Annotated in this window: 75 protein-coding genes, 4 tRNA genes and 1 pseudogene; 36 read left to right on the top strand and 44 right to left on the bottom strand. The window is 62.9% G+C overall.

Translation table 11 applies throughout. From position 1 onward, the window contains the following. From GTP44_RS16595 to GTP44_RS16585, 3 genes are all read right to left on the bottom strand, one after another. A partial coding sequence (locus tag GTP44_RS16595) for an REP-associated tyrosine transposase (protein ID WP_161020317.1) occupies positions 1 to 983 on the bottom strand: 983 nt, incomplete at its 3' end. Positions 984 to 1,102: 119 nt separating this feature from the next. Then, the gene (locus tag GTP44_RS16590; protein WP_161020316.1) at positions 1,103 to 3,184 is read right to left on the bottom strand and encodes a 3-hydroxyacyl-CoA dehydrogenase NAD-binding domain-containing protein; all 2,082 of its coding nucleotides are present in this window, start codon (positions 3,182 to 3,184) and stop codon (positions 1,103 to 1,105) included. Next, complete coding sequence (locus GTP44_RS16585) at positions 3,174 to 3,338, bottom strand: hypothetical protein (protein WP_161020315.1); 165 nt, start codon at positions 3,336 to 3,338, stop codon at positions 3,174 to 3,176. The genes GTP44_RS16590 and GTP44_RS16585 overlap by 11 nt, the downstream gene beginning before the upstream one ends. Positions 3,339 to 3,519: 181 nt before the next feature. On the opposite strand from GTP44_RS16585, the gene GTP44_RS16580 reads away from it, so the two are divergent. The 5 genes from GTP44_RS16580 to GTP44_RS16560 are packed head-to-tail and all read left to right on the top strand — an operon-like array spanning position 3,520 to position 8,841. Then, complete coding sequence (locus GTP44_RS16580) at positions 3,520 to 5,217, top strand: methyl-accepting chemotaxis protein (protein WP_161020314.1); 1,698 nt, start codon at positions 3,520 to 3,522, stop codon at positions 5,215 to 5,217. A 2-nt stretch (positions 5,218 to 5,219) separates the two neighbouring features. Then, positions 5,220 to 6,035, top strand: coding sequence for a CheR family methyltransferase (locus tag GTP44_RS16575; RefSeq protein WP_161020313.1), 816 nt, complete (start codon positions 5,220 to 5,222; stop codon positions 6,033 to 6,035). Between the two features lie 9 nt (positions 6,036 to 6,044). Continuing rightward, positions 6,045 to 6,599, top strand: a complete 555-nt coding sequence (locus tag GTP44_RS16570; RefSeq protein ID WP_161020312.1) for a chemotaxis protein CheD — start codon at positions 6,045 to 6,047, stop codon at positions 6,597 to 6,599. Further along, the gene (locus tag GTP44_RS16565) at positions 6,592 to 8,100 is read left to right on the top strand and encodes a chemotaxis protein CheW (protein WP_161020311.1); all 1,509 of its coding nucleotides are present in this window, start codon (positions 6,592 to 6,594) and stop codon (positions 8,098 to 8,100) included. Before GTP44_RS16570 ends, GTP44_RS16565 begins: the two co-directional genes overlap by 8 nt. Before the next feature lie 48 nt (positions 8,101 to 8,148). Next, entirely contained in the window at positions 8,149 to 8,841 is a 693-nt protein-coding gene (locus GTP44_RS16560) for a DUF4197 domain-containing protein (protein ID WP_161020310.1), read from the top strand. Positions 8,842 to 8,851: 10 nt separating this feature from the next. On the opposite strand, the gene GTP44_RS16555 is transcribed toward GTP44_RS16560, so the two are convergent. Further along, positions 8,852 to 10,477, bottom strand: a complete 1,626-nt coding sequence (locus GTP44_RS16555; RefSeq protein WP_202424116.1) for a 3-(methylthio)propionyl-CoA ligase — start codon at positions 10,475 to 10,477, stop codon at positions 8,852 to 8,854. Positions 10,478 to 10,585: 108 nt separating this feature from the next. Here GTP44_RS16555 and GTP44_RS16550 point away from each other — a divergent pair, with 108 nt between their 5' ends. The 7 genes from GTP44_RS16550 (at position 10,586) to GTP44_RS16520 (ending at position 15,922) form a co-directional block, all read left to right on the top strand. Continuing rightward, entirely contained in the window at positions 10,586 to 12,076 is a 1,491-nt protein-coding gene (locus tag GTP44_RS16550; protein ID WP_443093271.1) for a protein adenylyltransferase SelO, read from the top strand. 14 nt (positions 12,077 to 12,090) lie between these two features. After that, entirely contained in the window at positions 12,091 to 12,489 is a 399-nt protein-coding gene (gene msrB / locus GTP44_RS16545; protein ID WP_161020308.1) for a peptide-methionine (R)-S-oxide reductase MsrB, read from the top strand. 23 nt (positions 12,490 to 12,512) lie between these two features. Further along, positions 12,513 to 13,142 (top strand): septation protein A, encoded by a 630-nt coding sequence (locus GTP44_RS16540; protein WP_161020307.1) that lies wholly within the window; start codon positions 12,513 to 12,515, stop codon positions 13,140 to 13,142. After that, complete coding sequence (locus GTP44_RS16535) at positions 13,139 to 13,420, top strand: BolA family protein (protein ID WP_160990512.1); 282 nt, start codon at positions 13,139 to 13,141, stop codon at positions 13,418 to 13,420. The genes GTP44_RS16540 and GTP44_RS16535 overlap by 4 nt, the downstream gene beginning before the upstream one ends. A gap of 96 nt (positions 13,421 to 13,516) precedes the next feature. Continuing rightward, entirely contained in the window at positions 13,517 to 14,293 is a 777-nt protein-coding gene (locus tag GTP44_RS16530) for a peptidylprolyl isomerase (RefSeq protein ID WP_160990513.1), read from the top strand. 92 nt (positions 14,294 to 14,385) lie between these two features. Continuing rightward, positions 14,386 to 15,162: a peptidylprolyl isomerase gene (locus GTP44_RS16525; protein ID WP_161020306.1), complete on the top strand. Its 777-nt coding sequence runs from the start codon at positions 14,386 to 14,388 to the stop codon at positions 15,160 to 15,162. Between the two features lie 28 nt (positions 15,163 to 15,190). Continuing rightward, positions 15,191 to 15,922 carry a DNA alkylation repair protein gene (locus tag GTP44_RS16520; protein WP_229256950.1) on the top strand — a complete coding sequence of 244 codons (732 nt, stop codon included), beginning with the start codon at positions 15,191 to 15,193 and terminating at the stop codon, positions 15,920 to 15,922. Between the two features lie 8 nt (positions 15,923 to 15,930). Here the strand turns inward: GTP44_RS16520 and purL are convergent, their stop codons facing one another. Then, entirely contained in the window at positions 15,931 to 19,998 is a 4,068-nt protein-coding gene (gene purL / locus GTP44_RS16515) for a phosphoribosylformylglycinamidine synthase (RefSeq protein WP_161020305.1), read from the bottom strand. 226 nt (positions 19,999 to 20,224) lie between these two features. Here purL and GTP44_RS16510 point away from each other — a divergent pair, with 226 nt between their 5' ends. Then, on the top strand, positions 20,225 to 21,865 hold the full coding sequence (locus tag GTP44_RS16510; protein ID WP_161020304.1) for a response regulator: 1,641 nt from the start codon (positions 20,225 to 20,227) through the stop codon (positions 21,863 to 21,865). Here the strand turns inward: GTP44_RS16510 and GTP44_RS16505 are convergent. The 3 genes from GTP44_RS16505 to GTP44_RS16500 form a co-directional block, all read right to left on the bottom strand. Next, complete coding sequence (locus GTP44_RS16505; protein ID WP_161020303.1) at positions 21,862 to 22,851, bottom strand: TraB/GumN family protein; 990 nt, start codon at positions 22,849 to 22,851, stop codon at positions 21,862 to 21,864. The genes GTP44_RS16510 and GTP44_RS16505 overlap by 4 nt on opposite strands. 13 nt (positions 22,852 to 22,864) lie before the next feature. Beyond that, a complete protein-coding gene (locus tag GTP44_RS27225; RefSeq protein ID WP_202424113.1) occupies positions 22,865 to 23,005 on the bottom strand; it encodes a hypothetical protein in 141 nt (46 codons plus the stop codon). Between the two features lie 128 nt (positions 23,006 to 23,133). Then, positions 23,134 to 26,730 carry a hydantoinase B/oxoprolinase family protein gene (locus GTP44_RS16500; protein WP_161020302.1) on the bottom strand — a complete coding sequence of 1,199 codons (3,597 nt, stop codon included), beginning with the start codon at positions 26,728 to 26,730 and terminating at the stop codon, positions 23,134 to 23,136. Between the two features lie 96 nt (positions 26,731 to 26,826). Here GTP44_RS16500 and GTP44_RS16495 point away from each other — a divergent pair, with 96 nt between their 5' ends. Further along, the gene (locus GTP44_RS16495) at positions 26,827 to 28,338 is read left to right on the top strand and encodes an NAD(P)H-hydrate dehydratase (protein ID WP_161020301.1); all 1,512 of its coding nucleotides are present in this window, start codon (positions 26,827 to 26,829) and stop codon (positions 28,336 to 28,338) included. Between the two features lie 29 nt (positions 28,339 to 28,367). Here GTP44_RS16495 and GTP44_RS16490 read toward each other — a convergent pair whose 3' ends face one another. Next, on the bottom strand, positions 28,368 to 29,081 hold the full coding sequence (locus tag GTP44_RS16490) for an ABC transporter ATP-binding protein (RefSeq protein WP_160990520.1): 714 nt from the start codon (positions 29,079 to 29,081) through the stop codon (positions 28,368 to 28,370). A gap of 31 nt (positions 29,082 to 29,112) precedes the next feature. Here GTP44_RS16490 and GTP44_RS16485 point away from each other — a divergent pair, with 31 nt between their 5' ends. Beyond that, positions 29,113 to 29,760 carry an arylesterase gene (locus GTP44_RS16485; RefSeq protein WP_161020300.1) on the top strand — a complete coding sequence of 216 codons (648 nt, stop codon included), beginning with the start codon at positions 29,113 to 29,115 and terminating at the stop codon, positions 29,758 to 29,760. Beyond that, complete coding sequence (gene mnmH / locus GTP44_RS16480) at positions 29,757 to 30,806, top strand: tRNA 2-selenouridine(34) synthase MnmH (RefSeq protein ID WP_160990522.1); 1,050 nt, start codon at positions 29,757 to 29,759, stop codon at positions 30,804 to 30,806. The genes GTP44_RS16485 and mnmH overlap by 4 nt, the downstream gene beginning before the upstream one ends. Positions 30,807 to 30,844: 38 nt before the next feature. On the opposite strand, the gene GTP44_RS16475 is transcribed toward mnmH, so the two are convergent. The 12 genes from GTP44_RS16475 to GTP44_RS16420 all read right to left on the bottom strand — a co-directional run bounded on the left by GTP44_RS16475 (position 30,845) and on the right by GTP44_RS16420 (position 44,409). Further along, positions 30,845 to 32,758: a SurA N-terminal domain-containing protein gene (locus GTP44_RS16475; protein ID WP_161020299.1), complete on the bottom strand. Its 1,914-nt coding sequence runs from the start codon at positions 32,756 to 32,758 to the stop codon at positions 30,845 to 30,847. Positions 32,759 to 32,929: 171 nt separating this feature from the next. Then, positions 32,930 to 33,006, bottom strand: a tRNA-Asp gene (locus tag GTP44_RS16470). A 28-nt stretch (positions 33,007 to 33,034) separates the two neighbouring features. Further along, positions 33,035 to 33,111 (bottom strand) — tRNA-Asp (locus GTP44_RS16465). Between the two features lie 59 nt (positions 33,112 to 33,170). After that, a tRNA-Val gene (locus GTP44_RS16460) sits at positions 33,171 to 33,246 on the bottom strand. A gap of 49 nt (positions 33,247 to 33,295) precedes the next feature. Continuing rightward, on the bottom strand, positions 33,296 to 33,568 hold the full coding sequence (hbs, locus tag GTP44_RS16455) for a non-specific DNA-binding protein Hbs (protein WP_070266615.1): 273 nt from the start codon (positions 33,566 to 33,568) through the stop codon (positions 33,296 to 33,298). A gap of 177 nt (positions 33,569 to 33,745) precedes the next feature. Further along, positions 33,746 to 36,157 (bottom strand): endopeptidase La, encoded by a 2,412-nt coding sequence (gene lon / locus GTP44_RS16450; RefSeq protein WP_161020298.1) that lies wholly within the window; start codon positions 36,155 to 36,157, stop codon positions 33,746 to 33,748. A 265-nt stretch (positions 36,158 to 36,422) separates the two neighbouring features. Further along, complete coding sequence (gene clpX, locus GTP44_RS16445) at positions 36,423 to 37,691, bottom strand: ATP-dependent Clp protease ATP-binding subunit ClpX (RefSeq protein ID WP_160990525.1); 1,269 nt, start codon at positions 37,689 to 37,691, stop codon at positions 36,423 to 36,425. 169 nt (positions 37,692 to 37,860) lie between these two features. Then, the gene (gene clpP, locus GTP44_RS16440; RefSeq protein ID WP_371867239.1) at positions 37,861 to 38,478 is read right to left on the bottom strand and encodes an ATP-dependent Clp endopeptidase proteolytic subunit ClpP; all 618 of its coding nucleotides are present in this window, start codon (positions 38,476 to 38,478) and stop codon (positions 37,861 to 37,863) included. A gap of 115 nt (positions 38,479 to 38,593) precedes the next feature. Further along, positions 38,594 to 39,934 (bottom strand): trigger factor, encoded by a 1,341-nt coding sequence (tig, locus tag GTP44_RS16435; RefSeq protein ID WP_160990527.1) that lies wholly within the window; start codon positions 39,932 to 39,934, stop codon positions 38,594 to 38,596. 34 nt (positions 39,935 to 39,968) lie between these two features. Beyond that, positions 39,969 to 40,055, bottom strand: a tRNA-Leu gene (locus GTP44_RS16430). Between the two features lie 161 nt (positions 40,056 to 40,216). Beyond that, positions 40,217 to 43,315, bottom strand: a complete 3,099-nt coding sequence (locus tag GTP44_RS16425) for an efflux RND transporter permease subunit (protein WP_161020297.1) — start codon at positions 43,313 to 43,315, stop codon at positions 40,217 to 40,219. Then, positions 43,312 to 44,409 (bottom strand): efflux RND transporter periplasmic adaptor subunit, encoded by a 1,098-nt coding sequence (locus GTP44_RS16420; protein ID WP_371867235.1) that lies wholly within the window; start codon positions 44,407 to 44,409, stop codon positions 43,312 to 43,314. Before GTP44_RS16420 ends, GTP44_RS16425 begins: the two co-directional genes overlap by 4 nt. Before the next feature lie 168 nt (positions 44,410 to 44,577). Here GTP44_RS16420 and hpnC point away from each other — a divergent pair, with 168 nt between their 5' ends. Together hpnC and GTP44_RS16410 are read left to right on the top strand one after the other, a co-directional pair. Further along, positions 44,578 to 45,420: a squalene synthase HpnC gene (gene hpnC, locus GTP44_RS16415; RefSeq protein WP_161020296.1), complete on the top strand. Its 843-nt coding sequence runs from the start codon at positions 44,578 to 44,580 to the stop codon at positions 45,418 to 45,420. 63 nt (positions 45,421 to 45,483) lie between these two features. Further along, the gene (locus tag GTP44_RS16410) at positions 45,484 to 45,777 is read left to right on the top strand and encodes a hypothetical protein (protein WP_161020295.1); all 294 of its coding nucleotides are present in this window, start codon (positions 45,484 to 45,486) and stop codon (positions 45,775 to 45,777) included. Here the strand turns inward: GTP44_RS16410 and GTP44_RS16405 are convergent. Continuing rightward, positions 45,746 to 46,075, bottom strand: a complete 330-nt coding sequence (locus GTP44_RS16405) for a hypothetical protein (protein WP_161020294.1) — start codon at positions 46,073 to 46,075, stop codon at positions 45,746 to 45,748. The genes GTP44_RS16410 and GTP44_RS16405 overlap by 32 nt on opposite strands. Before the next feature lie 202 nt (positions 46,076 to 46,277). Between GTP44_RS16405 and hpnD the strand changes: the two genes are divergently transcribed. The 4 genes from hpnD to GTP44_RS16385 all read left to right on the top strand — a co-directional run bounded on the left by hpnD (position 46,278) and on the right by GTP44_RS16385 (position 50,274). Beyond that, on the top strand, positions 46,278 to 47,111 hold the full coding sequence (gene hpnD, locus GTP44_RS16400; RefSeq protein ID WP_161020293.1) for a presqualene diphosphate synthase HpnD: 834 nt from the start codon (positions 46,278 to 46,280) through the stop codon (positions 47,109 to 47,111). A 7-nt stretch (positions 47,112 to 47,118) separates the two neighbouring features. Continuing rightward, positions 47,119 to 48,540, top strand: a complete 1,422-nt coding sequence (hpnE, locus tag GTP44_RS16395; protein WP_371867237.1) for a hydroxysqualene dehydroxylase HpnE — start codon at positions 47,119 to 47,121, stop codon at positions 48,538 to 48,540. Positions 48,541 to 48,662: 122 nt separating this feature from the next. Next, entirely contained in the window at positions 48,663 to 49,457 is a 795-nt protein-coding gene (locus tag GTP44_RS16390) for a DUF1700 domain-containing protein (protein WP_161020292.1), read from the top strand. 10 nt (positions 49,458 to 49,467) lie between these two features. After that, positions 49,468 to 50,274 (top strand): head GIN domain-containing protein, encoded by an 807-nt coding sequence (locus tag GTP44_RS16385; protein WP_160990534.1) that lies wholly within the window; start codon positions 49,468 to 49,470, stop codon positions 50,272 to 50,274. Here GTP44_RS16385 and GTP44_RS16380 read toward each other — a convergent pair. Beyond that, positions 50,261 to 51,529: a TIGR03862 family flavoprotein gene (locus GTP44_RS16380; RefSeq protein ID WP_161020291.1), complete on the bottom strand. Its 1,269-nt coding sequence runs from the start codon at positions 51,527 to 51,529 to the stop codon at positions 50,261 to 50,263. The two genes, GTP44_RS16385 and GTP44_RS16380, sit on opposite strands and share 14 nt — an antisense overlap. A gap of 38 nt (positions 51,530 to 51,567) precedes the next feature. Here GTP44_RS16380 and GTP44_RS16375 point away from each other — a divergent pair, with 38 nt between their 5' ends. Next, positions 51,568 to 51,813: a hypothetical protein gene (locus GTP44_RS16375; protein ID WP_161020290.1), complete on the top strand. Its 246-nt coding sequence runs from the start codon at positions 51,568 to 51,570 to the stop codon at positions 51,811 to 51,813. A 1-nt stretch (position 51,814) separates the two neighbouring features. On the opposite strand, the gene moaD is transcribed toward GTP44_RS16375, so the two are convergent. From moaD to thrC, 3 genes are read right to left on the bottom strand one after another with little or no spacing between them, the layout of a single operon-like run. Continuing rightward, on the bottom strand, positions 51,815 to 52,069 hold the full coding sequence (gene moaD / locus GTP44_RS16370; RefSeq protein ID WP_160990537.1) for a molybdopterin converting factor subunit 1: 255 nt from the start codon (positions 52,067 to 52,069) through the stop codon (positions 51,815 to 51,817). After that, on the bottom strand, positions 52,069 to 53,286 hold the full coding sequence (locus GTP44_RS16365) for a molybdopterin molybdotransferase MoeA (RefSeq protein WP_161020289.1): 1,218 nt from the start codon (positions 53,284 to 53,286) through the stop codon (positions 52,069 to 52,071). The genes moaD and GTP44_RS16365 overlap by 1 nt, the downstream gene beginning before the upstream one ends. After that, complete coding sequence (thrC, locus tag GTP44_RS16360) at positions 53,286 to 54,764, bottom strand: threonine synthase (RefSeq protein ID WP_160990539.1); 1,479 nt, start codon at positions 54,762 to 54,764, stop codon at positions 53,286 to 53,288. The genes GTP44_RS16365 and thrC overlap by 1 nt, the downstream gene beginning before the upstream one ends. 243 nt (positions 54,765 to 55,007) lie before the next feature. Here thrC and GTP44_RS16355 point away from each other — a divergent pair, with 243 nt between their 5' ends. Continuing rightward, positions 55,008 to 57,653: a putative bifunctional diguanylate cyclase/phosphodiesterase gene (locus GTP44_RS16355; RefSeq protein ID WP_229256949.1), complete on the top strand. Its 2,646-nt coding sequence runs from the start codon at positions 55,008 to 55,010 to the stop codon at positions 57,651 to 57,653. Positions 57,654 to 57,668: 15 nt separating this feature from the next. On the opposite strand, the gene GTP44_RS16350 is transcribed toward GTP44_RS16355, so the two are convergent. From GTP44_RS16350 to kbl, 3 genes are read right to left on the bottom strand one after another with little or no spacing between them, the layout of a single operon-like run. Next, positions 57,669 to 59,045 carry an L-serine ammonia-lyase gene (locus tag GTP44_RS16350; RefSeq protein WP_161020287.1) on the bottom strand — a complete coding sequence of 459 codons (1,377 nt, stop codon included), beginning with the start codon at positions 59,043 to 59,045 and terminating at the stop codon, positions 57,669 to 57,671. Then, on the bottom strand, positions 59,045 to 60,013 hold the full coding sequence (locus GTP44_RS16345) for an NAD-dependent epimerase/dehydratase family protein (RefSeq protein ID WP_160990542.1): 969 nt from the start codon (positions 60,011 to 60,013) through the stop codon (positions 59,045 to 59,047). Before GTP44_RS16345 ends, GTP44_RS16350 begins: the two co-directional genes overlap by 1 nt. Positions 60,014 to 60,034: 21 nt before the next feature. After that, positions 60,035 to 61,240 (bottom strand): glycine C-acetyltransferase, encoded by a 1,206-nt coding sequence (gene kbl / locus GTP44_RS16340; RefSeq protein WP_160990543.1) that lies wholly within the window; start codon positions 61,238 to 61,240, stop codon positions 60,035 to 60,037. A 115-nt stretch (positions 61,241 to 61,355) separates the two neighbouring features. Here kbl and GTP44_RS16335 point away from each other — a divergent pair, with 115 nt between their 5' ends. Beyond that, a complete protein-coding gene (locus tag GTP44_RS16335) occupies positions 61,356 to 61,931 on the top strand; it encodes a helix-turn-helix domain-containing protein (protein WP_161020286.1) in 576 nt (191 codons plus the stop codon). A 3-nt stretch (positions 61,932 to 61,934) separates the two neighbouring features. Here the strand turns inward: GTP44_RS16335 and GTP44_RS16330 are convergent, their stop codons facing one another. From GTP44_RS16330 to GTP44_RS16305, 6 genes are all read right to left on the bottom strand, one after another. Beyond that, entirely contained in the window at positions 61,935 to 63,137 is a 1,203-nt protein-coding gene (locus GTP44_RS16330) for an ammonium transporter (RefSeq protein ID WP_161020285.1), read from the bottom strand. A 177-nt stretch (positions 63,138 to 63,314) separates the two neighbouring features. Further along, complete coding sequence (locus tag GTP44_RS16325; RefSeq protein WP_161020284.1) at positions 63,315 to 65,804, bottom strand: zinc-dependent metalloprotease; 2,490 nt, start codon at positions 65,802 to 65,804, stop codon at positions 63,315 to 63,317. Further along, positions 65,804 to 68,002, bottom strand: coding sequence for a prolyl oligopeptidase family serine peptidase (locus tag GTP44_RS16320; RefSeq protein WP_202424112.1), 2,199 nt, complete (start codon positions 68,000 to 68,002; stop codon positions 65,804 to 65,806). Before GTP44_RS16320 ends, GTP44_RS16325 begins: the two co-directional genes overlap by 1 nt. Positions 68,003 to 68,091: 89 nt before the next feature. Beyond that, positions 68,092 to 69,171 (bottom strand): DUF5694 domain-containing protein, encoded by a 1,080-nt coding sequence (locus GTP44_RS16315; RefSeq protein WP_161020283.1) that lies wholly within the window; start codon positions 69,169 to 69,171, stop codon positions 68,092 to 68,094. Positions 69,172 to 69,274: 103 nt separating this feature from the next. Next, positions 69,275 to 71,704 (bottom strand): putative bifunctional diguanylate cyclase/phosphodiesterase, encoded by a 2,430-nt coding sequence (locus GTP44_RS16310; protein WP_161020282.1) that lies wholly within the window; start codon positions 71,702 to 71,704, stop codon positions 69,275 to 69,277. Continuing rightward, positions 71,701 to 72,327 carry a methylamine utilization protein gene (locus tag GTP44_RS16305; RefSeq protein WP_161020281.1) on the bottom strand — a complete coding sequence of 209 codons (627 nt, stop codon included), beginning with the start codon at positions 72,325 to 72,327 and terminating at the stop codon, positions 71,701 to 71,703. The genes GTP44_RS16310 and GTP44_RS16305 overlap by 4 nt, the downstream gene beginning before the upstream one ends. 144 nt (positions 72,328 to 72,471) lie before the next feature. Between GTP44_RS16305 and GTP44_RS16300 the strand changes: the two genes are divergently transcribed. Continuing rightward, positions 72,472 to 74,232, top strand: a complete 1,761-nt coding sequence (locus tag GTP44_RS16300) for a GGDEF domain-containing protein (RefSeq protein WP_161020280.1) — start codon at positions 72,472 to 72,474, stop codon at positions 74,230 to 74,232. A gap of 28 nt (positions 74,233 to 74,260) precedes the next feature. Here GTP44_RS16300 and GTP44_RS16295 read toward each other — a convergent pair whose 3' ends face one another. Together GTP44_RS16295 and GTP44_RS16290 are read right to left on the bottom strand one after the other, a co-directional pair. Next, positions 74,261 to 74,656 (bottom strand): hypothetical protein, encoded by a 396-nt coding sequence (locus GTP44_RS16295; RefSeq protein WP_161020279.1) that lies wholly within the window; start codon positions 74,654 to 74,656, stop codon positions 74,261 to 74,263. A 26-nt stretch (positions 74,657 to 74,682) separates the two neighbouring features. Further along, positions 74,683 to 75,555, bottom strand: a complete 873-nt coding sequence (locus GTP44_RS16290; protein WP_161020278.1) for an SDR family oxidoreductase — start codon at positions 75,553 to 75,555, stop codon at positions 74,683 to 74,685. 102 nt (positions 75,556 to 75,657) lie between these two features. Between GTP44_RS16290 and GTP44_RS16285 the strand changes: the two genes are divergently transcribed. After that, the gene (locus GTP44_RS16285) at positions 75,658 to 76,557 is read left to right on the top strand and encodes a LysR family transcriptional regulator (RefSeq protein ID WP_161020277.1); all 900 of its coding nucleotides are present in this window, start codon (positions 75,658 to 75,660) and stop codon (positions 76,555 to 76,557) included. On the opposite strand, the gene GTP44_RS16280 is transcribed toward GTP44_RS16285, so the two are convergent. From GTP44_RS16280 to GTP44_RS16260, 5 genes are all read right to left on the bottom strand, one after another. After that, positions 76,552 to 77,052: a GNAT family N-acetyltransferase gene (locus GTP44_RS16280; RefSeq protein WP_229256948.1), complete on the bottom strand. Its 501-nt coding sequence runs from the start codon at positions 77,050 to 77,052 to the stop codon at positions 76,552 to 76,554. The genes GTP44_RS16285 and GTP44_RS16280 overlap by 6 nt on opposite strands. An 18-nt stretch (positions 77,053 to 77,070) precedes the next feature. Beyond that, positions 77,071 to 77,514: a hypothetical protein gene (locus GTP44_RS16275; RefSeq protein WP_161020276.1), complete on the bottom strand. Its 444-nt coding sequence runs from the start codon at positions 77,512 to 77,514 to the stop codon at positions 77,071 to 77,073. Positions 77,515 to 77,598: 84 nt separating this feature from the next. Further along, a complete protein-coding gene (locus GTP44_RS16270) occupies positions 77,599 to 78,987 on the bottom strand; it encodes a tetratricopeptide repeat protein (RefSeq protein ID WP_161020275.1) in 1,389 nt (462 codons plus the stop codon). Positions 78,988 to 79,062: 75 nt separating this feature from the next. Beyond that, positions 79,063 to 79,686 (bottom strand): 3'-5' exonuclease, encoded by a 624-nt coding sequence (locus GTP44_RS16265; RefSeq protein WP_161020274.1) that lies wholly within the window; start codon positions 79,684 to 79,686, stop codon positions 79,063 to 79,065. Between the two features lie 6 nt (positions 79,687 to 79,692). Further along, entirely contained in the window at positions 79,693 to 80,943 is a 1,251-nt protein-coding gene (locus tag GTP44_RS16260) for an Hsp70 family protein (RefSeq protein ID WP_160990556.1), read from the bottom strand. A 187-nt stretch (positions 80,944 to 81,130) separates the two neighbouring features. Between GTP44_RS16260 and GTP44_RS16255 the strand changes: the two genes are divergently transcribed. The 8 genes and pseudogenes from GTP44_RS16255 (at position 81,131) to GTP44_RS16220 (ending at position 91,545) form a co-directional block, all read left to right on the top strand. Further along, the gene (locus GTP44_RS16255) at positions 81,131 to 82,258 is read left to right on the top strand and encodes a LacI family DNA-binding transcriptional regulator (RefSeq protein WP_160990557.1); all 1,128 of its coding nucleotides are present in this window, start codon (positions 81,131 to 81,133) and stop codon (positions 82,256 to 82,258) included. Between the two features lie 3 nt (positions 82,259 to 82,261). Next, positions 82,262 to 84,436, top strand: coding sequence for a 3'-5' exonuclease (locus GTP44_RS16250; protein WP_161020273.1), 2,175 nt, complete (start codon positions 82,262 to 82,264; stop codon positions 84,434 to 84,436). Positions 84,437 to 84,550: 114 nt separating this feature from the next. Next, a complete protein-coding gene (locus GTP44_RS16245) occupies positions 84,551 to 85,075 on the top strand; it encodes an OmpA family protein (protein WP_160990559.1) in 525 nt (174 codons plus the stop codon). Positions 85,076 to 85,152: 77 nt separating this feature from the next. Then, the gene (locus tag GTP44_RS16240) at positions 85,153 to 86,502 is read left to right on the top strand and encodes a chloride channel protein (RefSeq protein ID WP_161020272.1); all 1,350 of its coding nucleotides are present in this window, start codon (positions 85,153 to 85,155) and stop codon (positions 86,500 to 86,502) included. 49 nt (positions 86,503 to 86,551) lie between these two features. Beyond that, the gene (locus GTP44_RS16235; protein ID WP_161020271.1) at positions 86,552 to 87,991 is read left to right on the top strand and encodes a catalase; all 1,440 of its coding nucleotides are present in this window, start codon (positions 86,552 to 86,554) and stop codon (positions 87,989 to 87,991) included. 39 nt (positions 87,992 to 88,030) lie between these two features. Continuing rightward, positions 88,031 to 88,747: a hypothetical protein gene (locus GTP44_RS16230; RefSeq protein WP_161020270.1), complete on the top strand. Its 717-nt coding sequence runs from the start codon at positions 88,031 to 88,033 to the stop codon at positions 88,745 to 88,747. Beyond that, positions 88,744 to 91,035 (top strand): hypothetical protein, encoded by a 2,292-nt coding sequence (locus GTP44_RS16225; RefSeq protein ID WP_161020269.1) that lies wholly within the window; start codon positions 88,744 to 88,746, stop codon positions 91,033 to 91,035. Before GTP44_RS16230 ends, GTP44_RS16225 begins: the two co-directional genes overlap by 4 nt. A 57-nt stretch (positions 91,036 to 91,092) precedes the next feature. After that, a pseudogene (locus tag GTP44_RS16220) lies at positions 91,093 to 91,545 on the top strand (DUF29 domain-containing protein). On the opposite strand, the gene GTP44_RS16210 reads toward GTP44_RS16220, so the two are convergent. Then, positions 91,535 to 92,971, bottom strand: coding sequence for a SulP family inorganic anion transporter (locus GTP44_RS16210; RefSeq protein WP_161020266.1), 1,437 nt, complete (start codon positions 92,969 to 92,971; stop codon positions 91,535 to 91,537). The pseudogene GTP44_RS16220 and the gene GTP44_RS16210 sit on opposite strands and share 11 nt — an antisense overlap. Positions 92,972 to 93,136: 165 nt before the next feature. On the opposite strand from GTP44_RS16210, the gene GTP44_RS16205 reads away from it, so the two are divergent. Then, entirely contained in the window at positions 93,137 to 93,364 is a 228-nt protein-coding gene (locus GTP44_RS16205) for a hypothetical protein (RefSeq protein WP_161020265.1), read from the top strand. Positions 93,365 to 93,368: 4 nt separating this feature from the next. On the opposite strand, the gene GTP44_RS16200 is transcribed toward GTP44_RS16205, so the two are convergent. Next, on the bottom strand, positions 93,369 to 94,121 hold the full coding sequence (locus tag GTP44_RS16200) for a Crp/Fnr family transcriptional regulator (protein WP_161020264.1): 753 nt from the start codon (positions 94,119 to 94,121) through the stop codon (positions 93,369 to 93,371). Between the last annotated feature and the right edge of the window lie 258 nt (positions 94,122 to 94,379).

Raw genomic sequence — 94,379 nt, 5'->3', positions numbered from 1 at the left:
ACAAGGGCGCCTATCTGACACACGGGTTCAACTACCCAAAGTCTGGTCGGCGTCACCCTGCCTGACCGTTGCCACCTCCACATTATCCGGCGATGGCGCGGTAGATTCAATATACGAGGTCTGACAATCGCACACGAACCCGACTGTTGGGGCGCCATCCGCTGGACGATCCGGCTGACGGTGCGATAATGCACCTGGAAATGCTGTGCGATCGCCGCCATGGTGTAGGCGGTTGAGAAATAGGCGGCGGCGATTGCCTGGTCGCGATCGGCGAATTTTGCCTGGTATTCGGCGAGCGACAGCGCCATTGAGCGGCGCTGTTCGCGTTTCACTTCGCCGGGAAGCGCTGAAGGCAAGGCGGTGCGATGGCGCGCGACAAAGTCGTCGTCCCCCAGCAATAACTGATGCCGCACGCTTTCGATCGGACTGGCCAGTCCACGACCCGCAGCGACGAATTGCAGGTAGGCGGCAATGGCATTGGCGCGATTGGTGCCGAACTGGCCCAGTATCCAGTCGATCCGCAGCCAGGATGGCGGCGCAACAGGCTGTATCATCAAAGCATAGCTGCTCCATGGCCAGGCCTCCAGCCTGCTCACCATGTTGGCGCGTAGCGGATTCAGCACGACATAGCGCGCCAGCTCGCGCAGATGACTTTCCTTCTGCACCAGAATGGCGACATAGCGTCCCTGGAAGACGTGGCCCGCACGCTGGTGACGCCGGTTGAAATAGCGCGAATATTGACCATTCAACTGCCGCATCCCGGTCGCCAAATTCGCATCGCCGGTTTCGATCAGCAAGTGATAGTGATTGCCCATCAGGCAAAAACTGTGCACCGTGAAATTAAAGCGAGCGCACACCTGGGCGAGCATATCCAGCCACGCATAACGGTCTTTGTCATCGTGGAAAATGAGCTGTTGCCGGTCGCCGCGCGAGGTCACGTGATACACGGCGCCGGCGAACTGAAGTCGTAGAGGTCGATTCATAACAACCGACCCTACGCCAACGACGGGCACCGGTGTTGATCGACATCAGCACAATCAACGACTTACTGAAGAGGCCGTGTGCGAATGTCAGACCTGACACCGGGGTTTTAACACCGGTTTCAGCCGTTGAAGGTGCGGCCTTCGGCGGCCAGTTTTTGCAGCAGCGGCGCGGCTTTCCATGCTTCGCCCTGGTGGCCCTGGGCGTAGCGGTGGATCGCGGCCAGCACGTTCGGCAGACCGACCGTGTCGGCGTAGAACATCGGGCCGCCTCGGTACGGCGGGAAGCCGTAGCCGGTCAGGTAGACCATGTCGATGTCCGAGGCGCGCGTCGCGATGCCTTCTTCCACAATCAGCGCGCCTTCGTTGACCAGCGCGTACACCAGCCGTTCGACGATTTCCGTGTCGCTGATCCGGCGGCGGGCGATGCCGAAATCCGCCGAGTGCTGGACGATCATGGCGTTGACCGCGTCGTTCGGATAAGCCTTGCGGTCGCCGGCCTTGTAGTCGTACCAGCCAGCGCCGGTTTTCTGGCCGTAGCGCCCCATTTCACACAGCAGGTCGGCGGTTTTGGAGTAGCTGATCTCCGGCTTTTCCACGTAGCGGCGCTTGCGGATGGCCCAGCCGATGTCGTTGCCGGCCAGGTCGCCCATGCGGAACGGCCCCATCGCGAAACCGAATTTTTCGGCGGCCTGGTCGACCTGCTCCGGCAACGCGCCCTCTTCCAGCAGGAAGCCGGCCTGGCGACTGTACTGCTCGATCATGCGGTTGCCGATGAAGCCGTCGCACACACCCGACACCACGCCGGTTTTCTTCAGCTTCTTGGACAGCGCCAGCGCTGTGGCCAGCACGTCCTTGGCGGTTTCTTTGCCTCGCACGATTTCCAGCAGCTTCATGACGTTGGCCGGCGAAAAGAAGTGCGTGCCGATCACGTCCCGCGGACGCGCGGTGAAGGTGGCGATCTTGTCGACATCCAGCGTCGAGGTGTTGGTGGCCAGAATGGCGCCCGGCTTCATCACAGCGTCCAGTTGGCGGAACACGGCTTCCTTGACGCCCAGCTCTTCAAAAACGGCCTCGACCACGATGTCGGCCTGGCCGATGTCATCGTAGGACAGCGTGCTGGTCAGCAGGCGCATGCGCTGATCCAGTTTCTCCTGCGTCAGCTTGCCTTTCTTGAGCGAGCTTTCGTAGTGCTTGCGGATGGTGGCGATGCCTTTGTCCAGCGCTTCCTGTCGCTGCTCCAGCAGCTTGACAGGAATGCCGGCGTTGAGGAAGTTCATGGCGATGCCGCCGCCCATGGTGCCGGCGCCGATGATGGCGGCCGATTTGATCGGACGCACCGGCGTGCCCGCTGGCACGTCCGGCACCTTGCTGGCCAGGCGCTCGGCGAAGAAGGCGTGCCGCAGCGCTTTCGATTCGGTGGTCTGAATCAGGTGCAGGAAGCGTTCGCGCTCGAATTGCATGCCGTCGTCGAATTTCATCGTCACCGAGGCGGCGACCGTTTCCACGCACTCCAGCGGCGCCGGGAACGGGCCGGCCATGGCCTTGACGGTGTTGCGCGAGAATTGCAGGAAGGCTTCGTGGTTCGGGTAGTTCACCTGGCGGTCGCGCACTTTCGGCAGCGGCCGCACGTCGGCGATTTTTGCGGCAAAGGCGATGGCCGATGGCAGCAGCTCGGCGTCGGCGGCGAAGATTTCGTCAAACAGCGCCGGCAGCTTTGCCGACGACACCGGGTTGCCGGAGACGATCATGTTCAGCGCCGGCTCCAGGCCCAGCACACGCGGCAGACGCTGCGTGCCACCCGCGCCCGGCAGCAGGCCAAGTTTTACTTCAGGCAAGGCGATCTGTGCGCCCGGCAGCGCCACCCGGTAGTGACAGCCCAGTGACAGTTCCAGGCCGCCGCCCATGCACACCGTGTGGATCGCGGCCACCACCGGCTTGCTCGATCCTTCCGCCGTGGCGATGAAGGTGTGCAGGCTCGGCTCGGCCAGCGCTTGCGGGGTGTTGAATTCCTTGATGTCGGCGCCGCCGGAAAAGGCCTTGCCGGCGCCGGTGATGACGATGGCCTTGACCGCGTCGTCAGCGGCGGCGCGTTGCAGACCTTGCACCGCGGCGGTGCGGGTCGCCAGTCCCATGCCGTTCACCGGCGGATTGTTCAGCGTGATGACGGCTACCGCGCCGTGCACTTGGTATTCAGCGGTCATGTCTCTTCCTTATCATTTTTTGGTTGGTGGCCAGCGCTTTACTATACCGCACAAAAGAACGACCGTCTTTTTTTATTTGATTGTCCAGGACGATAGCGCGGCTTTTGCTGGCGGCGGTGGCGCTTTGTAATGCCGAGAATACGTCGAAATGCATGTTGTTTCAAACGTACAATCGGCCAAAGCATACGAAGCGCAGCTTGCTTCGAAATTAAATAGCAGAAATAATTAAATAAAGCAGCGCCTATATTCCCCGCCCCCGAATATCCCTTAATTCTCACTAAATATCACACCTGATATTTAGCCATTACTTAATTAATGTTTTGACAGGGACTTCCATGAACGCACCGAGCCAGGTTATCCAGACTCAAGATTTCGAATTGCAAGCCATCAATGCGGCGCTGAACCGTGTTCAGGCTGTCATCGAATTTGACCTGGACGGCAAGATTTTGCACGCTAACGAAAATTTCCTGCGCGCGGTCGGCTACACGCTGGCGGAAGTCCAGGGCCAGCATCACGCCATGTTCTGCGAACCCGAATTCAGCGCCTCTCCCGCCTACCGGCATTTTTGGGCGCGACTGGCCGCCGGCGAATATGACCAGGGTGAATACAAGCGTCTGGCCAAGGGGGGCCGCGAAATCTGGATTAATGCCTCCTACAATCCGATCATGGACGCCACCGGCAAGCCGTACAAGGTGATCAAGTTCGCCACCGACATCACCGCCAACCGCATGCGCAATGCCGAGTACGAAGGCAAGGTCAGCGCCATTGGCAAGGCGCAGGCGGTGATCGAGTTCGACATGCAAGGCCATGTGCTGGATGCTAATGAGAATTTCCTTGAAGTCATGGGTTATTATCTTGATGATATCAAGGGGGAACATCATCGCATGTTCTGCGAGCCGGATTACGCGTCCAGCGCGGACTATAAACGCTTCTGGCAAAAATTGAATCGCGGCGAATTTGACGGTGGCCGTTATAAGCGAGTTGGCAATAATAAAAAAACGGTATGGATTCAGGCCACTTATAATCCGATTCTGGATTTAAATGGCAATCCGTATAAGATAGTAAAATACGCAAGCGACATTACCGCACAGGTGCAGTTGGAGGAATCGGTGGCCGCCAAGGCCCAGGCCGACGGTGAAAAAATCGCCCGCCTGCTGGATTCGGTCGAGCACGCCGCCAATGGCGATCTGACCAGCAAGGTCATCGTCGACGGCGACGAGCCGCTGGACAAGCTGGCCGATGGCATCCGCAAGATGATCGCCGACCTGCGCAAGGTGATCAGCGATGTGGTGATGTCCGCCAGCGGCCTGGCCGACGCCTCCACCACCATCGCCGAACGGAGCAACGGCGTGGCGGTCGGCACACAGGCGCTGGGCGCCACCGTGGAGCAGATGAACGCTTCGATCGACGGCCTGACCAGCTCGATCAACACCATCGCCGGCAACACCTCGGACGCCGACGCCATGGCCAAGTCGGCCCAGCACGAGGCCGAAGTGGGCGCCAAGGCGGTGGCCAAGTCGATCGAGGCGATGGACCTGATCAACCGCTCGTCGGAGGACATCGGCGAAATCGTCAAGGTCATCAGCGATATCGCCAACCAGACCAATATGCTGGCGTTCAATGCCGCCATCGAGGCGGCCCGTGCCGGCGAGCACGGTCTGGGCTTCTCGGTCGTCGCCGACGAGGTGCGCAAGCTGGCCGAACGCTCGTCGCAGGCCACCAAGGAGATTTCCAAGCTGATTAACGAATCGGTCAAGCGGGTGTCCGCCGGCAGTGAGATTTCCCGCCAGGCCAGCGATGCGTTCGACAAGATCCTGGCCGGCGTGGTCCGCACCACCGAGGCCATTTCGGATATTTCCAAGGCCACCAACGAGCAACTGCTGACCGCGCGCGAAGTCAGTACCGCCGTGCAGTATATCGCCGAGGAGGCCGAGAAATCGGCCGCCGCCTGCGACAGTATCGCCCGCTCGACGGAAGGCTTGAACCAGCGTGCGGGCGACTTGAACAAAACGGTCTCCGGCTTCACGGTCTGACCATGGAAACCGGCGGTTTTACTCCCGCGACGTTATCGGCCCTGATCGCGCTGGTGCGCAAGCACACCGGCATCGCCATGACCGAACGCAAGAGTGTGCTGCTGGAGCGGCGCCTGCGCCCGCGCGTGCAGGCGCTCAACCTGAGCGGCTACCAGGCCTACCTCGACAAGGTGGAACAGGACCGCGCGGAAATTCCGCACTTTATCGATCTGGTCACCACCAACGACACGCTGTTTTTCCGCACGCCGCAGGTATGGGACTACGTGGAACAGGAATTCCTGCCGCAATGGTGGCAGGCGCATCCGGGCCAGCGCCTGAAGGTCTGGTCAGCGGCGGCCTCCAGCGGCGAGGAACTGTATTCGATGGCGGTGCTGTGCGAGGAATTTGCGGCGGCCCATCCCGGCTTCAGCTACCAGATCCACGCGACCGATATTTCCCGGCAGATTCTGGCGCTGGCGCGCGACGGCCAGTACACCGGCCGTTCGGTTGAACGCATCCAGAGCAGCCATCCTGACTGGGTGAAAAAGTATTTCCGCGCCAGCGGCAACGGCCTGCGGGTCGTCGATGCATTGAAGAAAAACGTGGAGTTGGCCCAACATAACCTGCTGACTCCGTTAAGCCCAGCCCGGCAGTTTGATCTGGTATTCCTGCGCAATGTGCTGATCTATTTCGATCAGGAGCAGCAGCAGACGATACTGCATCAAGCGTGCCCGAGCATGGCACCCCGCGCTGTCATGATCGTGGGGGAATCCGAATCGATCTCTGGCCTCAACACCGCCTATCAGTTCGACCGGCCGATGATATATCGATTGAAATAGGCGGTCACCATGCAAGTACTCTTCGACATTCCCCCGGCACTGTCGGTGCCGCGGACGGCGCACGCCGCGCCAGCGGACGGCCCGCGCGCGCCGCTGCAGGTGGCCATGGGCGAGCTGAAAGCCGGCGCCCGCACCGACCAGTTGTGCGCCCTGCTCGGCTCTTGCGTCGGCATCGGCCTGATCTGGAAAAAACGCGGCCGTTACGCGCTGGCCCACTGCTTGCTGCCGGAATGCGCGCAACTGGCGGACAATTTCGGCGCGCGCTATGTCAGCCAGGCCGTGCCATCGCTGCTGCGCCTGATCGGCGCCAACGAGGAAGACCGCGGCGAGATCGAGGTCATCATCGCCGGCGGCGCCACCATGCTGAACGGCTGCTCCAGCCGGCTGAAGATCGGCCAACTGAATACCGAGGCGGCGCGCAAGCATCTGCGCAAGTTCGGCCTGAACGTGACGTATTGCCGCGTCGGCGGCAAATGCGGTCGCACCATGACCATCGATTGCGCCACCGGCACCTTTGCGGTGCATGAAATCGCCACATCTTACGCGGGAACCACTTATGCCTGATGCCACCGCCGACTCCTGCACCGTGCTGTTTGGCTCGTTCGTGTTGGGCGACAATGAATACGCCCTGCCCGCCAGCTGCTTCCGCGAGGTGGTCAATTATCCCGACAAGGTGACGGCGCTGCCGTTGTCGCCCAAGTTTCTGGAGGGCGTGTTCACGTTGCGCGGCAGCGTGATTCCGGTGGTCAACCTTAGCCGCGTGTTCGACGCCGGCGCGCGCGGCGCGCTGCCGACCGACAAGATCGCGATTCTGGACTATCAGGGCGTGCTGGTCGGCATGCTGTTCGACGCCACCGGCGAGATCCTGCGCGTGCGGCCCGAGCAGCGCAGCAAGCTGGGCTATGCCGAGGGCGCCCAGCGCGGCGTGGTGGCCGGCACCATCCTGCTCGACCAGGGCGCGCGGCTGGTGCAGGTGCTCGATCCCGAGGCGCTGATCCATATCGAAAACGTGCCGCAGGTGCTGGCGGTACAGTGCGTCGATCAGCAGACCCGGCGCCGCCATGGCGAACGCCGCCAGTGCGTCAGCTTCCGCGTCGGCACCGCGTCGCTGGCGTTCGAGATGGGGGCGATTCAAGAGATTATCCGGGTGCCGGAATTACAGACGTCGGTGCTGAACAGCGCGCTGTGCCTGGGACGCATCAACTTCCGCGGCGCGCCGGTCGCGGTGGTCGACTTCGCCACCTTGCTGAACGCCGGCAGCGGCGAGCGCGTGGCCGGGCCGGAACAGCGGATCATCGTCGCCCGCATCGACGACGCCACCATTGGCTTCCTGGTCGACTCGGTCGACAACATCGTTAATTTCTACGGTGAGGAAGTGATGCCGATTCCCATGCTCAGCAAGGCGCGCGCCGGCATGTTCGGCGGCTGCCTGTCGAAGCCGGAGCTGGGCGATATTTTCCTCCTCGATCACCAGCAGATCTTCTCCAGCGCCGAAATCAAGGAAATGCGCAACGGCCACGCCGCGCTGTATCCGAAGGACGCCGAGCTAATCGCCAGCAACGAACGGCGCGAGGCGCGCCGCAGCCAGCGTCAGGTCTACATCAGCTTCACGCTGGAGCACAGTTACGCGGTGGGCATTACGCAGGTGCGCGAGATCATCGACTTCAGCGCTGGTGACCTCACCCGTCCGCCCGGCCTGCCCGGCTTCATGCGCGGCATGCTGAACCTGCGCCAGCAGATGGTTACCGTGATCGACCTGCGCGGCCTGTACGGCATGGCGCCACTGGCCGACAGCAGCCAGGCCAAGATGCTGGTGGTCGAACGCGACGGCGAATGCTACGGCCTGATGGTCGATGCGGTGGAAAACATCATGACCATCGAGGACAGCAAGCGCTACGGCGCGCCGAAAATGATGCGCAACGCCAGCGCGCAAGGCGATCCGCGCAGCGAGATGGACGAGGTGATCGACATCGGCGAAGGCGACGCGCGCCGCACGCTGAGCGTGTTCCAGTGCGACCGTCTGCTGGAACGTCTGAGCCAGGAGATGCCGGCGCTGGCGGCATGATGGCGACTGGAGTACAGTAGCGTCATTGCCCACCACGGAGTGACCATCATGCCGATTTCCCGCCGCGCCATGGCCTTGCTGATTCCACTGAGCTTGCTGGCGGCCGGCGCCGGCGCCATCTCACTTGACGACCTGAGCAGCAAGGACGCTTCCGGCGGCCTGAAGGCGGCGCTGGAGACCGGCGCCAACGCGGCGGTCAGCAAGCTCGGCGTCGACGGCGGCTTCCTCAACAATGACAAGGTGCGGATTGCGCTGCCCAAAATGCTGGAACAGGTCCGCCCGCTGCTCAAGCTGACCGGCAAAAGCCAACAATTGGATGATCTGGTGGTGCAGATGAACCACGCCGCCGAAGCCGCCGTGCCGATGGCCAAGCCGCTGCTGCTCGACGCCGTCAAGTCGATGACCATCACCGACGCCAAGCAAATCCTCACCGGCGGCGACACCTCGGTGACCGATTTCTTCCGCGCCAAAACCCAGGACAAGCTGGCGCTGCAATTCCAGCCGGTGGTCAAGCAAGTCACCGACAAGTCCGGCCTGGCCACCAAGTACAACACCGCGATGGGGCTGGCGCCCAAGCTCGGCGCGCTGGCCAAGGACCAGGCCACGGTTGAAGGCTACGTCACCCAGCGCGCGCTGGACGGCCTGTACACCATGATCGCCGAGGAAGAAAAAGCCATCCGTGCCGATCCGCTCGGCACCGGCAGCAAACTGATCGGCAAAGTGTTCGGCGCCATCAAGTAGGCACACGCCGTCAGATGGTGGGCAGCGGGTAGTTGCGGTACTGCTCGCGCAGCTTGTTCTTCTGAATCTTGCCGGTGCCGCCGACCGGCAAGGCGTCGGCAAACACCACATCGTCCGGCAACCACCATTTGGCGATCTTGCCGTCGAAGTGCGCCAGCAATTGCGCGCGGCTGACGTCCTGTCCGGGCTTGCGCACCACCACCAGCAAGGGCCGCTCATCCCATTTTGGGTGGAACACGCCGATGCAGGCGGCCTGCATCACCGCCGGGTGCGACATGGCGATGTTCTCCAGATCGATGGTGCCGATCCACTCGCCGCCGGATTTGATGACGTCCTTGGCGCGATCGGTGATCTGCATGAAGCCATCCGGATCGATGCTGGCGACGTCGCCGGTGGGGAACCAGCCGTCCTCCAGCACGTCGCCGCCCTCGTCCTTGAAATAGCGCGCGGCGATCCACGGCCCCTTGACCAGCAGGCTGCCCGAGGTCACGCCATCCCATGGCAGTTCCGCGCCCAGTTCGTCGACGATCTTCAGGTCGACGCCGTAGATGGCGTGTCCTTGCTTTTGCAGGATCTGGCGCTGCGACGCCTTCGGCAGGTCGAGATGCTTGCTCAGCAGGCCGCCGGTGGTGCCCAGCGGCGACATTTCGGTCATGCCCCAGCCATGGATGACTTCGACGCCGAAGTCGTCGATCAGCGTGTTCATCATCGCCGGCGGGCAGGCCGAGCCGCCGATCACCGTGCGGCGGAAAGTGGAGAATGTCACCTGGTTCTGCTCGCAATAACTTATTAAGCCAAGCCAGACCGTGGGCACGCCCGCCGAGAACGTGACTTTTTCCCTTTCCATCAACTCGTAGACGGATTTGCCGTCCAGCGCGGGGCCGGGAAACACCATTTTCGCACCCGACAACGGCACCGAATACGGCAGCCCCCAGGCGTTAACGTGGAACATCGGCACCACCGGCATCACGACGTCGCGCGAGCCGACATTCAGCACGTTCGGCAAGGCCGACGCGTAGGCGTGCAACACCGTTGAACGATGCGAATACAGCACGCCTTTCGGGTTGCCGGTGGTGCCGGAGGTGTAGCACAGCGTGGCGGCGGCGTTTTCGTCGAAGTCGGGCCAGGCGTAGTCGCCCAACTGGGCGTCCAGCAAATCCTCGTAGCACAGCAGGTTGGCAATCTTGCTGGCGGCCGGCATGCGCTTGGCGCTACCCAGCAGTATCCAGCCCTTGACGGTCTTGCAATGCGGCGCGATCGCCTCGACCAGCGGCAGGAAGCAGGCGTCGAACAGCAGGTACTGGTCTTCCGCGTGGTTGCAGATGTAGGCCAGTTGCTCCGGATGCAGGCGCGGATTAATCGTGTGCAGCACGGCGCCGCTGCCGGAGACGGCGTAATATGCTTCCAGGTGACGGTAGCCATTCCACGCCAGCGTGCCAACGCGGTCGCCGGACTGCACGCCCAGCGCCTGCAATGCCTGCGCCAGCTGCTTGGCGCGGCGATGGCAGTCGCGGAAGGTGTAGCGGTGCAGATCGCCCTCGACGCGCTGCGAGACGATCTCGCTGGCGGCGTAATGGCGGGCCGCAAATTCGAGGATGCCTGAAATCAGCAGCGGCTGATGCATCATCTGGCCCATGAGCATAACGGTCTCCCAGGTTGTACTGTGGGCGGAGTGTGGTGGCTCGCTGTACGCAGCGTCAATGCTTTTCGATGCTGCATTGCCGCAATCGCGGCCTGCGGTAAAATCCCGGACTACGCTAACCTGGAGTACATCATTACTGCCGCTAAACTGCCGCTGGACAATTCCTTCGCGTCCCTGCCGCCCGCGTTCTACACCCGCCTGATGCCGACACCGCTGCCTTCGCCTTATCTGGTGGCGCTCAGCGCGCCGGCCGCGAGGCTGATCGGACTGACGCCGGACGAGCTGGCCGCCAGCCTCGATACGCTGATCGGCAACGCCGTGCCCGAGCGCGCGCAGCCGCTGGCCGCCGTGTATTCCGGCCACCAGTTCGGCGTGTGGGCCGGCCAGTTGGGCGACGGCCGCGCCATCCTGTTCGGCGACGTCGCTACCGCCGAAGGGCCGATGGAGCTGCAATGGAAAGGCGCCGGCCTGACGCCCTACTCGCGCATGGGCGACGGCCGCGCCGTGCTGCGCTCGTCGATCCGTGAATTCCTGTGCTCGGAAGCGATGCACGCGCTGGGCATTCCAACCTCGCGCGCGCTGTCGGTGGCCGGTTCGGACCAGGGCGTGATGCGTGAAACCGTCGAGACCGCCGCCGTGGTGGTGCGCATGGCGCCGAGCTTCGTGCGCTTCGGCTCGTTCGAGCACTGGTACTACCGCAAGAAAAACGACGAGCTGAAGGTGCTGGCCGATTACGTCATCGACCGCTTTTATCCATCGCTGCGCGCGGCCGACAATCCCTACGCCGCGCTGCTGGAAGAAGTCACGCGCCGCACCGCGCACCTGATCGCGCAATGGCAAGCGGTCGGCTTCATGCACGGCGTGATGAACACCGACAACATGTCGATTGTCGGCCTGACGCTGGATTACGGCCCCTTCGGCTTCATGGAAGCCTTCGATGCCAACCACATCTGCAATCACACCGACCAGCAGGGCCGTTATTCCTACGCCAACCAGCCGCAGATCGGCCACTGGAACTGCTACGCGCTGGCGCAGGCGCTGCTGCCGCTGATCGGTGACGTCGATGCCACCCAAGCGGCGCTGGACGTCTACCAGCCAGAATTCGCGCGCAAGATGGACGAACTGCTGCACGCCAAGCTGGGCCTGACGGTGCTGGCGCAGCACGCCGAGGACGACCGCGCGCTGTGCGACGATCTGTTCGCCATGCTGCAAGGCGTTGATTTCACACTGTTTTTCCGCCGCCTGAGCGGCGTGCGCGCGGCCGATGCCAGCGGCGACGAACCACTGCGCGACCTGTTCATCGAGCGTCCGGTCTTCGACGCCTGGGCCGAGCGCTACCGTGCCCGCCTGCGCGCCGAAGAAAGCGACGATGCCCAGCGCACGGTTGCGATGAATCAAACCAACCCCAAATACGTGCTGCGAAACTATCTGGCCCAGGTGGCCATTGAAAAAGCGCAAAATAAGGACTTTTCCGAAGTGGAGCGGCTGCTGGCGGTACTGCGCCGCCCCTACGACGAACAGCCCGAGCACGAGCACTACGCGGCCTTGCCCCCGGACTGGGCGAGCCACCTGGAAGTTAGCTGTTCTTCTTAAGCGAGAAATAAGCCATGAGCAATAAAGTTGTCAAAACCGACGCCGAATGGCGTGCCCAACTCGATCCGATGGCGTATCAAGTCACGCGCCACGCCGCCACCGAACGCGCCTTCACCGGCAAATTCTGGGATCATCACCAGCCCGGGATCTACACCTGCGTATGCTGCAACACGCCGCTGTTCCGTTCCGATACCAAGTTTGATTCCGGCTGCGGCTGGCCGAGCTACTTTGAACCGATCGATCCGGCCAATGTGGTGGAGAAAGTCGACCGCTCCCATGGTATGCTGCGCACCGAAACGATCTGCGGCGTGTGCGACGCCCATCTGGGCCATGTATTCCCGGACGGCTCGCCGCCGACCGGACTGCGTTACTGCATTAACTCGGCGTCCCTGCGCTTTGATCCTGAAGACTGATCCACAACACTATTAGAGACACCATGAAATTCCTGTTCGATTGGCTGCCAGTCATCTGTTTCTTTGTCGCCTACAAACTGGCCGGCATGAATCCCGACACGGCCCAGCACTTCATCAACACCTATATGAGCAGCGTGGTCTCGGGCGGCTCGGTGGCGGCGGAACAGTCGCCCATCGTCCTGGCGACGCTGATCGGCATCCTGGCCACCATCGGGCAGATCACCTGGCTCAAGCTGCGCAAGCAGACCGTCACCGGCACCCTGTGGGTGACGCTGGTGTTGTTTGTCGTGTTCGGCGGGCTGACCATCTATCTGCACGATGAAGTGTTCATCAAATGGAAGCTGAGCATTCTGTACTGGCTGTTCGCGCTGGGCCTGCTGGCCAGCGACATGCTGTTTAAAAAGAACCTGATGCGCCAGTCGATGCAGGAAATTTTTCAGCTGCCGGACCAGATCTGGACCCGCCTGAATCTGGCGTGGGTGGTGTTCTTCCTCGTCATGGGCGTGCTGAACTGGTATCTGGCCTTCGTGCTGTTTAAAGGCGACACCGACGCCTGGGTCAATTTCAAAACCTTCGGCATCACCGGCATCATGTTTGTATTCATCGTCGGCCAAACCGTTTATTTATCACGCCACATCAAGGACCAGGCATGAACCAGATTCAAGATACCCGTCTGGCCCGCATGCGCGCGGCCTTCGAAGCCAAGCTGGCGCCAACCGAACTGGTGCTGGATGACGACTCCGCCGCCCATGCCGGCCATGCCGGCGCGGCCTCTGGCGGCGGGCACTACAACGTCAGAATTGTTTCGTTACAATTCGAAGGTCTTAAACTCGTCACAAGACATCGACTCGTGTATGATTCTGTGCACGATATGATGCATAAAGAAATTCATGCATTGGCCATTACTGCATTGGCGCCATCGGAAGTCTGATGCAGGCGTGGCCGCTATCGGCTTTTATTAAAAATAATTGAAGACATAGCCGTCCAAGCTAAATTCGCTAAATCTTTCCCCTTACAGGAATTAATAATGACTTTCAAGCCAGCCAAGTTGCTGATTGCACTTCTCGTTGTCGCCGTACCAGCTTTTGCGCAAAACGTTGCCGTGGTTAACGGCAAGGCGATCCCAACCTCGCGCGTCGACGCCGTCGTCAAGCAAGTTGTGGCCCAAGGCCAGCAACCTGACTCGCCGCAACTGCGTGAACTGATCAAGAAAGACCTGATCAGCCGCGAAGTGCTGGTGCAGGAAGCGGACAAACAAGGTTATGCCAAGAACGCCGACGTCAAGGCTGCGATCGAAAACGCCCGCCAAGCCATCATGGTCAACGCCCTGCTGGCCGAGTACGTGAAGAAAAACCCGGTGTCGGACGCCGACATCAAGGCTGAATACGACAAATTCGTCGCCCAGGCCGGCGACAAGGAATACCACGTGCGCCACATCCTGCTGGGCACCGAAGCCGAAGCCAACGACGTGATCGCCAAAATCAAGGGCGGCGCCAAGTTTGAAGACCTGGCCAAGCAGTCGAAAGACACAGGCTCGGCAGCCAACGGCGGCGACCTGGACTGGGCATCGCCTTCGTCCTTCCCGCCAGTCTTCGCGCAAGCCTTCGTCGGCCTGCAAAAAGGTCAAGTGACCGAGAAACCGGTACAAACCCCGAACGGCTTCCACGTCATCAAAGTGGACGACATCCGTCAGGCCAAACTGCCGACCCTGGAAGAAGTGAAGCCGCAAGTGGCGGAAGCACTGGTTCAGAAGAAAGTGCAAGCTTACCAAGAAGAACTGGTAAAGAAAGCAAAAGTGCAGTAATGTTATAAAAGGCGGCGCCCTGCGGGGCGCCGTTTTTGATTCTGCGTTGGTATGATGCACCTTCAGAGTGTAATTTTTTAAGGATTTAAATAATGATGTTGAAGCCAGCCCGCCTGATGTTAGCCCTGATCGCTGTCGTGGCAGCACCAGCTTTCGCCCAGAATGCCGCCACCGTCAACGGCAAGGCCATTCCAGCTGCCAAGGTTGATCAAATGGTCAAACAAGTTGTCGCCCAGGGCCAGCAGCCAGATTCGCCGCAACTGCGCGAGATGGTGAAAAAAGAACTGATCAGCCGCGAAGTCATGCTGCAGGAAGCCGATAAACAGGGTTATGGCAAAAAGCCGGAAGTCACGGCCGCTATCGACAACGCCCGTCAAAGCATTATTATCAATGCGATGCTGGCGGATTATGTTAAGAAAAACCCGGTTAAAGACGCCGAAATTCAAGCTGAATACGACAAGTATAAAGCCGCTGTCGGCCCAACCGAATATCACTCGCGTCATATTCTGGTCGCCACCGAACAGGAAGCCAAGGATATTATCGCCAAGCTGAAAGCTGGCGGTAAGTTCGAAGAACTGGCCAAGGTATCGAAAGACGGTTCCGCCAATAATGGCGGCGATCTGGGCTGGATGACGCCAGGCAAACTGGTGAAACCCTTTGCCGACGCCATGGTCGCACTGAAAAACGGTGAAATCACCCAGACCCCGGTGAAAACCGAATTCGGCTACCACGTGATCAAGCTGGATGAATCGCGCCCGACCCAGATGCCGCCGCTGGCGGAAGTCAAAGGCCAGGTCGCTGAAGCTCTGCAACAGCGCAAGATCGCGGCCTACCGCGAAGAGCTGCTGAAGAAAGCCAAGATCCAGTAAGCTGGACTGGCTCGAACAAAGCGCCTGCATGCAGGCGCTTTTTTTACGTCATCACAAATCTGCAATCAGTACGATCATGCCCGTAAGCAGCACCGATACCGCCTTCCTGTCCCGGCTGACGAGCGCTCTCGCCGCTGCCGCCAATGCCGAGCGAGCGCCAGCCATGCGCGCTTACCTGCGCGAGCAGTTCGACTGTCTGGGCGTCGCCACCCCGGAACGCCGCGCCGCAGGCAGACCGCTGCTGAGCGAATTAAAAGACGCGGGTGCCGAGAAGTTAATCGAACACGCCCACGCGCTGTGGCGATTGCCAGAACGCGAATATCAACATGTCGCGCTGGACATGCTGGCTATGTACTGGGAAAAACTAAACAGCGCGCATATACCGGCGCTGCTGGAATTGGCACAGATTAAATCCTGGTGGGATACCGTGGATGGACTGTCCGGCATCATCGGCGACATATTGCGCTATCAGCACCATTATATGGATAACGCGTTACGCGATAATAATATGTGGGTACGCCGTATCGCCTTGCTGCACCAGTTGGGCTGGTGCGATAAAACCGATGAGCAGCGTTTATTAAATTACTGCCTGACGCTGGCCGGAGAAAAGGAATTCTTCATCCAAAAAGCGATAGGCTGGGCATTAAGGGATTATGCCCGATATGCGCCGGACGCCGTTCGGATATTCACCCGCGAACAAAAAGAGCGGCTCGCGCCGCTCTCTTTCCGCGAGGCCAATAAACATCTGGCCCCTGATTAATTTATCAATCAGCCAACGAAGCGGCGCGCATTCCGGAACATCCGCATCCACGGTGATTCCTCACCCCACGACTCCGGCGCCCACGAGTGCTGGACGGTACGGAAGACGCGCTCGGCGTGTGGCATCATCACCGTGAAGCGGCCATCCGGCGTGGTGACCGAAGTCAAGCCTTGCGGCGAGCCGTTCGGGTTGTACGGATAGGCTTCGGTCGCCTCGCCACGATTATCAACAAAGCGCATGGCGTGCACCGCCTCGACGATGTTACCGGTCTGCGAGAAGTCCGCGTAACCTTCGCCGTGGGCGATGGCGATCGGCGTCTGCGTGCCGGCCATGCCCTGGAAGAAGATCGACGGCGAATCCAGCACTTCCACCATGGCGAAGCGGGCTTCAAACTTCTCCGACTTGTTGGAGGTGAACTTCGGCCACGCATGCGCGCCGGGAATCAGCGGTTTCAGGTTGCTCAGCATCTGGCAGCCATTGCACACGCCCAGGCCGAACGTGTCGGCACGGGCGAAGAACTTGGCGAACTGATCGGACAGCGCGTTGTTGAACAGGATGGTCTTGGCCCAGCCCTCGCCCGCGCCCAGCACGTCACCGTAGGAGAAACCGCCCACCGCGATCACGCCCTGGAAGTCGTCCAGCCTGGCGCGGCCCGAGATCAGGTCGCTCATGTGGACGTCGATCGCCGCAAAGCCGGCCTGGTGCATGACGTAGGCGGTCTCGATGTGCGAGTTGACGCCCTGCTCGCGCAGAATCGCCACCCGCGGACGCACGCCGGTGGCCAGGAATGGCGCGGCCACATTGTCGCTCAGATCGAAGGTGACTTTCGGCGTGATGCCTGGGTCTTGTTCGTCCAGCAGACGGTCATATTCGGCGTCGGCGCAGGCCGGATTGTCGCGCAGGCGGGCGATGCGCCAGCTGGTCTCGCTCCACAGACGGTGCAGTTCGACACGCGGCTTGTTGTAGATGACCTTGGCGTCGCGGGTGAATTCGATCACGCCACGGTCATTGGTCTTGCCGATGATGTGGCTGCAAGCACCCAGGTTGAACGAGCGCAGCACGTCCATGACCACCGATTTCTCTTCGGCGCGCACCTGAACCACGGCGCCCAGCTCCTCCGAGAACAGAGCGCGCAGCGTCTGCTCGTTGCGGCGTTCGGCGATCTGCGTGGCCCAGTTCTTGGCGTCGCCCTGATCGGCGCCGTGCCCCTCTTCCAGCGTCAGAATGTCGAGATTGATCGACAGGCCGGTGCGGCCGGCAAAGGCCATTTCAGTCAGCGTGCCGTACAGGCCGCCATCCGAACGGTCGTGGTAAGCCAGCAGCTTGCCGTCCGCGTTCAGTTGCTGGATGGCGGCGAAGAAGGCTTTGATGTCTTCCGGATTATCGACGTCCGGCACCGAATTGCCCAGCTGGCCCATGACTTGCGCCAGCGCCGAGGCGCCCAGACGGTTCTTGCCACGGCCCAGGTCGATCAGAATGATGGCGGTGTCGCCGACGTCGGTGCGCAGTTGCGGCGTCAGCGACTTGCGCACGTCGTACACCGGCGCGAACGACGACACGATCAGCGAGACCGGCGACAGCACGGCTTTTGCCTCATCGCCGTCTTTCCCGCTTTCTTTCCAAGTAGTGCGCATCGACAGTGAATCCTTGCCGACCGGGATCGAGATCCCCAGCGCCGGGCACAGTTCCATGCCGACCGCCTTGACGGTGTCGTACAGCGCGGCGTCCTGGCCGGGCTGGCCGCAGGCCGCCATCCAGTTGGCCGACAGCTTGATGTCCTCGATCGAACGGATCGGCGCGGCGGCGAGGTTCAGCACCGCTTCGGCCACGGCCATGCGGCCCGAGGCGGCGGCGTCGATCACGGCCAGCGGCGTGCGTTCGCCCATGGCCATCGCTTCGCCGAGATAGCCTTCGAAGCTCATCGCGGTGACGGCACAATCGCCCACCGGCACCTGCCATGGACCGACCATCTGGTCGCGCACGGACATGCCGCCCACGGTACGGTCGCCGATGGTGATCAGGAAGGATTTGTCGCCGACGGTCGGCAGCAGCAGCACGCGCTTGGCGGCTTCTTCCAAGTCCATGCCGGTCAGGTCGATGGCCGGGAAATCGTTCTGTACATGGTGCACATCGCGCTGCATTTTGGGCGGCTTGCCCAGCAACACATCCATCGGCATGTCGACCGGTTCGTTGCCCAGTTCGGGGTCAACCAGCTTCAGTTGACGCTCTTCGGTGGCCACACCGACCACGGCGAACAGGCTGCGCTCGCGCTCGCAAATCGACTTGAACAGCGGCAGGTCGTCCGGCGAAATCGCCAGCACATAGCGTTCCTGCGATTCGTTGGACCAGATTTCTTTCGGCGCCATGCCGCTTTCTTCCAGCGGAATCTTGCGCAGATCGAAGATCGCGCCACGCTTGGCGTCGTTGGTGATTTCCGGGAAGGCGTTCGACAGACCGCCGGCGCCGACGTCGTGGATCGAGATGATCGGATTCTTCGCACCCAGCTGCCAGCAGGCGTTGATGACTTCCTGCGCGCGGCGTTCCATTTCCGGGTTGCCGCGCTGGACCGAATCGAAGTCCAGGTCGGCGGTGTTGGTGCCGGTCGCCATCGACGAGGCGGCCGAACCGCCCATGCCGATGCGCATGCCGGGGCCGCCCAGCTGCACCAGCAGGCTGCCGACCGGAATGTCGTTCTTGTGCGTGTGCTGCGACGAGATGTTGCCGATGCCGCCGGCGATCATGATCGGCTTGTGGTAGCCGAACACGGTGTCGTGCGCGCCGGCAAACTGCTTGCCGATGTTCTGTTCGTAGGTACGGAAGTAACCGCCCAGCACAGGACGGCCGAATTCGTTGCTGAAGGCGGCGCCGCCCAGCGGGCCGTCAATCATAATCTGCAGCGGCGAGGCGATGCGCTCCGGCTTGCCGTATGGCTTGCCGCTGTCGCGGTAGTCGGCGCCGCTGACCGGCGCGGTGACGACGGCGTCGCTTTCCCACGGCCGCACGGCACCCGGCAGCAGCAGGTTGGAGACGGTGAAGCCGCACAGGCCCGCCTTCGGCTTGGCGCCGCGGCCGGTGGCGCCCTCGTCGCGGATTTCACCGCCGGCGCCGGTCGAGGCGCCCGGGAACGGCGAGATCGCGGTCGGGTGGTTGTGGGTTTCCACCTTCATCAGCGTGTGGGTCAGCTCGCTGAGCGGCGCGTATTCGTTGCTGCCGGTCTGCGGGAAGAAGCGCATCACTTCGGCGCCTTCCATGATCGACGAATTGTCGCTGTAGGCGACCACGGTGCCCTTCGGCTGCAACTGGTGGGTGTTCTTGATCATGCCGAACAGCGATTTCGGCTGGGCGACGCCGTCGATGGTCCAGTCGGCGTTGAAGATCTTGTGGCGGCAGTGCTCGGAGTTGGCCTGCGCGAACATCATCAGTTCCACGTCGGTTGGATTGCGGCCGGCCTTGGTAAAGGCGGCGTCCAGGTATTCCACCTCGTCTTCCGACATGGCCAGGCCGAGGTCGGTGTTGGCCTTGTCCAGCGCGGCCTTGCCGCTGCCGATCACGTCCACCGTTTCCAGCGGACGAGCCTGCAGTTCGCGGAACAGACCGGCCGCGTCGTCCGGCGAGCGCAGCACGGACTCGGTCATGCGGTCGTGCAGCAGCGCGATCACCGCCTGCACTTCCTCGTCGCTGAGCTTTTTCGGCGCGCCGATCGCGCTACCCAGGATGCCGGTCTTCAGGTTGATGCGGTAGGCCACGCCGCGTTCGACGCGCTTGATGTGTACCATGCCGCAGTTGTGGACGATGTCGGTGGCCTTCGAGGCCCATGGCGAAATCGTGCCGAAGCGCGGGATGACGAAGAACGCCTCGGCATGGCCTTCAGTGTTGTCGGCTTGGGCCGGCTCGCCGTAGGTCAGCAAGCCTTGCAGGCGCTGCGTGTCGTCGGCCGACAGCGGCGCGGCGGCATCGACGAAGTGGACATAATGCGCCTGGACGGCGGCAACGGACGGCAGCACCGCTTGCAATTGATTCAACAGGCGTTGGCTACGGAATGCGGACAGGGCGTTAGAGCCCGGCAGAATCAGCATGGTTGGAAGATAGTTGATGCAGCTAGGCTGCGGTTTAAAGGGGAATGAGGCACGAGATACTGGTCTTGCAGATTTTCCTTTGCCGACATTATACCCGCTATCAGCGAGGCCATATAGTGTCTGAACCGGGCAAAAGCTGGCTCAGAAGCAACATTCAGCGCCAAAATTCGGGTATTTTCATTTGCCTTGGAGTATGCTGATCAGATATTAGCGGGGATGGTGAACAATGGCAGAATATAGCGACTTGTCGGTGCTGATCGTCGACCCGAATCCGGGCATGCGCGGCAACCTGCACAATATGCTGAGCCAGTCGTCGATCACCAAGATCGAATACGCGGTCAGCTCAGGCACGGCGATCCGTCAGCTCGCCAAGAAGCCGTTTGACATTATCTTGTGCGAGTACGACCTGGGCAACGGCAGTGGCGAGGCCAACGGCCAGGACGGCCAGCAGTTGCTGGAGGACCTGCGCCACCACAAGCTGATTTCGCCGTGGAGCATCTTCATCATGCTGACCTCGGAGGGCGAGTACGGCAAGGTGATCGGCGCGGCCGAACTGACGCCGACCGACTACCTGCTCAAACCCTTCACGGTGGATTCGCTGCTGCAGCGCATCGGCCGTGCGGTGGATCGGCGCCAGCAGTTTCTGCCGATTTATCAGCAGATCGACCTGGGCAATGTGCGCAAGGCCATCACCGACTGCCTGGCCTCGCAGGACCGCAATCCGCGCTACGCCATCGACTTCGCCCGGCTGCGCGCCGAGCTGCTGTTCTCCATCAACGAGCTGGGCGACGCCGAAATGGTCTACCAGTGGATACTGATGACGCGCCCGGTCGCCTGGGCGCATCTGGGCCTGGCGCGCTGCCGCTATGGCCTGGCCAAATACGCCGAGGCGCAGGAAACGCTGCAGCAGTTGCTGGAACAGAATCCGCGCTACATGGCGGCCTACGATTTGCTGGCGCGCACCCACGAGGCGCTCGGCCAGCACGAGGCGGCCAAGAAAATCCTCGAAGACGCGGTGCAGATTTCGCCGCACATGGTCCGCCGGCTGCGCCATCTGGGCGAAGTGGCGTTCGAGACCGGCGATGTGGGCGTGGCCGAGAGAGCCTTCAAGCAGGTGGTGGCCAAGGCCAAGTATTCCGAATTCCGCGACCCGGAGGACCATGTCAAGCTGGTCAAAACGCTGGTCAAGAAAGGGGATGCCCACCAGGCGGGCAGCGTCATCCGCGACATGGAGCGGTCGCTGCGCAGCAGCCCGAACGTCGATGTGTGCCGCGCCATCGCCTCCGGCATGGTGCAGCAGATGAGCGGCAATATGAGCGCCGCGGCGGCCGAGCTGATGAACGCGATCAATGGCGTGGCCGGCACCCGTGGGCTGTCGGCCGGCCTGAAGGTCGGCCTGGTCCATAGCTGCCTGAACATGAAGCTGGACCAGCAAGCCTCGGACCTGATGCTGAACCTGATGAACGACAACGAAAGCGGCGTCTCGATGGAGGACGCGGTGCAGGTGTTCGAAAAAGCCGGCCGCCACGATCTGGCGCAGGGCATGGGCGAGCAGATCAAGATTCAGGTCGACGAGCTTATCGCGCAGGCGTCGCGCCAGCGTTCGCAAGGCGAGCTGCGCGCGGCGGTCGACACCCTCACGACGGCGCTGCGCCGGGCGCCGGGCAATTTGCCGCTGCTGTCGGCGGCCGCCGCCACCATGCTCAAGCAACTGGACGATCTGGGCTGGGAGGCGCCGCTGGGCGAGCAATGTACCTTCCTGCTGGAACGCATACGCCGTCTCGATCCAGCCCATCCGTCACTGGAAACGCTGACGGCGCAGTATCATCACACCCAGCGCAAGTACGGCATTTCGGCCGTCGCTTAGTCCGGGCTGGTCACTTCGTACCCCTTGGCCTTGAGCGCGTTCAGGTAGCTGTTGCCGCCGAGGATATCGGTCATGCTCAGCATGGCGAAGCTGCTGGTGTTGTGCCCCAGCGCCTTTTCAGCCGCCGCCACCCATGCCGTTTGCACACGCTCCTTGACGTTCTGCAGCGCCGGTTGTTTCTTGACGAACTCCGCGTTCAACATGGCATCGTCGCAGGCGGCTTTCTGATCGGGGAAACTGAGTTTCTGGATCGCGTCAATATCGCCCTTGGCCCAGGCGTTGGCGCGCACGCGCATCGCGTCCAGGTCGGACTCTAATCGGTCCAGCGTCTTGGTGAAGCAGGCGGTGTCGGCCAGTTGCGATTTTTTGAAATCGCTCAGGGCTTCGGAGGCGTTGCTGGTGTCGAGCTTGATACCGGTCTCGGTGACCTTGATATCGTGCTGTTTGACGATGCCGTCGATTTTCTTATCGACCGCCGCACCGCGCGTCAGGCCGGATTGCTTGAGTGCGGCCTCGTACAGTTTCTGCGCCACGAAGATCGGCCGCTCGCGCTCGACACCGCTGTTTTTGCCCAGGTATTTGTCCTTCAGCGGCTGCCAGCGGGCGTAGACCTCGGCCGGCAACACGTCCTTCAAGGTGGCGCCGTCCGGATTCTTCTCCAGGCCGATCAGCGTCGGCAGCATCGTCAAGCTTTTGAAGAAACCGATTTTGAACTGCGCGCGCGGCGGCGCCAGATATTCCTGCGATTGCGCGAGCACCTTCTCAACCTCTTGCGAGCGCCATTCCAGCTTGTCCGGCAACGGCGAATAGGTGCCGAATACCCACAGCGTGTGATCGCCCTTGCTCACCTTCCACAGGCCGGGGCCGGGACGCTGGCCGACCAGCAGCACGGTTGCCGTTTCGGCGGCCGGCGCCGGCTCCTCTTGCGCCAGCGCGGCGGTCAGTGGCAGAAGCAGGCACAAAGTGGGCAACAAGCGTTTGAACATGGGGTCCTTGGATTCAGAAAGCGATGACGCCGCTGGCGAAGCAGTGGCTGATGAAGTACCAGCAAGCGAAATACAGACCGCACAGCAGGAAAGCCGACAAGATGGCGGCACGCGGCGAGCTGCGGGTCTGGAACAGCCTCAGTAATGTGCGCATGACGTAGTCCTCATTCCTGTCTAAAATTCAACTGTACGTCGCGGCGCGCGCGACGCACAAGACACGAATGAGAGGTGGCGCGATCCGATACCGGGGGTATCGGATCGCTGGCCCTGGCGCCGGCCGACTTACGTTGACTGGCCGAAGCCGCCGCCGCCCGGCGTCTCGATGATGAACACATCGCCCGGCTGCATAGCGGTCTTGCCGATGTGGCCCAACACCTCGACCGTGCCGTCGGCGCGCTGTACGCTGTTGCGGCCCAGCGCGCCCGGCGCGCCGCCGGCCATGCCGAACGGCGCATGGATGCGGTTGTTGGACAGGATGGCGGCCGTCATCGCTTGCAGGAAACGTACCTTGCGCACGCCGCCGTTGCCGCCATGCCAGCGCCCCGCCCCGCCGCTGCCGGCGCGGATCTCGTAGCTGTCCAGCCGCACCGGGAAGCGGAACTCCAGGATTTCCGGGTCGGTCAGGCGCGAGTTGGTCATATTGGTCTGCACCACCGAGGTGCCGTCGAAGCCATCGCCGGCGCCCGAACCGCCGCTGATGGTCTCGTAATACTGGTACTGCGCATTGCCGAAGGTGAAGTTGTTCATCGTGCCCTGGGCCGCCGCCATCACGCCGAGCGCGCCGTAGAGCGCGTTGGTGATGCAGGTCGACGTTTCGACATTGCCCGACACGACCGAGGCCGGATAGCGCGGATTCAGCATCGAACCCTCTGGAATTAGCACCTTGAGCGGCTTGAGGCAGCCGGCGTTGAGTGGAATCTCGTCGTCCACCAGCGTGCGGAACACGTACAGCACCGCCGCCATGCAGACCGCCGCCGGCGCGTTGAAATTGTTTTCCAGCTGTGCCGAGGTGCCGGTGAAATCAATTTCCGCGCTGCGCGCCGCCTGGTCCACGCGTACCGCCACCTGAATCCGCGCGCCGTTATCCAGCGGCAGCGTGAACGAACCGTCCTGCAGGGCGCTGATGACGCGGCGCACCGCCTCCTCGGCGTTATCCTGCACATGGCCCATATAGGCCTGCACCACCGCCAGGCCGAAATGCGCCACCATCCTGTGCAGCTCGTCGACACCCTTCTGGTTGGCGGCGATCTGCGCCCGCAGATCGGCCAGGTTCTGGTCCGGATTGCGGGCCGGGTACTGGGCGCTGGCCAGCAAGGCGCGCGTTTCGGCCTCGCGCAGCTGGCCGCCATCGACCAGCTTGAAGTTATTGATCAACACACCCTCTTCCTCGATGACGCCCGAATCCGGCGGCATCGAGCCCGGCGTGGTGCCGCCGATATCGGCGTGGTGGCCGCGCGAGCCGACGTAGAACAGGATCTGCCTGCCCGCTTCGTCAAACACCGGCGTGATCACCGTGACGTCCGGCAGATGGGTGCCGCCGTTGTACGGATCGTTGAGCATGAAGACATCGCCGGCACGCATGCGGCCGGCGTTCTCGCGCATCACGGTCTTGATGCTCTCGCCCATCGAGCCGAGGTGCACCGGCATGTGCGGCGCGTTGGCGATCAGGTTGCCGTCGGCGTCGAAGATGGCGCAACTGAAGTCGAGCCGCTCCTTGATGTTGACCGAGTACGCGGTGTTTTGCAGCCGCAGCCCCATTTGCTCGGCGATCGACATGAACAGGTTGTTGAAGATCTCCAGCATCACCGGATCGGCGCTGGTGCCGATGGCGCGCCGCTCCGGCAAGGCGGCCACGCGCGTCAGCACCAGATGGTCCTGCGGCGTCACCTCCGCCTGCCAGCCGGCTTCGACGATGGTGGTGGCGTTGGCCTCGGCGATGATCGCCGGGCCTTTGATGATGTCGCCGATGCGCGTGCCGGCGCGCTGATAAAGATTGGTCTGGCGCCATGCGCCGCCGCTGTACATCGGCACCACCGCACGCGGCGTCAGGCCGGAGACGCGGCGCGCGGCCGGTTCCACCGTCTCGGCCGGCGCCTCGGACTTGCCAACGGCCTCCACCGACACCGCCTCGACGATCAGCGCGCGCGACTGCATCAGGAAGGAATAGCGCTTGCGGTAGGCCGCCTCGAACTGTTGCCGCATCGATTCGACCTGATCGAACAACACGATCAGCGCGGTGTCCGTGCCCTCGTAGCGCAGATGCACGCGGCGGATCAGCACGATGCGCGCGTCCTCGACGTGCTGCGCCCGCAAGTCGTCCCGCGCCTGGCGGCCCAGCGCGTCGAGCCGCTCGGCCAGATCGGCGTGACCGTCGGCGCTCAGGCGCGCCTCGACCGCCGCTTCGCGCATCGCCGTCTGGTCGGCCAGGCCCATGCCGTAGGCCGACATCACGCCCGCCAGCGAATGGACGAAGACCGTTTTCATGCCGAGCGCGTCGGCCACCAGACAGGCGTGCTGGCCGCCGGCGCCACCGAAACTGGTCAGCGCGTACTCGGTGACGTCATGGCCACGCTGCACGGAAATCTGTTTGATGGCGTTGGCCATGTTGCCGACCGCGATGTCGAGGAAGCCCTCGGCCACCTGCTCCGGCGTGGTCTCGTTGCCGGTGGCGGCGGCGATGTCGGCGGCCATGGCGCGGAAACGCTCGCGCACGGCGGCGGCGTCGAGCGGCTGCTTGCCATCGGCGCCGAACAGTTGCGGAAAGTGCTGCGGCTGGATTTTGCCCAGCATGACGTTGCAGTCCGTGACCGCCAGCGGACCGCCACGGCGATAGCTGGCCGGTCCGGGATGGGCGCCGGCGCTGTCCGGGCCGACGCGATAGCGGCTGCCGTCGAAATGCAGCACCGAGCCGCCGCCGGCGGCCACCGTATGGATGCTCATCATCGGCGCGCGCATGCGCACACCGGCGACCTGGGTCTCGAACACGCGCTCGAACTCGCCCGAATAGTGCGACACATCGGTCGAGGTGCCGCCCATGTCGAAGCCGATCACCTTGTCGAAGCCGGCCAGCCGCGAAGCGCGCACCATGCCGACGATGCCGCCGGCCGGCCCGCTGAGGATCGAATCCTTGCCCTGGAAGGCGCGGGCGTCGGTCAGGCCGCCGTTGGACTGCATGAATTGCAGATTGACGCCCGGCAGCTCGCTGGCCACCTGATCGACGTAGCGCCGCAAAATGGGCGACAGGTAGGCATCCACCACCGTCGTGTCGCCGCGCGCCACCAGTTTCATCATCGGGCTGATGGCGTGCGAGGCCGACACCTGCGTAAAGCCGATCTGCCGCGCCAGCGCGGCGACCTGGGCTTCGTGGTCGTGGTAGCGATAGCCGTGCATGAACACCACCGCCAGCGAGCGCAATCCCTGGTCGTAAGCCTGTTGCAGCCCGGCGCGCGCGGCCGCCAGATCCAGTTCGGCGACGACTTCGCCATGCGCGCCGACGCGCTCATCGATTTCGATCACATGGTTGTACAGCAGCTCCGGCAGCACGATGCGGCGGTCGAACAGGCGCGGACGGTTCTGATAAGCGATGCGCAGCGCGTCGCGGAAGCCGCGCGTGATCGCCAGCGCGGTCGGCTCTCCCTTGCGTTCCAGTAGCGCGTTGGTGGCCACCGTGGTCCCCATCTTCACCGCGCCGATCTGCGCGACGGGAATCGGATTGCCGCTGGCGATGCCCATCAACTGGCGGATGCCGGCGATGGCAGCGTCGCGGTAATGCTCGGGATTCTCGGACAACAGCTTGAGTGTGCGTAGCCGGCCATCCGGCGCGCGCGCCACGATATCGGTAAACGTGCCGCCCCGGTCTATCCAGAATTGCCAATCCATGCCTGCCTCGCTGAGCTGTGAAGCTCGTATTGTAGTGCCGCCGACGCAGCGCACACCAGCGGACAGGCCACATTTTTTAGATGCTAGAATGGCACGATGAATCCACTCTATACCGTTGCAGAACTCCGCGCCATCGAACGCGCGGCCGCCGCCACACTACCGCCGGGCGCGCTGATGCAGCGCGCCGGCCAGTCCGGCGCCAATGCCGCGCTGGACCTGCTGCCGATGTCCACCGCGCAGGCGCGGGTGCTGGTGCTGGCCGGCCCCGGCGACAATGGCGGCGACGCGCTGGAAGCGGCCGCCCATCTGTCCTTCACCGGCGCGCAGGTCACGCTGATCCATTACCCGCCGGCCGACCCGAGCGCCGCGTCGACCGAGCGCCAGGCAGCGCTCGCAAGGGCGCAATCGAGCGACGCCCGCTTCCGCGCGGCGGAGGACGCGAATATCGCCGGCACCGAATGGAACCTGGTGATCGACGGGCTGTTCGGCATTGGCCTGACGCGCCCGATCGGCGGCGCGCTGCGATCGCTGGTGGAAACCATCAACCGGCTGCGTTGCAGCGTGCTGGCGCTGGACGTGCCGAGCGGACTGGATGCCGACACCGGCGGCGTGATCGGTCCGGACGGCGTCGCCATCCGCGCCACGCACACCATCACCTTCATCGGCAACAAGCCGGGGCTGCACACGTGCGATGGCCGGGACTATGCCGGGCTGGTCGACATCGCCCGGCTGGAGATCGGCGCCGGCCATTTCGCGCCGGCCAGGCTGCATTTGAACGACGTCAAGTTCTTCGCCCACCATTTGCGGACGCGGCGCCACAACTCGCACAAGGGCAGCTACGGCAGCGTGGCTGTGATCGGCGGCGCGCGCGGCATGAGCGGCGCGCCGATACTGGCGGCGCGCACCGCCATCCACAGCGGCGCGGGCCGGGTCTACGCGCTATTTGTTGAAGATGCGTTGCCCGCCGATCCCGGCCAGCCGGAACTGATGTGTCGCGCCGCGCACGACTTCGACCTCGGCCAGGCCACGCTGGTCATCGGCCCCGGCATGGGCGCCTCGGCAGCCTCACACGCGTTACTAACCCAGGCCATCGCCGCCGACAGCGCGCTGCTGGCCGACGCCGATGCCCTCAACCTGCTGGCCGGCGACGCCGCGTTGCAAGACGCGCTGGCACGACGTCAAGCGCCGACGGTGCTGACGCCGCATCCACTGGAAGCCGCGCGCCTGCTCGGCACCGGCATCAGCGCTGTGCAAGCCGACCGCCTGTCGGCCGCGCGCGCACTGGCCGCGCGGCTGCACGCGGTAGTCGTATTGAAAGGTTCCGGCACCGTCATCGCCGCGCCGGATGGCGACGCCGTCATCAACACCACCGGCAATCCCGCGCTGGCGACGGCCGGCACCGGCGACGTGCTGGCCGGTCTGTGCGGCGCGCTGCTGGCGCAAGACTGGCCACGCTGGGAAGCGGCGCTGGCCGCAGTCTGGCTGCACGGCATGGCGGCGGACGTGCTGGTGACCGAAGGCAGCGGCCCGATCGGCCTCACCGCCGGCGAGCTGATCCCCGCGATCCGCACCGCCCTCAACCGCATGGTCCAACACCACGCCCGCTAAACCCCGGTGTCAGGTCTGACACCGGACCTTCATACGAGGCGGCCGGCGGCGATGGTGATGGTGCGGCCGCAGCGGGCGGCCATGGCCTGGTCGTGCGTGACCAGGACCAGCGTCGAGCCGTGTTGGCGGTTGAGTTCGAACATCAGCTGGATCACGGCTTCGCCGGTGGCGGCGTCGAGGCTGCCCGTCGGCTCGTCGGCGAACAGCAGCGGTGGTTCGGTGACGAAGGCGCGCGCCAGGGCGACGCGCTGCTGCTCGCCGCCGGACAGGTATTTTGGATAGTGCTTCAGGCGACTCGACAGGCCGACGCGGGCCAGCATGGCTTCGGCTTTTTCACGCGCACCGGCAATGCCCGCCAGCTCCATCGGCAGCATGACGTTTTCCACCGCCGTCAAATGCGCCAGCAGCTGGAAGGATTGGAACACGAAGCCCAGCTTTTCCTTGCGCAGCGCGGCGCGGCCGTCCTCGTCCAGCGCGTAGATGTCGACGCCGTCCAGCACCACTTTGCCGGCGCTCGGCGTGTCCAGGCCGGCCAGCAAACCGAGCAAGGTCGATTTGCCCGAACCCGAGGCGCCGACAATCGCCAGCGTCTCGGCCTTTTGCACGGTAAAATCCACCTCGTGCAGTATCGTCAGTTCGCCGGCGGCATCGGCGACGCGCTTGGCCAGGCCTTGCACGGCTATGGCCGGCTGTACAGCAGCCGTCGTCACCGGCGACGGCGCCAGGGCCGGTCCGTCCGGCATGAATTGGGTAGACGCTTTAGGGAAATCGGGCATGCTGAATGTGGTTAATTGTTTATCTGGAAAAATACTGCGCGCACTGGCCGCCCTGCTCTTGATGGCAGCGGCGACGAGCGCCTATTCTGCACCAAAAACCGTGCTGGTGCTCGGAGATAGCCTGTCGGCCGAATATGGCTTGTCGCGCGGCACCGGCTGGGTCGCGCTGGCCGAGCGCAAACTCAAGGAGAATAACATCGATGCGGTGATTGTCAACGCCAGCGTCTCCGGTGAAACCACCAGCGGCGGTCGCTCGCGTCTGCCGGCGCTGCTGACCAAGCACAAGCCGGATCTGGTGGTGATCGAGCTGGGCGCAAACGATGGCCTGCGCGGCCTGCCGGTCGTCGCCGCCAAAGCCAATCTGCTGGCGATGAACGAGGCGGTCACGAAGGCCAATGCCAAGGTGATGCTGATCGGCATGCGCATGCCGCCCAATTATGGTCGCGATTACGCCGAGAAATTCTTCGCCATGTATGGCGCCTTGAGCAAAGAGATCAAGGCGCCGCTGGTGCCTTTCATGCTGGACGGCGTGGCCGAGAAGCCGCAACTGTTCCAGCCGGACCGCCTGCATCCGTTGGCCGAAGCCCATCCGATTATCCTGGCCAATATCTGGCCGACATTACAGAAAGCCATCAAGGCAAAATGAGGTATCCCGAAGTATTGAGCATCGATCAGGTGCTGGCCCAACTTGATGCATTCGATGCCATCATCGACGCCCGTAGCCCAGTCGAATTCGAGCAGGACCATCTGCCCGGTGCGATCAACGCGCCGGTGCTCGATGACGAGCAACGTATCCGCGTCGGCACCATGTACAAACAGGTGGGCTCGTTCGAGGCAAAAAAGCTCGGGGCGGCGCTGGTCGCCAAGAATATTGCCCGGCACATCGAAGAGTTATGGATGGATAAGCCGCGCGAGTGGCGGCCCTTGGTCTATTGCTGGCGTGGCGGCAACCGCAGCGGCGCCATGGCGCATATTCTGGCCAAGGTCGGCTGGCCGGTGGTGCAGCTGGAGGGCGGCTACAAGGCTTTCCGGCAGGAAGTGAACGCGGCGCTGGAACAGGCGCCGGCCTTGACCTTGAAAGTGGTGTGCGGCACCACCGGCAGCGGCAAGAGCCGTTTGCTGGAGACGCTGGCCGCGCAAGGTGCTCAAGTGCTCGACCTGGAGCAACTGGCCGCGCATCGCGGTTCGGTGCTGGGTCATTTGCCGAGCCAGCAACAGCCGAGCCAGAAGGCGTTTGAGACCCGTATCTGGGACGTGCTGCGCCGTTTTAACGCGTCGCGGCCGGTATTTGTCGAGGCGGAGAGCAAGAAGGTCGGCAACCTGCGCGTGCCGGCGGCACTGATGGACAGCATGCGCGCCGCCGATTGCATCGCGCTGACGCTACCGCGCGCCGAGCGCGTCAATCTGCTGATGGCCGATTACGCGCACTTTCTGCTGAATCCGGCATCGCTGAATGTGCAACTGGAGCATCTGACCCAGTTGCATGGCAAGGAGAGGATCGCGCACTGGCAATCGCTATCGCAATCAGGCCAGATGGCCGCGCTGGTCGATGAATTGCTGGCCCAGCATTACGATCCCGCTTACCTGCGTTCGATCGACCGCAACTTTATCCGCTACGCGAGCGCGCAGCCGCTGGAGCTGGCCGATATCAGCGATGAGGCGTTCATCGCCGCCGCCCGCCGCCTGCTCTAGAAACGTCATTCCCGCCTAAGCGGGAATGATCGGAGCAATTACTTCACTTCGGTGACAGTGGTCGCCGAGGCGATCGGTTTCAGGATTTTCACCTTGGCCTTGGATTTGAGCAGTTCAACATACTGCGCCATCTCCTGCTGCGCGATCAGGTTGCCGATCTGTTCGGCTTCCTGCTTGCGCTGCGCTTCGTCCGCGGCGGCTGGCTGCTGCACCTTGCTGATGCGATACACGCCGTAGCCAGTGCCTGGCAAGTCCACGCCAACATAAGCCGGCAGCTTGCTGGTGTCGACCGTCATCACCGATTGCAGCGCCAGGCCGTTGATGCCTTCTGGCTTGCCGCGCGATACCAGCTTGCCCGCGCCGAAACCGGTCGCGTCGCCAGATCTCTTGAAGGCGGCCAGTTTCTCTTCACCGGCCTTGGTCGCCAGCTTGGCGGCTTCTTCAATGGTCACACGCTGACGGATCTGCGCATCGACTTCCGCCAATGGACGCTTGCTTGCTGGCTTGAAATCGACGATGCGGCCCGAGATCAAGGTGTTCGGCGCGATCTCAACCGCTTCGGTGTTGCGCTTGCTGCCGATCGAATCGTTCGAGAACAGTGCGGTCAGGAACTTGGGATTGTTGTACAGCGCGGCGCCGGCCAGTGGCGACGGCTTGCGCGATACGCCATCAGCGGTCTCGACCTTCAGGCCCAGCTTGTCGGCAGCCGGCTTCAGGCTGTCAGCTTGCTCGTAGACGGTGTTGTTGAAGGTCTCGGCCATTTCCGAGTATTTCTTGGCGGCTTTCTGTTTTTTCAGCAGATCGGCGACGTCGGCCTTCACCACGTCCAGCGGCTTGACCACGGCAGGCTTCAGTTCGGTCACGGTCAGCACGTGCCAGCCGAATTCCGACTGCACCGCGTCGCTGATCTCGCCCTGCTTCAGCTTGCCGATCGCGTTTTCAACCGACGCCACCAGCGAGCCTTTTTCGATCACGCCCAGGTCACCGCCCTGCTCGGCCGAGCCCGGATCTTCCGATTTGGCTTTCGCCAGTTTGGCGAACTCGCCCGGATTCTTGCGCAGTTCGGCGACGATGGCTTCCGCCTTGGCCTTGGCGGCCGCGATGTCGGCGGCGCTGGCGCCCTTCTTCACGGCGATCAGGATGTGGCTGGCACGGCGGGTTTCCGGCGTGGTGAACTGCGCCGAATTCTTGGCGTAGTAATCCGCCACCTCGGCGTCGCTGACCTTGATCTGGCTGGCCACGGCGTCGTTGTTCAGCACCACGTATTCGATCTTCGCTTGCTCAGGCACTTCGAAGAACTTGCTGTTCTTCTGGTAGTAGGCCTTGACCATCTCGTCGGTCACCTTGACCTGTGGCACGAAGTCGGCCACCGGCAGCAGCAGTTCCTGCACTTCGCGCTCTTGCGCGACGATGTCCGACAGGTTCTTGGCGACGCTGCGCGGTGCAAAGCCGGTGCCTTCGACGGCGGTGGCCAGCTGTTGCAGCGCCAGGTCGCGGCGCAGGCGCGCATCGTAGTCTTCCGGACGCATGCCTTGCTGGGCCAGGATGGCCTTGTAGCGGTCCATGTCGAACGCGCCCGGACCGCCGAACTGGTCAATGATGACTTTCTGCAGTTGGCTGTCGGTCACGCTCAGGTTGCGGTGCAGGACTTCGGCGGCGATCGCGCGTTGCGCGATCAGCTGGTCGAGGATGTTCTGCTTGAACTCGGGCGTGTCGAACATTTTCTGGTCGAACTGCGCGCCGAGACGCTGGCGATAGGTATCCAGCTGCGTGCGCACGGCGTTGTCGAATTCCTGTTGGGTCAGTGGCTTGCCATCGATTTTGGCGATGGTGTTGGCGTCGTCGCCAAAGCTCTGGTAACTGCCAATGCCGACAAATGCAAACGATGGCACGATGACGATCGCCAGCAGGATTTGCATCAAGCGTTGATGGGTACGAATAAATTCAAACATGGTCTGCCAATTCGGATTAGAAGGACTTGCACATACAAAAAAGGCGAACCCACGTTCGCCTATTCCGGTTGCCGGATTTTACAAGGAATATATCGGATATTCAATGTTGAATTAACGGTCGCGGAAAAAGAAAAACCCCGCAGCTCGTAGAAGCTGCGGGGTATCTTGTTCTGGCGGAGTGGACGGGGCTCGAACCCGCGACCCCCGGCGTGACAGGCCGGTATTCTAACCAACTGAACTACCACTCCTGGTAGGCACTACAATCTCGATATTGGTTGGCGGAGTGGACGGGGCTCGAACCCGCGACCCCCGGCGTGACAGGCCGGTATTCTAACCAACTGAACTACCACTCCAGCTGAATATCAAGGTGCTACATACTACAGTAAAACTTAATTTCCGGCAAATGTTTTTTTGGTGGGCGGTGAGAGGCTCGAACTCCCGACCTAAGCCTTGTAAGGGCTCCGCTCTACCAACTGAGCTAACCGCCCATTTGCCGAAGTGAACAGCTTTGTTGCCACCGCTGCTCACCGAAGTCCGTTAGTTTACAGCATCTTTCAAAGCTTTGCCAGCTTTAAATTTAGGAACTTTTGCCGCTTCGATGGTGATCTCTTCCTTGGTGCGCGGATTGCGGCCGGTACGGGCGGCGCGTTCGCTCACGGAGAAGGTGCCGAAGCCAACCAGGGTCACGCTGTCGTTCTTTTGCAGGGTGGTGGTAACACCGTCAATCACGGCGTCCAGCGCGCGTGCAGCAGCCGCTTTCGAAATATCAGCGGTGGTGGCGATATGGTCGATCAATTCAGTCTTATTCAAAGCAATTCCCCACAAAGGTTATATCTGTTGCCGCTTAAAATACGGTAACACGAAAAATTCAGGCCGTATTAAACAAGGCCGCCTACTGCCGTGTCAAGGCTGCACAATAGAAAAACCAGTAAAAATAAAAAACAGGCGCTATATAAGCGCCTGTTTTGAGGATATTACAGCGGAAAGTTAGTGTTTTACCACGTCGCCCTGCCCGTCCGGTTTGGCGGCGGCGGCGGCCACCGCCTCCACCGGCGCGGTTTCCACCAGCGGTTCAGGCTGGCGTTCCAGCGCGATTTCCAGCACTTTGTCGATCCAACGCACCGGCACGATCTCCAGTTTGTTTTTGACATTGTCCGGAATCTCGGCCAGATCCTTGACGTTTTGCTCAGGGATCAGCACGGTCTTGATGCCGCCGCGCTGCGCCGCCAGCAGTTTTTCCTTCAGGCCGCCGATCGGCAAGACTTCGCCGCGCAGCGTGATCTCGCCCGTCATGGCCACGTCCGCACGGACCGGAATACCGGTGACGACCGACACCATGGCCGTGGTCATGGCGATACCGGCGGACGGACCGTCCTTCGGCGTCGCGCCTTCCGGCACGTGAATGTGCATGTCCGATTTCTCGAACACCTCATTCTTGATGCCCAGCCGCTGCGCGCGGCTGCGCACCACGGTGCGGGCGGCTTCGATCGACTCCTTCATCACGTCGCCCAGCGTGCCGGTGCGGATCACGTTGCCCTTGCCCGGCATCGACACGGCCTCGATGGTCAGCAGATCGCCACCCACCTCGGTCCATGCCAGACCGACCACCTGGCCAACCTGGTTCTCTTTCTCGGCCACGCCGAAGTCGTAGCGGCGCACGCCCAGGAACTTGTCCAGGTTTTTCGGCGTGACGATCACTTTCTTCTCCGTCTTCTTCAGCAGCAGCATCTTGACCACCTTGCGGCAGATCTTCGACACTTCACGTTCCAGCGAGCGCACACCGGCTTCTCGGGTGTAATAGCGGATGATGTCGCGCAGCGCCGCTTCGCTGACCGAGATCTCTTCTTCTTTGAGGCCGTTGTTCTTGATCTGCTTCTGCAGCAGGTAGCGCTGGGCGATACTGGTTTTTTCATCCTCGGTGTAACCCGACAGGCGGATCACTTCCATCCGGTCCAGCAACGCCGGCGGGATGTTGAACGAGTTCGAGGTCGCCACGAACATCACATCCGACAGGTCGAAGTCGACTTCGATGTAGTGGTCGGCGAAGGTGTGGTTCTGTTCCGGGTCCAGCACCTCCAGCAGCGCCGACGATGGATCGCCGCGGAAGTCCGCGCCCATCTTGTCGATCTCGTCCAGCAGGAACAGCGGATTGCGCACGCCGACCTTGGCCAGCGATTGCAGTACCTTGCCCGGCATCGAGCCGATGTAGGTACGACGGTGGCCGCGGATCTCGGCCTCGTCGCGCACGCCGCCGAGCGCCATGCGCACGAACTTGCGGTTGGTGGCGCGGGCGATCGACTGCCCCAGCGAGGTCTTACCGACGCCCGGCGGACCGACGAAGCACAGGATCGGCGCTTTCAGCTTGTCGACGCGCTGTTGCACCGCGAGGTATTCCAGAATGCGTTCCTTGACCTTCTCCAGGCCATAGTGTTCGCCTTCCAGCACTTTTTCAGCGTTGGTCAGATCGTTGTTGACCTTGGACTTTTTCTTCCATGGCAGGCTGACCAGCGTGTCGATGTAGTTGCGCACCACGGTGGCTTCGGCCGACATCGGCGACATCAGCTTGAGTTTTTTCAGCTCGGCGGTGGCCTTGTCCAGCGCCTCTTTCGGCATCTTGGCCAGCGCGACCTTCTTCTCCAGCTCGTCCAGGTCGGCGCCGTCCTCGCCCTCGCCCAGTTCTTTCTGGATGGCCTTGACCTGCTCGTTCAGATAGTACTCGCGCTGCGACTTCTCCATCTGGCGCTTGACGCGGCCACGGATGCGCTTCTCGACCTGCAGGATGTCCAGCTCGCCCTCCAGCTGGCCCAGCAGATGCTCCAGGCGCTTGGCGACGCTGAAGATCTCCAGGATCACCTGTTTCTGCTCCAGCTTCAGCGGCAGATGGGCGGCCACGGTGTCGGCCAGGCGGCCGGCGTCGTCGATGCCCGACAGCGAGGCCAGAATCTCCGGTGGAATCTTTTTGTTCAGTTTGACGTACTGGTCGAACTGTTGAACGATGGCGCGGCGCATCGCTTCGATTTCCGAATCGTCGCCCAGCTCGGAATCGAGCGGCGTCAGATCGGCCACGAAGTGCGTCGGCGCGTCAGTGATTTTATTGATGCGGGCGCGCTGGGCGCCTTCGACCAGCACCTTGACGGTGCCGTCCGGCAGCTTCAGCATTTGCAGAATGTTGGCCACGCAGCCGATCTCGTAGATATCGGAAGCCGAAGGTTCGTCCTTGGCAGCGGCTTTTTGCGCGGCAAGCATGATGCTCTTGCCCTGCTCCATAGCGGCTTCCAGCGCCTTGATCGATTTTGGGCGCCCTACGAACAGCGGTATCACCATATGCGGAAATACGACGACGTCCCGCAGCGGCAATAACGGCAGTTGAGTTTGCTCAGTTAATTTGGAAGTTGTCATGGCGTACCTTATGTGAAAGCGTGTTGATGATGTGGGCACTGTTTCGCCGAATCACAAGACCGAGCTGCAAGAAAATAATTCTCATATTAAAGAATGTTTTCTTTACTCTAAAAGAAAGACTAAATAAAAAAGCCACGCGCGACGGGCGTCACGAGTGGCTTTCCGAATGAAGCCTGTATGCTTTTATTGATTTTGATTGTACCGCCTTGCCCCACGGATGCGAAATGAATTTTGCTGCTGAGCGGGGCAAGTGTGCACAAGTTATTTAATTCTCACCAGACGCCTTTGCTTGCTCCTGATAAATCAACAAAGGTTTTGCGCCACTGGTGATGGTATTCTCATCAATAACCACTTTAGTCACATTGGTTTCATTGGGCAATTCATACATGGTATCAAGCAGCGCGTGTTCCAGGATCGAACGCAGACCGCGGGCGCCGGTTTTACGCGCCAGCGCTTTCTTGGCGATCGCGTGCAGCGCGGCCGGACGGATTTCCAGTTCGGCGCCTTCCATTTCCAGCAGCTTCGAGTATTGCTTGATCAGCGCATTCTTCGGCTCGACCAGAATCTGGATCAGCGCTTCCTCGGTCAGTTCCGCCAGCGTCGCCACCACCGGCAGACGGCCCACCAGTTCAGGGATCAGGCCGAACTTGATCAGATCTTCCGGTTCCGCTTCCATCAGCACTTCGCTGACGGCGCGCTCGGACTTGCTCTTGACCGACGCGCCGAAGCCGATGCCGGATTTTTCCGAACGGTTCTCGATCACCTTGGCCAGACCATCGAAGGCGCCGCCGCAGATGAACATGATGTTGGTGGTGTCGATCTGCACGAAGTCCTGGTTCGGATGCTTGCGGCCGCCCTGTGGCGGCACCGAGGCCATGGTGCCCTCGATCAGTTTCAGCAGCGCCTGCTGCACACCCTCGCCCGAGACGTCGCGGGTGATCGACGGATTGTCCGACTTGCGCGAGATCTTGTCGATCTCGTCGATGTAGACGATGCCGCGTTGCGCCTTGTCCACATCATAGTTGCAACTCTGCAACAGTTTCTGAATGATATTCTCGACGTCCTCGCCCACGTAGCCGGCTTCGGTCAGCGTGGTGGCGTCGGCGATCACGAACGGCACGTTGAGCATGCGAGCCAGCGTCTGCGCCAGCAGCGTTTTGCCGGAACCGGTCGGACCGACCAGCAGGATGTTGGACTTGGCCAGCTCGACCTCGTCTTTTTTACCCAGGTGCTTGAGGCGCTTGTAGTGGTTGTACACCGCCACCGACAGGATACGCTTGGCTGTTTGCTGGCCGATCACGTACTGGTCCAGCAAGTCCTTGATTTCATGCGGAGTCGGCAGGTCCGACTTGGCGCCCGCGACCGACTCGATGGCCGAGGTCTCATCGCGGATGATGTCATTGCACAGATCGATACACTCGTCGCAAATGAACACCGAGGGGCCGGCGATGAGCTTTTTCACCTCGTGCTGGCTTTTGCCGCAGAACGAGCAGTACAGCAGTTTTTCGCCGCTGGAGGATTTTTTGTCTGACATGGGCAGTTTTCTTTGGTTACAGAATGGCTTAGCCGTGATCGGCTAGCACGCGACTCATAAATGCAGTCCGGAAAAATCCGCCTACAATCACATGCTACCCGAAATAAAAACGAAACGCCCGAACGATTAATCGTCCGGGCGTCTTTTTAGCAATGCTGCGTCGGAAGCATCAAGCCCGGTTGGTCAACACTTTGTCGATCAAACCGTACTCTACCGCTTCTTCCGCCGACATGAAGCGATCACGGTCGGTGTCTTTGGCGACCTGTTCGATACTTTGGCCGGTGCGCTCGGCCATGATCGAATTCAGACGGTGGCGCAGGTAGAGGATCTCTTTGGCCTGGATCTCGATGTCCGACGCCATGCCTTGCGAGCCGCCCGAAGGCTGGTGAATCATCACGCGCGAGTTCGGCAGCGAGAAACGCTTGCCTTTGGCGCCGGCGGCCAGCAGGAACGCACCCATCGAGGCGGCGATGCCGGTGCACAGCGTCGACACGTCCGGTTTGATGAACTGCATCGTATCGAAGATGGCCAGGCCGGCCGATACCGAACCGCCAGGCGAGTTGATGTACAGCGAGATATCCTTGTCCGGATTTTCGCTTTCCAGGAACAGCAACTGGGCCACCACCAGGTTGGCCATCTGGTCGTTGACCGGGCCGACCATGAAGATAATGCGTTCTTTGAGCAGGCGCGAGTAGATGTCGTAGGAGCGCTCGCCGCGACCGCTTTGTTCCACCACCATCGGGACCAGGCCCAACATTTGAGTGTCCAGTGCCGGATTACGGTTCATACCAGTCATTCTATTTCCTTGTGAAGCAGCCAGGTTCAGAAACATTACCACCGCGTCGTTCCGGCGCAGGCCGGAACGACGGCGGTGACGCTGTCTTTATTCTAACCTAACTGAATTACGCTTGTGCGTTGCTTCCCATCAGCTCATCAAAGGCGATCGCCTTGGACGAGGTTTTCGACAGGCCCAGGACGTAGTTGACGACGTTTTCTTCCAAAACAAGGGCCTCGATCTCGGCCAGACGACGACGGTCGCTGTAGTAGTACTTCAGCACTTCACGTGGGTCTTCGTAGCTTTGTGCGAAGTCTTCGATCTGGGCTTTCACTTGCTCTGGCTGCGCTTGCAGGTTGTTTTCACCAACCAGTTGCGACAGGATCAGGCCCAGGCGTACGCGACGCTCGGCTTTTTCCGCGAACAGTTCTGGTGGGAATGGCACGTCCTTGACGTTCATGCCGCGCTGCGCCATGTCCTGGCGGGTCATCTCGGCCAGACGCTCGGTGTCCTGGGCGATCAGCGATTTCGGCACGTCCAGGGTCGCGGTCTTGACCAGGGTTTCCATCACGGCTTCTTTGTTGCGTGCTTTCACGCGGCCGGCGACTTCACGCTCCAGGTTGACCTTGATGTCATCGCGCATTTTGGCGACGTCGCCATCGGCCACGCCCAGCGATTTGGCGAACTCGGCGTCCACTTCCGGCAGGTGCGCCCATTCCAGTTTTTTCAGCGTGATGGTGAACGAGGCGGTTTTACCGGCCACGTCTTTACCATGGTAGTCCTCCGGGAAGGCCAGTGGGAAGGTCTTGGACTCGCCCACTTTCAGGCCGACGGTCGCGGCTTCGAATTCTGGCAGCATGCGGCCTTCGCCCAGCACGAACGGGTAGTCTTCGGCTTTACCGCCTGGGAATTCCACGCCGTCGATCGAGCCGACGAAGTCGACGGTCGCGCGGTCGCCGTTGGCGGCGATGGCTTCGCCACCGTCGCCGTGTTCGCCGGCTTCACCTTTGGTGTGGAAGTGCACGCGCTGTTTGCGCAGGATTTCGATGGTCTTGTCGATTTCAGCGTCGCTGACATCGGCTTTGACGGTTTCGATTTCGACGGTGGTCAGGTCGCCGATGACGACTTCCGGATACACTTCGAAGGTGGCGTCGAAGGTCAGCACGCCGGCGGGCGATTCCTGCTTCGGCTCGATGTTCGGGTAGCCGGCAACGCGCAGTTGGGCTTCGTTTGCGGCGTCGTTGAAAGCGCGGCCAACTTTATCATTCAGCACTTCGGTCTCGATCTGATAACCGTATTGTGCTGCGACCATTTTCAGAGGAACTTTGCCCGGACGGAAGCCTGGTGCCTTAGCCGTTTTGGCTTGCACTTTCAGGCGCTTCTCAACTTCAGCGCGGACTTCGGTCAGCGGGAAGGAGATCGTGATACGACGTTCGAGTTTGCCCAAGGTTTCGACTGCAGTTGCCATGTTAAAAAATCGTCCAAAAAATAAAAAGTACAGTTGGTGCGAGGAGGGGGACTCGAACCCCCACACCATTGCTGGCGTCAGGACCTAAACCTGGTGCGTCTACCAATTTCGCCATCCTCGCGGCATGTTTGCACAAAAGCAAAGGGCGACCCGTAAGTGAAAACGGTCGCCCTATTCCTGCTCTTATGCAGGAGCTTTCAACTTCAACGCGATATTCTAACGGGTTTTTCGCGGAATGGTGACGATTTTTACCATGTCGCTAACATTCCGCTAAAAAAACTATTATTTTGCTTGATTCGTGGGCTTTTTGACCCGGAACCAGGCCGCGTAAAGCGCCGGCAGGAATAACAAGGTCAGCGCCGTGGCCAAGATCAGCCCGCCCATAATCGCCACCGCCATCGGCCCCCAGAATACCGAACGCGACAGCGGAATCATCGCCAGCGCGGCGGCGGCGGCCGTCAGGATGATTGGCCGGCAGCGGCGCACCGCAGACTCGACGATCGCGGTCCACGGATCGTGGCCGGCCTGGATGTCCTGCTCGATCTGGTCGACCAGAATCACCGAGTTACGGATGATCATACCGAACAGCGCGATGATGCCGAGGTTGGCCACAAAGCCGAGCGGACGGCCCAGCAACAGCAGCGCCATCGCCGCGCCCGCCACGCCAAGCGGGCCGGTCAGGAACACCAGCAGCGCCCGCGAGAAGCTATGCAACTGCAACATCAGCAGCGTGAAGATCAGGAAGATCGCCAGCGGCAGATTGGCGGCGATCGACGCTTCCGCCGCGCCGCTGTCCGACGCCGCGCCCTTCACCCGGATGGCATAGCCGGCCGGCAGCGCATCGCGCAGCTTGTTCAGTTGCGGCTCGATCTGGCCGGAGACGGTCGGCCCCTGGATGTGATCGCCCACGTCCGATTGCACGGTGATCGCCCAGTCGCGCCCTTCCCGCCACACCACGCCCGGTTCCCACACGAAGTGCGCGCGCGCCAGTTGGCTGATCGGCACCGACTTGCCGCTGGCGGTGGGGATGTTGGTATCGTTCAGTACCGAAATCGTCGCGCGCTCATCCAGCGGCTGCCGGATGCGGATGTCGATCAGCTTGATGCCCTCGCGGAACTGGCCGACCGTGGTGCCGGAAAGAATCGTGTTGGCCGTGCGCATCACCGTTTGCGAGGTCACGCCCAGCGCCCGCATCTTGTCCTGATCCAGATCGAGGCGCAGCACCTTGACCGACTCATTCCAGTTGTCGTTGACGCCAACGGTGTTCGGATTGGCGCGCATGATCGCCTTGACCTGGTCGGCGATGGCGCGCACCTTCTCGACCTCGGTGCCGGTCACACGGAACTGCACCGGATACGGCACTGGCGGCCCGTTCGGCAGCAGCTTGACGCGGCCGCGCACTTCCGGGAAGTCATGCTTGAAGACATCGACGATTTTGTCGCGCAGCGCGCCGCGGGCCTGCAGGTCCTTCGGCAGCACGACGATCTGCGACACATTGGTCTGCGGGAAAATCTGGTCGAGCGGCAGATAGAAGCGCGGCGAGCCGGTGCCGACGTAGCTGGTCACGCTCAGCACGCCCTCCTGCTGGCGAATGAAGGCCTCGAACTTCTTCACCTGCGCCTCGTTGGCGGCGAAGGTCGTGCCTTCCGGCGTCCACATTTCCACCATCAGTTCAGGGCGACTGGAATCCGGGAAGAATTGCTTCTCGATGAATTTGAAGCCGTACACGCCCAGCGCAAACACCGCCAGCGTGGCGCCGATGGTGATCCAGCGGTATTCGACGCACCAGTTGACCAGCGCGCGGAACTTGCGGAAGCCGGGCGTATCGAACAAGTCGTGCTCGCTGCCGCCATCGGCGTGCGGCTTGACCTTCAGCAGCACGTAGCCGAGGTAAGGCGTGAAGGTCACCGCCACCACCCACGAAATCACCAGCGCCAGCGCGTTGACCGAGAACAGCGAGAAGGTGTACTCGCCCGCCGCCGACTTGGCCAGACCGATCGGCAGGAAACCCGCCACCGTGATCAGCGTGCCGGTCAGCATGGGGATCGCGGTGGACTTGTAGGCGAAGGTGGCGGCGTCGAAGCGCGACATGCCCTCCTCCATCTTGCGCACCATCATTTCGACGGCGATGATGGCGTCGTCCACCAGCAGGCCCAGCGCGATGATCAGCGCGCCGAGCGAAATCTTGTGCAGGTCGATGTCCAGCATGCGCATGAACAGGAAGGTGACCGACAGCACCAGCGGGATGCTCAGCGCCACCACCAGGCCCGGACGCACGTCCAGTCGCAGCTTCGGCTTGCTGTGCAGTCCCAGCGCGACAAAGCTGACGCCCAGCACGATCAGCACCGCCTCGATCAACGTGTGCACGAACTCGCCCACCGAGGCTTTAACCGCCTGCGGCTGGTCGGACACGCGCTCCAGCTCGATACCGACCGGCAGCTTGGCCTTCATCTCGGCCACGGTCTTGTCCATGTTCTTGCCGAGCTGAATGATGTTGCCGCCCTTCTCCATCGACACGCCGAGGCCGATCACCTCCTTGCCGTTGAAGCGCATCTTGTTGCCCGGCGGGTCCTGGTATTCACGCTTGACGGTGGCGAAGTCGCCGAGGCGGAAGGTGGTGCCGTTGGCGCGCAGTTCCAGCTCTTCCAGATCCTTGACGGTCTTCAGCGCCCCGGTCACGCGCACCTGCAGGTTGTCGGTCGGCGTGACCAGCACGCCGGTGGATTCGACACCGTTCTGCGTGGCGATCTGGTTGACGATGGCGTCAAACGAAATGCCCAGCTGCGCGAACTTCTTGTGCGAGAACTCGATATTGATTTTCTCGTCCTGCACGCCGAACAGCTCCACCTTGGACACCAGTGGCACACTCAGCAGCCGCTGCCGCACGAAGTCGGCGTAGTCCTTCATTTCGGCATAGGTGAAGCCGTCGCCGGACAGCGCGAAGATCGAGCCGTAGGTGTCGCCGAACTCGTCGTTAAAGAATGGCCCCTGCACACCGGACGGCAGCGTCAGCTTGATGTCGCCGATCTTCTTGCGCACCTGATACCAGGCTTCGGCGACGTTCTTCGGCGGCGTCGATTCGCGCAGCTTGAGGATGATCAGCGTCTCGCCCGGCTTGGAATAGCTGGAAATCTCGTCGATGCCGGGCGTTTCCTGCAGCTTTTTCTCCAGCTTGTCGGTGACTTGTTCGGCCATTTGCAGCGCGGTCGCGCCCGGCCATTGCGCCTGCACCACCATCGCGCGGAAGGTGAACGGCGGATCTTCATCCTGGCCGAGGTTGGTGTAACTGAGGAAGCCGCCGATCAGCAGCACCGCGATCAGGTAGCGGGTCAGCGGAATGTGTTCCAGCGCCCAGCGCGAGAGGTTGAATCCTTCCTTCATTTGGCGACCCCGGCCGTTTGCGGCAGGTCGTTGCCCAGAATCGTCACCTTCTGACCCGGCTTCAGCAGATTGACGCCCGCCGTCACCACGGTCTGGCCCGGCTTGACGCCGCCGGCCAGCACGATATCGTTGCCGTCCACGCCGCCGATGGTCACCGGCACCAGCTTGACGGCGCCCTGCTCGACGATCCACACCGAGCTGGCTTTTTTCTCATAGAACAATGCGGTCAGCGGCACCTTGATTTGCGGCGTCGGCCGCTTGGACGCGAATTGCACCACGGCAGTCATGCCGAGCTTGGCTTCGGACAGCGAGTCCGGAATCGACACCTTGGCGGTGTAGGTGCGGGTCGATGGATCGGCCACCGGCGACATTTCGCGGATCTTGCCCGGCACGCTATGCTTCGGATCGGCCCACAGGCGCACCTGCACGTCCGCCACGCGGCGCAGTGTGTCGACCTTGTCTTCCGGAATGCCGATGACGATTTCCTTCTCGCCCGACTTGGCCACCTTGACCACCGGCGTACCGGCCGCGACCACCTGGCCGATTTCGGCGTTGACCGCCGTCACCACGCCATCGACATCGGACAGCAGCGCGGCGTAGGCCGCCTGGTTGGACTGGCCGCGGTAGGCCGCCTGGGAGGCGTCGACCTGGGCCTGCGCCGATTTATAGGTCGACTCCTTGGCATCCAGCACCGCCTGGCTGACGAAGCTCTGCCGGCGCAACTCCTGATAGCGCTGCAACTCAGCCTTGGCGAGGTCGCGATTGGTTTCGGCGGCGCGCAAGCTGGCCAGCGCCTGGGCCTGCGACAGTTGCAAATCCTGCGGATCAAGCTGCATCAGCAACTGGCCCTTCTTGACCAGCGTACCGACGTCCACCTTGCGGCTGACGATCTTGCCGCCGACGCGAAAGCCCAGTTGCGACTCCACACGCGCCCGTACGTCCCCGGAAAACTCGGCGTTCACGTCTACATCGCTGGCGGCTAGCTGGATGGCCCGCACCGGGCGGATATCTTCGGTTTTCTCAACCTGTTTGGAACAGGCCCCCAGCAACGCCAGCGCCGAGGCGGCGACCAGCACGTTTTTCAAAGTAGACACGACGGCATCCTTTTAATGACTGACAGGTTATTTATTGATTATAAGCCGAACAACCCTCTTTGCAAATGACTTTAGCGTCATTAACTTGGCCTTGCTCTTGTTTCAAGATCCAACTACTATTACGCGCTGGAAAAACCTCAAAACCGGCCCCCGCCGCTTCCCTGCTCCATGCCGGTCGATCACTACGAAAACTTCCCTGTCGCGTCGATTTTGCTGCCCAAGCGCTTGCGCCCGGCGGTGGAAGCCATTTACGCTTTCGCCCGCAGCGCCGACGATCTGGCCGACGAGGGCGACGCCGCTCCCGAGCAGCGGCTGGCCGCGCTGACCGCGTATGAGGCGGCGCTGGACCGCATCGCGCAGGGCGCATCCGATCACGAGCCGATGTTTGAACACTTGGCGCAGGTGGTGCGACAGTATGACATGCCGCTCAGGCCGCTTTACGACCTGCTGTCCGCCTTCAAGCAGGACGTGGCGGTGTCGCGCTACCAGACCTTCGACGCGCTGCTGGATTATTGCGCGCGCTCGGCCAATCCGGTCGGCTTCATGATGCTGCATCTGTACGGCGCGGCCGACGCCGACAATGTGCGCGATTCGGACGCCATCTGCTCGGCGCTGCAAATCATCAACTTCCTGCAGGATGTGGCGATCGACCTGCACAAGGAACGGATTTATATTCCGCTGGAGGACCTGAACCGGTTTGCGGTGTCGCCGGCGGCCTTGACCGATCCGAGCGCCCGCCCACGCTGGCGCGCGCTGATGCGCTTTGAAGTCGATCGCGCGCGCCGCCTGATGCTAAGCGGCGCGCCGCTGGCGTTGCGGCTGCCGGGCCGCATCGGCTTCGAGTTGCGCATGGTGGTGCAAGGCGGCTTGCGGATTCTGGAGGCGATCGAGGCGGTCGAGTATGACGTGTTCCTGCACCGTCCCAAGCTGAACAAGCGAGACTGGCTGGGCATACTCTGGGCGTCCGTCCGCATGAAAAGCCGCTTGAAAGCCGCGCTGCGCGCCGCCTGACCCATCTCAGTTGACGTCATCGCTGAGAAGCCTATACTGGGAATCCAGCGTGGGAGCAGCGCCATGGCCGACATGAGCAGAGAGGAAGTTGACGCAAAGATCGCCACCAGCGACGCGCGCTGCGAGGCGCTGATGGCGTCATTTCGCGACACGCTCGCCATGCAGTGGCGGCGCGACATGGAGCAGCAAAACGAAGCGAATCGTAAAATGCTCGCGGAAAACCGTCAAATGACGGATGAAAGTCGCAAAATGCTGGCGGAAAACCGCCTACTGATGGAAAAGGTGGGCAAGCAATACGAACGGACCGGGCAGATGCTGGCCGAACTCACACAGGGGCGAGTGTCTCACCAACGTTGAGCTTGTGGTTGTCGCTGCGGTAGCGCATGGCGGGCGCGGCCGAGGATGGCGGCGGCGAGGTCTTGGGCGTCGATACCGGCACCACCGGTCTGGACTGTTTCAGCACCAGCTCACGCACCAGCGCCGCCTCCGTCACCGAGCGCGCCGTCTGGCAATTCACGCCCTCGTTGGAAATCTGCCATTCCTGGAAATCCCCCGTGTCCAGCGTGCGCAGCTTCTGATCCACCATCAGCTTGCACCGGCTGGCGACCGCCTTGGCCTCGTCCAGATGCTGCGTGTAATACGTGACCGTCTTCATCGGCGCCGTGTCATCCGCAGACGAGCCTTCACACCCGGCAAGCACTGGCAGGAAAATCATGGCGGTAACAATCTGAACATTCATATGTGCACGATTCCGGTCGAAGGTAACATATTGTATCCGCAATCGATACAGTTTGCAGACCACATCCGTGCCCCTTCCTATAGAATAGCGGCTTCGAACAGCTCATTGCTATTTATACATGTCTCCCGACGACTACTGCCAGCAAAAGACCGCGCAAAGCGGCTCCAGTTTTTACTACAGCTTTCTATTCCTGCCGCCGGAGCGTCGCCGTGCCATCACCGCCCTGTATGCCTTTTGCCGCGAAGTCGACGACACCGTCGATGACTGCACCGACGAGTCGGTCGCCCGCATCAAGCTGGCCTGGTGGCGCAAGGAAATCAACAACATGTATGCCGGCGCCCAGACCCACCCGGTCACGCTGGCGCTGCAGCCGCACATCCAGCCCTACAATCTGAAGGAAGAACATCTGCAGGCCATCATCGACGGCATGGAAATGGACTTGAACCAGACCCGCTACCTCGATTACGCCGCGCTCAACAAATACTGCTGGCATGTGGCCAGCGTGGTCGGCATCCTGTCGGCCAGCATCTTTGGCGTGAGCAATCCGCAAACCTTGCAGTTCGCGGAGAAGCTGGGCCTGGCTTTCCAGCTGACCAACATTATCCGCGATGTCGGCGAAGACGCCCGCAAAGGCCGCATTTACCTGCCGATCAACGAGCTGCAGCAATTCAACGTGACCGCCGCCGACATCCTCAACGCCAAGCATACCGACAAGTTCGAAAAGCTGATGGCGTTCCAGATCGCGCGCGCCCAACAAGCCTACGACGACGCCTTCGCGCTGTTGCCGAAGGAAGATCGTCGCGCCCAGCGCCCAGGCCTGATGATGGCCGCCATCTACCGCACGCTGCTGACCGAAGTCGAGGCCGACGGCTACCATGTGCTGCAACAGCGCATTTCGCTGACGCCGATCCGCAAACTGTGGCTGGCATGGAAGACCTATATCCGTGGCTGACAGCACCATCGCCGGCACGCCGGCTGACAAGCGCGGCCACGCCGACACGGGCACCGGCGCGAACGCACGCGCCATCGCCGTCATCGGCGCCGGCTGGGCCGGCTGTGCCGCGGCGGTCGAACTGGCGCGTGCCGGCCACAAGGTCACGCTGCTGGAAGCCGCGCGCACGCTGGGCGGCCGCGCGCGCCGCGTGGAAACCGACCGTGCCCGGCTGGACAACGGCCAGCACATCCTGCTGGGCGCCTACAGCGAATCGCTGCGACTGATGCAACTCACCAGTGTCGACCGCGAACAAGCACTGCTGACGCTGCCACTACAGATGCGCTACCCGGCCAACACCAACGGCATGGACTTTGTCGCGCCGTCGCTGCCGCTGCCGGCGCCGCTGCACCTGCTGGCGGCGCTGATCAAGGCCAAGGGCTTGCTGCGCGAAGACAAGCTCAGCCTGGCCCGTTTCGCCACCGCCGCCCGCTGGATGGGCTGGACACTGCACGCCGATTGCAGCGTCAGCGAACTGCTGCAGCGCTTCGACCAGACCGAGCGCCTGATCCGCCTGATGTGGCGCCCGTTGTGCCTGGCCGCGCTGAACACGCCGCCGGAACGCGCCTCGGCGCAGATCTTCCTCAACGTGCTGCGCGACAGCCTGGGCGCCAGGCGCCGGCGCGCCTCCGACATGCTGCTGCCGCGCGCCGACCTGAGCCGGCTGCTCCCCGAGGCCGCCGCCGCCTACGTCGAAGCGCGCGGCGGCGCGGTGCGCAGCGGCGCCAAGGTGCAAGGCATCCGCTCCATCGAGGGCCGGCTGTGGCAGCTGGACATCAGTGGCGCGGCCGTCGGCGGTACCTGGAGCACCTACTTTAGCGGCGTGGTGATCGCCACCGGCGCCGCCCAGGCGGCCGCCTTGCTGCACGAGCTGCCGGGCCACGACACCAGCCACGTATGCAGCCAACTGACCGCCTTCGAGCCGGAAGCCATCACCACCATCTACCTGCAATATGACGCCTCGGTCCGGCTGGACCTGCCGTTTTACGCGTTGCGCGACGATCCGTTCAATCACCACTACGGCCAGTTCGTGTTCGACCGCGGCCAGTTGGACGCGGCGCAGGCCGGCCTGCTGGCGGTGGTCATCAGCGCCGCCGGCACGGTGGCCGCCCAGCCGCAGGAATTGCTGGCCGAGGCGGTGGCGGTGCAGTTGGCGGCCGATTTCCTGCGACCGGAATTGGGCCGGCCGGCCTGGTTCAAGGTCATCACCGAAAAGCGCGCCACCTATGCCTGCTCGCCCGGCTTGGTACGCCCAGGCAACGCCACCGGCCTGCCCGGCCTGATGCTGGCCGGCGACTACACCGCCGGCGACTACCCCGCCACGCTGGAGGCGGCGGTGCGCAGCGGCGTGGCCGCCGCCGCCCTGCTACAGCGCGGCGCCGCCCAGTAGCCCGTTTTGGTCGCCTGTTCCGCCCTTTATGCAGCCTGTCACACGTCGGTGGCGTCCGGGTGTCCGGATGCGTACAGTGGCATCATCGGCAAAAAGGCAAGCAATATTGTGGATCCACTATCATGACTAAACAGCAATATCTCGACGCGCTCAAGCAGGCCATGCAGGGCTTGCCGCCGGAAACGGTGGCCAAGACCCTGGCCTATTACGAGCAGCGCTTCATCGACGGCATGGCGGCCGGGCGGAGCGAGGCCGAGGTCTACCAGGCACTGGACGAGCCGCGCAAGATCGCCATGACCTTGCGTGCCAACGTCCACCTGCATGCTTTCGAGCAAAAGAAAACCCCGGTCAACCTGGTGCGCGCCGGCGTGTCGCTGATCGGCCTGGCGGTGTTCAACCTGTTCATGGTGATTCCGGCCATGGTCTATGCCTGCCTGCTGATGGCGGTCTACCTTTCGGCCTTTGGGTTTTATATCGGCGGCGTGGCGCTGACCGCCAGCGGCCTGTCGGGCCAGAACGAACTGGCGCTGGAAGGCCCGCTGCGCCACGTCATGGAATTCACCAATACCCACTTCGACACCCAGGCCGAGGAAGAACAAGCCCAGGGCTGGCGCGTATCGATCGACAGCATGGGCGTGCAAGTCCACAAGGACGAGCCGGACAATGCGCCGGCCGCCGACGACAGCCAGAGCCGCAGCGGACGCCTGCTGAGCCGCGCCGAGGCGGTGGCCGCCGGCGACGTCTTCATCACCACCGACTTCGATAGCGGCGCCCGCACCATGCAATCGCTGATCGGCTTCGGACTGATTTTCGGCGGCATCGGCCTGTGTCTGCTCAGCATTGTGCTGACCCGCTACACGGTGATCGGCCTGCGGCGCTACGCGGCGATGAATATATCGCTGCTGCGCGGACGGTGAGGAGGCGACTATGCGAGCATTAATGAAAATCGGCGCCGGCCTGCTGCTGTTGGCGTTCGCGCTGATCGGCGTCACCTACAGCATGCTGAAGGCTTACGGCAGCAGCAGCCCGACCAGCACCGCCGGCCGCACGCTCAGCAGCGATACGCGCAAGATCGACGCCATGGCGACCTCGGTGGAGCTGAACGGCCCGATCGACCTGATCCTGACCCAGGGCCAAACGGCGTCGCTGAAGGTGCGCGGCGAGCAGCGTTCGCTGGGCAATGTGGAGACGATACAGGATGGCCGTGATCTGCACATCGGCACCAAGGGCATGCTGCTCAATCCGCGCCATCGGCTGCAGGTGGAACTGGTGCTGCCGTCGCTGGAAGAGCTGATCGTCACCGGCAGCGGCGACACCAAGGTGTCCGGCTTCAACGGCGAGCATCTGGAATTGCAACTGCGTGGCTCGGGCAATGTGAACTTCAGCGGGCGCTATCGGGACATGAGCGCCAGCGCCCACGGCAGCGGCAACCTGAATCTGAACGCCGGCAGCACCGAGCGGGTGGAACTGGCGATGGTGGGTTCGGGCCAGATCACGGCGTCGGGCAGCTGCAAGGCGCTGGAGGCGGAACTGACCGGCTCCGGCGACCTGAACGCGCGCCACCTGGCGGCGGATTCAGTGACCGTGAACCTGCGCGGCTCCGGCACCAGCCATGTCTTCGCCAAGCAGTCGGCGGAACTGACGCTGCGCGGCAGCGGCGACATCCGCGTGCTCGGCAACCCGAACCGGCGCAACGTCGACCGCACCGGCTCCGGCGAAGTCAGCTGGGAGTGAGCGTGTGCTGGCGCCAGGCCAGCGCATCGCGCGCGGCGGCAATGCCGCTGGCAAAGCAGGCGGTGAGCAGGTAGCCGCCGGTCGGCGCCTCCCAGTCGATCATCTCGCCGGCGACGAACACGCCCGGCGCGGCCTTCAGCATGGTGCCCTGCAAGGCATCCCAGCGCACGCCGCCGGCGGTGCTGATCACTTCATCGATGGGACGCGGGCGCTCCAGCCGCAGCGGCAAGCGCTTGATCGCGCGCGCCAGTTGCGCCGCGTCGCCAAACTGCTCCTTGCTCAGGCACTCGCGCAACAGCCCCGCCTTGACGCCCTTGATACCCAACCGGCTCTGCAAATGGCTGGACAGCGAACGCGCGCCACGTGGCCGCGACAATTCGTCCGCCACCCGCTCGGCGCTCCAGTCGGGCATCAGGTCGAGCCAGATGGTGGTCGCGCCCTGCGCCGCGATCTGGTCGCGCAATGGGGCGGACAGCGCGTAAATCAGGCTGCCCTCAACGCCGCCCTGGGTGACCACGAACTGGCCCTGCTTGCGCATCTCCTGTGCCTGTGCGTCGCGCGCGATGACGGCCACCGTCATCAGCGGCTGGCCGGCGTAACGGCTGCTGAAATGCTCGCTCCACGCCACATCGAAACCGCAGTTGGACGGCGCCAGCGGCGACAATGCCACGCCCCGTTCGGCCAGCACCGGCATCCAGCTGCCGTCCGAGCCGAGGCGTGCCCAGCTGCCTCCGCCAAGCGCCAGAACAACCGCGTCCGGCCGCGCCAGCACCTCGCGCGCGGCCGGCGCGCCATCTTCGGCCGGGGCCGAGAAACGCAGCGCGCCATCCCGCCAGCCCAGCCAGCGGTGGCGCATGTGGAACTGCACGCCCGCCTCGCGCACCGCGTGCACCCAGGCACGCAGCAACGGCGCCGCCTTCATCTCGGTCGGGAACACCCGTCCCGACGTGCCGACAAAGGTCTCCAGCCCCAGAGCGTGGACGAAGCCGCGCACATGCGACGGCCCGAAGGCGTCCAGCATCGGCCGCAGCGCTTCGGTTGAATTACCGTAACGCGTCACAAAATCCGGATACGGCTCAGCATGCGTGATGTTCATGCCACTGCGCCCCGCCAGCAGAAACTTGCGGCCGACCGAGGCCATGGCGTCGTAGAGATCCACCCGTGCGCCGCCCTGCGCCAGCGTTTGCGCGGCCATCAGTCCGGCCGGGCCGCCACCGATGACGGCGACGCGAAAAGGTGTCAAACTAGACTGCATGCATTCGGTCCGATAGTTAAATCAATAAGGGAGATACGATGGGCGCGATATTCTGGATTAAACGCTTCCTGCAGGCCGGCGTGCCGCTGTTTGCGATACTTGCCGCCGTGGAATGGTTCAAAGGCTCAACCAGGAAGGAAGATTACATCAGCGCCGCCGTGTGGGCGCTGATCGCGGCGGGCATCTTCACCTACACCGCGTGGCGCCGCTTCCGCAACGCAATGTCGTGCGCCGCCTGCGAGAGTGTCGCCACAAGCTACAAGGACAAGCACGCGAAAAAGTAACTCAGCCCCCGGTGACCGGCGGGAAGAAAGCCACTTCGGCGCCGTCGGCAATCGCCGTATCAGCGCCGCACATCACCTGATTGTACGCCATGCGCAGCGCCGGATGGCCCAGCGCCTGGTGCCACTGTTCGCCGCGCGCGGCCAGATGTTCGCGCAGCGCCCCCACCGTGGTCACGCCTTCCGGCACGGGCAGCGACTCCGAAGAAGCGCCAACGGCTTCACGCACGCTGGCAAAAAATTTTACGGTAATAACCATCAGTACAATAACTCATTAAACGGTATAAATCGAACCACGTCACCGGCGGCGATCGGGTTGTTGGGCGGGTTATCGATCACACCATCGCCCCACACCGTCGACGTCAGCACGCCCGAACTCTGGTTGCGGAACAGCTCCACGCCGCCCGCCTCGTTGATGCGCGCGCGCAGGAACTCGTTGCGCTTATCGGCCTTGGGCCAATCGAAATCGGCGCGCATCTGGAACGCGCGCGGCGCCAGCGCGTCCTCCACGCCCTGCAAGCGCAGCAGGAACGGCCGCACGAACATCAGGAAGGTGATGAAGCTGGACACCGGATTACCCGGCAGGCCGATAAAGAAGGCCTGCCGCACCTCGCCGAAGGCCAGCGGCTTGCCCGGCTTGACGGCGATCTGCCACATATTCAATTTGCCCTCGGCTTCCACCGCCGGCTTGATGTGATCTTCCTCGCCAACCGACACGCCGCCCGAGGTGACAATCAGGTCATTGCCCTGCGCCGCCTCGCGCAGCACCGAGCGCGTCGCCTCCAGCGAATCCGGCACGATGCCAAAGTCGGTGATCTCGCAGCCCAGGTTTTCCAGCAGCGCGCGCAAGGTGAAGCGGTTGGAATTGTAGATCGCGCCAGGCGCCAACGGCTCGCCCGGCATGGTCAGCTCGTCGCCGGTGAAGAACACGGCCACGCGCAACTTGCGCTTGACCGGCAGTTCCGCCAGGCCGATGGAGGCGGCCAGACCCAGCTCCTGGCTGCGCAGGCGGGTCCCGGCCTTCAGCACCACGCTGCCGGTGGCGATGTCCTCGCCGGCGCGGCGGATCCACTCGCCGGACTTGGGCGCGTGCCGGATGGTGAGCACGTCGCCATTCAGCTCGCACTGCTCCTGCATGACGACAGCGTCCGCGCCGTCTGGAATCATCGCACCGGTGAAGATGCGGGCGGCGGTCCCCGGCTGCAACGGCTGACCGACATGGCCGGCAGGAATCCGCTGCGACACCTTGAGCGCCGCGTCGCCGCTGACACAATCGGCGGCGCGCACCGCGTAGCCATCCATCTGCGTGTTGTCGGCGCCCGGCACATTCATGCCCGACACCTGCGCCACCGCCAGCACGCGGCCATTGGCCGCCAGCGTGGCGATCACCTCGGTGTCCGCCACCGGGCGCGCGGCGCCCAGCATCTGCGCCAGCGCCTCGCTGACCGACAGCATCGGCTTGCGCGGCTCGCTCATCACAGACCCGTGTTGGCGGCAATGTAGGCCTTCATGGCGGCGACATCGGCCTTCATGACCACAAACTTCTGCGGCAGGTCTTCGATGTTTTCGAAACCGGCCGGGCGCTCGGCATCCATGCCAAGCGCTTCCAGGATGGTTTCGTTGAATTTGGCCGCCAGCGCGGTCTCCAGCACGATCATCGTCACGCCGGGTTCCATATTCTCTTTCGCCACCTTGATGCCGTCGGCGGTATGGGTGTCGATGACAATGTCGTAATCATCGGCCACCTCGCGGATGGTGTCGACGCGGTCGTCGTGGGTCGATTTGCCGGACTTGAAGCCATATTGCGCCACCAGCTTGAACTCGTCGCCATCGCTGCCCGGCTTGCCAGACAGGTCGAAGCCGCCGTGGGTGTCGACTTTCTGGAACAGCGCGCGGGTGCGGTCGCCGTCGCGGCCCACCAGCTCGTAGACGAAGCGCTCGAAGTTGGAAGCCTTGGAGATGTCCATCGACGGGCTGCTGGTGTGATAGGTCTCGGCCGATTTGCGCACGCGGTACACGCCGGTGCGGAAGAATTCATCCAGCACGTCGTTTTCGTTGGTGGCGGCCACCAGTTTGTCGATCGGCAGGCCCATCATGCGGGCGATATGGCCGGCGCAGATATTGCCGAAGTTACCCGAAGGGACGGTGAACGATACTTTCTGGTCGTTGGCGGTGGTCGCGCTCAGGTAGCCGCGGAAGTAGTACACCACCTGCGCCACCACGCGCGCCCAGTTGATCGAATTGACGGTGCCGATCTTGTGGCGGGCCTTGAATTCCAGGTCGTTCGAGACGGCTTTGACCATGTCCTGGGCGTCGTCGAACACGCCTTCGATGGCGATGTTGAAGATGTTCGGGTCCTGAAGGCTGAACATCTGCGCGGTCTGGAAGGCGCTCATTTTCTTGTGCGGCGACAGCATGAAGACGCGGATGCCCCGCTTGCCACGCATGGCGTATTCGGCGGCGCTGCCAGTGTCACCGGAGGTGGCGCCAAAAATGTTCAGCTCCGCGCCCTGCTTGGCCAGCGCGTATTCGAACAGATTGCCCAGCAGTTGCATGGCCATGTCCTTGAAGGCCAGCGTCGGACCGTTGGACAGCGCCTGCAGCACCAGTTTCGAGCCGTCTTCACGCTCTTCCAGCACGCGCAGCGGCGTGATCTGGCTGGCTTTCTCGCCCTGGCGGACGTTTTTATACACTTCCTTGGTGTAGGTCTTGGCGGTCAGCGCGCGCAGGTCCGCTTCCGGAATATCGGTCGCGAACTTCTTCAGAATCTCAAATGCCAGGTCGGCGTAGGAGAGCTGGCGCCATGCGTCCAGCTCCGCGCCGGTCACCTGTGGATACGCGGTCGGCAGAAACAGACCGCCGTCGGCGGCGAGGCCGCCCAGCAGAATGTCAGAAAATTGTTGGGAAGACGAGGCGGCGGCCGACGACGCGGCACGGGTAGACACGTATTGCATAAATGAGAAAATTCCAGTTGAGCTGCAGGACGGTTCAAAGGCGAGGGGTTATTATAGTGCGCCTCGGGCGTTCCCGTGAAATGTACGTTGTTTTAAGGTCATGCCTTATGATGCCCTATACTGTCAAACTTCACAGTATCGCCGTCTATCAACATGAAGTCGTCCGTCACGTCGTCCCCGCCTCAATTCGTCAGTTATCTGTGGGCCTGCTTTGGCACATTGCTACTGGTGGGGGCAACCTTCATGTTCTATGTCTGGACCGAAAAACGTATCGACCATGCCAATCAGCTGCGTTTCAACTCGCACAACCTGGTCGACGAACTGCGCCAGTCCTCGGATGACCTGACCCGCATGGCCCGCACCTACGTGGCCACCGGTGACGCGCAATACCGCAAGCACTATCAGGAAATCGTCGCCATCCGCGACGGCCAGGCCCCGCGCCCGCTGAATTATGAAAACGTCTACTGGGACGTGGTGCTGGCCAACGGACAACGCCCGCGCGGCGTCCAACGCGCGGCGCCGCTGATGGAACTGATCCGCGAAGCCCATTTCACGCCGGAGGAACTGGCGCTGCTGGCGGCCGCCAAGAACGAATCGGACAAGCTGGTGGGGCTGGATAACAGCGCCATGGACCTGCGCGCGCAAGGCGACGTCGGCGCCGCCACCGCAATGCTGCACGACGCCGCCTATCACCGCGTCAAGGCCGACATCATGCGGCCGATCGGCGCCGTCAGCGACAGCGTCGATCACCGCACACGCCTGCTGGTGGAAGCCACGGCGCTGGACGCCAACCTGGCGCGCTTTGCCTTCATGTTCAGCGCCATCGGGCTGGTGCTGCTGGTGTGGCGCGCCAAGCGCCGGCTGGACGCGGCGCTGGGCTGCTCGGTCGCCCAGCTGCGCGCCGGCATGGAGAAACTCGGGCGCGGCGACTTCACCACGCCGCTGGCCGTGTCGGACGAGGCGCGCGACAGCGTGTGGGGCTGGCTGGCGCACACCCAGCAAAGCCTGATGCGGCTGGACGGCGAGCGGAGCGAGGCTTTGGAGCGCATCCAGCGCGTCAGCCGGCTGTATTCGGCGCTCAGTCAGTGCAACCAGGCGATCGTGCGCAGTCGCAGCGAGTCCGAACTGTTTGAGCGCATCTGCCGCGATGTGGTCAGCCACGGCGGCATGGCGATGGCGTGGATCGGCCTGATCGACAAGGAACAAGGCCGGATCGACGTCGCCGCCTCGTTCGGTGCCGGCGTCGAATATCTGGAACAGCTGGAGGTGTCGCTCGACCCGGACACGCCGGAAGGACGTGGGCCGATCGGCCTGTCCTACCGCGGCGGCCAGCCTTACTGGTGCCAGGATTACCAGCACGCGCCGGAGACGGCCCACTGGCACGCGCACGGCGTGCGCTATGGCTGGGCGTCGTCGGCGGCGATACCACTGCGACGCGACGGCGAAATCATCGGCTTCTTCGCGCCCTACTCCGGCACCCTCAACGCCTTCGACCACGAAGTACGCGAGCTGCTGCTGGAGATGACGCTCGATATCGAATTCGCGCTGAAGAATTTCGACCGCGAGGCGGTGCGTCTGCAGGCCGACCAGCGGGTGCAATACCTGGCGCACTACGATGTGCTGACCGGTCTGCCGAACCGCTCGCAGCTGCATGAGCGCACGCGCCAGTTGCTGGAACAAGCGCGCATCCACCGCATGCCGATGGCGCTGATGATGCTGGACCTCGACCACTTCAAGGACATCAACGACTCGCTCGGCCACACGGTCGGCGACGCGCTGCTGTCCGAACTGGCGCTGCGCCTGGCCAGCTGCATCCGCGAAGGCGACGTGGTGGCCCGTCTCGGCGGCGACGAATTCATCTTCGTGCTGCGCAATGTCGGCAGCGGCGAAGCGAGCGACGTCGCCCGCAAGCTGCTGGACATGACCGGCCGCGCCTACACCGTCGGCAAACACGATCTGAAGGTCACCGCCTCGATCGGCATCGCCATGTATCCGGACGACGGTCACGATATCGAAACGCTGCTGCAACGCGCGGATGCGGCCATGTACCAGGTGAAACGCGCCGGCCGGCACGACTTCCGCTTCTTCACCGCCGCCATGCAGCAGCGCGCGGCGCGTCACCTGCGGGTGGTCAATGCACTGCGCTACGCGCTGGAGCGCGAGCAGATGCATGTGATGTATCAGCCGCAGGTATCGCTGACGACGGGCCGCATCATCGGCGCCGAGGCGCTACTGCGCTGGAGCACGCCGGAGCTGGGCGCGGTGTCGCCGACCGAGTTTATCCCGGCCGCCGAGGAAAGCGGCTTGATTATCCAGATCGGCGACTGGGTGCTGCGCCAGGCGGTGCGTCAGGCGCGCGCTTGGCTGGACGCCGGCCTGCCGCCGCTGGTGATGGCGGTGAACCTGTCGGCGATCCAGTTCCGCACCGCCGACCTGCCCTCGCATGTCGCGCAGATTCTGTACGAAGAAGGCCTGCCGCCGGAATATCTGGAACTGGAACTGACGGAAGGCGTGGCGCTACAGGACCCGCAAGGCGCCATCACCACCATGAACCAGTTGCACGATCGCGGCATCCGCATGTCGATCGACGATTTCGGCACCGGCTTCTCGTCGTTGAGCCAGCTGAAGAAATTCAAGGTCTACAAACTGAAGATCGATCAGTCGTTCGTGCGCGACATCAGCACCGACGCCGAGGACAAGGCCATCGTCAGCGCCATCATCAACATGGCGCGCAGCCTGGGGCTGACCACCATTGCCGAAGGGGTGGAGACGATCGAGCAGCTGGAATTCCTGCGCGAGCAGCATTGCGACGAAATGCAGGGCTACCACTTCAGCAAGCCGCTCCCCGCCGACAACTTCCGCGCCCTGCTCGAAAACGAAAGCCGTTGACGCGATCGATTGCCGTCAGCAAGCCGCGTGATTGACGGTGATGACGTGAATCGCCAGGCCGCCGAGCGAGGTCTCTTTGTACTTGGCCTGCATGTCGGCGCCGGTCTGGCGCATGGTTTCAATCACTTCATCAAGGCTGACGAAGTGCGTGCCATCGCCCTTTAGCGCAAGCGAGGCGGCCGTGATGGCCTTGACCGCGCCCATGCCGTTACGCTCAATGCAGGGAATCTGCACCAGCCCTCCGATGGGATCACAGGTCATGCCCAGATGGTGCTCGATGCCGATTTCGGCGGCGTTCTCGATCTGGCCATTGCTGCCTCCCAGCGCCGCCACCAGGCCGGCCGCCGCCATGGCACAGGCCACGCCCACTTCGCCCTGGCAACCGATTTCTGCGCCGGAAATCGACGCATTCCGCTTGCACAGCATGCCGATCGCGGCGGCGGTCAGCATGAAGTTGCGCACGCCGGTGGCCGGATCGCTAGGCTTGCAGTCCTCGGCGTAGTAGCGCAGCACGGCGGGGATGATGCCGGCCGCGCCGTTGGTCGGCGCTGTCACCACGCGGCCGCCGGCGGCGTTTTCCTCGTTGACCGCCATCGCATACAGGCTGACCTGATGCAGTGCGTCATGCGGCAGGCTATTGGGACTGCCGGCGCTGCCTTGCGCCTGCGTCCACAGCCTGGCGGCGCGGCGCTTGACGTTCAAACCACCCGGCAGTTGGCCCGGCGTTTCAAGGCCGTGAGCGATGCAGTCACGCATGACGCGCCAGATTTTATCCAGACCGGCGTTCAGCTCTTCGTCGCCGATGCGCGCGCATTCGTTCGCGCGCAACATCTGCGGGATGGTCAGGCCGCTGCGCACGCCGTGCGCCAACAGTTCGTCCATGGTGCCGAACGGGTACGGCACGGCCACCGACGCCACGGCGGCGGCGGCCTCGCCCTCTTCGCGGATAAAGCCGCCGCCCACCGAGTAGTAGACCTTGGAGACGCTGCCGCCATCCTTGCGGGTCAGCGTGAAGCGCATGCCGTTCGGGTGATCGGGCAACGACTCGGCCATGTGGAAGATAAGATGCGTGGCGCGCTTGAACGGCACCGCATGCTTGCCGAGCAGCGCGAGCTGGCCGGCGGCTTCGGCGGCCGCCAGTTGCGCATCGACCTGCGTGGGGCTGACGTCTTGCGGCGTTTCGCCCATCAGGCCAAGCAGCACCGCTTTGTCGGTGGCGTGGCCGATGCCGGTCAGCGCCAGCGAGCCATACAGCTCGGCCTTGACCTCGGCGACATTGTCCAGCGGCGCGTTATCCAGCAGGAAGCGGCGCGCCGCCACCATCGGGCCCACCGTGTGCGAGCTCGATGGCCCGATGCCGATCTTGAACAGATCGAAAACGCTCATGTCCATCAGGCGGCTTTCCCCAGGTTGACGTTGATATTTGCCAGCATGCTGTCGACCATTTCATCGATGCCGATGCGCGCTTTCCAGCCCCAGTCGGCGCTGGCGGTGCTGTCGTCCAGGCTTTGCGGCCAGGAGTCGGCGATGGCCTGGCGGCTATCGGGCTTGTAGGCGATTTTGAAGTCCGGCAGTTTGCGGGTGATGGCCGCCGCCAGTTGCTCCGGATTGAACGACACGCCAGCCACGTTGTAGGAGGAGCGCACTTTCACCAGCTCCGCCGGCGCGTCCATCAATTCGATGGTGGCGCGTATCGCATCCGGCATGTAGATCATCGGCAGCGTGGTTTGCGGGCCAAGGAAGCATTCATAACGCTCGCCGCGCAGCGCCGAATGGAAGATGGCGATGGCGTAGTCGGTGGTGCCGCCGCCAGGTGGCGACTTGAAGCTGATGATGCCCGGATAGCGGATCGACCGCACGTCGACGCCGTACTTCAGGAAGTAATACTCGCAAAGCCGCTCGCCGGCCAGTTTGCTGATGCCGTAGATGGTGGTCGGGTCCATCACGGTGAGCTGCGGCGTATCGGCTTGCGGCGTGTTCGGGCCGAAGGCGGCGATCGACGACGGCCAGAAGACTTTCAGCGGTTTGCCGATCACGCCGCGCTCGCGCGCCACCTCCAGAATGTTCAGCAGGCCGTCCATATTCAGCGTCCACGCCTTCAGCGGCGCCGCCTCGCCGGTGGCCGACAACATCGCCGCCAGCTGGTAGATCTGGGTCACGCCTTCCGATGCGACCAACTCGGACAGAGTTTGCTTATCGAGCACGTTCAGCGTGGTGTAGCGCGCCGCGTTGTACAGATTGGTCGGGCTGACATCGCTGGCGATGACGTTCTGCGCGCCATGCTGCGCCGCCAAGGCTTCCACCAGTTCGCTGCCGATCTGGCCATTGGCGCCGATGACGAGAATTTTTTGCTGAGTCATTTGATTGTGTCCTGACGATGATTACTTGAGCAGGCCCAGCTCGTGACCGGCCTGCCCGAAGGCCTTCAATACGGTGTCCAGCTGCTCGCGGGTATGCGCCGCCGACAATTGCACCCGCACGCGCGCCTGCCCCATCGGGACCACCGGGTAGAAAAAGCCGCTCAGCAGCACGCCCAGCTCATACATGCGGGCGGCGAATTTCTGCGCCACGGGCGCGTCGAACAACATGACAGGAACCACCGGGTGCGTACCCGGCTTGATGGTGAAGCCGAGCCGCTCGATCTCCTTGCGGAAGTAGGCGGTGTTTTCGTGCAGGCGGTCGCGCAGCTCGGTCGACGACGACAGCCGCTCCAGCACCGCCAGCGAGGCGCCGGCAATCGACGGCGCCAACGTGTTTGAGAACAGATAGGGGCGCGATTTCTGGCGCAGCATCTCGATCACCTCCTTGCGGCCGGAGGTGAAGCCGCCCATGGCGCCGCCCAGCGCCTTGCCCAGCGTGCCGGTGATGATGTCGATCTTGCCGACCACGTTGTGGTGCTCGTGCGTGCCGCGCCCGGTCTTGCCCATGAAGCCGGAGGCGTGGCACTCGTCGATCATCACCAGCGCGCCGTACTTCTCAGCCAGTTCCACGATCTTGTCCAGTTGCGCGATGGTGCCATCCATCGAGAACACGCCATCCGTGACGATGATCTTGTGGCGCTTGTCGGCGGCGGCTTGCAGCTGTTTCTCCAGGTCCGCCATGTCATTGTGGGCGTAGCGGAAGCGCGCCGCCTTGCACAGGCGGATGCCGTCGATGATCGACGCGTGGTTCAGGGCGTCGGAGATGATGGCGTCGTTCTCGTCGAACAGCGGCTCGAACACGCCGCCGTTGGCGTCGAAGGCGGCCGCGTACAAAATGGTATCCTCGGTGCCGAGGAAACGCGAAATCGCCTGCTCCAGCTGTTTGTGCACGGTCTGCGTGCCGCAGATGAAGCGCACCGACGACAGGCCGTAGCCGTACTTTTCGGTAGCGTCGATCGACGCCTGCGCCACCCACTCCTGGCCCGACAGGCCGAGGTAGTTGTTGGCGCACATATTAATCAGCGTGCGGCCATCCGCGCTCACCACTTCCGCGCCCTGACGCGACGCCAGTACGCGCTCCGGCTTGTACAAGCCTTGTTCGCGCAGTTGCTCCAGGGTTTGCTGGAGACCGCTGTAGAAGGTGCTTTGTGCTTGATGATTGCTCATGATGGTCCTTGTGTGTGATACGATTTCACTATCTTATGCGAAATTCGTTATGTCGAATTTAAATTCGATATATTGAATTTTATAGCGATCCAATGAACTCCGCAACCGAAAAACAATGACAACACCCGCTCCAAACAATGCCCCGCCGGAAGTCGGCGCCGCCCTGCAACGACTGCGTCTGGCTCGCGGCCTGACGCTGGAAGACCTGTCGCGCATCGCCGGCGTCTCCAAATCCATGTTATCCCAAATAGAGCGCGAAAAGGCCAATCCGACCATCGCCATCACCTGGCGACTGGCCAACGCGCTGGGCGTGCAAATCGGCGAACTGCTGGCGACGGCCGAGCGCGAAACGGAAACCATCCGCGTGGTGGAGGCGCACGAAACGCCCACCCTGCCCGGTCTGCACGCCGGCTACGTGCTGCGCATCCTCGGGCCGCTGGAACTGGCCAGCAAATATGAATGGTATGAATTGACGCTGTCGCCGGGCGGCGAACTGGCCTCGCAAGGCCACGATCCCGGCGCGCAGGAGCACTTGACGCTGCTACACGGCTCGGTCGAGCTGGAGGTCGGCAGCAGCAAGAAGAAAGTGAAGCTGGGCGCGACCGCGCGCTACCCAGCTGACCAGCAGCACATCATCCGCAATCTTGGCAAAGCAGAAGCGAAGGCGCTGATGGTGGTGATACACCGGTAGGCTTTACCAGTTCGACTCGCGTTCCGGGGTCGAGCTGATGCGGTGGATCGACAAGTCGGCACCCTGGAATTCTTCTTCCGGGTCGAGACGCAGGCCCATGGTGGCTTTCAACAGGCCATACACCGCATAGCCGCCGATCAGCGCGGTCGCCACACCCATCACGGTGCCGACCAACTGCGACAGCAACGAAACGCCGCCAACACCGCCCAGTTCCGTGTGACCGAAGATGCCGGCGGCGATGCCGCCCCAGGCGCCACACAGACCGTGTAGCGGCCACACGCCCAGCACGTCGTCAATCTTCCATTTGTTCTGCGCCAGCGTGAACATCCAGACGAACACCGCGCCGGCGATGCCGCCGGTGACCAGCGCGCCCAGCGGGTGCATCAGGTCCGAGCCGGCGCAGACCGCCACCAGGCCGGCCAGCGGGCCGTTGTAGGCGAAGCCGGGGTCGTTCTTGCCCATCATGATCGCCACCAGCGTGCCGCCGACCATGGCCATCAGCGAGTTGACGGCCACCAGGCCGTTCATCTTGTCCAGCGACTGCGCGCTCATGACGTTGAAGCCGAACCAGCCGACCGTCAGAATCCATGCGCCCAGCGCCAGGAAAGGAATCGACGATGGCGGATGGGCGGCGACGCCACCGTTCTTCATGTAGCGGCCACGGCGCGCGCCCAGCAGCAGCACCGCCGGCAAGGCGATCCAGCCGCCCACCGCGTGCACCACCACCGAACCGGCAAAGTCATGGAAGGCGGCGCCGAAAGTATGCGCCAGCCAGTCCTGAATGCCAAAGCGGCCGTTCCAGGCGATGCCTTCAAAAAACGGATACACCAGACCGACCAGCAAGGCGGTGGCAATGGTCTGCGGGTGAAACCGCGCACGCTCGGCGATGCCGCCGGAGATAATCGCCGGAATCGCGGCGGCAAAGGTCAGCAGGAAGAAGAACTTGACCAGCTCGTAACCGTTCTTGTCAGCCAGCACATCGGCCGAGGAAAAGAAATTGATGCCGTAGGCAATGCTGTAGCCAATAAAGAAATACGCGATGGTCGATACCGCGAAGTCGACCAGAATCTTGACCAGCGCGTTGACCTGGTTTTTCTTGCGCACAGTGCCCAGCTCAAGGAAAGCGAAGCCAGCGTGCATGGCCAGAATCATGATGGCGCCAAGCAGAATAAATAACGCGTTGGCGCCGTCTTTGTGTGCATCCATCAAAAATCACTCCCCAAAACAATGCAAAAATTAAGAACGTTTCATATGAGAAGCAATAATCGTTCCAATTTGGTGCAAATTTTAAGTGGTTGATTTCAATAGATTTTCAAATAGTGCAAAAATGGCGCACCTCCCCGGTGCGCACTAAATATAGGCATTGTTTTGGTGCAAGGTGAATCAAATTGGCGCACCGGGTGGGACGGGCCAGCCGCTACGCAATTTAACGCTTTGCGGGTCTTTCAGGTAGGCGACGATGTGCGAGGCCGCTTGCTGACGGCTGGCGGCCGTGGTGCCCTTGCCGGGATTTTTCTGCAGCCATTGCGCCAGTTCGACCGCCGATTGCCGCACTTCGGCAGCCACTTGCGGATGCAACTTGCCTGTCCCCAGCAAGCCCAGAACACTGTCCAGCACCACCCAGTTGGCGGACAACTGCACCGCTTCGCCACCGGTCACACTGGCCGGTATGGCGGCGCGCCTCCAGGTCTTGTCCAGCAGTTGCGACAGCAGTTCCGGCACGCCGGGTTGCTGCGCGTCGCGCGCGTGCTGCCAGGCCAGACGATTCAGGCGCCCAGCGTCCAGCAGGAAACCAAGGGTCTGCGCGGCGCCGGCTTCGGTGATCGACAAGGCGTCGGCCACCGAATCCATGCGGGTCAGGAAGTACTCGCGGTTACGTTCATAGCCGACCCCGGGCGGCGTCAGCACGTCCAGCACATTCGGCGGCAGTGCCAGGTACTCGGCGCGCAGCGCGTCGGTCAGCCGACTGATGGCCTGACGTTGCACGGCGGCCGGCGTGACGCGAACCCCGGCCTTGGCGATGCCCGCCTTGACGTCGCCGGCGCTGGTGTAATCGAACTCGCCGCCGCCGATCAGGCGCGCCACGGCTTCACCCTGGTAGCGCTGCAACAGGTAGACCGGCACCAGACGCGCTTCCAGTTCGCCGATCTGCCGCGCGTCCGGTAGCACGTCCGCCGAGAAGGTTTGCAGCGCACGCTGACGCACCGCGCCCAGTTGATCCCAGGTCTTGAGCGTGTCCGGGCCGAAGTCCCACAGCACACCGTCCGGATGGCTGGCGCCCGGCGCGCGGGCATCCTGGTCGCTGGAATACAGCAGTCCGGCGGCGCGCGCCCCGGCGCGCAGCGTCGCCAACGCGGCAGCTTCTTGCGCGCCATGGCCAAAATCACCGTAGATGTAGTTGACGATGTAGTCGTCCCAAGGGCCGAAGCCAACGCCGTAGGCATTCGACAAATCGACCTCGCCCTGCGCATTGAGCTTGAGGATCGGATGTGGATAATCCATCACCGAACCATTGCCCATGCGGCTGGCGGCAAAGTTGTGGGCGAAGCCCAGCGTGTGCCCGACTTCGTGCGCGGCCAGCTGGCGCAACCGGGCCAGCGCCATTTGCTCGGCCAGTTTTGCACGGTCGGCCGGCGCGTTCCTGCCGTAGGGCGCCAGCAGCGCCTCGGCGATCAGGATGTCCTGACGCACGCGCTGCGATCCGAGCGTGACGGCGCCGCGCAGAATCTGGCCGGTGCGCGGATCGGTCAGCGCGTTACCGTAAGACCAGCCGCGCGTGGCGCGGTGCACCCAGGTGATGACGTTGTAGCGGATGTCCTGCGCGTCCACGCCTTCCGGCAACAGTTCGACCCGATAGGCGTCCTTGAAGCCGGCTTTTTCAAACGCGCTGGCCCACCACGATGCGCCTTCGATCAGCGCCGAACGCACCGGCTCCGGCGCGCCGCGGTCGACGTAGTACACGATCGGCTTCCTGACCGTGCTGACGGCAGCGGCGGGGTCGGTCTTTTCCAGCTTGTGTCGCACTTGCCAGTGCACGTCAATACTGCTGGCGAGCGGCGTGGCGAAGTCGAAGTAGCTGGTATCGAACCCACCTGAATACGGATGATAGACGCGCGGCTGCCAGCCGCCGGCGCTTTCCAGCTTGGGCAGGCGCACCATGCTGATACGCTGGCGCATCGACAGGCTGGCCGGATCGGCGCCGACCTGACGCACAAAGTCGCCTTGTCCGGGGCCGGCAAAGGTCAGCAGCGATTCCAGTTCCACATTGTCCGGGAAGGCCTTGGCTTCGGCGGCCAGCACCGCGCTGCGCGACAGGTCAACCGCGTAGCCGCCTTGGTTGGCGCCGGCCAGCCGCGCGGCAATGCCGTGGCGGTCGGCCAGCAGGAAGCTGGAAAAATCGACCACGTGCCGCTGGTTGTCACTGGCGAGTATGTCGCCCGACCACAGCACGGAGTTGGAGAAGGATTCACGCACGGCGGCGCGTTCATCGCGATCCGCGCTGTTGGCGACATAGGCGGTGTTTTCCTGGACCAGAAATAATTTGCCGCCATGTTTTTCAAAATGGACCATGCGCATTTCGCCGGACTGCGCGCGGTCCAGGCCCACATCGTTGGAGCCCAGCGCGTAAGGCAGAGAGCTAACGAGCAGGAAGGGTTGTTCCAACACCCCGACCGACAGCAGCACCCTGCCCTTGGTCGTATCGCGCCAGACGTCGATAAAGCCCGGCTGCGACTGCAGGCCGCGCGTGACGTCGGCAACCTGCCGGGCCGTCGCCGGACCGGGCGACGCCTCGGCTGCACTTGCGCCGCGCGGGAATGCGGCGACCATTGCCGCCGCCAACAGCAGCGGCGCCACAGCCGAAGCGGGCCGCATTAATGACCCGCCGCGTTAGCGGAAGCGGAAGCGGAGGCGGAGGCGGAGGCCGGCTGGCCGCCGGCCATGTTCAGCGCGCGGCTCAGGAAGCTCCAGCGGTCGGCCACTTCCTCGATCAGCTTCGAGGTTGGCTTGCCGGCGCCGTGGCCCGCTTTGCTGTCGATCCGGATCAGGATCGGCGCGCCGCCCGGTGCCTGGTCGGCCTGCGCTGTCGCCGCAAACTTGAAGCTGTGGGCGGGCACCACGCGGTCGTCATGGTCGGCGGTGGTGATCATGGTCGCCGGGTAGCAGACGCCCTTCTTCAGGTTGTGCAGCGGGGAGTATTTGACCAGCGCCTTGAACTCTTCCGGATTGTCGGACGAGCCATAGTCCGACGTCCACGCCCAGCCGATGGTGAACTTGTGGAAGCGCAGCATATCCAGCACGCCCACTTGCGGAATCGCCGCCGCAAACAGGTCCGGACGCTGGGTCATCGCGGCGCCGACCAGCAGACCGCCATTGCTGCCGCCGCCGATCGCCAGTTTCGACGGCGACGTCACCTTGTGCTGTACCAGCCATTCCGCCGCGCCGATGAAGTCATCGAACACGTTCTGCTTTTGCAGCTTGGTACCGGCCGCGTGCCACGATTCGCCGTATTCGCCGCCACCGCGCAGGTTGGCCACCACATAGACGCCGCCCATTTCCAGCCACGCCAGATTGGTCACCGAGAAGGCCGGCGTCAGCGAGATATTGAAGCCGCCGTAGCCATACAGGTAGGTCGGGTTACTGCCGTCGAGCTTCAGGCCCTTTTTCGAGACGATGAACATCGGCACCTTGGTGCCGTCGCGCGAGGTGAAGAATTCCTGGCGGGTTTCAAACGCGTTCGGGTCGAAGTCCACTTTCGGCTGGCGGTACACGCTGCTCTTGTTGGTCTTCAGGTCGTAGCGGTAGATGGTCGCTGGCGTATTGAAGCTGGTGTACGAGTAAAAGGTTTCGGTGTCCGAGCGCTTGCCGCTGAAGCCACCGGCGCTGCCCATGCCGGGCAATTCGATATCATGCAGCGCCTTGCCTTTCAGGTCGTAGACCTTGACCAGGCTATGCGCGTCGCTCAGGTAATCGACCAGCAGCTGGTTGTTGACCAGTGACGCCGACACCAGGGTATTGCTGCTTTCCGGGACGATCTGCTTCCAGTTCAGCACACCCGGCTTGCGCGTATCGATGCTGACGATGCGCCCGCGCGGCGCGTTACGCTCGGTGCGGAACAGGAACACCGGACCGTCGTTGCCGATGAAGTTATAGGCGGCGTCGAATTCTTCCAGCAGGCCGATCACTTTCGCGTCCTTCTTGGTCAAGTCCTTGTAGAAGACACGGTTCTTGTTCTCCGTGCCCTGCGAGGCTTGGATCACCAGATAGTGGCCATCTTCGGTCACCTCGCCGCCAAAGCCCCAGTCCTTGTGGTCCGGTCGCTCGTACACCAGCACGTCCGCACTCTGCGGCGTGCCCAGTTTGTGGAAGTACAGCTTCTGGAAGTAGTTCACGTCGGCCAGCTTGGTCGCTTCCTTCGGTTCGTCGTAGCGGCTGTAGAAGAAACCGGAGCCGTCGTGCAGCCACGCGGTGCTGGAGAACTTGACCCACTTGATATGGTCTTCGACGTCCTTGCCGCTGTCAATGTCGCGCACCTTGATCTCGTTCCAGTCCGAGCCGGAGGCGGCGGTGCTGTAGGCCAGGTACTTGCCGTTCGGGCTGACGGCCAGTCCGGCCAGCGCCACGGTGCCGTCGGCGGCCAGCGTATTCGGGTCGAGCAGCAAACGTGGCACGTCGGCCAGCGTCTTCATGGTGTACAGGACCGCCTGATTTTGCAGGCCATCGTTACGGCTGTAGAAATAGCGACCACCTTCCTTGAACGGCACACTGAAACGCTCGTAGTTCCACAACTTGGTCAGCCGCTCCTTGATCGCTTCGCGGTTCGGAATCTGCGACAGGTAGCCTTGCGTCAGTTTGTTCTGCGCGTCCACCCACTGCTTGGTCTCGTCGCTGTTGGCGTCTTCCAGCCAGCGGTATGGATCGGTGATGACGGTGCCGTGATAATTATCCTGCTGGTCCACCGTGCGGGTGACCGGGTAGGTCAGCCCACCGCCGGCAACGTTGCAGGTTTGCGCCATGGCGCCTTGCGCCATCAGTACCGCGGCAGCGAGAGCTGCGTGTTTCAGTTGCTTCATCCAAGGGTCCATGTAGTCAAAGAATGTCTATCGATAATAGCGCGCTTTGTAATAAATAAGCAACGCCATGCAAGGTCGATCGGCGTGTTTTATTTGGTGCGCAAAACCGCTTCGGCATCGTCGACGCGCACATCGTGCATCTGGTCCAGATAGGCGTCCAGATAGCCTTTGTGCGAGGCGCCGACGATCACCAGCATGCGCGAACCGGGCCGCGCTGCCATCACCTCGCGGATGTTGGCTGCCATGCGCAGGTTGCGCGTCTCCCACCCGGCAACGTACTCGCGCCCGAAGCGCTGCGGCGACGGCTCCTCAAGCGCCGCGCCGAAGTCGCTGCGGAAGGTCAGCTCCGATTGGCCGGCGGCATTGTAGGCGCGGTACATGGCCAGCACGCCGTCCGGCGTGTCGAGCCGCGCCTCCAGCGCCGCCGAGGTCTTGCGGCGCGCGGCGGAATGGGGGTTGTCCCAGGCTTTCATGACTGCTTCGCCGTAGGCTTTTTCATCCGTTGATGGCGCATCGGCGGTATGGTCGTCCATCGAATACAGCCGCTCGTGCCCGAGCCGCGCGGCCAGCGGCGCGGCGATCAGGTATTCCTCACTACGTTTCTGGCGCAGCGCCTCCAGCATCTCGACCAACTTCTGGTTCAAGCCATCGCCGGCGTGGCGCTCGGCCGCAGGAAGACGCAGCCACTGCACCGTGGCCGATGCCGGCTCGCCTCCCGCCAGGAACAGCGATGCCAGCCGGCGCCGCTGCGACGCCGACGGCGCCTCGGGCCACGTAGCCAGCATGCTTTCCGCCTGCTCGGTGGCGGCAGGTACTTCCAGCCCGGTGGCCTCGTGCCCCAAGGTAGTGTCTTCGCAGTAGGTCTTGACCGTGTCCGCATAGCGCGCCGGATAGCTGCGCAGGTAAGCGCATTGGGGGCCGGACAAGGTTTCAACTGTGATGGCGTTGGGATGCCACGCCACCAGCCGGTCCATCAGTCCACTCAGATTGGCTGGGTTGAATGTCTTCGGCAGATTCGAAAGGTGCGTCGTGCCCAGCACCAGCAACTGGTCGGGTTGGCCGTTTTTCAGCTTGAACGCGGCGGGCGAGAAATCGGTGGCGGCGGTGGCGGTGGCGGCCTGGCCGTGCAAAGCGCCAGCCACAATCAAAGCGGTGAAGAGACGATTCATGGATTTTTCCTGGATGGTTGCGATGTCTCCAGATTAAGGTGACATCGCTGACCTCAACGGAAAAATGCGACGTAATGCATTTTCCGATAGCTGAATTGCACTTTCAGCTATCGATGGCTGCCTCGCTGCCCGCCGCGGTGGCGACCAGATTGGCCGGCGCCTGCCATTTTTCCAGCCAGGCGATCATCTGGTCGCCAGCAATAGGACGGCTCATGAAGTAGCCCTGTCCCTGGTCACAGCCCAATTCCGCCAACAACCGCCATACGGCCTCGCTCTCGATCCCCTCCGCCACCACGCGCAAGCCCATGTTGTGACCAAGGTCGATGGTCGAGCGCACGATCTTGGTGTCGCCTTCGTCCTTTTCCATATTCAGCACGAAGGACTTGTCGATCTTCAGTTCATTCACCGGCAGGCGCTTCAAATAGGCCAGCGAGGAATAACCGGTGCCGAAATCGTCGATCGACAAATCCAGCCCCATGGCGCTCAGGCGCTCCAGCGTGTGCTGCGCGCGCACCGGATCGTCCATGATGGCGCTCTCGGTAATCTCCAGGCAGAACGAACCAGGCATGAGCTTGTGGCGCGCCAGCAGGTCGGCAAACATGACCGGCAGGTCCTGGTCCATCAGGTCGCGCGTTGACAGGTTGACCGAGACTTTCAGATGATGCCCTTGGGCGGCCAGCTCGCCGCACAATTCGGCCGACTTCTCCATCACCCAGCGCGTCAGCACGCGGATAAAGCCGGTCTGCTCGGCGAACGGAATAAACTCGTCGGGGAACACATTGCCGCGTTCCGGATGCATCCAGCGCACCAGCGACTCCATGCCCACAACCATGCCGGTTGCCAGCGATATCTTGGGCTGCACGTGCAGGCGCAACTCGTTGCGCTCGACCGCGTTGCGCAGTTCCGTAAGCAGCGACAGGCTCTGGGCGCTGCTCTTGTCCATCGCCGCGTCGTAGATCACGGCGCCATCGTTACGTTGCTTGGCGGCGTACATCGCCACCTCGGCCATGCTTAGCAGGGTTTCGCCGACGTCGGCGTGATCGGGATAGCCGGCGATGCCCAGGCCGGCGCCGAGATCGACCGTCTGCTCCTCCAGCGACAGCGGGGTTTCCAGCGCCTGCAGAATTTCGGCGGCCATGGCCAGCGCCGCCGCCGTGCTGGCGGCCGGCAGCAGCACCGCGAATTCGTCGCCGCCAAGGCGCGCCACCTGCGCCGACGACTGACGGCGGTTGGCCAGCAGCAGTTGCAGGCGGCCCGCGACCTGGCGCAGCAGCGCGTCGCCGAAGCTGTGGCCCATGACGTCGTTGACGTGCTTGAAGCGGTCCAGGTCCATGATCAGCACAAACAGCGCCTCACCGCGCCGGCGCGCCTCCAGCAGCGCATCGTTCAGCAGCAGCACGAACTGCGCGCGGTTCGGCAGGTTGGTCAGCGTGTCCCAGTACGCCAGGCGGCGGATTTCCTGTTCGCGCTTGGAGATCCCTTCGCGCATGGCGTCGAAGGCGTTTGCCAGCTGGCCGATTTCATCTTCGCGGGTGCTGTCGATGGGCGTGTTGTAATCGCCGCCTTCGAGGCGCTTGGCGGTGGTGACCAATTCACCGATCGGATGGGCGATGCGCTTGGCGGTGAACACGATCACCAGCACCGAGATCGCAATGCCGGCCAGCGCCAGACCCACCAGCCAGCGCTCCAGACGACGGTATTCGGCCGTGGCCTCGTCGATGGAGCGGGCCAGCAGCACGCTGGCGGTCTGGCCATCGTCAACGCCGATCGGCATCAGGCGCGCGCTGTACTGGTCCGATTCGACCGTCACATCGAACGGCAGCGCCGAGGCGGTCGGCCCGAGCGCCTGCAACTCTTCGAGCAGTTCCTGCGCCGACGGCGCGGCGAAAGTGGAACCGGCTTGCAGCCAACGGCCCTGCTGATCGCGCGTCAGCACGGTGGTGTGCAGCGCGCTGATTTCGCGCATGTCGCTGGCCAGTTGGCGGTCGATCGGGAAGGTCATGACGATCCAGCCGATGGTGATCGGCGCCTTGACCGGCATGGCGACAATCTGGAATGGCCGGTGCTCGACGATGGCGATGCCGATGGCGCCATCGGTGGCTTCGGCGGCATCGAGCATCGATAACGCCATCTTCTCCAGCGCCGCCGATTGCGCCCGGTTGGTGGTGGCGGTGATCTTGCGCTGGTCACTGATCAGCATCGACAGCGAGGCTTGGATACGCCGGCCGCTATTTTCCAGCGCCGACTCGATAGTGGCGCGGTCGCCCTCGTCGTTGTTGCCGATGGCGGCGACAAAGGCGGTGTCGCGCGCCAGCAGCCGCGCGCCGAAACGCAGGCTTTGCGCATTCTGTTCCAGCAGGCGGTGGAATACCTTGGTGCCGTTATTCAGCTCGGCGCCGATGGCCAGGCGCGCGTTATTGTCGATGCCGCGCTGGATCACCAATAGGCCGATCAGTTGCAACGCCACGACCAGTACCAGGAACAGCGTAACAATGCGGCTTTCGATACTGCGGAAGCGCAGGTTCCGTGTCATGGCGGGGTGTCTCCCACCACGGCAGGCTTGAGCGACAGCTTCAAGACGGCGGTGGCCAGTTCGCCGGCCTTCACGGTCAGCGTCTGCTCGGCCGTGGCGCCGCCCACCGCATTGTAGTGCCAGGCCTTGACCACGTATTTGCCGGCCGCCGGCAGCTCGATGCGGGCGGCGCCGGCGCCGTCGGTCTTGGCGAAGTGCGGCGTGTCCACCACTTTGATATAGGCGATCATATTGTCATGAATATTACAACCGAGGACCACGGTGCCCGCCTTGTCGAACACTTGCGGCGAGGCGGCCTGGCCGGAATACAGCTTCTGGTCGAACTTGTGCGCCGGCGAGAACGAGTAGATGTGGTGGCGCACCTTGTCATTGTTCGGGAAATTGATGGTGGCGCCAGTCTGCACCACAGTCACCAGCGGCAGGAACTTCAGGCCCTTCTGCTCGATGGAGGCGGTGCCCGGCCGGCCGGCCTGCTGGGCGATGGCGTCGGACTCGACATACACCACGGTATCCGGCAGCACCTTGCCAGTGGCATCCTGTATTTGCACTGCGATGCCGGTGGCGGCCATGACGGGGGCGGAAACGACGGACAACAAAAAGAGAACGCGGATGCAGCCTGACATAAGATTTCCTAAATTCATCATCCGGTCACAAAAAGAAACTATGATCGTACATTGAAATCGACATTTGGCAAATGATTCATTGTGCACCCGGCCTCTCACGCAAGCGTTACTTATCTCAAACCTCGCCAAGACGATGAGGATGGCATGCTGCGCGCCCATTTATACGACATCCTGGCGCGCAAGCAACTGAGTGCACTATTTCAACCAATTGTACACATGCAAACGGGCGAAATCATCGCCTATGAAGGATTGATCCGCGGACCGTCCGACAGTCCGTTGCATTCCCCGATAAATTTGTTCGCGGCGGCGCGCGCCAACGGCCTGACGGTGCAGGTTGAACACCTGTGCCGCAAGGTGGTGCTGGAGCGCTTCGCCGAGCTGAAACTGCCGGGACAGTTGTTCCTGAACGTCAGCCCGGACTCGCTGCTGCAGCGCGACGCGCGCCATGGCGAGACGCTGGAAGTCATTCACCAGATCGGCATCAACCCGGACCGGGTGATCATCGAGCTGACCGAAAACCAGCCGACCTATGACTACAAACTGATGCGCGAAGCGGTGTTGCATTACCGCCAAATGGGCTTCCGCATCGCCATTGACGACCTGGGCGAGGGTTTTTCCAGCCTCAGGCTGTGGTCGGAGCTGCGGCCGGAGTTCGTCAAGATCGATATGCACTTCATCCAGGGCATCAATCACGACCCGGTCAAATTGCAGTTTGTGCGCTCGATCCAGGAGATCGCCGAGAAATCCAATACGCGCGTCATCGCCGAGGGCATCGAGACGCAGGCGGAGTTGCTGGTGCTGCGCGACGTCGGGGTCGCGCTCGGCCAGGGCTACCATCTGGGCCGCCCTCATCCGCTGCCGGCGCGCGCGGCCCCGGCCGAAGTGGTCAAATCGTTAGCGCGCAACGGTGTGGCGGTGTATCCGCAGCGCCTGAGCGACAAGCACGCCGCCACGATCCACAAGCTGCTGCACCCGGTTCAGGCGGTGTCGAGCGGCACAAGCAATAACGACGTCTACGAAATTTTCCAGCGCCAGCCCAAGCTGCAGATTCTGCCGGTGGTCGATGACGGACAGCCGCAAGGGCTGATCAGCCGCTTCGACATGATCGAGCACTTCGCGCGGCCCTACGAGCGCGAGCTGTATGGCAAAAAATCCTGCACCCAGTTCATGGACCGCAATCCGCTGATCGCCGACCGTAACACCAGCCTGCAGCAACTGAGCTACCGCATGGCCGAGGCCGATGCCCACCATCTGTTCAACGGCTTCATCATCACCGAGCAGGGACGCTATCTCGGCATGGGCACCGGCCACGACCTGATGCGCGAGATCACGCAGATGCAGATCCACGCCGCGCGCTACGCCAATCCGCTGACACAGTTGCCGGGCAATGTGCCGATCAACGAACATATCGACCGGCTGCTGGAAAGCGGCGCGCGCTTCTGGGTCTGCTATTTCGACCTCGACCACTTCAAGCCGTTCAACGACGTCTACGGTTACCGTCGCGGCGATGACGTGATCCAGCTGACCGGCGACATCCTCAGCGGCTGCGTCGATCCCGACCGCGACTTTGTCGGCCATATCGGCGGCGACGACTTCATGGTGCTGTTCCAGAGCGAGGACTGGGAGCAGCGCTGCCAGCGGGTGCTGGCCGAGTTCAGCCGCAACGTGCCGGATTTTTACAGCACCGAGGACCGCGAACGCGGCGGCTACCTCAGCGAAGACCGCCAGGGCAAGAAAGTGTTTTACTCGTTGATGAGTTTATCGATTGGCGCGATCCGCGTCGAACCGCATCTGTACCACAGCCACCACCAGATCGCCATGGCGGCGGCGGAGTCCAAGAAACAAGCCAAGAAAATCCACGGCAACAGCCTGTTCCTCGACCGGCGTCAGCCGGGCAAGGGCTGACAACCGGCGCTTAGCGCGCCGCCTTGGCCTACTGAAACCAGCGCGCCGCTGCTTCAGCGGTATCTTGCGGTGTCGTATTGAACGCGATGGCGACGGCGGGCGCGGCGCGGTGGACGGCATTGACGATCTGCTCAAACAGCATCAGGCTTTTCGGTGGAATGCGGATGCCTCCACCGATCACCACGGCGTCATAATCAACGCTGCCCAGTTGCTGTTGGATTGCGATGACGGCGCTGGCGTCGGGCCGAACCAGGCACAGGTCGGCTTGCCAGCCGCGTTCGGCCATCTGCGCCATGCCGCTGGCGATGCCGGCGTGGATCTTGGCCGCATCGAATCCGGGCGGCAGCGCAGGATCGGAAAAATCGACCGTCTCCGGTTGCTGGCCAATAAATAGGACCTTCTTGGTGCTGTGGGATGCGTTCATGCTCTGCTCCTTGTGTGGTGTGGGCGTTATTGCCATTGTTTCAAGGTTTCTTGCGCGAAGTCGCGGTAATTGCGCGGCGGCCGGCCCAACAGATCTGTCAGGCGCGCGATCTCGGGGCCGGTCGCAACAGCGCCATCGATCTGGTAGCGCCGCATCATGGCGCGCAGGTCATAGGCTTTCCAAGCCGGTGCGTTTGCCTTGATGTTTTGCTCGAACACGTCAAGATCGTTGCCCGCATAACGGACGTCGCGGTTCAGCACATCGGCCCAGATACCGGCCAGTAGCGGGCCGGTCAATGCATCGGGACCGGCAAGTTCATAGGTCGTGCGCGGCAAGGCGGTCGCAGCACCGTGGCGGCGCAGCAGTTCGATCACAGCGGCGTCGGCGATGTCGCGCACGTCGACCATCGACACGCCCTGGTTGCCGACCGGTGAAACGTAGAGCCCGGCTTTTGTCAGTGGCTCCTTGAGCATAGCGTCATTCTGGAAAAAGTAGGAGGGCCGCAGAATGGTGGCCGGCAGATCGAGCTGTTCGATCATCCGTTCGACCGCGTATTTGCCAATGAAGTGCGCGACGTCGGTGAACTCAGCGCTGCGTGTGACCGACAGATAGACGATGCCCTGTACCCCCGCCTCGCGGGCCAGGCCCAGCGTATTGATCGCTTGCGTCAGTTCGTCTGGCGCATTACTCACCAGCAGGAACAGCGTTTTAACGCCGGCCAGCGCTTGCCGCATGGCGTCGGCGTCGAGCAGATCGCCCTTGACCGCGGTGACGCCTTCGGGGAAACGGGCCTTTTCTGGCGAACGGGTCAGCGCGCGGACGGCAGCGCCGCTGCGTGCCAACGCGTGGAGGATTTGGGTGCCGATGCGGCCGGTGCTGCCGGTAACGAGGATGGTCATGATGCGCTCCTTAGTGGATAGGTGAGATTGCATGTTAGGTGATCCGGTTTTTGATGCATAGATGGTAAAATCGGGACATGTCGTCTCAATATTGGAACATGCATGGATCTTCTGGCCGTCGCTGACTTCAATCTGGTCGTTAAACATGGCGGCTTCGGCGCAGCTAGCCGTGTGAGCGGCAAAGCCAAGGCAACGCTGTCGCGCCGGGTGCGGGAACTGGAGGAGCATCTCGGCGTGCGCCTGATCGAGCGCGGCGCGCGGCCCTTACGCCTGACCGATGAGGGGGCAGTGCTGCACGCGCGCACCGATCTGCCCTTCGGCGCCATCACGGACGCGCTGCAGGACGTCAAAGCAGGATTGGGACGGCCGAGCGGCCGCTTGCGCATGAGTGCGCCGCTACTGTTCGCCAACGTCACACTGGGGCCACTCGCGGCCGCGTTTATCAGCGCTTATCCCGACGTGATACTGGAAGTCACCACCGATGACAAATTCGTCGATCTCGTCGCCGACGATTTCGATATCGTCATCCGCGCCAATCCGCGCCCGGACGACAATTTAGTTGGTCGCTGTTTCCTGCGCAACCGGCTGGTGCTGGTGGCACCGCCCGCTCTGGCGCAACCACCGGCAGGTGGCGATCTGGCGGCCTCGCCGCCCTTTCCAGCCGTGATGCGTACCGGCACGCACGATGGCGAAGTGTGGTCCGTCGCCGATCCCGAGGACGGCCAGGTGCGCTTGTATTATCCGCAAGCCGTGTTGCGGCTTTCATCGCCGCTGTCGATCCGCGACGCTGTACTGGCCGGCGCCGGGGCGGCGCTGGTGCCGCGCACGGTCGTCGCCGACGACCTGGCGGCGGGCCGGCTGGTCAGCTGGGGCCTGTCAACCCAGCCGGTGATCGAAGTCTGGGTGCTACACGCCTCGCGCCGCCTGGTCAGCCCGAAGGTCACGGCTTTCGTCAATTTCATTTGTGAATACTATCCTGACAGCGCGCGCTCTGGGTTATGAATCGGCGGGTAACGGCAGGCAGGATGCGGGATCACCGTAGTCGCCCGCAGGACTTCGCGCACGTGAGTTCAAGACGTAAAACGCATCGTTCGCTTCAACCCGCTCTCTTCGCCATCCTTGGGCGAGGTAGAACCGGTCAGCCCTGGTTTCGGCGCCCGTGCTCAACCGGATGCAGGCGTTGCCTTGCTCAAAGAGCCAGTCTGCAGCCAGCTTCAGTAGCTGTTTTGCCAGACCTTTGCCTTCGTGAGGTGGCGAAATGAACAGCGCCCAAATCGACGCGTCGGACTTGTCCGCATAAGAAAAACCAACGACTTCTCCGTTGATCTCCGCAACCCAGCCACGTCCGAGTAACTCAAGATAATCCTCATACATTTTCCGCGTTATTCTATTCGGATCGGACAGTGCATTCTCGCGGACCGCAAGCCGGATTGTCGACATTGCGGGAATGTCGAGATGATTTGCCTGACGAAAAGTGATGGATTCAGCTAAGGTCATATTTACCAATCGAAAATGTCAGTACACACCAAGCAGGTATTCGACCGAATAGCCGGCCAGCCAGTAGCGCCCGTTTTCCTGGGTGACATCCACATTCAAATACCGGCCTTTGGGGTAGCGGGCGGTTTGAACCGCGTAGGTGAATCGCACCTGCCTGATCCACTCCGCACCCACGCCGCGCTTGCCTTGCGACGTCCGTTTGTATTCATATGCCTGCAAGGCGCCATTGGTTTCACGGATCAGCTTCAGTGGCGCGATCAGTTGTTCACGCGTGTAGGCTTGGCGAACCTTGGGAGAAATTGCCTCGTAGACTACGGCGTCCCTGGCGTCGACAATTTGCTGCGCCATCGCGTCCGCGAAACTTCTCACTGGATCCTCGGCGGCGGCATGGGCGCCGAGAGAAACCGTAAAAAAGCTTAACGCGCACAATTGGTGCGCGAGTCGAAGAAATTGTCGTCTCATCTAGTTTATAAATTATTGAAGAGTAGCAAGCATACCAGCTTGCCAGCTTGAAAAGTACGTGAAGTCTCACCCTGCGGCAGGGTGTCAGCTGCGGGCGCTGACGCGCACCGGGTGGGCGTCGCGCCAGCGGCGGGCGAGCTCCTGGGCGGCGGCGATGGCTTGGGGCGTCATCACCAGTGACATCCTGCGCCGGTTGCTGACGGCGGCAACGTCGCCGCCCTGCGCGGCCAGCGTCAGCCACATGAAGGACAGCGCCGGGTCGCGCACGACGCCGCGTCCGCTGCTGTACATGCCGCCGAGGTTGAACTGGGCCAGCGCATGGCCCTGCTCGGCCGCTCGGCCGTACCAGTCCACCGCCCGCGCGTCGTCGCGCTCAACGCCGAGGCCGTTGGCGTACATGACGCCGAGGTTGTTCTGGGCGCTGGCGTCGCCCTGCTCGGCGGCGCTGCGGTACCAGACGGCGGCGAGCACATCGTCTTTGCTCACGCCGTGGCCGTTGGCGTACATGACGGCGACATTGAACTGGGCGTGCGGCGTGCCCTGCTCCGCCGCCAGCCGGTACCATTCCAGCGCCTGACGCTCGTCGCGCTCGACACCGCGCCCGCGCGCATACATGCCGCCCAGGTTATACTGAGCCAGCGCGTGGCCAACCTCCGCCGCGCGGCGATACCAGGTGAACGCCAGCTCATCATCCTGCTCCACGCCTTTGCCGTTGGCCAGCATGACGCCGAGATTGAACTGGGCGTCCACGTCTTCCTGCTCGGCCGCCCGCAACAGCCAGACGAAGGCGCGCTGCCCGTCCACCGGCACGCCCATGCCCTCGGCGTAGGCGACGCCGACCAGCCGCTGCGCCACCGCGTCATCCTGCGCCGCCGCCTGCTTGAACCAGGCCACCGCCTGCGATTCGTTGCGTGCCACACCGTGCCCGTGCTTGTACATCAGGCCCAGATGCAGCTGGGCGCTGGCGTCGTTTTGCAGCGCCGCCTTGCGGAACCACGCCAGCGCCATCGGATAATTGCGCGCGGCGCCACGGCCGTTGGCATAGGCTTCGCCGAGCAAGGTCTGGGCGCTGGCCAGTCCCTGCTCGGCGGCGCGGCAAAACCATGCCAGCGCCAGATCGTCGCTTTGCGCGACGCCGCGCCCCTTTTTAAACATCAGTCCGAGATTTTGCTGGGCCGAGGCATCGCCCTGCAGCGCCGCACAGCGGAACCAATGCAGCGCGTGATGGTCGTTATTGTCGACTCCGCGACCGTAGTAATACATGGCGCCCAGCTGGTTCTGCGCATAGGCAAGGCCCTGGCAGGCCGCCTTGTTCATCCAGTGAAAGGCCTGCGACGCATCGCGCGCCACGCCGTCGCCGCTTTTGAACATGCGGCCGAGATTGAATTGCGCATAGGCGTTGCCACGCTCCGCAGCCTCCTGGAACCACAGGTAGACGTCATGACCTTCTTTGGCCGTGCACTGTTTTTTCACGATACACCTCTGACCAACATGACAACATTGTTGATGGAAGTGTAAAACGCAGTCTGGGACGGGATTTGACGACGCTCAAACGGGCTGGCCGCGTTTTTGCAGGAATTGCGGTACTTTGGCGGCCGCGAGCTTGTTCAGGGAGACCAGCAGGTCCGTATCAACCCGCCCGATACCATGGCTGGCGCGCAAATGCCGGCCAATGTGGATCAGCACCTGCGCGGCGACCTCGGCGTCGGCCTCGGCCCGGTGGGCGGCGCTGCCGAACTTGATGCCCAGCGCGCCGGACAGGTCGCCCAGCTTGTAGCTGCGCAGCTGCGGGAACACGCGGCGCGACAGCTTGAGCGAGCACACCAGCGCGGCATGACGCGGCGCCAGGCCCAGCCGCGCGGCCTCGGCGCACAGGAATTTCTCGTCGAAACTGGCGTTGTGGGCCGACAGCGGATCGTCACCGATGAAGTCGAGCAGGGCCGGCACCACCTGTGCGACCGGCGGCGCGCTGTCGACCATCGCCTGGGTGATGCCGGTCAGGCCGGTGATAAACGACGGAATGCGCACGCCGCAATTGACCAGCGACACATAACGCTCGACCACCTCGCCACCGACGATGCGCAGCGCCGCCACCTCGGTGATGCGGTCGCCCTGCACCGGCGTCAGTCCGGTGGTTTCAAAGTCCAGCATGATGATCGGTTGGTCGAGCATGCGCCATTACCCGAACTTACGCACCGCATCGAGCGCCAGACCGGCGCCGATGCTGCCAAACAGATCGCCTTCCACCTTGCGCGCGGCAGGCACCAGGGCGCCGATGCGTTCGCGCAATTTGCGCACGCCGCTCGAACCGCCGGTGAAGAATACCGTATCCACATCCGCCGGTTTGACGCCGGCGTCGCGCATCAGGCTCAGCACCGTGGTTTCCACCGAACCGACCAGATGATCGATGGCGCCGTCGAATTGCGCCCGTTGCAGGTCCAGCAGCACCGGCGGCGCCAGCCGGTCCAGGTCCAGTTGCACCTGCTCGGCGCCGGACAGCGCGATCTTGCCCTCTTCAGCCTTCATCGCCAGCCAGTGGCCGGCGCGCTCGTCGATCAGGCGCTGCAGCCGCTGCAACTTTTCCTGCTCGGCGGCGTCGCGCAGCAGGTCGGACAGCTGGGTCCACATCTTCTTGGTGTAGACCTGGTTGATGGTGTGCCAGGTGGCCAGGTTGAAGAAGTAGCTGGACGGTACTTCGCTGTTGTTGCGCAGCCGGCTGCCGTAGCCCAGCAGCGGCATGATGGACGACAGGCTCAGGTACTTATCGAAGTCGGTGCCGCCGATGTGCACGCCGCCATTGGCCAGGATATCGTCGCGCCGCTCGGCCTGCTTCGCGCGTGCCGGCGACAGCCGCACCAGCGAGAAGTCCGACGTACCGCCGCCGATGTCGGCGATCAGCACCAGCTCTTCGCGCTCGATCTGCGACTCGTAGTCGAAGGCGGCGGCGATCGGCTCGAACTGGAAGGCGATGTCCTTGAAGCCAACCGAGCGGGCCACTTCGGCCAGCGTGTCCTCCGCCAGTTGGTCGTTTTCCTTGCTGTCGTCAATAAAATGCACCGGGCGGCCAAACACGGCCGAGGTGAATTCGCGCCCGGCCGAGCGTTCGGCGCGGTGCTTGAGCTCGCCGATGAACTGGGCCAGCAGCATGCGGAATGGCAGTGCCCGGCCGCCGACCTCGGTCTGGCCGTCGATCAGGCTGGTGCCGAGCAGACTTTTCATCGAGCGCATCAAGCGCCCTTCGTAGCCGGCCAGGTAGTCGGTCAGCGCCGCGCGGCCGTAGGTGACCTGATCGTCATCCGCATTGAAGAAAATGACCGATGGCAAAGTGGTCTTGCCGTCCTCCAGTCCCAGCATCACCGGATGGCCGGGACGCACCCAGCCCACGGTGGAATTGGATGTGCCGAAATCAACGCCGCAAGCGATAGACATCTCGCCCCTTCCATTCAGGTAAAGGGGCGGGATTTTATCAGACGAAGCCACTTTCCGGCAACCATTGCGCCATAGCCACAGCAAAGAATATATTTCCGCGCAGAAATGCGATATATATTGTCACAGGGCAATTTCTTTTATATGATCGTTTAACAACAAAATGACAAGCGGGCCCGCGTTCCACACGATGAGCAAATCCAAGCTGACAGTTGAGCATTGCGCGACCGCGCTGCGCGCCGTGATCGCCAGCGAGAATCGCCGAGTAACCTCCTATGATGTGGCGCAGGTGGCCGGGGTGTCGCAATCGGCGGTGTCGCGCTGCTTCAAGCCGGGCGCCAGCGTGTCGAAGACCACCTATGCGCTGGTGATGAAGGCCGCCGCCCTGCTCGACTACATCCCCAACGCCGCCGCGCGCAGCCTGATCACGCGCCGCTCCAACATGGTGGCGCTGATCGTCACCAACCAGGCCAATCTGTATTATCCCGAATTGTTGGCCGAAGTGAGCCAGCAGTTCGCCGCGCGCGGCAAGCGCGTGCTGCTGTTCACGCTGCACCGCGAGGCCGATGTCGACCGCGTGCTGGCCGATGTCTGGCAATTCCAGGTCGACGGCGTGATCGCCGCCGCCCGCCTGTCCGAGGCGCACATCGCCGAATTCGACCGCCGCCGCATGCCGGTGGTGCTGTTCAACCGCACGCTGCGTGATCATTCGGTCAACACCGTCACTTGCGACCACGTCGAAGCGGGCCGCATGCTGGCCTCGCGGCTGGCGGCGGCCGGTCATCGCCAATTCGGCATTATCGGCGGCAGCATGGATTCCAGCGTGGCCAGCGAACGCCGCCGTGGCGCGGTCGAGCGCATCGCCGAACTGGGCCTGCCGGCGCCGGTGGTGGTGCCGGGCGACTATGATTACCGCAGCGGCGCGCTGGGCCTGAAGGCCATCATCGCCGAACTGGGCGGGGTACCGGACGCCATCATCTGCGGCAGCGACGTCATGGCCATCGGCTGCCTGGACTGCGCCCGCCACGAGCTGGGGCTGGAAGTGCCGCAGCAGTTGTCGGTGGCCGGTTTCGACGCGGTCGAGCCGTCCAACTGGATCAGCTACAACCTGACCACGCTGCGCCAGCCGCTGCCGAAAATGGCCGCCGCCGCCGCCGATCTGCTGTGCGCGCGCATCGACCAGCATGAAACCGACACCGAAAAGCGCGTCTTCAGCGCCCAGTTCATTGAAGGCGCCACCGCGCGCCTGACGCCGGCCGGCGCGCGCACGCCCGGCCTGACGGCGACCGGCTTGCGGCTGCCGGTCGCTATAATGTAGCGGATGAACCAGCCGCCCCCCACCAATCCCCCCCGTTTCACCCCACACGGCCTGCTCCCGACCGCCGAACAGAGCGCCATCCAGCTGGCGCAAAACAAGGTCGTGCTGGTCGACGCCAACGCCGGCGCGGCCAAGACCACCACGCTGGCGCTGCGCATCGGCGAGGCGCTGGCGCGCAAGCTGGCGCCGGAACAGATCCTGGCGCTGACCTTCACGCCGGAGGCGCGCGAGGTGCTGCGCCGGCGCTTGCTGGAAGTGGGCGTGCCGGCGGCGCTGGCGCAACGGGTCGTCGTTCTCAGTTTCGACGATTTTTCCGCCTGGATGATGGACCTGGCCGACGGCGACGACGTGCGCCAGTGCGGCGATCCGCGCGCGCTGAAGGACTACGCCTTGCAGGCGATCGACCGCACCGGCGAGCGCTACGCCGGCAGTGTCGACGGCCTGGAGCTGCACACCCACAGCGTGGCGCTGGCGCAGTTTCTCGACGTACAGCAGCATCTGAAAGCGACGATGGCGCTGGACAGCGACGTGGAATTCATGGACCGCGAGGAAGCCGCCGAGTTGCTGGGCGTGACGCTGACCGATTACCTGACCACCATCGAGTACGAAACCATGCGCCTGGACGGCGGTGCCGGCGCGGTGTTTCGCGGGCCGTTCGACGCCACCTACGATCTGGCCTGCAATCTGCACGGCGGCGCGCGCCTGGCCGAGCAGTTCCCGGACTACCGGCTGGTGCTGTGCGACGAGTTGCACGACCTGAACGAGGCCGCCTTCCGCATCCTGGCGGCGCTGATCGAGCGGCCGCAGTGCTTCTTCGTCGGCGCCGGCGACAAGGACCAGGTCATCCATGCCAAGCTGGGCGCCAGCGACGCGTTCCTGAACCGCCGCTTCGGCGAGCGTTTCCCCAAGCTGGTGCGCTACCCGCTGACCCAGACCTGGCGCCACGGCCCGCACCTGGCCAACGCCATGGCCGAGTTCAAGCAAAAGCGCATCGAATCCGCGCTGCCGCTGCGCACCGAGATCGTTCACGCCCACTACGACGATGCCGCCGGCTGCGCGCAGCGCGTGGTGGCCGCCGTGCGCCAGTGGAAGGCGGACGGCCACCACTACGACGGCTGCGCCATCCTGATCCGCGACCGCCACCAGTCGATGGCCATCGAAAACGCGCTGATCGAGGCCGACATCGACTACCGCACGCCGCCCATGGCGGGCTACCTGCAGCGCGACGAGATCCTGTTCCTGCGCGGCCTGCTGGCGATCGCCCTGCGGGATTTTGCGGCCGTGAAGTCGGAACAGGTGCGGGTGGCCGTCGTCGAGGCGCTAGTCGCGTTCAGCGAAATGCGCTTCGCGGCGCGCAGCATGGACAACTTCAAGCAGCAAATCCAGAAAAGCCCCGACCTGCTGGGCGAACTGTTCCTGATCGAGGACGAGCGCCGCGACGGCATCGAGCCGGGCTACCGCGACGTCGCTAGCGCCGGCACCAAGCGCGCGGTAATCGCGGCGCTGGGCTGGCTGTCCGGCGTCGATCCGGCCACGCCGGCGGCCGCCGTGTTGAGCGAACTGTGCGAGCGCGTGCAACTGGCCGCCACCGCGCGGCGCATCTTTGTGCGCGCCTATGACGCCGACGTCATCAACAAATCCATCGCCAGCCTGCTGCAGGCGGCCGCCGCGTCCGGCCAAAGCCTGGGCGAATTCTGGAACGCGATCAACGCGCGCGAGGCCTTCATCCGCCGCAAGCGCGACCGCAAGTCGGTGCTGATCGAATGCGCCGCCAACGCCAAGGGCAAAGAATTCGAGCACGTCATCCTGGCGTTTCTGGAGGATGGCGAATTCCCCCACCCGGCGCAGCCGCGCCGCGAAGAAGAAAATTTGTTCTATGTGGCGGCAACCCGCGCCCGCGCGCGCCTGACGCTGCTCTCGCCCACCGACGCGGCCCGCCGTAGCGGCTTCATCGCCCAGATGCGTCTGCCTAAATCTTCAGCAGCCGCTGACGCCGCGTTGACGCGCAACCAGCAGACGCCGCCGGCCGCGCCGCCGAGCCGCCACTATCTGAACGCCAGTTTCCAGGAAAAGGACCAGGTCAAGGCGCTGGGCGCCAAATTCGACATCGCCCGGCGTGCCTGGTATGTCGAAAGCGATACCGATTTAGCGCCTTTTTTAACTTGGCTGAAAAAATAATGCAAGATGCCAATATTTCTCCGGGATTCCCTTATATAATATCGGTCGCGGGCTGCGATCAGCCTCACACCTAGCGTGTCCCCCACAAACAAAATCAAATTGGGAGTTATTTCCATGAAAGCAAAAACCAACATTCTGCTGGCAGCCTGCACCATCGCCCTGCTGAGCGCCTGCTCGACCCCTGCTCCAGCGCCAACCCCGGCACCAGCGCCAACCCCGGCACCAGCACCAGCGCCGGTTGCGGCAGCGCCAGCACCGGCTCCTGCGCCAGCACCGCTGCCAGCGTACCTGGACCCAAACAGCTCGATCTACAAAAACCGTAGCGTCTACTTCGACTTCGACAAGTACACCGTCAAGCCTGAATTCGACGCGCTGGTCGCCGACCACGGCAAATTCCTGTCGGCTAACTCGAACGTCGCGATCAAAGTCGAAGGCAACACCGATGACCGCGGCACCGCCGAATACAATCTGGCCCTGGGTCAGAAACGCGCGCAAGCCCTGATCACCGCCCTGAAAGCACAAGGCGTGAAAGATAGCCAAATGGAAGCTGTTTCCTACGGCAAAGAGAAAACCTCCGGCACCGACGACGCGGCCCGCGCGCACGACCGTCGTGACGACATCGTCTACCCAAGCAAGTAATCGCTCAGGTAAATTGATGTAACATAGAACGCCCGGCCTCACCGCCGGGCGTTTTTTTTAACCTTACGCCCCCATCCATGAAGAGCAGTCACGACATCCGCCACGCCTTTCGCAACGAGTTCAGCGACTGGCGCGTGTGGCGGGCGCGCAGCGTGGTGGTGGCGTTCGCCGCGCTGGCCGGACTGGCCGTGGTCGGCTTTACCGCCGTCTCCGAATACGCCTTCGACCGTTTCGCCGGCCTGTACGCGCGCTGGTGGTGGTCGCCGCTGCTGTGGACGCCGCTGTGCACCGCCGCCATTGTCTGGCTGACGCGCCGCTACGCGCCCGGCGCCGCCGGCTCGGGCATCCCGCAAGTGATGGCCGCGCTGGAACCGGTCACCGCGCCGGCCCAGCAAGGCCTGTTCGTTTCCCTCAAACTCAGCGCCGCCAAGGTGCTGCTGACCACGTGGGGCCTGGCGGCCGGCCTGTCGCTCGGGCGCGAAGGGCCGTCGGTGCAGGTGGCGGCCGGCGTCATGCTGGCGGCGCGGCGCTGGCTGCCCGAGCGCGGCAGCATCAGCGCGCACGGCCTGCTGGTGGCCGGCGGCGCGGCCGGCATCGCGGCCGCCTTCAACACGCCGCTGGGCGGCATCATGTTCGCCATCGAGGAATTATCGCGCACGCCGGAGCAGCGCCGCAGCGGCCTGCTGATGGCGGCCATTGTGCTGGCCGGGCTGATCGGCGTGTCGATCAACGGCAACGGTACTTACTTCGGCCTGATCCGCGCCACCGGCATCGACACCGGGCTGATCGTGCCCGGCCTGATCGTGGCGCTGGCCAGCGGCCTGGCGGGCGGGCTGTTCTCGCGCCTGCTGCTGGCCTCGCTGATCGGTCCGCCGCGTGACTGGTTCAGCCGCGCGCGGCTGCGCGCGCCGGTGCTGTTCGCCGCTGGCTGCGGGCTGGCGGTGGCGGCCATCGGCATCTATTCGGGCGGCGCGGTTTTCGGCAGCAGCTCGGAGCATACGCGCGCCATGCTGGCCGGCGCCGAACACACGCCGGGCATCTTCTTCTTGCTGAAATTCCTCGCCACCTGGCTGACCGCGTGGGCCGGCGTGCCGGCCGGGATCTTCGCGCCATCGCTGGCCATCGGCGCCGCGCTGGGCAACGACCTGGCGCTGCTGTTGAACTATCCGCACGCCAGCGCGCTGATGGCGCTGGGCATGGTTGGCTTCCTGGCGGCGGCCACCCAGGCACCGCTGACTTCGTTTATCATCGTGATGGAGATGGTCGACGGCCACGCCATGGTGCTGAGCCTGATGGCCTGCGCGATGGTGGCGCGCACCGTCTCGCGCGTATTGAGTCCACCGTTGTATGCGCAGCTGGCGCAGACGCAATTGATGCGCCTACCTCAAGCGCCTCTCCCGAAAGAGAGCGGCGCGAACAAGTTGTAGTCGGTATGCTGGAAGTTTCCGTTCATCCCAAACAGGCGAAGGAAGTTTCATGAAAAATCTCACCACTGCAGCCGGCGCGCCGGTCGCGGACAACCAAAACACCCAGACCGCCGGTCCGCGCGGCCCGGTACTGCTGCAGGATGTCTGGCATCTGGAAAAGCTGGCCCACTTCGCGCGCGAAGTCATTCCCGAGCGCCGCATGCACGCCAAGGGTTCGGGCGCCTACGGCACCTTCACCGTCACCCACGACATCAGCAAGTACACCAAGGCCGCGCTGTTCTCGGAAGTGGGCAAGAAGACCGACATGTTCATGCGCTTCTCCACCGTCGCGGGTGAGCGCGGCGCGGCCGACGCGGAGCGCGATATCCGCGGCTTCGCCGTCAAGTTCTACACCGAGCAAGGCAACTGGGACATCGTCGGCAACAACACGCCGGTGTTCTTCTTCCGCGATCCGCTCAAGTTCCCGGACCTGAACCACGTGGTCAAGCGCGATCCGAAGACCAATCTGCGCAACGCCGAGAACAACTGGGACTTCTGGACCCTGCTGCCGGAAGCGCTGCACCAGGTCACCATCGTCATGAGCGACCGCGGCATTCCGAAGGGCTATCGCCACATGCACGGTTTCGGCAGCCATACCTTTTCCTTCATCAACGCCGCCAATGAGCGCTACTGGGTCAAGTTCCACTTCATCTCGCAGCAGGGCATCGAGAACCTGAGCGACGCCGAAGCCGCGGCGCTGGTCGGTGTGGACCGCGAAAGCTCGCAGCGCGACCTGTTCGACGCCATCGAGCGCAAGGAATTCCCGCGCTGGAAACTGGCGGTGCAGATCATGCCGGAAGCCGATGCCTCCAAAGTGCCCTACCATCCGTTCGACCTGACCAAGATCTGGCCGAAGGGCGACTATCCGCTGATCGACGTCGGCGTGCTGGAACTGAACCGCAACGCGGAAAACTACTTCGCGGAAGTCGAGCAGTCGGCCTTCTCGCCGGCCAACGTGGTGCCGGGCGTGAGCTTCTCGCCGGACAAGATGCTGCAATCGCGCCTGTTCTCCTACGGCGACGCGGCGCGTTATCGTCTGGGCGTGAACCACCATCAGATTCCGGTGAACGCGCCCAAGTGCCCGTTCCACAGCTACCACCGCGACGGCGCCATGCGCATCACGCCGAACGGCGGCGGCGAAACGCCGTATGAGCCGAACAGCCGTGGCGAATGGCAGGAAAGCCCGCAGTTCAAGGAGCCGCCGCTGTCGCTGGAAGGCGCGGCCGATCACTGGAACCACCGCGTGGACACCGACTACTTCTCGCAGCCGGGCAATCTGTTCCGCCTGCTGACCGACGAGAAGAAGCAGCTGCTGTTCGAGAACACGGCGCGCGCTATCCACGGCGTGTCGAAGCCGGTGCAGCAGCGTCACATCGACCACTGCACCCAGGCCGATCCGGCCTACGGCGCCGGCGTGGCGGCGGCAATCGCCGCGCTTGAAGGGAAATAAATCGGTACAATGGGACGGTCCATTCCGTCCCATTGACCGATGCCCGCAGTCTTACTGATCCTCGCGCTGCTTTGCCCCGCCGCCTTCGCGCAGCAGACAGCATGGCTATGGGATGAAGCCCGCCTGCCCACATGGTCGGTGCACGAAGCGGCGGTCCTGCAACGCCACATTCTCCTCACCGGCGACGACATCCTGCTGCGGCCACGCAAACGCTGGCCCGCCCTGCCACCGTCAACGCTGGTCACGCCCGTGCTGCACGTGGAAGTCAGCACAGTCAATCCGCCGGTCGATATTGAAAAAAGCCGCGCCATCATCATCAGCGCGCTGCTTGATGCCGCCGCCCGCGGCAGCTCCGGTTGGGTGCAGCTGGACATGGAGGCCAAGCCCTCGCAACGTGTGTTCTATCGATCGCTGGTACGGGATATCCGCGCCGCCTTGCCGTCCCGGATAAAACTCAGCGTCACCGCGCTGGCGTGGTGGTGCCGCGCGCCGGCATGGCTGGACGACCTGGCCGCCGACGAAGTGGTGCCGATGTTCTTCCGCATGGGGAAGGACAGCGCGGCCATGCGCGCCATTCTCGAACAGTCGCCAACGACGCTGCACGCCAGCTGCCGCGCGCGCAGCGCCGGCTTCTCGCCGCAAGAACCGTTCGCCAGCGCCGTCAGCGAGCGCTATGCAAAAAACTACTGGTTCGACCGTTACGCATGGAAGCGTGATGGCGCGGACTTGCCGCCAACTTCAAGGAGTCCAGAATGAAGCGCTTCCCCCGCCTCTTCGCCGTTATCACAACACTGGTCTGCGCCGGCGCGGCGCATGCCAGCTCGGGCGAAGCATACGATCCCTATGTCAACCGCAGCGCGCCGGACATCGCGCTGTCTCGCTACGAGACCGGGGAACTGGGCGTGGTGATGAACAGCTATAACCGCTTGTATCTGTACGCCGCCTGGCGCGGCGTGATGCTGGGCGCGGACGGCATCAAGCAAGCGCCGATCGAGGAAACGGGCCTGCTGCGCGCCATCGGCAATCGCCGTGGCGGTTGGGTCGATGCGTCGGATGGCGCCGGCGGATACAAGGGATGGGAGCAGGCGGTCAGCGCCGCGCTCCACAAGCCGGTGCCGGAGCTCCCGCCGGGAAATAGCCTGACGTATGGCTATGTCAACTGCCCGCTGACCAGCTACAGCTTCGCCATCACCACGCTCAATGGGCTGGCCAAGCGCAGCGACGCCACGCCTGAACGGCTGGCCGCCTGGGTGTCCTCGCAGCGGCAGGTGTTCAAGACATGCGGCGATGATCTGAATGCCACGCGCAGCGCCTTCGGACAACCTAAACCTGTCATTCCACCGCCGGTGGAACTGCCGGCATCGGAGGGGCTGTACTGGCGCCAGATGCAGCAATACCAGATCGCGGCGGCCGCCTTCTACAGCGAAGACTATGCGCGCGCCGCCAAACTGTTTGCCGCCATCGGCGCCACCGACAAGCATCCACTGCGCGGCTGGGGCGAGTATCTGAGCCTGCGCGCGCAAGCCCGCGCCGCCGTCTATGTGGCGGAGGATCAGCGCTGGAAGGAAGCACAGGCTATCCGCAACGAAGGCCCCGAAGCGGCAGCCGCGCGACTGGCGGCACAGCAAAGGAAACTGGCGGTGATCCAGGCCGGTGTCACGCATATCCTCGGCAATCCCGAACTGGCGCAACTGCATGAGGCCTCGCGCGCCATCGGCCGCTCGATGCAAGTGTATCTGACGCCGACTCTGCGCTTCGCGGAACTGAGCAAGCTGCTGGATGATCCGCGCGCCAATCCATACAAGGATGATCATCTGGGCGACTGGCGCGTGCTGGCGGACGACTTGCTGCGATCACCGTCGCACGAAGCGTTGCGCGGCAGCGCCGGTTTCGTCGACTGGATACTGACGATTCAACAAAACCAGCCGGCGCATGCGCCGGCGCAATGGCAGCGCTACGTCAAGGACGGCAACCAGCCGCAGGCCCGCGTGTGGTTGCTGGCGAGCGCCCTGCTGTCGCCCAAGCTGACGCCCCAGCAGGAACAGGCGGCGCTACAAGTATCCGCCAAAGCACCGGAGTATCTGACACTGCGATACGCGCTGGCTCGCCATTACCGCCTGACCGGTCAGGCCGACAAGGCGCGTGCGCTGGGTGACGCGGTAATCGCCGGCCCTGCGCTGGCAGCCGCGCAATCGAACAGCGCCCGCAACCTGTTCCTGCAAGAGCGCTTCGCGGTCGCCGTTTCGCCTGCCGATGCGGCCAAATACCTGATGCGCGCGCAGGCCCTCGATCTCGATTCGGATACGGGCGAAGTGGCGAAGAATCGACAGGCCCGCGCGGATATCGCGGCGGATGGTCAGCGCTGGCTGAACAGCGGCCTGTCCGCCGCCGATCTGCTGACGGTGGCCGCGCAAACCTCGCTGCCGGCCGCGTGGAGGGCGCGCATCGCCACAGCGGCATGGATGCGTTACGACCTGCTGCGCCAGCAGGACGCGGCGCTGTCGGCGGCAGGCAAAGTTGAGCAGCTGTCGCCGGCGCTGGCCAGCGTCGCGGCCACGTACCGCAAGCTGCCAGGCGAAGCGGAACGCCATCACACGCTGCTGCTGGGCGCCCTGCATTACGGCTTGTCGCCGATGTTCCAGGGCTATGCGATGGAGAACAAACCGCGCCAGCCGGAGGAAACGCTCGCCGATATGTGGTGCAAGATGCCATCCAAGGCCGGCGCGGATTACATGGAAAACACCGAGGCCGAAGCATCGCTGCCGACGCCGTCGCTGGGCGACACCGCCACGCGCGACAAGGAACTGGCGCAACTGAGCGCGTTGAAGACCGCCACCGGTTACATCGGCGATGCGGTGATGGCGCGCGCGAAGGCGCAGCCCGCCGATCCTGACCTGCCATGGCTGCTGTACGTCACCGTGCAGTCGACGCGCGGCGGCTGCCTGGACGAGGACGCGAAGACACTCTCGAAGAGCGCCTTCACGCTGCTGCACAAGCGTTACGGCAACAGCGGCTGGGCCGCCAAGACGCCGTATTACTATTGATCTGTCTCAAACGCGGGGAGCGGCGCCAGCCTAAGCTGAAGCTTTTGGAGGCGCATCATGCAAACACTGGCCCAGCCCCGCACCATCTCATGCTACGACGAAGATTGGCTACGGTGGATCGACGCGCAGATCCGCCTACTGTCGGAAAAAAGGTTCTCCGAGCTGGATCTGGAGAACCTGGTCGAGGAGCTCGACAGCATGAAAACCAAGGAACTGCGCACGCTAAAAAACAGGTTGAGAGTCCTCATCATGCACCTGTTGAAATGCGAATTTCAGAAATCCCATCCGCAAAACAAATGGCATGCCACGCTGGTGGGACAACGCGAGCGCATCAAGGCCTTGCTTGACGATAGTCCCAGCCTGCGACGCAAACTGGTGGAGTATGTGCAGGTCAACTAGCCGTATGCGCGCAAGATGGCGGCGCTGGTAACCCAACTGCCGCTGGCCACCTTCCCGCTCGATAATCCCTACTCAATCGACCAGATACTCGATCACGACTTCATGCCGTAGCCATCCCGCCCGCGCGCCGCAGCAAGGTTTCGCAGCGCGGCGACAGGTGCAGCACTTGCAGCGCATTGCCGGCCTTGGCGTAACGCTCCCTCAACGCGGCCACCGCCACCACGGCCGAGTGATCGGCCAGGCGCAGATGGCGACAATCGAGCAGCACCTGCCGCGGATCGCCGTGCGGATCGAACAGGTCATTGAAATGCGCGACCGACGCGAAGAACAGCGTGCCGTGCGGCGTGTAGGTTTTCACACCATCGGCGCTGACCACATCGGCGCGGATATCGCGCGCATGGCGCCAGGCGAAACTCAGCGCCGCGATGACGATGCCGGACATCACCGCCATCGCCAGATCGGTCGCCACGGTAATCGCCGTCACCGCGACAATCAGCAAGGCATCGTGGCGCGGCACCTTGCCCAGCACGCGCAACGAGCCCCAGGCGAAGGTCTCTTGCGCCACCACCAACATCACCCCGACCAGCGCCGCCAGCGGAATCCGCTCAATCAGCGGCGACAGGAACAGGATAAACAGCAAAATCATCATGCCGGCCACCGCGCCCGACACGCGCGTGCGGCCGCCCGAACTCAGGTTGATCATGGTCTGACCGATCATCGCGCAGCCGCCCATGCCGCCGAACAGGCCGGAGGCCACATTCGCCGCGCCCAGCGCCACGCATTCGCGGTTCGGCAGACCGCGCGTTTCGGTGATTTCATCGGTCAGATTAAACGTCAGCAGCGTTTCCAGCAGGCCCACCATCGCCATCAGCAGCGCGTATGGCAAGACAATCCGCAGCGTGTCCATATTCATCGGCACGTCCGGCAGCGCGAACGACGGCAAGCCACCGGCGATATGCGCCATGTCGCCCAGCGTGCGCACCGGCAGATGCAGCGTTGCCGACAACACGCCGACGCCGACGATGGCCACCAGCGCCGGCGGCAGCGCCTTGGTCAGACGCGGCAGCAGATAGACAATCAGCATGGTCAGCAGCACCAGGCCGCACATCCACAGCAGCGCCGCGCCGTGCAGCCAGCCCGCGCCATCCTTGAAATGTTGCAATTGCGACCAGGCGATGACGATCGCCAGGCCGTTGACGAAGCCCAGCATCACCGGATGCGGCACCATCGTCACCAATTTGCCCAGCCGCAGCACGCCAAACAACAGCATGATCAGGCCGCTCAACACCACGGTGGCGAGGAAATACTGCAAGCCGTGTTGCGCCACCAAGGCCACGATCACCACCGCCATCGAGCCGGCGGCGCCGGAAATCATGCCCGGACGGCCACCGAGGATCGCCGTCATCGTGCAAATAAAGAAAGCACCGTACAGCCCGGTCAATGGATTGAGATGCGCCACCAGCGCAAAAGCGATGCACTCGGGCACCAGCGCAAAGGACGTGGTCAAGCCCGCCAGCGCGTTTTTAGAAAAATTCATCAGGGGAAAAGCGGAAAAGAGACGATGCGGAAGAGCAACAGGTGCACATTTTACACGTATTGCAGAGTTTACTCATCGCTATGGGTGAACTGGCGCACATTCAGAACCGGGCGGACGGGAGCACAATGGCAACGCATTCCGATCAACTCACAGTCACTTCACGCCATGACTACTTTGATATCCGCCCGCTACGCCCTGCAACGCCAGAAACTCGCCGTGGAAAGAACGCTGTATGCGCGCTCGGCTGAAGAATCGCAACTGGCGGCCCGCTGGGCCAGCGCCTGGCATAAACTTGTGCAACGCAAGCTGGATCAGGACCTGGCATCGCGCTTGCCGGCGCGGGCGGATTTCGGTGGTTTCCTGATCAATCCGCTATCGCGCGTCCTGCATTAACCTCTTACGCCGCGTAACGCTGCTGATCCGAGGCCATGTTGTTGGCACGGGCCTGATAGCAGCTGCCCGCGCGACGTTCCATGCCTTCCCGATCCAATACAGTCACCAGGCCGCGGCGATAGGTGATCAAGCCTTCCTGGGCCAGCTTGCCGGCGGCGCCGGTGATGCTTTCGCGGCGCACGCCGAGCATATTGGCGATCATCTCCTGGGTCACCTTCAGTTCATTGGACAGCGAACGGTCCAGGCGTTCCAGCAGCCAGCGGCACAGTTTCTGCTCGATGCTGGTGTGACGGCTGCCGGCGACGTTCTGCGCCAACTGGGCAAACATCATGCTGGTGTAGCGCATCAATTGCTGGGCCAGCGGGCCGCCGGTGTAAAACACCTCGCGCAGCACCGAGGTTTTCAGACGATAACCATAACCTGCGGTTTGCACCACGGCGGCATAGCTGGCGCGTTCGGTCGGATGCAGCGCCACGCCGACCACGCCTTCACGGCCGACGACCGCGATTTCGGTGGTCGCCCCATCCTCCATCACGTACTGCAGGGAAATGATGGCGTTGGTTGGGAAATAGGTGTACTCGACGGCATCGCCAAAATCGAACAAATGCTTACCTTCCGGCAACGTCACCAATTCCAGATCGCCAAACAAGGCGAGCAGATCCTCGCGCGACAGTGCGCGAAGCAAATCATTCTGTTGCGCGCCGATCAGGCTGATGGATTGTGGAGCGGCGGCGGATGCGGTATGGAGTGCGTTCATGGTTAGCCTCTGTAAGCGTGTCTGACTATGTAGACACTATACCCAGCGGGCTAATCCGCCGGTATAGGACCATTTTGTAGTCCTATGTAGGCTGCGAACATTGCAAAATGTCATCTTAGTCCTACGCAGTCAAAACGGGTGTCAGATACCGTCTTGAATGGCAAGCTTTTTCGATAAGTATTTGGGGTCGAAAGGCTTGCCAGTACGGATGACACCGTAAATCAGATGCGTCAGTTTGTGAACGACAGCACTGATCAC

The sequence above is a fragment of the Duganella lactea genome (genome assembly GCF_009857505.1).
Classification (GTDB): domain Bacteria; phylum Pseudomonadota; class Gammaproteobacteria; order Burkholderiales; family Burkholderiaceae_D; genus Rugamonas; species Rugamonas lactea.
The sequence above is the reverse complement of the archived record's forward strand: the minus strand, read 5'-3'. Positions and strand labels throughout refer to the sequence as shown.

Excerpts from the sequence above, each read along its gene's own strand:
- kbl (WP_160990543.1), bottom strand. The coding sequence starts at position 61,240 with ATGAGCAATCATCAAGCACAAAGCACCTTCTACAGCGGTCTCCAGCAA.
- tig (WP_160990527.1), bottom strand. The coding sequence starts at position 39,934 with ATGGCAACTGCAGTCGAAACCTTGGGCAAACTCGAACGTCGTATCACG.
- hpnD (WP_161020293.1), top strand. The coding sequence starts at position 46,278 with ATGTCTCCCGACGACTACTGCCAGCAAAAGACCGCGCAAAGCGGCTCC.
- mnmH (WP_160990522.1), top strand. The coding sequence starts at position 29,757 with ATGAGGTATCCCGAAGTATTGAGCATCGATCAGGTGCTGGCCCAACTT.
- GTP44_RS16390 (WP_161020292.1), top strand. The coding sequence starts at position 48,663 with ATGACTAAACAGCAATATCTCGACGCGCTCAAGCAGGCCATGCAGGGC.
- msrB (WP_161020308.1), top strand. The coding sequence starts at position 12,091 with ATGAGCAATAAAGTTGTCAAAACCGACGCCGAATGGCGTGCCCAACTC.
- GTP44_RS16540 (WP_161020307.1), top strand. The coding sequence starts at position 12,513 with ATGAAATTCCTGTTCGATTGGCTGCCAGTCATCTGTTTCTTTGTCGCC.
- GTP44_RS16355 (WP_229256949.1), top strand. The coding sequence starts at position 55,008 with ATGTTCTATGTCTGGACCGAAAAACGTATCGACCATGCCAATCAGCTG.
- GTP44_RS16380 (WP_161020291.1), bottom strand. The coding sequence starts at position 51,529 with ATGCAGTCTAGTTTGACACCTTTTCGCGTCGCCGTCATCGGTGGCGGC.
- GTP44_RS16305 (WP_161020281.1), bottom strand. The coding sequence starts at position 72,327 with ATGTCAGGCTGCATCCGCGTTCTCTTTTTGTTGTCCGTCGTTTCCGCC.
- GTP44_RS16300 (WP_161020280.1), top strand. The coding sequence starts at position 72,472 with ATGCTGCGCGCCCATTTATACGACATCCTGGCGCGCAAGCAACTGAGT.
- GTP44_RS16560 (WP_161020310.1), top strand. The coding sequence starts at position 8,149 with ATGCCGATTTCCCGCCGCGCCATGGCCTTGCTGATTCCACTGAGCTTG.
- GTP44_RS16520 (WP_229256950.1), top strand. The coding sequence starts at position 15,191 with ATGCAGGCGCTTTTTTTACGTCATCACAAATCTGCAATCAGTACGATC.
- GTP44_RS16295 (WP_161020279.1), bottom strand. The coding sequence starts at position 74,656 with ATGAACGCATCCCACAGCACCAAGAAGGTCCTATTTATTGGCCAGCAA.
- GTP44_RS16330 (WP_161020285.1), bottom strand. The coding sequence starts at position 63,137 with ATGGATGCACACAAAGACGGCGCCAACGCGTTATTTATTCTGCTTGGC.
- GTP44_RS16495 (WP_161020301.1), top strand. The coding sequence starts at position 26,827 with ATGAATCCACTCTATACCGTTGCAGAACTCCGCGCCATCGAACGCGCG.
- GTP44_RS16425 (WP_161020297.1), bottom strand. The coding sequence starts at position 43,315 with ATGAAGGAAGGATTCAACCTCTCGCGCTGGGCGCTGGAACACATTCCG.
- GTP44_RS16225 (WP_161020269.1), top strand. The coding sequence starts at position 88,744 with ATGAAGCGCTTCCCCCGCCTCTTCGCCGTTATCACAACACTGGTCTGC.
- GTP44_RS16590 (WP_161020316.1), bottom strand. The coding sequence starts at position 3,184 with ATGACCGCTGAATACCAAGTGCACGGCGCGGTAGCCGTCATCACGCTG.
- GTP44_RS16235 (WP_161020271.1), top strand. The coding sequence starts at position 86,552 with ATGAAAAATCTCACCACTGCAGCCGGCGCGCCGGTCGCGGACAACCAA.
- moaD (WP_160990537.1), bottom strand. The coding sequence starts at position 52,069 with ATGGTTATTACCGTAAAATTTTTTGCCAGCGTGCGTGAAGCCGTTGGC.
- clpP (WP_371867239.1), bottom strand. The coding sequence starts at position 38,478 with ATGAACCGTAATCCGGCACTGGACACTCAAATGTTGGGCCTGGTCCCG.
- lon (WP_161020298.1), bottom strand. The coding sequence starts at position 36,157 with ATGACAACTTCCAAATTAACTGAGCAAACTCAACTGCCGTTATTGCCG.
- GTP44_RS16405 (WP_161020294.1), bottom strand. The coding sequence starts at position 46,075 with ATGAAGACGGTCACGTATTACACGCAGCATCTGGACGAGGCCAAGGCG.
- GTP44_RS16555 (WP_202424116.1), bottom strand. The coding sequence starts at position 10,477 with ATGGGCCAGATGATGCATCAGCCGCTGCTGATTTCAGGCATCCTCGAA.
- GTP44_RS16475 (WP_161020299.1), bottom strand. The coding sequence starts at position 32,758 with ATGTTTGAATTTATTCGTACCCATCAACGCTTGATGCAAATCCTGCTG.
- GTP44_RS16485 (WP_161020300.1), top strand. The coding sequence starts at position 29,113 with ATGCTGAATGTGGTTAATTGTTTATCTGGAAAAATACTGCGCGCACTG.
- GTP44_RS16265 (WP_161020274.1), bottom strand. The coding sequence starts at position 79,686 with ATGCTCGACCAACCGATCATCATGCTGGACTTTGAAACCACCGGACTG.
- GTP44_RS16290 (WP_161020278.1), bottom strand. The coding sequence starts at position 75,555 with ATGACCATCCTCGTTACCGGCAGCACCGGCCGCATCGGCACCCAAATC.
- GTP44_RS16230 (WP_161020270.1), top strand. The coding sequence starts at position 88,031 with ATGCCCGCAGTCTTACTGATCCTCGCGCTGCTTTGCCCCGCCGCCTTC.
- GTP44_RS16255 (WP_160990557.1), top strand. The coding sequence starts at position 81,131 with ATGAGCAAATCCAAGCTGACAGTTGAGCATTGCGCGACCGCGCTGCGC.
- GTP44_RS16500 (WP_161020302.1), bottom strand. The coding sequence starts at position 26,730 with ATGGATTGGCAATTCTGGATAGACCGGGGCGGCACGTTTACCGATATC.
- GTP44_RS16585 (WP_161020315.1), bottom strand. The coding sequence starts at position 3,338 with ATGCATTTCGACGTATTCTCGGCATTACAAAGCGCCACCGCCGCCAGC.
- GTP44_RS16205 (WP_161020265.1), top strand. The coding sequence starts at position 93,137 with ATGACTACTTTGATATCCGCCCGCTACGCCCTGCAACGCCAGAAACTC.
- GTP44_RS16280 (WP_229256948.1), bottom strand. The coding sequence starts at position 77,052 with ATGACCTTAGCTGAATCCATCACTTTTCGTCAGGCAAATCATCTCGAC.
- GTP44_RS16375 (WP_161020290.1), top strand. The coding sequence starts at position 51,568 with ATGGGCGCGATATTCTGGATTAAACGCTTCCTGCAGGCCGGCGTGCCG.
- GTP44_RS16315 (WP_161020283.1), bottom strand. The coding sequence starts at position 69,171 with ATGAATCGTCTCTTCACCGCTTTGATTGTGGCTGGCGCTTTGCACGGC.
- GTP44_RS16320 (WP_202424112.1), bottom strand. The coding sequence starts at position 68,002 with ATGAAGCAACTGAAACACGCAGCTCTCGCTGCCGCGGTACTGATGGCG.
- hpnC (WP_161020296.1), top strand. The coding sequence starts at position 44,578 with ATGCCGGTCGATCACTACGAAAACTTCCCTGTCGCGTCGATTTTGCTG.
- GTP44_RS16365 (WP_161020289.1), bottom strand. The coding sequence starts at position 53,286 with ATGAGCGAGCCGCGCAAGCCGATGCTGTCGGTCAGCGAGGCGCTGGCG.
- GTP44_RS16570 (WP_161020312.1), top strand. The coding sequence starts at position 6,045 with ATGCAAGTACTCTTCGACATTCCCCCGGCACTGTCGGTGCCGCGGACG.
- GTP44_RS16535 (WP_160990512.1), top strand. The coding sequence starts at position 13,139 with ATGAACCAGATTCAAGATACCCGTCTGGCCCGCATGCGCGCGGCCTTC.
- GTP44_RS16410 (WP_161020295.1), top strand. The coding sequence starts at position 45,484 with ATGGCCGACATGAGCAGAGAGGAAGTTGACGCAAAGATCGCCACCAGC.
- GTP44_RS16505 (WP_161020303.1), bottom strand. The coding sequence starts at position 22,851 with ATGTTCAAACGCTTGTTGCCCACTTTGTGCCTGCTTCTGCCACTGACC.
- GTP44_RS16275 (WP_161020276.1), bottom strand. The coding sequence starts at position 77,514 with ATGAGACGACAATTTCTTCGACTCGCGCACCAATTGTGCGCGTTAAGC.
- GTP44_RS16335 (WP_161020286.1), top strand. The coding sequence starts at position 61,356 with ATGACAACACCCGCTCCAAACAATGCCCCGCCGGAAGTCGGCGCCGCC.
- GTP44_RS16260 (WP_160990556.1), bottom strand. The coding sequence starts at position 80,943 with ATGTCTATCGCTTGCGGCGTTGATTTCGGCACATCCAATTCCACCGTG.
- GTP44_RS16200 (WP_161020264.1), bottom strand. The coding sequence starts at position 94,121 with ATGAACGCACTCCATACCGCATCCGCCGCCGCTCCACAATCCATCAGC.
- thrC (WP_160990539.1), bottom strand. The coding sequence starts at position 54,764 with ATGCAATACGTGTCTACCCGTGCCGCGTCGTCGGCCGCCGCCTCGTCT.
- GTP44_RS16510 (WP_161020304.1), top strand. The coding sequence starts at position 20,225 with ATGGCAGAATATAGCGACTTGTCGGTGCTGATCGTCGACCCGAATCCG.
- GTP44_RS16285 (WP_161020277.1), top strand. The coding sequence starts at position 75,658 with ATGGATCTTCTGGCCGTCGCTGACTTCAATCTGGTCGTTAAACATGGC.
- GTP44_RS16345 (WP_160990542.1), bottom strand. The coding sequence starts at position 60,013 with ATGACTCAGCAAAAAATTCTCGTCATCGGCGCCAATGGCCAGATCGGC.
- GTP44_RS16565 (WP_161020311.1), top strand. The coding sequence starts at position 6,592 with ATGCCTGATGCCACCGCCGACTCCTGCACCGTGCTGTTTGGCTCGTTC.
- GTP44_RS16525 (WP_161020306.1), top strand. The coding sequence starts at position 14,386 with ATGATGTTGAAGCCAGCCCGCCTGATGTTAGCCCTGATCGCTGTCGTG.
- GTP44_RS16490 (WP_160990520.1), bottom strand. The coding sequence starts at position 29,081 with ATGCCGGACGGACCGGCCCTGGCGCCGTCGCCGGTGACGACGGCTGCT.
- GTP44_RS16580 (WP_161020314.1), top strand. The coding sequence starts at position 3,520 with ATGAACGCACCGAGCCAGGTTATCCAGACTCAAGATTTCGAATTGCAA.
- GTP44_RS16245 (WP_160990559.1), top strand. The coding sequence starts at position 84,551 with ATGAAAGCAAAAACCAACATTCTGCTGGCAGCCTGCACCATCGCCCTG.
- GTP44_RS16240 (WP_161020272.1), top strand. The coding sequence starts at position 85,153 with ATGAAGAGCAGTCACGACATCCGCCACGCCTTTCGCAACGAGTTCAGC.
- GTP44_RS16350 (WP_161020287.1), bottom strand. The coding sequence starts at position 59,045 with ATGGACATGAGCGTTTTCGATCTGTTCAAGATCGGCATCGGGCCATCG.
- GTP44_RS16210 (WP_161020266.1), bottom strand. The coding sequence starts at position 92,971 with ATGAATTTTTCTAAAAACGCGCTGGCGGGCTTGACCACGTCCTTTGCG.
- clpX (WP_160990525.1), bottom strand. The coding sequence starts at position 37,691 with ATGTCAGACAAAAAATCCTCCAGCGGCGAAAAACTGCTGTACTGCTCG.
- GTP44_RS16310 (WP_161020282.1), bottom strand. The coding sequence starts at position 71,704 with ATGACACGGAACCTGCGCTTCCGCAGTATCGAAAGCCGCATTGTTACG.
- GTP44_RS16385 (WP_160990534.1), top strand. The coding sequence starts at position 49,468 with ATGCGAGCATTAATGAAAATCGGCGCCGGCCTGCTGCTGTTGGCGTTC.
- GTP44_RS16530 (WP_160990513.1), top strand. The coding sequence starts at position 13,517 with ATGACTTTCAAGCCAGCCAAGTTGCTGATTGCACTTCTCGTTGTCGCC.
- GTP44_RS16575 (WP_161020313.1), top strand. The coding sequence starts at position 5,220 with ATGGAAACCGGCGGTTTTACTCCCGCGACGTTATCGGCCCTGATCGCG.
- GTP44_RS16250 (WP_161020273.1), top strand. The coding sequence starts at position 82,262 with ATGAACCAGCCGCCCCCCACCAATCCCCCCCGTTTCACCCCACACGGC.
- GTP44_RS16325 (WP_161020284.1), bottom strand. The coding sequence starts at position 65,804 with ATGCGGCCCGCTTCGGCTGTGGCGCCGCTGCTGTTGGCGGCGGCAATG.
- GTP44_RS27225 (WP_202424113.1), bottom strand. The coding sequence starts at position 23,005 with ATGCGCACATTACTGAGGCTGTTCCAGACCCGCAGCTCGCCGCGTGCC.
- purL (WP_161020305.1), bottom strand. The coding sequence starts at position 19,998 with ATGCTGATTCTGCCGGGCTCTAACGCCCTGTCCGCATTCCGTAGCCAA.